We start from the raw sequence: 112,534 nt of genomic DNA, 5'->3' as shown, positions 1-112,534 counted from the left end.
GGTGCGGGGCAGCGGGATATGCTGCGCCTCCGCCTCGGACAGACCTTCGATGACAGGTGGAAAATCGGTGCCGGAATTGGCAAAGATATACTCCACCCCCAACCTGCTGAACCGTGCCAGCAGCGCCGCGCCTGCGGTCATCCGCTGTTTGCTGGTCTCCTCGGTCACCTCTGCCCCCCCCCTGATCTCATTATTCGAGATGTGCTTTTCACGCAGGGTTTATCAAACCTTTTTAGCTGTCAACAGGGCGCGCGCAGGGCGCGGCGGGGCAGTGCCCCCTCAGACCGGTTCCGCCTGCAGCCAAACCCCGCCTTCGGGGCGCAGGGTGATGATCATCACCGGTTTCGGATCGCGCCCCGGCACCGGGGTGAACCGGAACCGGGCCAGCAGGGTCGCCAGGATGATCACCGCCTCCTGCAGCGCGAAACTGGCCCCGATGCAGATGCGCGGGCCATCCCCGAAGGGCAGGTAGGTATAGCGCGCGATCGCCTTGCGGTCGGCGAACCGGTCGGGCCGGAACGCATCGGGATCGTCCCAGTAAAGATGGCTGCGATGCAGCGCATAGATTGGCAGTATCACCGTGTCACCGGGGCGGATGTCGCGCCCGCCCAGCGTGTCGGGTTTCAGCGCGGTGCGCGATATCAGCCCGGCGGGCGGGTAGAGCCGCAGGGCTTCGTCCACGATCATCCGAATGAAGGGCAGTTGCGCCACATCCCCGGCGGTGGCGGCGCGGGTGCCCAGCACGGCCCGGGCTTCGGCGTGGGCGCGCTGCTGCACTTGCGGGTCGAAGGCGGCGAGGTACAGCGCCCATCCCAGGGTCAGGGCAGTGGTTTCATGCCCGGCCACGATGAAGGTCAGCAGGTTGTCGCGCAATTCGCTGGTATTCATCCGGCGGTGGGTTTCGGGGTCTTCGCCCTGCAACAGCAGGTCAAGCAGGTCGGGCGTGCCTGTATGAGGTTCTTGGCGGCGGGCGTCGATGGACCTGTCGGCAAGGGTTTTCATTTCCTTCAGGATCTTTCCCGACATCAGCCGCGCCGGGCGCGGAATCCAGTCAGGCAGGCCAAAGATGTCGAACAGCGACACCCGCCCGGCGGCGTCGATATAGGCGTCGATGGCGCGGTGCACCGCGTCGCGGTCGAACCCGCCGCTGTCGGAAAAGGTGACGTCACCGATCACGTCGAAGGTGGCGCGGACCATTTCATCGGCCATGTTGATCGCACGATTGCCGCTTTGCGCCACCCTGTCGGCGGCACGTTCCGCGCTGGCGGTCATCACCGGGCCCAGATTGGTCACGTTGCGGTGGGAAAACACCGGGGCTGCGGCGCGCCGTTGCCAGCGCCAATGTGCGCCTTCGGCCACGAACAGGGAATCGCCGATCGCCGGGCGCAGCAGGTTCTTGGTCACCAGAGATTTCGGGTAATCGTCGAGCCGGTCGAGCAGAATTCGGCGGATCGCGTCGGGGTCCATCACCATATGCCAGCGCTTGCCGGTCTTGCCGCTGACCATCGGTTGGGTGGTGGCGATATGCGGGATGATCGACAGCACGTTTTGCCGGGCGGCGTTGAGGCTTTGTAATATGCCCATGGGCTGGCGCACCAGCGGCACATGAACCGGGATGGACAGGGTCGGATGCATGGCGGACCTCCTGTCGGGATCATATAGCGGGCCACAGCGGTCCGGCAATCGCAGACGCGCGGATTGCGTGGCGGGCCGGGGTGGTCTATTCCGCAGTAACGTCGTTTGGAAGGAATTGCCGATGCTGTCCCGTTTCGCCGCGCTGATCGCGCTTTTGGCCATTACCGCCTGCACCAATGCCAACGATCTGGACAAGGACAAGGTTTTTCTGGGTGATTTTTCCCTTGGGCATAATATCGTTGTGGCCCCCAAGATGGTGAAGGGGCCGCTGTCGCGCACGGCCAGCGAAGACGAATGGAAGGCGGCGCTGGGCACGGCCATCGAGGAACGGTTCGGGCGCTATGAGGGCGCGCGTCTGTATCATTTCGGCACCTCGGTCGAAGGCTATGTCCTGGCCCAGCCCGGCGTGCCGATCGTGGCCTCGCCGAAATCGGTCCTGATCGTCAATCTGACCGTCTGGGATGACGCCAAGGGCGCCAAGCTGAATGAAAAGCCAGAGCAATTCACCATTCTGGAATCGCTGTCGGGGGAAACGCTTCTGGGATCGGGGCTGACCCAGTCGAAAGAAATCCAGATGCGCAACCTGAGCCGGAATGCGGCCAAGGTGATTCAGAATTATCTGGTGAAAATGCAGGCCGAAGCGGGCTGGTTCGGCCCCGAATCCGCGGCTGCGGAATAACGCGCGACCCGATCCTTTGAAAACAAGGGCGCGGAAGCGGCGATCGGCGCAACGGAGCGCTTGATTTTCCTTTCCAAAACCAATAAACGGCCCGCGATGATCAACCCGGGCCGCAGGGGCCCCCAAACCACGAGGCGCCTTTAAAGATGGCAAAGGAAAAGTTTGAGCGTAACAAACCGCACGTCAACATCGGCACGATCGGCCACGTTGACCACGGTAAAACCACGCTGACCGCAGCAATCACCAAATATTTCGGTGACTTCAAAGATTACGATCAGATTGACGGCGCCCCGGAAGAAAAAGCCCGTGGCATCACCATCTCGACCGCGCATGTGGAATACGAAACCGACAAGCGTCACTACGCTCACGTCGACTGCCCCGGCCACGCTGACTATGTGAAGAACATGATCACCGGTGCGGCGCAGATGGACGGCGGCATCCTGGTTGTGAACGCGGCTGACGGCCCGATGCCGCAGACCCGTGAACACATCCTGCTGGGCCGTCAGGTCGGCATTCCGGCGCTGGTGGTGTTCCTCAACAAAGTTGACCAGGTCGACGACGAGGAACTGCTGGAGCTGGTGGAAATGGAAGTCCGCGAGCTGCTGAGCGAATATGATTACCCGGGTGACGATATCCCGATCGTCGCAGGTTCGGCGCTGGCCGCGCTGGAAGGCCGCGATCCGGAAATCGGCGAAAACAAGATCCGCGAACTGATGGCGGCCGTGGATGACTATATCCCCGAGCCCGAACGTGCCATCGACCAGCCGTTCCTGATGCCGATCGAAGACGTGTTTTCGATCTCGGGTCGCGGTACCGTTGTGACCGGCCGTATCGAACGTGGCGTGATCAATGTCGGCGACACCATCGAAATCGTTGGTATCAAGGACACTCAGACCACCACCTGTACCGGTGTTGAAATGTTCCGCAAGCTGCTGGATCGCGGTGAAGCCGGCGACAATATCGGCGCGCTGCTGCGCGGTATCGACCGTGAAGCGGTCGAGCGTGGTCAGGTTCTGTGCAAGCCGGGTTCGGTGAACCCGCACACCAAGTTCGAAGCCGAGGTCTACATCCTGACCAAGGACGAAGGCGGCCGTCACACCCCGTTCTTCGCGAACTACCGTCCGCAGTTCTATTTCCGGACCACCGACGTGACCGGCACGGTTGAACTGCCCGAAGGCACCGAGATGGTGATGCCGGGCGACAACCTGAAATTCACCGCCGAGCTGATCGCCCCGATCGCGATGGAAGAAGGCCTGCGCTTCGCCATCCGTGAAGGCGGCCGCACCGTCGGGTCGGGCGTTGTTTCGAAAATCATCGCCTAAGCTTCCCGCTTGGCAGAGATAGAAAGGGCCGCCCATTGGGCGGCCCTTTTTCTATGGTCAGTCCGCAAAGTGATGCGCCGGTCAAGGCCGCGACAGGCAGCGAGAAGCGGCTGATCAGGCCGCGATGCTGAATAAATTTACCAATTGGTCATGGATTTGTTATTCTGAGGGTATTTGATTGTAGTCCCTACTGCCTGAACGAGGTTTCAAAATGACATCCAGTTTCTCCCGGCGTGAATTTTTGGGCGCGGCCGCCGGCGCCGGTTTGATTGCCCTGCACCCGTTTTCCGCCCGCGCGGCGGCCAATCAGGCCCATTTGCGGGTGATGGAGACCACCGACCTGCATGTGCATGTTTTCCCTTACGATTATTACTCGGATCGTCCGGTGGATACGGTTGGTCTGGCGCGTACGGCGGCGCATATCGGGGCGGTTCGTGCCGAAGCGACCAACAGTATGCTGGTCGATAACGGCGATTTCCTGCAGGGCAACCCGATGGGCGATTACATCGCCTATGAGCGGGGCATGAAGGAAGGCGATCTGCATCCGGTGATCGCGGCGATGAACACTTTGGGATTCGATGCCTCGACGCTGGGCAATCACGAATTCAACTATGGTCTGGATTTCCTGTCGAAGTCGCTGGCCGGGGCGAATTTCCCGATGGTGTCGTCCAATGTCGTGAAGGAAATGGGCGCGGGCCCGCGCGACGACACCACCCTGGTGCCGCCCTATGTGATTCTGGACCGTGAACTGACCGATGGCGCCGGGACCAAGCATAAGATCAAGGTGGGGCTGATCGGTTTCGTACCGCCGCAAATCATGAACTGGGACCGTCGCCATCTGGAAGGCAATGTGAACACCCGCGATATCGTCGATACCGCCCGGGCTTATGTGCCGGAAATGAAGGAAAAGGGTGCCGATATCATCATCGCGCTGAGCCATTCCGGCATTGGGTCGGCGGAGCATAGCGAAGGCATGGAAAACGCCTCGGTGCCGCTGGCAGCGGTCGATGGCATCGACGCGCTGATGACCGGGCATTCGCATCTGGTGTTCCCGTCACCGACCTTTGCCGATTACCCGGGCGTGGATGCCGAAAAGGGCCTGATCCACGGCAAGCCAGCCGTCATGGGTGGCTATTGGGGGTCGCATCTGGGGGTGATCGACCTGATGCTGGAACAAAGCGGCGACGGCTGGCAGGTGGTGACCAGTGCGGTCGAAACCCGGCCGATCTACAAACGGAACGAGGACCGTTCGATCACCGCGCTGGTGGAAAGCGTGCCTGCGGTGCTGAACGCGGTGACGCAGGAACACGAGGAAACGCTGGCCTATGTGCGCCGCGCGGTGGGCAAGACCGATGCGCCGCTGCATAGCTATTTCGCGCTGGTGGCCGATGATCCTTCGGTGCAGATCGTGTCGATTGCGCAGAAATGGTATGTCGAACAGATGCTGGAAGGCACCGAATATGCCGGTCTGCCGATCCTGTCGGCGGCGGCCCCGTTCAAGGCCGGTGGCCGCGGTGGCCCGGATTATTATACCGACGTGGCGGTCGGCGATGTGGCGATCAAGAACGTGGCCGATCTGTATCTGTATCCCAACACCGCGCGCGCGGTTCTGGTCACCGGGCAGCAGGTCAAGGATTGGCTGGAACGCTCGGCGGGGATTTTCAACCAGATCGAGCCGGGCAAAGCCGATCAGGTGCTGCTGAACCCGTCCTTCCCCAGTTACAATTTCGATGTGATTGACGGGGTGGAGTATCAGATCGACCTGAGCCAGCCGTCGAAATTCGATACCGACGGCAATCTGATCAATCCCGACGCCAACCGGATCGTCAATCTGAGTTACAACGGTGCGCCGCTGGATATGGCGGCGAAATTCGTCATTGCCACCAACAATTACCGCGCTGGCGGCGGTGGCAAATTTCCGGGGGCGGACGGGTCGACGACCATCCTGACCGCGCCGGATACCAACCGCGACGTGATCGTGCGTTATATCGTTGAACAGGGCACCATCAGCCCGTCGGCCGATGCCAATTGGACATTCGCCGCGATGCCGGGCACCAGTGTGTTGTTCGACACCGGCCCCAAGGCGGCGGCCTATGCCGACAAGGTGCAAGGGGTGAAGATCGCCCTGGCAGGCGACGGGCCGGACGGGTTTGCCCGGTTCCGCATCGACCTGTGACGGCCGGGCGCTGATCGGATCAGGGGGCTGCCTTGCTGGGTGGCCCCTTACCAGTCGTGGTCCAATAGGGTAGTTGTCTTCCTGCTACTATTATTAGCTTTTGAAACGCTACACGGGCATGTGACTGGTCCTGCATTGCGCAGGGCTTTACATTTCGGCTGTGCATTGCGACGTCGAAAGAAGGACAGACAGGAACGTGAAACCATGCTGACCAAACGCCATTTTATTGTCTCAGCGGCCGCGTTGTTTTCGGCACCGCTTGAAGTATCGTCTGCGGCTGCCGCGACATCTGACAGATCAAAGTGGGCCTTGTGGGACGCGCAAGTGACACCAGAGGATTATGATCCTGCCACATCTAACCCGTGGGGTGTCGGAACGCGGTTTCTGCCCCGACTAGTCGAGGCCAACGCGGGCCTGACACCGGGAGACATCCATGTCGATGCGGTTGCGCGCTATCTGTATCACATCCGTGAGGATGGCACTGCGATGAGATACGGCGTCGCCATAGCGCGCGGCAATCTGTATGAAGCGGGTACGTATTCAATCAGGCGGAAGGCGAAGTGGCCGACCTGGACGCCGACGCCCGCGATGATCAAGCGCGAACCTGACGTATATGCACAATATGCAGACGGGATGAATGCCGGGCCGACAAACCCGCTTGGATCGCGGGCTTTGTACCTTTACGTCGGGAGCCGTGACACTTACCTGCGCATTCACGGGTCACCCAGCCCAAGGTCTATCGGAGGTCGGGCCAGTTCCGGTTGTGTGCGGATGATCATGCCCCACATCAATGATCTGTATGAACATGTAAACACCGGGGCCACGGCGGTGCTGTACGCGCCCGAAGAACTGGTTTCCGCGAAAAGCTGACGCGGTTAGGTCGGGGGCTTGGCCGGGGAAAATTCAACGCGTATTGAAGGCTCAACCGGTCGTGGCGGTTTGTGATTGACGGCTACAGATCGGGCGGCCCTCAACGGTGCGAAGCGGCAGGAATGTCGTTTCGACAGGGCCGACATAGCGATAGACATAACATCCATCTGCCGGGTCTATTCGGACGGCGGTCAAATCTTGGTTGGTGGCAGCGATGGCCTGGACGCCCTCGGGCAAGACTTTGAAAAAGCCATCTTTTGAGGCGCTGCTTTGACTTTCTGCACAGGCGGCAACCAGCAAAACGGCGCTGCACGCACTCCAAACCCGAGCTTTCATTTCCGATATCTCCGTAAGATTGGTATCACCCGGATAAGGTATTCCTGTTCGGATGTAAAACCAGCCAATGCCGGTCTGGGTTGAATCGCTTCGAATTCAGAATGGCCGTTTTGTTCCCCTATCCGATCAGCAAGTCCAAGACGCCTTTGCTGTGGCTGCGATGGTTCGGGGCAGGCGTGGGGAAACGGGCGGCTTGGCCTGATGGTGCAACGCATCTGCTACGGTGCCGTTTTTGCGGGGGGTCCCTTTCATTTTGCCAAATCTGGCTTCGTCATGGTTGATCGCGCGGTCGCGGGCTGTATCCTGACCCGGCATAGCCCCGTCGGAGACACCGGATGCTGCCAAGTTTCGTGAAATTCGCCCATGCGTTAGGTGGCCCTGAGAGGGGCGCAAACCTGCATGAAGCCGCCCTGCTGCGCGTGCTGGAGGACGAAACCCCGGCCTGGGTGCATCTGGACGGCACCGATCCTGATGCCGCTGAATGGTTCACGCGGCATTTGAATTACCTCGACAGTCAGGCGATCGAGGCGTTGCTGGACGTCGATACCCGCACGCGTGTCAGCATCCTTGGCAGCGGGATGATCGTGATTCTTCGTTCGGTCAACATGAATGAGGGTGAGAATCCAGAAGACATGATTTCGATTCGCATGTGGATCGACGCGCACCGGATCGTCACGATTTCGCGCAAAAGATCCCGTGTCGTAGAACGGTTGGATGCCGCGATGCGCGCGGGCGAAGAGATCGACAGCGCCGGGGCGTTCCTGGTCCGGGTGGTCGAGGAAATCACCGGCTTTATCGCTGACTTTCAGAAGGATCTCGATCAGAAGGCAGAGGATCTGGAAGAACAGGTGATTGCCGAATCCAACAATCGTCTGCGCCGCGAAGTGGTCGACCTGCGGCTGAAGGTGATCGCCGCGCGGCGGTTCCTGATCCCGCAGCGGGCCGCGCTGGAATCGATCAGCAAGGCGCAGTTGGATTTCATAGACCGGTCCACACGGCGAGAGATCGAGGAAGAATACCTGAAAATGACCCGGGTGGTGGAAGACATCGAAGAGTTGCGCGAACAGGCCTCGGTTCTGCGCGAAGAGCTGTCGGGGCACCTGTCGGACCGGCTGAACCGCAATATGTTCGTCCTGTCGATCCTGTCAGCGATTTTCCTGCCGCTGGGATTCCTGACCGGCCTGTTCGGGGTCAACGTGGGCGGAATGCCGGGTGTGGACGACAGCAACGCGTTTATGTGGCTGTGCGTCGCGATGGGAGGGCTGTTTGCGACGCAGCTGATCCTGCTGTGGCGAATGGGTTGGGTCGGTGGCGGGCAGTGAGCCATGTCCGGGCGGCATTTCGGCGCATAAAACTGCTGCAAACCGCCATGTGACTGCCGCAGTCCCGCCATTTTGAGCGGCCAGACTGAAACCCGGTTCGATTTAGAGGGACTGGGTAAATGAATTTTCTGAACACGACTCTTTTTGGCCCCGTGGGGGTGTTTTCTTTTCTCGCAACCATTGCGGTCTTCCTGTTCCGGCTATGCAAAGGCGCGCGCGGACGACGCCCGGTCACAGCGCATGACGGGCAGGATTTCGTTCCTGCATCTGCCCGGTCGGCACCGGTGGACTATGGCGACGACTGCCTGTTGGATGCGCGGCATGGCGGCGGCAGAGCGGCGGGGTCGACCATCAATCAGCCGCAACGCTGGTAAGTATGCCCGAGGGGTTTGCCATTGTCGGGCGCGGCGTGGCGCGCTAACCTGAGCCTGTACCATGGAGGGTGCCGTGAACACATAACAGCCATATCCGACCCCATCACGTCCTACCAATGATGACAGGATTTCTGTTATGTCTGAATTTCTTGATGCTTCGCTGCGTCACCCGATCCGCTTGCCGGATGGCAGCGCTTATCCCCATACCGTCTGGCTGCGTCAGGTGATCGACCATCCCAATATCCGGATTGGCGATTTCACCTATTATAACGACTTTGAACCGGTCGATGATTACGCGGCCCGGATTGCGCCCTATCTGCATCCCGGCGCGCCGGAAACGCTGACCATTGGCAAATTCGGTCAGTTCGCCCATGGGACACGGTTCATCACCTCATCCGCCGATCATCCGAAACGCTGGTTCAGCACCTATCCTTTCGCGGTTTTCAGCCATGACTGCATGGACCTTTATGCCGAGGAATTCAGCCGGGGGTGCGACACGGTGATCGGTCACGATGTCTGGATCGGTCATAATGCGATGATTCTGCCCGGGGTCAGCGTCGGTGATGGCGCGATCATAGCGGCCGGGGCCGTCGTGGTGCGGGATGTCGCGCCTTATACGGTTGTCGGGGGCAATCCGGCGGGACCGGTCCGGCAACGGTTTGCGCCGCAGGTGGTGGACCTGTTGCAGCGTTTACGATGGTGGGATCTGGAGCAGGACCAGATCAGGGCGATTTTGCCAATTCTCGCCTCGGCCGATATTGCAGGTTTGCAGGACTTGGTGGCGCAGTATCGTGAAGGACCGAATTCACCCTAATGGGTGAAAAGGGTCTTGATCTTGGCCGTCGGCTGTCATAGTCAATCGTCGGCCTTAGGGGTATAGCTCAGCTGGTAGAGCGACGGTCTCCAAAACCGTAGGTCTCGGGTTCGAACCCTGATGCCCCTGCCAATTTCCCTCGACTTGAATGATAATGACCAGGTACGATTTCGCGCTGCCCGGCGGCGCTGCGTGCCTTTGTTCCGGGCAAAGCTGATGCAAGCTTAGGTCCGTGGCGGGATATTCAGGCCGCGCTGTACCGCCGGGCGGGCAAGGTAGCGGTCGAGATAGGCCACGGTGTTGGGGTAACCGGTCCAGCCGACAGTATCGCGGGCACCGTAAATTTCCAGCGCCCTGAGCCAGCCGCCCAAAGCGATATCGGCAATCGAAAAGGTGCCGCAAATCCAGTCCTGGCCCTGTAACTGGCCTTCGATCACGTTCAGCAGGCGCTTGGTTTCGGCGATATAGCGGTCGCGCGGAATCGGGTCCTGCACCGCGCTGCCGGCGAATTTGTAGAAAAATCCCAATTGCCCGAACATCGGGCCGACGCCGCCCATCTGGAACATCAGCCACTGGATCACCCTGTAGCGCTGGGCTGGGTCCTTGGGCAGCAGTTTCCCGGTTTTTTCCGCCAGATAAATCAGGATCGCCCCGGATTCCCACAGGCCGAAAGGTTTGCCGCCCGGACCGTCGGGATCAATGATCGCGGGGATTTTATTGTTCGGGTTCAGCGACAGGAATTCCGGCGATTTCACGTCCTCGTCCTTCAATGTCACCTTGTGCGCTTCGTAGGGCAGGCCGATTTCTTCGAGCATGGTCGACACCTTGACGCCGTTCGGTGTCGGGAAGGAATAGAGTTGCAGAACCGACGGGTTCTTGGCGGGCCATTTCTGGGTGATCGGGAAATCGTCGGGAAAGGTCATGTCGGTTCCTTTGTATCTGCTAAGGGGAAAATATACGGATTTTCCCGGATAAAAAGGTGCTTGGCTGTGACAAAGAACCCTATCTATTGTGATTTCGCGTATAGGGCGCGTGCAGGTGGCCAAGTGCCAAGCAAAATGAGGGACATTATGATTAAAGAATTCAAGGATTTCATTGCCAAGGGCAATGTCATGGACATGGCGGTCGGGATTATCATCGGCGCGGCCTTTACCGCGATTGTGAAATCAATGGTGGCCGATCTGATCAATCCGATCATCGGGTTGTTCACCGGCGGGGTGGATTTCACCAACAATTATGCGGTTTTGTCCGGGGATGTCGCCGCCGGTACCAGTCTGGACGCCGCGCGTGAAGCCGGGGCATCGGTGTTTGCCTATGGCAGCTTCATCATGGCGGTAATCAATTTCCTGATCATCGCCTTTGTCGTCTTCATGCTGATCCGCATGGTGAACAAGGCCAAGGATGCCGCGACCAAGGCAGAGGAAGCGCCGGCCGAGGAGGCACCGGCAGGCCCGAGCGAACTGGACGTGCTGCTGGAGATCCGCGACGCATTGAACAAGGGCTGAGCATCGGTCGCACCTATTCGAGTTGAAACGGTCCGCCATTTGGCGGGCCGCAATTCTGTTTGTAGGACGCGCAAAAAAAACGCCCGACAGGGAAAGGGGAACCTGCCGGGCGAGGGAGGATGCACTAAGGTGCAAGGTGACTTGGTGTTACTTGATCAACAGCTGCGGCGAGGTCACGTCGAGTCCCAGCGCCTTGCCCACTGCATAGTAGGTCAGTTTGCCAGCGTGGACATTCAACCCTTCGAGCAGGTGCGGATCGTCGGCGCAGGCCTGTTTCCAGCCCTTATCGGCCAGCGCCAGCATGAAGGGCATGGTGGCATTGCCAAGCGCGATGGTCGACGTACGGGCGACCGCGCCGGGCATGTTGGCGACGCAGTAATGCATGACCCCGTCCACGTCATAGATCGGGTTTTCATGGGTGGTCGCATGGGAGGTTTCGAAGCATCCGCCCTGGTCGATGGCGACATCGACGATGGCCGCGCCGGGTTTCATCGTCGAAAGCTGCGCGCGCGACACCAGTTTCGGGGCAGCGGCACCGGGGATCAGGACGGCACCGATCACCATATCGGCGGCGGCGACCAGTTCGGCGGTATTGCCCTGAGATGCGTAAGAGGTTTTGAATTCGCCGCGGAAGTTATCATCGAGATAGCGCAGCCGCGGCAGCGACATGTCCAGCACGGTCACATCCGCGCCCATTCCGGCAGCGACCCGCGCCGCATGGGTGCCGACGACGCCGCCGCCGATCACCACGACATGGGCCGGACGGACGCCCGGGACGCCGCCCATCAACACGCCACGGCCGCCATTGGCTTTCTGTAGCGTCCAGGCACCGACCTGCGGTGCCAGTTTGCCCGCGACTTCGGACATCGGCGCCAGCAACGGCAAGCCGCCGCGCGGGTCGGTGACGGTTTCATAAGCGATTGCGGTACAGCCGGAGGCCAGCAGATCATGGGTCTGATCGGGATCGGGGGCGAGGTGCAGATAGGTGAACAGCAACTGGCCTTCGCGCAGCATCTTGCGCTCGACCGCCTGCGGTTCCTTGACCTTGACGATCATGTCGGCGGTGGCAAAGATTTCTTCGGCGGTGTCGAGGATCACCGCCCCGGCGTCGATATAGTCGCTGTCGGGGAAGCCCGAACCGACGCCCGCGCCTTTTTCGATCACCACGTCATGGCCATGGGCGATGGCTTCGCGTGCCGCGTTCGGGGTCATGCCGACGCGGAATTCCTGTGGTTTGATTTCTTTGGGACAACCGAGTTTCATAATGCGTCTCCTCCTGGGGTCAAAGGTAGGATGTCGCATCATTTCTGCAAAAGGGTTGAAATTCGGGTCGTAATTTCACAAAAGATGTGAACATTGTTCGAATAAATGGACAAAATTGCGAAGGATTTTGCATCAATGGCGCTGGACCAAACCGATCGTCGCATCCTGACCGTGTTGCAACGCAAGGGACGTATTTCCAATGCCGACCTGTCGGAACAGGTGAACCTGTCGCCTTCGGCCTGTCATCGCCGGGTGCAGCGGCTGGAAGCGGATGGCTATATCCGCGATTACGTCGCGCTGCTGGATCCACGCAAGATCGGAGTGTCGACCACGGTGTTTGTGGAAATCACCCTGCAGGCGCAGGCCGATGAGGTGCTCGACGCGTTTGAAAAGGCGGTGTCGCGCATCCCGGACGTGTTGGAATGTCACCTGATGGCGGGGACGGCGGATTACATCCTCAAAGTGGTCGCCGAAAGCACCGAAGATTTTGCCCGCATCCATCGCCAACACCTGTCGCGGCTGCCCGCCGTGGCACAGATGCAATCGAGTTTCGCCCTGCGCACCGTGTTCAAGACCACCGCATTGCCGGTTTAGGCGAAATTTATCTGGATTCCGACCGATGCTAATCTGCTGTTAAGGCCTTCTGGATATGTCAGGTGTCCGAAAAGGAGGCCGTCATGTCATTCCTGGTTCACGTAAAGGATGGTCAGTTCGCGGTATCGTCCGGCCGGAACACGTATCATGGCAAAGGGCTAAGCCGGTTCGACGCCCGGCCCGGCGATAGCAGCCGGTTGGTCATCGCGGTGCGCGACGGGGATGAAACGGCATGGCATTTCGGTCCTGGCGGGATTTTCGACCTGTGCTGGCATGTCGGGCGGATTCAGCAGGCAATGGTGATCCGCTGCGATGACTGGAACGGTGCGTGCGGTACCATCGTGTTCGCAGGCGTCAGTCACGATGGAGTTCCCACACAGGTGATCTGGACGCCTGATTTCGATCTGACCGGCTGGTATGACCGACATGGCGGGCATGGTGACCCCCGGGTTTTCCATAATACCAATCAGCTTAGCCAGGATTGCGGTTTCTACTGATCCGATGCCTGGTCCGGGTGATTTCCCGGCATTGTCAAACCTTTCGCCTTGGCCCATTCTGCCCACAAAAAGGGGGCAGGAATGCAGTGGGATTATATCATCGTCGGGGCCGGCAGCGCCGGCTGTGTTCTGGCCAAGCGGTTGGCGGATGCGGGTCAAAAGGTGCTGCTGTTGGAGGCGGGCGGATCGGATGCCTATCACTGGGTTCATATTCCGATGGGGTATCTGTATTGCATCGGCAATCCGCGCACCGACTGGATGTTCACAACCGCCAAGGAACCGGGGCTGAACGGGCGGTCGCTGATTTATCCGCGCGGCAAGGTTCTGGGCGGCTGTTCGTCGATCAACGGGATGCTGTATTTGCGCGGCCAGGCCGCCGATTATGACGGTTGGCGGCAGATGGGCAATGCGGGCTGGGGCTGGGACGATGTCCTGCCTTATTTCAAGAAGTCCGAGGATTACGTCGACGGTGCCAGCGACATGCATGGCGCGGGCGGTGAATGGCGGGTCGATAATCAGCGTCTGCACTGGGACGTTCTGGATGACTGGATGGACGCCGCCGCGGCGGCCGGATTACCCAAGGTGACGGATTTCAACACCGGCAATAACGAAGGCGTCGGCTATTTCAGGGTCAATCAGAAACGCGGCTGGCGGATGAACACGGCGCGGGCGTTTTTGCGGTCGACCAAGGGGCAGGCGTTGCAGGTCGAAACCCATGCTCATACGCGGCGGGTGCTGATCGAGGACGGGCGCTGCGTCGGGGTGGAATACGAACAGGGCGGTGCGGTCAAAACCGCCCGTGCGGCGGGCGAGGTGATCCTGTCGGCGGGCGCGATCGGGTCGCCGCAGATTCTGCAGCTGTCGGGCATCGGCCCGGGTGCGCTGTTGCAGAAACACGGAATCGAGGTGCGGCATGAAAATGCCCGGGTCGGCGGCAATTTGCAGGATCACCTGCAATTGCGCTGCGCGTGGAAATTGCAGGGGGCGAAAACGCTCAACACGATGGCAAGCAGCCTGTGGGGCAAGGCGAAGATCGGGCTGGAATATGCGCTGAAACGCTCCGGACCGATGTCGATGGCGCCATCGCAATTGGGCGCCTTCGCCAAGTCACGCCCCGACCTTGCCACCCCGGACCTGGAATTTCATGTTCAGCCGCTGACGCTGGAAGCCTTCGGCCAGCCGCTGCACGATTTCCCGGCGATGACGGCCAGCGTCTGCAACCTGCGCCCCGAAAGCCGGGGCGTGGTCGAGATCACCTCACCCGATCCCAGGGCCAAACCGCGGATCGCGCCGAATTATCTGGCGACCGAAGGCGACCGGCAAACGGCCGTCAACGCGATCCGGTTGGCGCGGCAGGTGATGGAACAATCGCCAATGGCGAAATATGCGCCCGAGGAAATGAAGCCGGGGCTTGCTGCGGTCAGTGACGAAGACCTGGCCCGGGCGGCGGGCGATATCGGCACCACGATTTTCCATCCCTCCGGCACCGTGCATATGGGACCGGAAGACAGCGCGCCGCTTGATTCCCGGCTGCGGTTGCGCGGGATCGAGGGGCTGCGCGTGGTCGATTGTTCGGTGATGCCCACGATTACCAGCGGTAACACGAATTCTCCCACCATCATGATCGCCGAAAAGGCCAGTGACATGATCCTGCAGGATGCGAGGGGCTAAGCGTATGGGCGATATCGTCATCTGCTATTTCAGTGGCAGCCGCCACACCGCGCGGTTGGCCGAAACGATCGCGACTGCGGCTGCCGAATCGGGCTCTGCGTCCCGACTGGTCGATGTCGCGGCAATGACCGGTGCGGATTGGCAGGCGCTGGATGAGGCGGCGGCGATTCTGTTCGGAACGCCCACCTATATGGGCAGCGCCGCCGCAGGCTTCAAAAGCTTCATGGATGACACCAGCGACCGTTGGACCGATCAGGTCTGGGCCGACAAGCTGGCGGCGGGGTTCACGGTGGCCACCTTCCCGGGCGGTGACAAGCTTGCGACGCTGATCCAGCTGTCGGTATTCGCCGCCCAGCACGGCATGATCTGGGTCGGGCAGGATCAGATTGGGGCGCCGGTTGATGCCGCCAATCCCGGCATCAACGAAAGCGGTGCGTGGCTGGGGCTGGCGGCCACCAGTTCGCGCGACAAGACGCTGATGGTGCAGCCGGGCGACCTGGAAACAGCCCGCCGGTTCGGACTCCGTATCGCCCGAGCGGTGCGACGCTGGACCACCTGACTGATCGGCGTCGTACCCGGTGCCACGGTTGGATTTGAGTATTTTACCCAAGAAGAAACAACAGGGTGCGCCTTGCCCGATATCGGGGACGCGTGCCCCAAAAAGGGCAAGGCGGCTTCTCCTTGGGCGGTCATCGGCTCTCCAGCCTGTACCGCCCGGTGAGGATCGCGCATTAACGTTAATGACGCACTAATTGTTTCTTCTTGGAAAAAATACTCCCGCCGGAGGCGGCGCGGCCTGCAAGGCCGCCAAATAAAAAAGAGCGCGCATAGGCGCGCCCCTCAAAAAGACAAACCCCCGGGCGTAGCCACGGGGGTCGTCAAAACTTGCATGTTCAAGCTTTCGAGAAGGGCCTTACAGCATACCTTCGCGCTGGGCTTTCTTGCGTGCCAGTTTACGGGCACGGCGAACGGCTTCAGCTTTCTCGCGCGCTTTTTTGACGGACGGTTTCTCGAAATGTTGCTTGAGCTTCATTTCGCGGAAGACGCCTTCACGCTGCAGCTTTTTCTTCAGGGCACGAAGCGCCTGATCGACATTGTTGTCGCGAACACTAACCTGCATGTGGTTTTCACCACCTTTCTAAGTTGAGTTGCATGGAGTTGCAGGAGGTGGTCCTATAGCAAGGCTTGATTTAATTGTCTACACCGAAGCCAGCACGAAAGGAGAGTCCATGACTGTGCCCGATCTGAAGGATCGTCTGCTCGACGCAGCACTGATCCATGTGGCCTTTGACGGCTGGACAGAAGCGACATTTGACGCAGCCGTGGCAGATGCGGCGGTCGACCCGACGGTGGCGCGGTCGATTTGCCCGCGCGGCGCGGTCGATTTGGCGGTGGCGTTTCACAAGCGTGGCGATGCGCAGATGGTAGCGCGGCTGAGGGCTGCGGATTTGGACGAGATGCGCTTTCGCGACCGAATCGCCCTTGGCGTTCGGTATCGGTTGGAGGCGGTCGAGGACAAGGAGGCGGTGCGCCGTGGGCTGACGCTGTTTTCGATGCCGCAACATGCGCCGGACGGGATGCGGTTGATGTGGGAAACGGCCGGGTTGATCTGGGAAACGCTGGGCGACAGCTCGGATGATGTGAACTGGTACACCAAACGGGCCACGCTGAGTGCGGTTTACGGATCGACCGTGCTGTATTGGCTGGGCGATGAAACGCCGGATCATCAGGCCACCTGGGAATTTCTGGATCGGCGGATCGATGACGTGATGAAGTTTGAAAAAACCAAGGCCGGTATCCGTGACAACAAGCTGCTGAGCGGATTGTTGGCGGGTCCGCTGGCAGTGCTGGATCAGATCAAGGCGCCGGGGGCGGGCCGGCAGGATATGCCCGGCCGTTGGCCGGGCGAGCAATAAGCGACCAATCAAGGAGAACGAGATGTCAGAGACCATGCGCGCGGTCGAAATCACCGAACCGGGCGGGCCGGATGTGTTGAAACTATGTGACCGGCCGATGCCGCAGGCACAGCCGGGCCAGGTGGTGATCAAGGTGGCCTATGCGGGGGTCAACCGACCCGATGCATTACAGCGCGCCGGGGCCTATGCGCCGCCGCCCACCGCCAGCGATCTGCCCGGGCTGGAGTGTGCCGGTGAAATCGTCGCGTTGGGCGAAGGGGTCAGTGGCTGGGCAATCGGCGATCAGGTCTGTGCCCTGCTGCCCGGTGGCGGCTATGCCGAATATGTGGCGACCCCGGCGGCGCATTGCCTGCCGGTGCCCAAGGGCATGGGGCTGAAAGAAGCGGCCTGTCTGTGCGAAACCTATTTCACCGTCTGGTCCAACGTGTTTCAGCGCGGTGGGTTGAAGGCGGGCGAACGGTTCCTGATCCATGGCGGATCGTCGGGGATCGGCACCACGGCGATACAGTTGGCGCGCGAATTCGGGGCGCGGGTTTTCGTTACCGTCGGCAGCCAGGAAAAGGCCGCCGCCTGTGCCCGGCTGGGGGCCGAGCGCACGATCCTCTATAAAGACGAGGATTTCGTCGAGGTGATGCGCGCCGAAGGCGGGGCGAATCTGATCCTCGATATGGTGGGTGGGTCGTATATTCCGCGCAACCTCAGCGCCTTGGCCGACGATGGACGGTTGGTGCAGATCGCGTTCCTGCAAGGTCCCAAGGTTGAGGTGAACTTTGCGCAGGTGATGACCCGGCGTCTGACCCTTACCGGGTCAACATTGCGACCGCAAAGCGATTTGGCCAAGGCGAAAATTGCCGAAAGCCTGTTGGAAAATGTCTGGCCGCTTCTGGATGCAGGGAAAATCGGTCCGATCATGGATAGCGAATTCGATCTGGCCAATGCAGCCGACGCCCATGCAAGGTTGGAAAGCAGCGGCCATATCGGTAAGATCGTGCTGAAAGTCGCCTGATCCAAGCCCGGTGGCCGCAATTTGCGACTTTGCAGCCCCCGGTTGACTACTCTTCCAGCTCAATAAAACCGCCACTGGTTTTGTTTCTGGATTCGTGAACCAGTTTAGGGCGATAATTATCGCAATTTAATCAATAGACCGCTTTTCAGTTCGCTAATCTTATTGTGGCCGCCACTTATTATGTACATAAAAAATGATAAATTGAACGCGTAGGAGCAATTATGTCTGATCTTGTGAATATGAGCGTGGAAGAGTTGTCCGAGTATTCGATTGCCGAATTGAAATCGCTGCAAAAGACTGTGGCAAAGGCAATTGCGACTTATGACGACCGTAAGAAAAAGGCGGCTCTTTCCGAATTGGAAGAGAAAGCCAAGGAATTGGGCTTTACACTGGCCGAATTGACCGCGGTCATGGGTAAGAAAACGATCAAACCTGCCGGTGTTGCGAAATACCGCAACCCGGAAAACCCCGAACAGACCTGGACCGGAAAAGGTCGTCGGCCTGCGTGGTTCCTGGCCGCGATCGAAGCGGGTAAAAGCGCCGAGGACCTGGCGGTCTGAGGCCCTAGCGGATCGGGTCGAACAGGGCGTTTGTCAGGCCGCAATCCCTGACGATATCGCGCCCGCAAGGGACCGGGGTGAGGGATTTAGACAGGCAAAGGCGGGCTTCCTGAATGCGCCCGTCTTTGCAAGTGATGGTCAGCATGTCCGGTTCCAGCCCGGGATTGGCCTTGAGAAAGGCCTGTTCCACCACTTTTGCCGGCAGGGTGACCGGCCGGTCCAGTTTTCGGAATATTGCCGGGCGGGTCACGCTGTCATAGGCGCGCCGGGCCAGGTCGTAATAGGCCGCCGCGGTGAGGCCGGAACAGACGCCGTGTTTTTTCCACTGATACCAGGCCAGGCCGGAACTGCCCATGATATCGGCCATTTCCGCGCTCATCTGGCGGGTCGGGTGCGGCTGTGTGGTGCGGCAATAGGACGGCCAGCCGCGATGATATTGCGGCCAGAGCCCGTGCAATACCCAGCCGTAATCGGCGCTGGCGTCGCATTGCGGCGACTGGCGCGCATCGCCTTCTGTTGCGCACCAGCTTGGCGACCAGCTGAGCGAGAGCACGTAGTAATCGAAGGCGCCGGACCGTTCGCCGTCGGCATTGGCAGCGGCGGCGAGGAGGGTGAAGATCAGGCTCAGCAGGTGTTTGCGCATTCACTCTTTCCTTATCCAACGGTTGGCACTATATATGCGGCAAGTTCCCCAACACGGTAACCTGTCCCCTATCAGGGACCGCCTGTTTCAGGCAACGGGGAAGATTTGAGTTAAGGAGATATGCTATGACCAAACCGATCATGGCGAAAGCGACCGCCGTCTGGCTGATTGACAACACGACAATCAGTTTCAAACAGATTGCCGATTTCGTCGGTATGCACGAGCTGGAAATCCAGGGCATTGCCGATGGCGATGTGGCAACGGGCGTCAAGGGATTCGATCCGGTCGCCAATAATCAGCTGACCCAGGAAGAAATCGATCTGGCGGAAAAGAACCCGCTGCACAAGATCAAGCTGAAGTTCAATCCGTCCGCAGTGGGCGAGGAAAAACGCCGCGGGCCGCGTTATACACCGCTGTCCAAGCGTCAGGACCGTCCGGCGTCGATTTATTGGCTGGTGAAATTCCATCCCGAATTGTCTGATGGCCAGATTTCCAAACTGGTCGGCACCACCAAGCCGACAATTCAGGCGATCCGCGAGCGCACGCATTGGAATATCGGCAATATTCAACCTGTCGACCCGGTGGCATTGGGGCTGTGCAAGCAATCCGAACTGGATGCCGCCGTGCAGAAGGCGGTTGCCAAGCGTCAGGCCGAGGGCGTGGTGATGAGCGATGACGAGCGCCGCAAGCTGGTCAGCACCGAACAGTCGTTGTCGATGGAAGACACGCCCAAAATCCCGACCGCCATCGAAGGGCTGGAAACCTTCAGCCTGAAGGATGATCGCGAGGAAGAAAAGGAAGAGGTGTACGACGCCGAAAGCCTGTTCAAGCTTCCCAGCAGCAAGGACGAAGACGAGGACGAGGACGAACAGCCCTGAGCGCTGTTTGAGCCGAGAAATAGGAAAGCCCGGGCAGAATCGCCCGGGCTTTTTACGTTTCAAGGGCGGTTCGGGTCCGCAGTTTGAGTATTTGTGCCAAGAAGAAGCGGCAGGGGTTTTCATTTACCACCCGACTGCCCAATCTCGTCGAGGATAAGACGGGAAAGGGACGGGCGATGCAGATTGCGGTTGTCGGACGGGGATTGATCGGAAGCGCGGCGGCGCGTCATCTGGCGATGCAGGGACAGGATGTGATCCTGATCGGTCCATCGGAGCCGACGGAGCCGCAAAGACATGACGGTGTTTTCGGCAGCCATTATGACGAGGGCCGGATCACCCGGTCGCTGGACCCGTCGCCGTTCTGGAGCCGGGTCAGCCGCGAAAGCATTGCGCGCTATGAACAGATCGAGGTGGCCAGCGGGGTTCGGTTTTTCCACGAAACCGGGCTGATCATGGCGGGGCCCGAGGGCAGCGGACCGATTTCCGATGTGGAACGGGTCGCGGCGCGGGACGGGATCAGGTGCCAGCCCTTTCGTGGGACGGATTTGGCCGAGCGGTTTGCCTATTTCAGCTTTGCCGGGGATACGCTGGCGCTGTTCGAGCCGCGCCGGGCGGGGCATATCAATCCGCGCGCGCTGGTGCGGGCACAGGGGATTGCCGCGCAGCGCGCCGGGGCGCGGATTCTGGACGCGGTGGTGACGGGAATGCACGAAACGGCGGCGGGGGTGGTTGTGCAGACAGCCCAAGGCGAGGTCGAGGCGGATCAGGTTCTGGTGGCCGCCGGTGGGTTCAGCAAGGCGCTGCTGGGCGAGGCGATCAGCCTGAAGGTCTATGCCCGAACCGTTTTGTTACTGGAGGTCGATGCGGCGGAGCAGGCGCGACTGGCCGGGATGCCGCCGCTGATCTGGCTTGGACCGGAGGGCGAGGACCCGTATCTTTTGCCGCCCATCCGCTATCCCGATGGCAAGACCTGGCTGAAGATCGGCGGCGATCCGGAGAATGTCGCGCTTGAGACCGATCAGGACATGCGCGATTGGTTCCGGTCGGGCGGAAACCCCGAGGTTGGGGCCTATCTGGACGAGGCAATACGGGCACGTATGCCGGAGCTGCGCTGCGCCTCGACCCGGATCGCGGCCTGCGTGACCAGTTACAGCGACGATGGGCAGGCCCTGATCGACCGGTTGAGTGCGCGGGTTTCGGTGGCGACGGCGGGCTGTGGCAAGGCGGCGAAAAACAGCGATGAGCTGGGGCGGTTGGGAGGCGAGGTCGTATTGGGTCGCCAGCTGCCTGATTGGGCGGCGCGCGTTTGATTTGATCGTAATGGTCTGAAAACTGCCAATGGTGGCGATATTCCATCGAGGTTGTGTGATAATAAATAATATAAAACAAATGTTTAAGAGGATTTTTGCGTTGCGCTGGCAGTCTTGGTATTTGATCAAAATTGGGTCTGAAATCAGGTTTGAAAAATACTTTGCCGCGGAGCGAAAAAATCTCTTGATCGAATCCAAACAGAGCCCTAGATGCCGCGCTAAGACGCCAACGCACGCGCCTCTGGCCGACCCGAACGGGTCCGTGTTTACGTAGCGACGGTAACGTCTCCCTTGGAAGTGAGCGGTCATATATGGCCGGGTCTATTGGAGATGACCATGAACGCCTACGTAGCACCTTTCGCGTGCGGCGATGCCGTACGTACTGACACCCGTATCGAAGCCTTCATCCGTTCGACCGAATTCGACCGGCCGACGCTGGTTGTGGACCGCGAAGCCGTTGCACGGCAGTACCGGGCGCTGAAATCCGGTCTGGGCCGGGCCGATATCCATTACGCGGTCAAAGCGAACCCGGCGCGCGAAGTGCTGGAAGTGCTGCTGAGCGAGGGATCGCATTTCGACGCGGCTTCGCGCGGCGAGATCGAACTGTGCCTGAGCCTTGGCGCGCACCCTGAAACCATTTCCTTCGGCAATACCGTGAAACGTGCAGCCGATATCGCCTTTGCCCATCAGGCCGGGATCACCCTGTTTGCCGCCGATGCCGAGGAAGAACTGGAAAAGATCGCCGAGCACGCGCCCGGTGCACAGGTCTATATCCGCCTGCTGGTGGGCGCGACCGGGGCCGATTGGCCGCTGAGCCGCAAATTCGGCTGCGCGCCGGAGATGGCCGAGGTTCTGATGGCACACGCGGTCGACTTGGGGCTGACCCCGGTCGGGTTGTCCTTCCATGTCGGCAGCCAGACCCGCGATGCCGGGATGTGGCGCGATACGCTGGATCAGGTTTCTGCTGTCTGGGCCAAGGCGCGGGCAAACGGTTTCCCGTTGTCGCTGATCAATATCGGCGGCGGTTTCCCGGCCTTTTACGGCGACGCGATCGAACCGGTTTCGCTTTATGCCGCCAAGGTGATGGAGATGGTCGAGGCGCGGTTCATCGGTGCCGAGCGTGTGATGGCAGAACCGGGCCGCGGCATGGTGGCCGAGGCGGGTATGATCGCGGCCGAGGTAATGTTGGTATCAAAGAAATCCGACGATGACCTGCATCGCTGGGTGTATCTGGATATCGGTAAATTTTCGGGACTGGCAGAAACCATGGACGAGGCGATCCGGTACCAGTTCATCACCGACCGCGACCACGAGGAAACCGTATCCTCGATCCTGGCCGGACCGTCCTGCGACAGCGCAGACGTGCTGTATGAAAAGCGCCCGGTGCAATTGCCGGTGGGGCTGCGGTCGGGTGACCGGATCATCATTCGCTGCTGCGGCGCCTACACGTCGAGCTATTCCTCGGTCAACTTCAACGGCTTTCCGCCGCTTGACGTGGTGGTGATCTGACATCAGCGGACCGGGTCCGGCGGTTTACCCCGCCGGGTCCGGTCAGATCTGTTTGCGGGCGTTGAGCGCGGCGGTGATGGTGCCTTCGTCGAGGTAATCCAGTTCACCGCCGATTGGCACGCCCTGCGCCAGCGAGGTCAGCCTGACCCGGCTTTCCAGTTGATCGGCGATGTAATGCGCGGTGGTCTGGCCATCGACCGTGGCATTGAGCGCGAGGATCACTTCGGTGATGTCTTCGGCGCTGATCCGGTCGACCAGCTTGGGGATGCGCAATTGTTCCGGGCCGATCGAATCGAGGGCCGACAGGGTGCCGCCCAACACGTGATAGCGGCCCTTGAAGCCGCCGGCGCGTTCCATCGCCCAGAGATCGGCCACGTCTTCGACCACGCACAGGATGCCGTTGGCGCGTTTTTCACTGGAGCAGATGGTGCAGATATCCGAAGTGCCGATATTGCCGCAATTGAGGCATTCGCGGGCGGTGGCGGCGACCGATTGCATCAGGTCTGCCAGCGGCGTCAGCAGCAGCGCCCGTTTGCGGATCATTTGCAGCACCGCGCGCCGCGCCGACCGGGGTCCGAGGCCCGGAAGCTTGGCCATCATTTCGATGAGGGCGTCGATATCTTGGGTGGGTTTGTCGCTCATAGCCGCAATCTAGTGCGGATTGGGGGCGTTGAATAGGGGGTGATCCGCCGGGGGCGCGGCGCCTGTACCGCGCTGTGTCACGCCTCCGGCGGGAGTATTTTCAGGAACGATGAAACGGATCAGAACGGCAGTTTCATGTCCTTTGGCAGACCCATTTCTTCGGTCAGCTTGGTCATTTCTTCCTGCGCCCGGTCGCTGGCCTTGAGCTGAGCGTCCTTGATGGCGGCGAGGATCAGGTCTTCGACCACTTCCTTTTCATCGGGGTGGAAGATCGAAGGATCGATATCCAGCGCCTTCATTTCGCCTTTCATGGTGCAGGTCGCCTTGACCAGCCCGGCACCGGATTCACCGGTCACGGTCAGGTTTGCCATTTCTTCCTGCAGGGTGGCCATTTTACCCTGCATTTCCTTGGCTTTTTTCATCATGCCAGCCATGTCGCCAAGACTGCCGAGACCCTTTAGCATCGGGATACTCCTGTTTTCTGTTGGTGTTGGTCTTACTACGGATTGCCGTTACCGGCGGTTTGTGGTGGGGATCAGTCTTCTTCGAACGGATCCCATTCGTCTTCGACCTCCTGCAAGGCGTCTTCCTGGGCTTTCGCCTGCAAATCCCGGGCCGTTCGGATCTGGGTGATCGTGGCTTTGGGAAAGGCATTGAGCACGGCCAGAACCATCGGATGGGCTTCGGCTTCGGCGCGCAGGGCGGTCTCCTTGGCGTTGCGTTTTTCGTCGATGGTTTCGCCGCCGCCTTCGTTGACCACGGTGACGGCCCAGCGATTTCCGGTCCAGCGTTGCAACGCGCTGCCCAGCCTTTGGGCCAGATCGCGCGGGGCGTCGGGGGTGGGAACGAATTCAATCCGTCCGGGTTGATAGGCGGCCAGCCGCAGGCCGGTTTCGACATGAACCAGCAATTGCATATCGCGATGGTGGCGGATCAGTTCGACCACGTGGTCGAAGGTCGGAAAGCGCGCCAGCGCCTGATCGGCATCCTGAGCCAGCGCGGCCTGCGGCCCACCCTGTTGCGGCGCGCCGCCGCTGCCGCCGGTCGGGGCCGGAGCATAGGCCGGGGCCGCCGCCCCTGATCCCGAGGATTGCATCGGCGCACCGCCGCCGGGGCCACCGGCCGGGGGCTGCGGTTGCGGGGTGTTTTGCAGCTTTTGCAGCAATTCTTCGGGGCTGGGCAGGTCGGCGACATGGGTCAGCCGGATGATTGCCATTTCGGCGGCCATCATCGCGTTGGGGGCGCTGGCGACTTCGTCCAGCGCCTTGAGCAACATCTGCCACATCCGGGTCATCGACCGCATCGGCAGCGCCTGGGCCATTGCCTGACCGCGGGCGCGTTCATCGGGGCTGACCGTGGGATCATTGACCGCGTCGGGGGTGATTTTCACCACCGAAATCCAATGGGTGATTTCCGCCAGATCGCGCAGCACCGCCATCGGGTCGGCGCCATCGGCATATTGACCGCCGATTTCGGCCAGCGCGCCAGCGGCGTCGCCTTTCATGATCAGATCGTAAAGGTCCAGCACCCGGCCACGATCGGCCAACCCCAGCATGGCGCGGACCTGATCGGCGCTGGTTTCACCGGCGCCGTGGCTGATCGCCTGATCGAGCAGCGATTGCGCGTCACGCGCCGAGCCTTCGGCGGCGCGGGTGATCAGCGCCAGCGCGTCATCGGTGATCTGGGCGGCTTCCGCATCGGCGATGCGGCGCAGCATGGCGATCATCACCTCGGGTTCGATCCGGCGCAGGTCGAAGCGCTGACAGCGCGACAGGACCGTGACCGGGACTTTGCGGATCTCGGTGGTGGCAAAGATGAATTTCACATGCGCGGGGGGTTCTTCGAGCGTTTTCAGCAGCGCGTTGAAGGCGCTGGTCGAAAGCATGTGAACTTCGTCGATGATGTAGATCTTGTAGCGGGCCGAGGCGGCGCGGTAATGCACGCTGTCGATGATTTCGCGGATGTCACCGACGCCGGTACGGCTGGCGGCGTCCATTTCCATCACGTCGACATGGCGGCCTTCCATGATGGCGCGGCAATGTTCGCATTGGCCGCAAGGATCAATGGTGGGGCCGCCGGTGCCATCGGGGCCGATACAGTTCATCCCCTTGGCGATGATCCGCGCGGTGGTGGTTTTGCCGGTGCCGCGAATCCCCGTCATGATGAAGGCCTGGGCGATGCGATCGGCCTCGAACGCGTTGCGCAGGGTGCGCACCATCGCATCCTGCCCGACCAGATCGGCAAAGGTTTCGGGGCGGTATTTGCGTGCCAGAACCTGGTAGCCGGGGGTGGGGGTGTCGGTCATGATCTGCCTTCGGATTCGGAACTGGGGACAAGGTAAGCGTTGGGGCGGTGTCCGTCTACCGGATAGCTGCCGGGGCAGGGAGGAAGCGCGGGAATGCAGGGGCGGGGGCGCTGCCCCCCTGCGCGCGCTGCGCGCATTCCCCCCGGAGTATTTGGGCCAAGATGAAACCGGGCCGTTCGGTTTTGGCCGCGGGTGCCAGAGGGCAAGACGGGCGGATATATCTTTTTATGTGCAGCGGGGGCTTGTGCGGATAAGCTCGGATTGTAGCGGGGAGCGGTTGGGTCACTCAAAACGTGAGCCATGACGCAAAGGGGAAAAAAGCGGCAAGCCGGGCGATTGGCCCCGGTGTCGCGATGAAAGGGACGGGGCATGTCCAATCTGGTGCTGAATGCGCTGACGATCGGGGATGGGATATTGGCGATCTGCCCGATGCCGGGGCGGGGCGGCGGCTATGCGCAAGATCTGGAACATTTGCGCGAATGGGCCCCGTCGATGGTGATCACCCTGACCACGCTGGCCGAGTTGGTGGCCGAAGGCGCGGAGCGGCTGGGGGCGGACATGGTCGAGTCCGGTTGCCGCTGGGTCCATTTGCCGGTGGCCGATTTCGGGGTGCCCGGTCAGGAGTTTGCGGCGCATTGGCCCGAAGTCAGCCACGCCGCGCTGGCGGCGCTGAACGGGGGCGGCCGCATCGTGATCCACTGCAAGGGGGGCTGCGGCCGGTCCGGCATGGTGGCGCTGCGGCTGATGGTCGAGGCGGGTGAGGAGGGCATGACGGCACTGGCGCGGCTGCGGGCGGCGCGGCCCTGCGCGGTGGAAACCGAGGCGCAGATGGCGTGGGCGCTTACTCCCATTCCATCTGGCTGAAGACTTCCTGAGCGTTGCGCCGGGCCAGCGTGTCGAAATTGTCCAGATCGGCAAAGGCGGATTGGTCGACCTCGACCGAAGTGATGATATCGCCGCCATTTTCGATATGTTCGCCGATTTTTTCACGCAGGTTGGCAAGGTAATCGCGGGTGTCATGGGTCGCCGTCGCCAGATCGGTGACCGGTCCGTGTCCGGGCACAACATGGGTCGGGTGCAGCGCGGCCATCGCGTCGAAGGCTTCGACCCAGCCGGCACTGTTGGAAAATTCCAGCACGCCCAGAAGCCGGCTGACAAAGACGATATCACCGGTGAATACGGTTTTGGTCGCCGGGTCCCAGACAAAACTGTCCCCCGGCGTGTGGGCCGGGCCGGGGTGAACCAGTTGCAAGGTCACGCCGCCAAGGGTCAGATCGTAGCTGTCTTCGAAAGTAATATCGGCATAGGCCGGGCTGGTGCCTTCCAGAGTGTCCGATCCGATCAGGGCTGTCAGGATGGTCTGCTGCATCGAGGCGCGGGCCTGCTGATCGGCGACCGCATCGGCCGAAGCGATGATGGTGGCGCCCTGTTCTTTCCAGTAGCTGTTGCCGATCCAGCGGTGATCCTGTCCGCCGGTATTGATCACGTAGCGCACCGGCTGATCGGTCAGCCCGTGAATGATCCCGTCGATCGCCTGCGCGCCCTTGTAGCTGCCGCCCGCATCAATCAGCACTGCGCCTTCGTCGGTGACGATCAGCCCGTGGGTGGAATTGTTTCCCAGATTGTCGGGGCTGCGCTGCTCTGTCGAGCCGACCAGAGCATAGGTATTCGGGGCGATGGGGGTGACTTGCATGAGCTGGCCGGCCTGAGCAGGAACGGCGAGACAGGTCAGCAGGCTGACCAGGCTGGCTGCAATACGGGCGAATGTCATCGGCGCGGTTCTCCTCATCAACGGCGATCGCATCAGGGTTGATGATTGGCGGGCGGATGGCAATGGCGCTATTTGCCGCTTCTGTCTTTGCCGCCCGGTTTGCCCCTGATTCTGCTTTGGGCCGCCTGTACCGCCTTGTGCTGGCGGGTGATTTCACGGGCGCGGCGGCGGGATTGACCCATAGTTTCTGAATTCAGCTGATCTTCGGCGCGCAGTTTGCGCCAGCGCTCGACCCGGTCTTCGTTGAGCGCACCGGACTTGATCGCGGCCAGAACCGCACAGCCCGGTTCGCTGATATGGGCGCAATCGCGGAATTTGCACTGGGTTGCCAGTTCGGTGATGTCGTCGAACAACACGTCGATGCCGCCCGCGACGTCGTGCAGGCCCAGTTCACGCATCCCCGGCATGTCGATCACCATGCCGCCGCCGGTGGCGAAATGCAGCGACCGGGCGGTGGTGGTGTGGCGGCCCTTGGCGTCGTCTTCGCGGATGTCGGCGGTCGATTGCGCAGACCCGGTCAGGGCATTGATCAGGGTCGATTTTCCCACCCCCGAGGAGCCGACAAAGGCCACCGTGCGGCCCGGGCCGCACCAATTGCGCAAGCGGTCGGACTGGTCCGGGTCCTTGGCGTTGAGGGTCAGGATTGCATCGAATTTGTCGGAGATCTCTTGCGCCTGACGCAGATAGGTCTGGGCCTCGTCGGTCTTGTCCGCCTTGGTCAGTATCAGAACCGGCGAAACGCCCGCATCCAGCGCCAACACGACATAGCGTTCGATCCGGGCCGGATTGAAATCCTCGTTGCAGGACGTGGTGATGAAAAGCGTGTCAATATTGGCGGCCAGCAGTTGCGACTTGGCTTCGATCCCGGCGGCGCGGCGGCTGAGCTTCGAGCTGCGGTCGAGAATCGTGCGGATGGCATGGGTGTCGGGATCGACGATAACCCAATCGCCCACCGCCACGTCGCCGGCGCTGAGACCGGGGGGGTAGATCAACCGTTGTTCGCCCTGTTCGGACAGGCCGGTCGCCTTGTTGCGTTGTACCGAGGCGATGCGCATCGGCACGCCGCCATCATCCCCCGACGCATCAGGTTGGGTGGCGAAAAAGGGCGACCAGCCCAGATCTTGCAGCGTGGGATTCGTCACGCGGGCTCCGTATTTGTGTGCAGCGGGGTCTTGGCGGATATGAATGCCGCTTTTCACCGGCGCGGCAAGGGGGCGTGGCGGTTTTGGCTGCGATTCGCCAAATTACTGTGGTCGGGAAAGGGGGTGAGAGGCTGGACAACGACCCAAGCGGGGCTCGTTACGGCTGCTTCCTTCCGGATCTGACCGGGTTGGCGAGGTGCCTGCCCGCGCCAACCTCTCAAGCGCAGATATAATCCGGTGGCGGGGCGATTGCAAGACGGGGGAAAGGCGGAAAGTCAGGGCGCGTGGCCTAGAAATCCATGTGGATCATTGCGAAACCATCCTCGGTGAGGCTGTCGAAGCTGAGAGTGCGGCGCGGGATGTCCATCAGCCGTTCGACTGCGTTGAGCGAGGTTTTGAATTGCGCGCTTGTGCCGCTTAGTTTGCGGAAGCGCCAGACCGGTTCGGGGACGATATCGACGGTGCCCAAATGCCGGATGTAGTCGCCAAGGATGTCGCGCACCTGCCGATGGGTTTCCAGCGCCACTTTTTCGCCCGGGACCGGGGCGAATCCACCCCCGCCACTGGCGCGGAAACTATTGGTGGCCACGATGAATTCCTGATCTGGTCCAACCGGGTTTCCGCGCCATGTAATTGCAGATATCCGGCGGTTTTCGTCGGAAACAATCCGGCCTTTGGGAGTGTAGCGTGGCGGTTGAGACGGATCTATCTGATATTCCAAACCCACGATGTGATCGAAGCTGTAGCTGGGGAAATCCGGGTTGTGCAGGGCCTGTCGGCGCAGGCCCTGTGAAATCCGCAGAAACAGTGCGGCGCAGCGTTCCAGCCATTCGACGATTTCGCGCCCTGTCAGTTTCACGGCGCAGATCACGTTCGGGAAGGGATAGAGGTCTGCCAGGCTGCGCAGCGTCAACGGCCCGGCCCCGATATCGGTGTAATTGCTGGCTCCGGCCTGGCCCCCGGCCTTGAACGGGGAAACCGCGGACAAGACCGGCAGAGTGGCGTCCGGGCTTCCTTGCAGGCAGCGCGCCACATAATCGCTTTGGGCCTGCGCCACCAGTTGCAGAGAGGCATCGTCGGCGACCAGAGCAAAGAACGTATTCAAGGGATGCCGGGTCACTCCGACAGGTTTCTCGATATCGCTCAGCGTCAATTGATGATGGTCGTGTACCGCGGTCACGACCTCGGGGGCTTCGGTGATGGAATCGCTGATCCCGCTTTGTGGTACACCGCTGTAGATCGGGCGCAGTTCCGTCTGGTGGCGGCGGATTTCCCATCCGCCGCTGTCCTTGGGGGCCACAACCAGATCCATGACGCCAAGATGGCTGCCCCAGAAACCCGGCATCATCGCGGGTTTGCCGTTGACGGTGCCGTCGAGAATATCCACGCCGGGGATATTCGCGAAAACGGAGTCAGGAAACAGGCGGTGTTGGTGGCCGCACAGGATCGCATCGATCCCGTCGATTTCCGACAATGGCAAAACCGCGTTTTCCTGCACCTGCGGATCATCAGGGGTGGCAATGCCGGAATGTGCCAGTGCGATGATCAGGTCGGCACCGTCTGCCTTCATCCGGGGGATGTAATCCCGCGCGGTTTCCACGATGTCGCGGAAATACAACTGACCTTCGACCGCGTGGCGATCCCAGACCGCCGTTTGCGGCGGGACAAAACCGATCATGCCAATCCGGATCGTCTGTTGCGACCCTGATCCGTCGCGCGCGGTTTTTTGCAGGACCCGGTAGGGATGCAGGAAGGTCCGGTCGGCAGTCGGCCGATGGCCCAGACTGCGGGCAACATTCGCCAGGACCAGCGGAAAATGGGCGCTGATCAAAGAGTCGATCAGGAAACCCAACCCATAGCTGAATTCGTGATTGCCCAATGTCGCCCCGTCATATTCAAGCGCGTTCATGGCCGCGATGGCCGGGTGCAGTTTGGCATTCTGTTTGTCGTGGCGGGCGACCTGATCGCCCAGCGGATTGCCTTGTAGGAAATCGCCGGTATCGAACAGCAGCGAATTGGGGACTTCGGCGCGGGCGGTTTTGACCAAAGTGGCGGTACGTGACAGGCCGATCTGCGGGTTGTTGGTGGCTGAAAAATAGTCATAGGCCAGCAGATGCATATGTACATCCGATGTCTGTAAAATTCTAATATGTGCTTCTTCTGGCTTCAAATGGAGTTCATTCGAAGGGTGGCTAAAATTCACCGGGCAACCTCTGCGCAGGTAACAGAAAAAAGTTCACCTAAAAATTGTATTAATGTTGATAGATTCAGGTTTACGTAATGTCAATCTAAGATGCATCAATTTTCCCAGCTCTGGCAGGTTTAACAGGGTTTCAGATATGGCGTTGGCGCGGTAAGCATTTTGCGCAAGAACAGGCCGCTGACAGATTGAAGACGGTGGTCCGCAGCGCTGGGAGGGCTGGTATGAAACACGCCGAAACCGTGACGTTCGGAGGATCGGGGCTGGATCGCGCGGCTGAACTGCGCGGCGATGCCGACGCGATGGCTGCGGCCGCGGCTGCGCCGGGGGCGACGACCATGGTTCTGTGGCGTGGCAAGCCGCTGATTTCACGTGGGCCGGAGGGCAATACCGACCTGACCCGGCTGCCACTGGATCACCCAATCCTGGCCGAGGTGCGCGAAGCACCGATATTCCTGGGACGCGAAGACAGCGGTCCGGTGTTTGCCCATGACATTTCCGGCTGGGTGCCGGCGGCGCTGGACCCGGCGGCGCTGAACAGTTTTTTCGATCCCAGCGAACAGCATCATCCCAGCCTGCCCGACAGTGACAGCTTTGCCGAGCTGCGCATGATCATGACGCGGTTGACCGCGCGTGATGCCGAATTGGCGGCGACGTCACGTGCGCTGCTGAACTGGCACAGAACCCACCGGTTCTGTTCAAAATGCGGGCAAGAAAGCGTGATGTCGATGTCGGGATGGCAGCGCAATTGCCCGTCCTGTGGCAGCCAGCATTTTCCGCGCACCGACCCGGTTGTGATCATGTTGATCACCCGTGGCAATTCGGTGCTGATGGGGCGGTCGCATGGCTGGCCTGCGGGCATGTATTCGCTGTTGGCGGGGTTCGTTGAGCCGGGCGAAACGCTGGAGGCGGCGGTGCGGCGCGAAGTGTTCGAGGAATCCGGCATCCGGGTCGGAGCGGTCGAATATCTGGCCAGCCAGCCCTGGGCGTTTCCGGCGTCGCTGATGTTCGGCTGCAAGGGCGAGGGGCTGAGCGAAGAGGTCACCATCGACCCCAAGGAAATCGAAGATGCGCGTTGGTTTTCGCGTGAAGAGATCATGTTGTCATTCTCTGGTCAGCATCCGGTGTTGAGACCGGCCCGCAAGGGTGCGATCGCCGAGTTCCTGTTGCGGAACTGGCTTGCGGATCGTTTGGAATGAGACAAAAATGACGACCGGGACAAAAAGCGTAAAAAACGGGGCAGCAGCATGAAATTCGAAAGCAAAGAAGATATCGACGCCCCGATCCAGCAGGTTTTCGAGATGCTGACGGATTTCGATGGTTTCGAACGGGCAGCGTTGCGGCGCGGGGCCGAAGTGCAGCGGGTTGACGAACTGGAAGAGATTGGCCCGGGCGTGGCATGGGACCTGAGTTTCATGATGCGCGGCAAGCTGCGCAATATCCGGCTGACGCTGAGCGAATACGACCCGCCCAACGGCATGTTGTTCATCGGCGGCGGTCAGGGGCTGGAAGGCCAGTTGGTGCTGGAACTGGTGGCGCTGTCGCGGACCCGTACACGGATGACGCTGGCCATCGAATTGTCCGCCACCACGCTGGCGGCGCGGCTGGTGTTGCAATCGCTGAAGCTGGGCCGCAGTAAGATCCAGTCGAAATTCCACCTGCGGGTCGCCGATTTCGCAACCGAACTGGAAGAACGCTATAAGCGGACGGCCTGAACGCGCCCACCTGTGGTGGCGGCAGGCGGCCAACGCAGCCGTTGGTCAGTTTGTGGCGAAAGCGGACGAGGGGGCGGCTGCGCTTGATGCCGCGCTCCACACAGGTTTGCGTTGCAGCGATTTGCGGTCATTGGGCCATTGGCAGATGGCTTGTACTGCCGAAATGCAGAGTTGGGTGTCTTGTTACAAATCGCCAATTCGCTGCGGTCTGTCGAACACTGTTGGCGCAATCGGTGTTCCGTCATTTAGAGTGGCGTGTTCCGTGTAAGCGTTGATATGTGCCGGAATGATTGTTTCGCTCTGAGCTACGCCTAAAAAGATATGTTTGGAATTATCCGGGGTGATTTCGACCCAATTAGGATCGTCGAGTGTTCCACCGTAAACGCCAACAGCACCTTTGAAGCGTTCAAAGGTCAGAAACAGTTTGGTCCCACAGTTGTCGCAGAAATTGATGCGTACTTTTTTGCCGCTGCCGGCAGATATGTGGTTGTAGGTTTTGGGACTGCCTTTGGTCATCGCGAAATCAGCGTCTTCGAATACCGGTTCGACCAAGTAGGCACCGCCAGTGGCTCTCTGGCAGAACTTGCAGTGACACATTGTTATCTTAGCGGGCTGTTTTGAGACTTCGTACCGAAGTTCGCCACACAGGCACCCTCCTTGCATCTTTGACATAAATCCACCTTCCAGAACGTTTCGCGCGTCGATCATTTTGACAGGACCAAGGGAAGGACCAAGTGTCTGGAAGATCAAGAAAAAATATTTCCGCCCAAGACACACCCGAGATTTGGTTCACGGCGACGGCCGACATCCGGGCGTATTCAGCGAAAGCTAACCGAACCCTTACTACGACTGTTTGGACCGGCTTCTCCGGTTTTCCGGGGGGCGGACTGTCCTAGCGGGCTTGTTCGTGGTCGAAACGTTGCTTGGCGATTTGTTCGTTGCGTTCGCTTTTCTTCAGGTCGAACAGCGTGGTGCGGACGTAATCCAGGTGGGCCTCGACGGCGGCGCGGGCACCTTCGGGGTCGCGCGCCTGCAGCGCCGTGTTGATGTCGCGGTGCTGGTTCAGCAATGTGTCGCGGGTGGTGCGTTGCCTGAACATCATCTGACGATTGTAAAACACGCCTTCGCGCAGCAGCTGATACATCGACCGCATCATGTGCAGCATGATGACGTTATGGCTGGCTTCGATAATGGCTAGGTGGAAATCGGCATCGAGCTGGGCTTCGCCCGCAGGGTTGCGTTTGGAATGGGCGGCTTCCATTTTTTCGAAAATGGTTTGCACCACCTGCAGATCGGTATCCGATCCCAGCCGCGCCGCGCGTTCGGCGGCCAATCCTTCCATGTCGCGGCGGAACGAGATGTAGTCGAACACCGCTTCCTGATGGCTGGCGAACAGTTTGACCAATGCGTCAGAAAAGGCCGAGCCCAGCACTTCGGCGACATAGATGCCGGACCCCGCGCGCGAACTGAGCAAGCCACGGTCCTGTAAATCCGAGATCGCCTCGCGCAGCGACGGCCGCGACACACCCAGACGTTCGGACAATTCGCGTTCCGAAGGAAGCCGTTCGCCGGGCCGTAAAATCCCGCGCAGGATCAACAGCTCGATCTGTTTGGTGACTGCGTCGGACAGTTTTTCAGGTTGGACTTTTTGAAACGGCATGGTGATCCAATTGGTAAATTGGTCAAATTATATGACCGCCCCGTCTGGGGCGCAAGCGTGGAGCGGGTTCGGGGCAGCGCCCGGCCTACCGGATCAGCGGATCAGTATTCAACCCCGATCTGTGCTTTGACGCCGGACCGGAACGGATGCTTGATCAGTTCCATTTCGGTAACCAGATCAGCGATTTCGATCAGGTCGTCCTTGGCGTTGCGCCCGGTCAGAACCACATGGGTCATCGGCGGTTTTTCATCGACCAGAAAGCTGACCACGTCGTTGATGTCGATATAATCGTAACGCAGCGCGATGTTGATTTCATCCAGCAGCACCATCTTGTTGGACGGATCGCGGATCAGGTCCTTGGCTTTTTCCCAGGCCGCCTGCGCCATTTCGACATCGCGGTCGCGATCCTGGGTTTCCCAGGTGAAGCCTTCGCCCATAGTGTGGAATTCGCAGATGTCGGTGAACCTGGACAGGATCAGATCGCGTTCGCCGGTGCTCATCCCACCCTTGATGAACTGCACCACCGCGCATTTCATGTCATGAGCGATGCAGCGAAAAATCATCCCGAACGCGGCCGAGCTTTTGCCCTTGCCCTTGCCGGTATGGACGATGATCAGGCCCTTTTCATCGGTCTTGGTGGCCATGATTTTATCGCGGGCGGCCTTTTTCTTGGCCATTTTGGTCGCGTGGCGGTCGCTGTCGGCGCTCATCTCGGAATTCCCTGTCCTGTTGTCCTGACCAGAGATAATGGCGTTGGCCGCAATAGGAAAGGGCGGCCCGATCATGGACCGCCCTTTCTGTTCCCTGCCGGAGGGAGGAGGACTATTCGGCAGGAACTGCAATCGTGCCTTTGACCTTGTCGAAATGCTGTCGGTTCAGCCGCAGCACCAGGGCGACCATCAGGGCCAGCGCGACAAGAGCGACGGCGGTCAGCACCAACACGGCGACCATGATCGCGGTTTGCTTCGGGACACCGCCGTTTGCGAAGGCGGCCGCGATGCCTTCGAAGATCGGCACCGGGCGACCGGTATGGGGCACCCAGAACATCAGATACATGAAAAAGGTGACGGTCAGACCGCCCGCACCGAGCGAGGCGAGGAAATAGAGGGTCGAATAATTATCTGCCGGGCGTTTGAGGTACGAAGCCATTTCGAGTCTTATTGTATTCTGAACATGGAATATGAATAACATTCAAAAGTCCGAATGCAACGGATAGTTTGTCGCAGGGCTTCGGGATGTGATGCGGCGCCAGATGGCGCTGAGCGGCCGGTTATAGCGGGTTTGGCGGCACCGGCTTGACGAAGGTCAGGCTGGTCGGACGGTCAAAGCCTTCATGCGCGGTAGAGCCGGTTTGAACGAAGCCCATTTTTTCGAAGGCGGCGTGGTTTTCGGTCAGTTCGACCCGCGTCTGCAGGGTGATGCTGGGCAGGTCCAGTTGCCGTGCTCGCGTTTGCGCCTGTTCGGCCAGTTGGCGGGCCAATCCCTGTCCCCGATGGTCCGCATCCACCGCCAGCTTGCCCAGATAGAGCGTATCGGGCTGTGCGGTCAGGATCATGCAGGCGATCGGTCGGCCCTTGTCCTCGATCACCCAGAGTTCCTTGTCGCGGGCGTCCTGTTCCAGCGTCGCGGCAGTCATCCGGTGCAGCGAACTGGGCGGCTCGATTCGGCCCTCCATATAGGCGAAGCTTTTCAGCAACAGCGCATGGAGGGCGTCGAAATCGTAAGGTGGGCGAACGCGTTTCAAAGGATTGAAACCCTTTTAGCCGCCCAGCAGGGTGTCGATCCCCGCGCGGGCCGAGTTCGATTTTGGCACCCACAGGCCGCGATCAATGGCTTCCTTCAGCCGTTCGGCGATTTCGCGCAGAGCGGGGGCGTTGTGGTCGGCGATGAAATCACGGGTGTCGTCGTCTTCCAGGAACGCGGCATGGACAAGATCGAAATGGTGGTTCTTGACTGCACCGGTGGTGGCGGCAAAGGCAAACAGGTAATCGACCGTCGCGGCGATTTCGAACGCGCCCTTGTAGCCGTGGCGTTTCACCCCGTCGATCCATTTCGGATTGACCACGCGGGACCGTAACACCCGACCGATTTCTTCGTCCAGCGTTCGGATCACCGGGCGTTCGGGGCGGGAATGATCGTTGTGATAGATCGGCCGGTCCTGCCCTTGCAAGGTGCTGATCGCCGCCGCGGCGCCGCCTTCGAACTGGTAATAATCGTCGCTGTCCAGAAGGTCGTGTTCGCGGTTGTCCTGATTCTGCACAATGGCTTCGGTCTGTTTCAGCCTTTGTTCAAACCCGGCCCGGTCGCGGGTGCCCTCGGACCCAGCGCCATAGGCATAGCCACCCCAGTTCAGATAGGCTTCGGCGAGATCGGATTTGTCGTTCCAAATCCGTTCGTCGATCAGCGCCTGAAGACCGGCGCCGTAAGCCCCCGGTTTCGATCCGAACACCCGCGCCTGACCCTCGCCCGCGCGCGCCCGGGCGGCGGCAGGGTTTTGATCCTCTGGTTCGTCCAGCGCCATTACCGCGCGCGCGGCGCTGTCGACCAGCGCGATCAGTTGCGGGAAGGCATCGCGGAAAAATCCCGAGATGCGCAGGGTGACGTCGACGCGCGGACGGCCCAGCGTGGTGGCAGGCAGGATGTCGAACCCGGTGACGCGGCGGTTGGCGCTGTCCCATTTCGGTTTCACCCCCATCAGCGCCAGCGCCTGTGCGATGTCATCGCCGCCGGTGCGCATATTGGCGGTGCCCCAGGCGGTCACCAGCATCGTGCGCGGCCAGTCGCCATGGGTTTGCAGGTGCTTTTCGATCAGCAGATTGGCGGATTTCCAGCCCAAAGCCCAGGCAGTGGGGGTGGGCACCGCACGGCTGTCGACGCTGAAGAAATTGCGCCCGGACGGCAGCACGTCCAGCCGTCCGCGGGTCGGCGCGCCGGAGGCGCCGGGGGCGACAAAGCGACCGTCCAGCGCGGTGAGGAATCCCGCGCCTTCGGCCGGGCCGCATTGGGCCACGATGGGGCGGACGGTGTCGCTGATGTGGGTCAGTACGGCGGTGCTTGCCGGTCCGGCCGGTGCCGTTTCGCTTTCGACGGTGCGAATGGCCAACAGTTCGAGCCGTTCGACGGTGTCGCCGGCGCTGCGCCAGGGATCGGTCGTCAGATCCAGCAGCGCCTGCGGCCTCGGCCCGGTCCAGGCTGCTGCCATATCGCAATCCAGCGGGTCGAAGCCGAGCGCCAGATCTTGTGCCAGCGCGCGGATCAGCGAGGCGTCGGCCCCGGAGCCATCGCCGCGCGGCACCCGGGTCAGCGCGATGACCAGATCGCGGGCCTGAATGCCGGTCGGGGATTGGCCGAAAATATGCAGCCCGTCGCGGATCTGCGCCTCTTTCAATTCGCACAGATAGGCGTCCAGCTTGGCCAGATCGGTGTCTTCGTCGTCGCCCTGCATCCCGGCATCCTGATCAAGCCCGGTGGCGGCGGTCAGGCTGAGGATTTCGCGGCGCAGATGATCAATCCGGCGCGGATCGACGCCGGCGGCTTCGTAATATTCATCGACCAGCGCTTCGAGGTCGCGCAGCGGGCCATAGGTTTCCGCGCGGGTCAATGGCGGGGTCAGGTGATCGAGGATCACCGCCTGCGCCCGGCGCTTGGCTTGTGTGCCTTCGCCGGGGTCGTTGACGATGAACGGGTAAAGATGCGGGGTCGGGCCGAACACGGCTTCGGGCCAGCAGGTTTGCGACAGCGCCAGCGCCTTGCCGGGCAGCCATTCCAGATTGCCGTGTTTGCCAATATGGGCGATGGCATCGGCCGCGAATTGGTGGCGCAGCCAGAAATAGAACGCCAGATAGTTATGCGGCGGCACCAAATCCGGCGCGTGATAGGTTTCGGTCGGGTCGATATTATAGCCGCGCGCGGGTTGAATGCCGACGACGACATTGCCGTATTGCAGCACCGACAGGTTGAAGCGGCCACAATCTACTGCGCCCGGTGTGAAGAATGGATCGGCCTCGGGCGCGCCCCAGCGGTTTTCCACCGCTTCGCGCAACTCCCATGGCAGCTGGCCGTAGTCGATCTGATAGTCGGCAAGGCTCATTTCGACTCCGCCGCGCCGTTCGGCCCGGTCGGTCAGCCAGTTGGTCGGGCCTGCGAGGATCGCCTGCATCAGCGCATCGCTGTCGTCCGGCGCGCCGTCGACGCGGTAACCCTGTTCGGCAAGCAGGTCGAGCAGATGCACCGTGGCGGCGGGGGTGTCGAGCCCGACGCCATTGGCAAGCCGCCCGTCCTTGTTGGGGTAATTCGCCAGCACCAGCGCCACCTTGCGGTCGCTGGCGGGTTTGTCGCGCAGCCGGGTCCAGTTGGCGGCAAGCCGCGCGGTGAACTCGATCCGGTCGCCCTGGGCGCGGTAGGTGGCGATGGGGCATTCGGTAGCGTCGTCGAAATAGGCTTCGTCCTTGAAGCTGATCGCACGGGCCAGCACCCGGCCGTCGACTTCGGGCAGGGCGACATTCATGGCAATGTCGCGGGCAGTCAGGCCGTTCAGCCCTGCGGACCACGCTTCTTCGGTCGATCCGGCCAGCACGATCTGAAACACCGGTGCGGCGTTGGCGGCGGGCATTGTCAGCGGGTTTTGCGCCGATGTGTCGCCGGTATGGGGGGAACCGACCGCGAAGGCGGTGGCGTTCAGGATGACCGAGGGCGGCGCGGCGGTGAACAGGGTTTCCAGGGTGGCAACCGATACCGGATCTTTCAGCGAGGCGACAAAGACCGGCAGCGGGTTCAGCCCCTGCCGCAACAGAGCCTTGACCAGCCGGTTGATCGGGTTCAGTCCCGCGCCCTGAACCAGCGCGCGGTAGAAAATCACCGGCACCACTGGCGCATCGTTGGTCCATGACGATTGCGCCGCTTTAAGGTCGGCCACGCCAGCGCCGGGCCAGTAGACCCCGGCGCGCAGCAGCGGTTTGGCGGCTTCGGGGGCGTCGTCAGCGGGGTGGCCATCCATCATCCACTGGCAATAGGTCAGGAAATTGGTGCTGTTTTCTGGCCCGCCTTCGACCATGTAGGACCACAGCGCATCATACTCCTGTGCCGATACGGTGGACAGCCCACGCAGATCAGAATCGGGTTTGTCATCGCCGGGCAGGGCGACGAAGGGCACACCTGCTTCGGCCAGCCGGGCGGCATATTGTTCGAACCCGTATTTCCAGTACCCCGCGCCGCCCAGAATTCGCGCCACCACCAGCCGCGATTTGGTGGCGCAATTGTCCAGATGCAGGTCGACCGACATCGGGTGTTGCAAATGGGTCAGGTTGGCCAACCGCAGCGAAGGCGGGCTGTCCATTTCGGCGCGGGCCTGCGACAGCGCGGCCAATTCGGTATCGGCGGCGGAAATGAACACCAGATCGGCAGGGGTCTGACCCAGATCGACAGGTTCTTTGCCGTCGTCAATGGACCCGGGAGTGGCGGCGAGAAGGTGCATCAGCTGGCCCTATCTTGTGTTTGGTGCCGCTTTGCGGCAAGAGCCGCTAAGCAATCGGAAAGGATTGGGCGATGGATTACAGCAGAATGGGCGGGGTCAAGCCCACTTACGGCAAGAACAAACCGCGGCTGGGCGAGGAAAAAGGCCCCAGCAAGGATGCGCGCAACGACAAGGCAAAGTTGCTGGAGCGGATGAAAAAAGCCGCCGAGGCCGCCAAGGCGGAAGACAACGGCTGAGGTCATAGCGGTTTTTCCATGAAGACGCTGCTGGCGGCTTCGGGGTAATCACCGAACGGGCCGCAGCGGGTGAAACCGTGGCGTTCATAAAGCCGGTGCGCCGCGTCAAGCACGTTGCCGGTTTCCAGTTTCAGACAGGGCAGGTTCAGGGCGCGGGCTTCGTCCTCGATCTGACGCATCAGGGCATCGGCCACGCCTTTGCCCCGTGCCGTTTCAGCGACGAACATGGATTTGATTTCGCCATAGTCTTCTTTCACGGCCAGCGCCCCGGTGCCCAGAACCGTTGCACCGTCCCGCGCGGTGAAAAAGCGGATATTCGATGCGCAGAGATCGTCGATCGAAAGGAAGAAATTATCCTCGGGCGGAAACAGTGACTGCATCAGCGCATGCGATTGCTGCAAAAGCGCGGTCGCCTGCGGTTGATGCGGGTCGCTGAGTTCCACGATGATCATGCGCGCAGCGCCGCCTCGATCGCGGCGCGGTCAAGCCCGGCCTGACCGATCACCACCAGTTTGGTTTCACGCGGACCGGTGCCGAAAGGTTGGTCGAAATAGCTGTCGACGCGCGGGCCCACGGCCTGCAAAGTCAGGCGCATCGGTTTGCCCTGAACCGCCGCGAAGCCTTTGAGCCGCAGGATGTCATGATCACGGATCACTTCGGCCAGATGTTCGGCAAAGGCCTTGGCATCGGTGATTTCATCGCGCAGTACCACGAAGCTTTCGAAATCGTCATGGTCGTGATCATGATGATGATCGTCATGATCATCATCGTCGTCATCATGGTGGTGGTGATGGTGGATTTCGTGCCGGGCGGACATGTCGGATTCGGCGCCGATCCCCTGACCCAGCAACACATCGACCGGCAGTGCGCCCATCGTGGATTTCACCACCTGCACGCCGTCGCGGCTGTCTGCGCGCAGTTTCGCGGTCAGCGCGGTAATCTCGTCTTCGCTTAGCAGGTCGGATTTGTTGACCACGATCATGTCGGCGCAGGCGATCTGGTCTTCGAACAGTTCCGATAGCGGGGTTTCGTGATCGAGGTTTTCATCCAGTTTGCGCTGGGCATCGACGGCGGCGATGTCATGGGCGAAACGGCCTTCAGTCACCGCCTTGCCATCGACCACGGTCACTACGCCGTCGACGGTGACCCGGGTGCTGATTTCCGGCCAGTTGAAGGCGCGAACCAAGGGTTGCGGCAATGCCAGCCCGGAGGTTTCGATCACGATGTGATCGGGGGCCTGATCGCGGTCCAGCAGTTTTTGCAGGGTGGGGATGAAATCCTCGGCCACGGTGCAGCAGATGCAGCCGTTGGACAGTTCCATGATATCGTCTTCGCTGCAGGTTTCGTCACCGCAGCCTTTCAGAATATCGCCATCGACGCCAAGGTCGCCGAATTCGTTGATGATCAGCGCGATCCGCTTGCCTTCGGCATTGGACAGCATGTGGCGGATCAGGGTGGTTTTTCCGGCGCCGAGGAATCCGGTCACCACGGTTGCGGGTATCTTTGCGGGCATTTGATGTTCCTTAAACCTGAAAAGACGACCGGCGGGGCCGGTCGTCTGTGAGTTCGGGTCGTAACGCTTGAAACGGTCGAAATCAGGCTTCGTCGTTGACCAGGCGCGGGGTGAACAGGCCGGTCCCGGCCAGACCGCGCAGCGATTTGGCAGCGCCCAGCACAGCCAGATCGGCCAGCGGTTCGACGATCACGACGAGCATGTAGGCGGCACCGAAGCTGCCGACGGCAGCCAGATTTGCAGCGCCGAAACCCTGACCGTAGAAGGCCCAGAATGCGACCCAGGCCACCACACCGCCCTGATAGGCGGTCGAAAGCGCCAGCGCCTGGCTATATTTCAGGTCAACATAGGCGGTATCGGGGGCGATGACCCGCTTGGCCAGCAGTTGCAGCGCAAACAGCGGCACCAGGATCGTGGTCAGGTTCATGCCGTATTGCGGCAGGTCGAACGGGGCAAAGAACAGACCCTGCATCAGCAGGCCGAGGGCCAGACCGATGGCGGCCGGTGCGGCACCGAACAGCAGGAACAGGGTCGAGCCAAGGATGAAGTGGACTTCGGACACGCCGACCGGGAAATGCGGCAGGATCTGGAAGAAGGTGAAGACGGCAGACGCGGCCAGTCCGGTGCGGGCGACAAGCGAGGCAAGGCCACGTTCTTTCAAGGCGTCCCAGCCCAGTTTCAGCGTATAGGTGCCAGCGCCGGCCGCAGTGCCATAGCTGAGCAGCAGTTTCGCGCCATTCACGATTCCGGGTTCGATATGCATATTTTTATCTCCTGTTCCGTCATCCCCGACGGGTTGGGTTTCTGTCACGCATGGCAGGTCTCCTGGCTGGCGGGTCATCGCGTTTGCCACCTTCCCGGGCTATGCCCAGTGGTATTGACGAACGCTCACCGCTGACAGTCGCGGGGGCGGCTGTGGCTGCAGGTCCCGGCTTGGGTCACCCGTTCCACATTCCCTTTTGATCCCTGGACGCTTTGCGCCGCAGATTGGGAACCATACGATGCCTACTTGGCCCGGTCGCAGCCCCCCGGTCAAGCGCGTTTGCGCATTGCACCGGCTGGTTTGCGACATATTTGGACCTCAATATGAATGAAAATCCGCAATATCTTGTGGATAACTGGGGGTATTGGCCCAGATGGAGGGTGTTTTCATTGACTCAGCGACCCGGGCCGACACAGGATCAAGGTCACTCTGGAATCAGTAGACAGGCGCATTTTGCTTTTCACCCGACTCAGACTGACCGGCTTTAAAAGCTTTGTCGATCCGACCGATCTGATGATCAAGGACGGTCTGACCGGGGTTGTCGGGCCGAATGGTTGCGGCAAGTCCAACCTGCTGGAAGCGCTGCGCTGGGTGATGGGGGAAAACCGGCCCAAGGCGATGCGCGGCGGTGGCATGGAGGATGTGATCTTTGCCGGGGCGTCGTCACGGCCCGCCCGCAACTTTGCCGAGGTCGGCCTGATCATCGACAATTCCGACCGTCTGGCCCCGGCCGGTTTCAATGACGAAGACCAGTTGGAAATCATTCGCCGCATCACCCGCGATGTCGGTAGCGCCTATAAGGTGAACAGCAAGGATGTCCGCGCCCGCGATGTGCAGATGCTGTTCGCCGATGCCTCGACCGGGGCACATTCGCCCGCGCTGGTGCGGCAGGGGCAGATTTCCGAGCTGATCAACGCTAAGCCGAAAAGCCGCCGCCGCATCCTGGAAGAAGCGGCGGGGATTTCCGGCCTGTATCAACGCCGCCACGAGGCCGAGCTGAAACTGAAAGGTGCCGAGCAGAACCTGTCCCGGGTCGATGACGTGGTCGATCAGTTGGCCAGCCAACTGGCGCAACTGGACCGGCAGGCGCGGCAGGCGGCGCGGTATCGCGCCATTGGGGAAGAACTGCGCAAGGCCGAAGGCATGCTGTTATATCGTCGCTGGCGTGAAGCGGACGAGGCGCGGTTGTTGGCCGAAGAAGAATTGCGCAGCCGCGTCACCGCTGCCGCTCAGGCTGAAACGCTTGCCCGGCAGGCGGCCAAGGACCGGCAGGCCAAGGACGATGCGCTGCCGCCGTTGCGTGAAGAAGAAGCGATCGCGGCAGCCGTGTTGCAGCGGCTGGAAGTCCAGCGCGATTCGCTGCGCGATCAGGAAAGCCAGGCGTTGCAGACCATTGAGACGCTGAAGAACCGCATTCTGCAACTGGCCAAGGATATCGAGCGCGAAGCCGGGTTGAACCGCGATGCGGGCGAAACCATCGACCGGCTGGAATGGGAAGCGCGCGAGCTGAAAAAGGCCAGCGAAGGCCATGACGAACGGTTGGAAACGGCAGCCGAAGCGGCGCGCGAAGCCGCCAGCGTGTTGCAGGACCGCGAAGCCGACCTGTCGCAGCAGACTGAAGACGTGGCGCGTCTGGCCGCCCGGCATCAATCGGCGCAGCGGCTGCTGGATGACAATCGCAAAACCCTGGCCCGGTCAGAGGCCGAGGCGGTCAAGGCGCGTGAAGCAGTGGCGACTGCGCAATCGGCGCTGACCGAGGCGGAAACCCGGTTCGAGCAGGCGCAGGAAGAAGAAGAACTGGCGCTGGCCACGGCGGAACATGCCGAAGAAACCCTTATGGAGGCCGAAACCGCCCGCGCCGAAACCCAGTCGCGCGAAGCCGATGTGCGTGGCGAACGGTCCGAGGCAGAAGGCGAATTGAACGCGTTGCGGGCCGAGGTGACGGCGCTGGCCAAGCTGCTGGAGCGCGACACTGCCGAAGGCGGTCAGATCCTTGACCGGTTGCAGGTCGAAATGGGCTTTGAAAAGGCGCTTGGCGCGGCGCTGGCCGACGATCTGCGGGCACCGCAGGTGGACGAAGACGGGCCGTCGGGCTGGACCGAATTGCCCGATTACGACGCCACGCAATCCTTACCCGCTGGTGTCACGGCGCTGTCGCAGCATGTTTCGGTGCCCGACGTTCTGGCCCGGCGAATGGCGCAGATCGGGCTGATCGACCCCGAAGACGCAGCCCGGTTGCAGCCGCTGTTGCAGCCCGGTCAGCGGCTGGTGTCGGTGGAGGGTGATTTGTGGCGCTGGGACGGGTTCCGGGCCTGGGCCGAAGATGCGCCTTCGGCGGCGGCGCTGCGCTTGCAGCAGTTGAACCGTCTGGAAGAATTGAAACAGCAAAGCGAACACGCCAATACACGCGCCGAAGCGGCGCGGCAGGCGCATGAAGCGCTGAGCGCACGCCTGGCCGATCTGACCCGCGCCGATCAGGCCGCGCGGCAGGCCCGCCGCGACGCCGACCGTTTGGTGAACGAGGCCAGCCGCAAGCTGTCGCGGGCCGAGGCGGATCGCAACCTGACGGCCTCGCGGCTGGAATCGCTGGGGCTGGCGGTGACGCGGCACGAAGACGAAGCCACCGAATCCCGCGCCCGGGTGTTAGAGGCGGAACGCGCGATTGATGATCTGGACGATCTGGATCAGGCCCGCGCGGCGGTCGAAGACGTCAAGATGACGGTCGAAGCGGCGCGCCTGACCATGATGACCAAACGGTCCGGCCATGATGAAGTGCGCCGCGAAGGCGAGGCACGGCTGCGCCGCAGTCAGGAAGTGACCAAGGAAATCAGCGGCTGGAAACACCGTCTGGAAACCGCCGAGAAGCGCAGCGCAGAATTGGCCGAGCGCAAGCTGGATTCCGAAGAAGAGCTGCGCGATGCCAGCGAGGCCCCGGAAGAGATCCGTATCAAGCGCGACGAACTGGGCGAGGCGATTGCCGAGGCCGAAGAGCGCCGCCAAAAGGCCAGCGATGTGTTGGCCGAGGCCGACAGCCATCTCCGCGCCGCCGAACAGGCAGAACGCGATGCCGAGCGGTTGGCCAGCGAAGCGCGCGAAGCCCGCGCCCGGTCGGAAGCCCGCGCCGATGCTGCCCGCGAAACCGTCGCCTATGCGGTGGAACGGATCGAGGAAGACCAACAGACTACACCGGAAAAGCTGCTGGAACAGCTCGATGTTGATCCCGACGCGATGCCCGAAGCCAACCACGTCGAAGCGGATGTGAACCGGTTGAAACGCCAGCGTGATGCGCTGGGCGCGGTCAACCTGCGGGCCGAGGAAGACGCGTTGGAAGTGCGCGAAGAGCACGGCAATCTGGTTGCCGAAAAATCCGATCTGGAAGAGGCGATCAAGGCGCTGCGGACAGGCATTGCCAGCCTGAACCGCGAAGGCCGCGAACGGCTGTTGACCGCGTTTGAGCAGGTGAACAGCAATTTTGGTCTGTTGTTCCGGCATCTGTTCGGCGGTGGTGAAGCCAATCTGGTGCTGGTCGAAAGCGACGATCCGCTGGATGCCGGGCTGGAAATCATGTGCCAGCCGCCGGGCAAGAAACTGTCGACCCTGTCGCTGCTGTCGGGGGGCGAACAGACACTGACCGCGATGGCGCTGATCTTTGCAGTGTTCCTGGCCAACCCGGCCCCGATCTGTGTGTTGGACGAGGTCGATGCGCCGCTGGATGATGCCAACGTGACCCGGTTCTGCGACCTGCTGGACGAAATGTGCCGCCGCACCGAAACCCGGTTCCTGATCATCACCCACCACGCGGTGACGATGGCGCGGATGGACCGGTTGTTCGGCGTGACGATGCAGGAGCAGGGCGTTAGCCAGCTGGTCAGCGTCGATCTGAAGAAGGCCGAACAGCTGGTGGCGTGACGGGGTCGCCACCCGTCGCCGCCGCGCGGCAACACCACCCCGTCCACCGTCCTGTTTGTCAGAGCTTCCTCAGCCGGTCCTCCAGCGTCACCACGCCGTCCTGCACGATCCTGCACAGCAACCCGCGCAGCCGCAGGTGGACGTTTTCGCGCTCGGTGATCCAATCCTTGGCCGCCGCGCCATAGCGGGCTTTCCATTTCACGCAGGCGTCGTTGAACACGTCCGAGACTTCCAGCACCGCCGTGCCTGCCTGCACCCGGCTGCCGACCGGAAGATTGGCATAGGAACAGTCCAGATCGGCGATGATGGGGTCGCCCGGATGGGGCTGGGTGTCCCGGTCCAGCCAGACCGCGTTTAACACCCGGCTGGGCAGGATAGACACCTGAATGCGCGGATCGGGGCTGCCGTCTGCCAGCTTCATCCAGGGCGATGTCGTCCAGCGGTCGCCGGGAATGCCCTGATCGACGGTCAGGGTCAGTTCCGGCAGGAAGTCGCGTTTCCCGTAACCGGGGCGGCGGCACAGCATTTCAATCGGAGCATCGTCACGCGGCGCGGCGCGGATATGATCCATCGCGGCGGCAAGTTGGGCAGTGGTCGGTTGCATCAGAGTTTCCCCAGCAGGTCTGTGCTGGGCCAGGCATCCGCCGGCAGGCCCAGCCGTTTTTGTTCCGCCTGCACCGCAGCGCGGGTGCCGGCGCCAAGAATGCCGTCGATCTTGCCCACGTCATAGCCGCGACTGGCGAGTTTTTTCTGGAGCTGCTTCATCTGTGCGCTGGACAGAACCGGGTCGGGGTTGCCCGCATCGAATACCGGCGCGCCCATCAGGCGGGTGCCAAAATAGGCTGCGGTCAGAACATAGGTAAAGCTTTGGTTCCATTCGAAATAGATGTCGAAATTTGGATAGGCGATGAAAGCCGGACCGTGGCGTCCCTGCGGCAGGATCAGTTTCGCGGGCAGTCCTGGGGCCTGCCATTGGCCCGAGCGCGGCTGCACCCCCATTGCCTGCCATTGCGACAGCGGCAGGGCGGTATCGGTGCCGCTGAGCGACCAGTCCATTTGGTCCGGAACCCGGACTTCCTGCAACCACGGTTCACCGGCGCGCCAGCCCAGATGTTGCAGCATCTTGGCACCCGACATCAGCGCGTCAGGGGCCGATGTTTTCAGCGACACATGCCCGTCGCCATCGCCATCGACGCCGTTTTCCAGAATGTCCTTGGGCAGCATCTGTACCATGCCGATTTCCCCGGCCCAGGCCCCGGTGGTGCGGGCGGGATCGAAATCGCCGTGTTCGTAAAGGGTGATCGCGGCGAAAATCTGTGGCCGGAACAGATGTGGGCGACGGCAATCATGCGCCAGCGTCACCAGCGCGTTGGCGGTGTTGAAATCGCCCTGAAACCCGCCGTAATCGGTTTCGAACGCCCAGAAGGCCAGCAGAACCCCGGGCGAGACGCCGAAATCGCGTTCGATCCGGTCAAAGGTGGATTTGTATTTCCGGGCATTGGCCTGACCGTGATCCATCCGGTTCTTCGAAATCAGCCGCCGGGCGAAGGTGGTGAAATCCAGCGTGAACACGCCCTGTCGGCGGTCGGCGGCGAGCACTTTGGGGTCTTGCTGCACGCTGGCGAAGAACCCGTCGACCGTGGCCTGTGAATGACCCATGGCCATCGCGTCCTGTTTCAGCCCGGTGATAAATCCCGAAAAGCTGCCGCCGCAGGGGGTTTGGGCGAGGACCGGCCCGGACAGGCTGGCGGCAAAAAGAAGGGCAGGGAGGGAAAAGCGCATGAAATCCTCGGCGTGAAAACGGTTGCGCTCAACCTAGCAGGATCGCCCCTTGCTGCAACCGTCAGAACGCTGCCGCAACGACCGTCGCGGTTAACACCCCGGCCAGCACCACCGCCCAGACGCGCCACAGGGCGCGGGTTGCGGCGTCGATGTCATCGGGGCCAGCATCTCTACGGCCTTCGGGATGGACATAAGGGTAATCGCGGCGTTCGCCATCATAGGACCGTGGGCCGGACAGGGCGACGTTCAGCGCGCGGGCCATCGCCGCTTCGGGCCAACCGGCATTGGGTGAACGGTGCTGACGCGCTTCGGTCACAATCGCGGGCCAATGGCGGAACGCGCCATGTGTCAGCGCGATCAGCGCAGCGGTCAAACGGGCCGGGGCGAGGTTTAACAGGTCGTCAAAGCGGGCGGCGGCCCAGCCGAAATCTTCATGACGGGGGGTGCGGTAGCCGATCATGCTGTCGGCGGTATTGGTGATTTTATACAACAGCAGCCCGGGCAGGCCCAAGAGCGCATACCAGAATATCGGTGCGATCACGCCATCGGAGAAATTTTCAGCGGCGCTTTCGATGGCAGCGCGGGCAATGGCGGGGCGGTCCATGTCGCTTGTGTCGCGCCCGACGATCATCGCCACGCTCATCCGGCCGTCGCCTTCGGACAGGCGCAGCGCGTTGCCGACAGCTTTGACATGATCGACAAGCGACCGCTGGGCCAGCAGGATCGCGGCGACAACGATTTCGACGAGCGGACCGAACAGGGACAGAAGCCAGCCCAGCATCAGGGCTGCGCAGGCAAGCCCCGCCATCGTGGCGATGCCGTTTGTCCGGCGCTGAGCGCCGCGATTGAAGCGCTGATCGGCCCAGCCGACCGCGCGGCCCATCAAGACGGCAGGATGCGGCAGCCGCGCCCACAGCCATTTCGGTTCGCCCATTGCCGCATCCAGCAGCATCGCCAGAAACAGGGTCATAGCGCTGCTTCCAGTCGCGGCCACTGATCCGGGGCGGGCAGGCCGAGCCGGATCAGACTGTCGGAATAGGGAAAGATGCGGGTCCAGATTTGGGCCCGCGCCAACCGGTCCTGCCAGCCCTGGGCATGATCGACCGTGTAAAGCCGGAACAGCGGGGTACCACCGGCAAGCTGCGCCCCGGCACCGGTCATCAGCGTATCGAGTCGCGCGGCGTCCACGTTCAGCCGTTGGCGTGTTGCGTTTGCCCAGCCGGGATCGGTCAGCGCGCGGGTGCCGATGCTGAGCGCCGGTCCGGCGACCGGCCATGGGCCGAGCATCTGCGACAGGTGGGCGATCAGGGCGGGATCGCCGATGGCAAAGCCCAGCCGCAGCCCGGCCAGACCCCAGAATTTGCCAAAGCTTTTCAGGATCAGCGTGCCGGGGGTGGTGGCGCGGTCGATCAGGGACCGGTCCGGGGCCACATCGCAAAAGCTTTCGTCGATCACATGCAGGTCATAACCGCCGGTTTCGCGGTCCCGCCAATCGCCGGTCGGATTGTTCGGATGCACCACGACCCGCGCATTGGGGGTTTGGTCCGACACTTGCCAGCCTTCGGCGGTGAAGGCAGCGGCGTGTTCGTTATAGGTGGGGCCGGGAATGTCGACCGTGCCGGGCGGGCACAGCGCCGGAATGCGCGCGATCAGCGAGGACGCGCCGGGGGCGGCCAGAATATCCGCACCATCGGGGACCTGCCAGAACGATTTCGCCGCCCGGATCAGCGACTGCTGTGCTGCGGCATCAGGGAGCGCCGCCCATGCGCCATCGGGGATGTCTGCGACCGGATAAGGCACCGGGTTGATCCCGGTCGACAGGTCGATCCAGTCGGCGCGCGCGCCGCCAAAGCGGGCCGCTGCCGCATCTATCCCGCCGCCGTGATCGCGCTTGACCCCGGTCATGTCAGCTGTCCTTTGGCAAAGGGGGGTGACGGGTGACGAAATGACCTTTGACCCCTTGTGGCCATTGCCGGAACGGAACTTGTCCGGTTTCGCTTTGGGCGTGCAGGGCGGCATAATCGACGATGGCCTGCGCCGCACCTTCCTCTTCGGGGTCGAACCGGCCCAGCGTGTAGTTGAGTTTGCCTTCTGCCTGAATGGCGATGTTGCAGCCATGGCTGCACCCCATCAGGCAGGACACCCGGCGGGTTTGCAGATCCGGGTTGCTTTCGGCCAAAACCTCGATCTTTGCGGCCAGAGCTTCGCCATCCGTGCAAGGCGCTGTGGCGGCATCCCAGCCGTCGCGTTTGCAGGTGTCACAGATCGTTATCCAACTGGTCATTCATGCGCTTCCTTTTGGCGCAGAGAAAACGGATTCGAGCGAAAAGCACAAGCGGGGAAGAGGCGAAAAAGGGCCCGGTAGCGACCATAAGGGGGCTGCGTGCCAACAGCCGAAGGGAGGAAGGGGGCAATCCTGACTGCGTTTGCGGTGCAGGATTGGCGTGTGATGGTCGGCCCCTACTGCGCGGCGATCTTCGATAAGGCTTCGCGCCCATGCGGCTCTGCATAGTCCAGAACCGGGTTGATCGGGATGATCCGGTGCGGATTGATGCCGTCATGGCTGTAGTGATAGTGCCGCACGATATGATCGAAACGGGTGGTTTCCGCGACGCCGTGCCATTGATACAATTCGCGCGTATAGGCCCAGAGATTGGGGTAATCGATCAGCCGTTTGCGATTGCATTTGAAATGCAGGTGATAGACCGGATCGAAGCGGATCAGGGTGGTGAACAGCCGCCAGTCGGCTTCGGTGATGGTATCGCCGAGCAGATAACGATGTGATGAAAGGCGCTGTTCCAGCCAGTCAAGAGTGTCGAACAGCGGTCCCACAGCAGCGTCATAGGCGGGTTGAGTGGTGGCGAAACCCGCCTTGTAGACGCCGTTATTCACGTCGTCATAGATGCGCTCATTGATTTGGTCGATATCCGCGCGCAGATCTTCGGGCCAGTAATCGTCGTGATTGCCGGTCAGATCGTTGAAGGCCGAATTCAACATGCGGATGATTTCGGAACTTTCATTCGACACGATGGTTCCGGTCTGTTTGTCCCACAAGACCGGGACTGTCACCCGTCCGGATATATCGGGCTTCGTTCTGGTGTAGATGTCACGCAGGAACGGAAGCGCAAAAAGCCGGTCGCCGGTGGTGCCGGGGAAATCGGTCTGGAAGGTCCAGCCATCTGACAGCATGTCAGGATGCACGACCGAAACGCCGATATGATCCTGCAGGTTTTTCAGCGCGCGGAAAATCAGCGTGCGATGGGCCCAGGGGCAGGCATAGGAAACATAGAGGTGATAGCGCCCCGATTCGGCTTTGAACCCGGCTTCGCCGCTGGGACCGGCGCTGCCGTCTGCGGTGATCCAGTTGCGGAAAGACGCGGTGGAACGCACAAAGGCACCGCCGGTTTTGCCGGTGTCGTACCAGGTGTCGTGCCATGTGCCGTTAATCAATTGTCCCATTCTGCGTCTCCTTTTCTGACACTTACCTAGGCGGGATAGGCGCGCACGAAAACGGGCAGCAATGCGCAGAATGGTTGCGTTTGCGCACATTGCGGCAGTGTTGGGTCGCAATTCACGGTCGCTGTGACGTTTCCGCAATTGCAACTCTCGGACCGGGACGATTATAACTATCGCCGACGAAGCCCCATGGCGGGCCGGAGAGGTGGGCTTGTGCGATCGACCCAATCAGGGGATCAGGGACAAGCGTCGTCAGGTGCCTGCAATGGCATCCTCTCTTCGACAGGTTGAAGAAACAGGGGAGAGATATGAAAGCTTTCTACACAATTGCGGCCATCGTCTGGGCCGGTCAGGCCGCGGCGCATCCGGGTCATCTGGCCGAAGTTGCAGGCCACGGGCATTGGTTGGCTGGGGCCGCCATCGGGGCCGCCATCGCGATCGGCCTTTGGGCCGGGTTGAAGGGCAAGTCCGCAGCCGAATCCGAAACGGATGAGGCTGAAGAGGCGTCCGACGAAGAGCTTCAGGAAGCCTGAGCAATGACAAAAATCGGAGTGATGATCTGCGGCCACGGGTCCCGCAGCCAAGCGGCCGTGGACGAATTCAGCGTGCTGGCGGAAAAACTTCCCGCTTTGCTGCCGGACGATTGGGACGTGGAATACGGCTATCTGGAATTCGCCAACCCGGTGATCCGCGACGGTCTGGACCGGCTGCGGGAAAAAGGCTGTGACCGGATTCTGGCGGTACCGGGGATGCTGTTTGCCGCGATGCACGCGAAAAACGATATCCCGACAGTGCTGAATACCTATGCCACCAAGCACGGGATCGACGTTTCCTATGGCCGCGAATTGGGGGTGGATCCCAAGATGATCGCTGCGGCAGGTGCGCGGATACAAGAGGCGGTTGAGCGCGCCAATGCCGAGCTGGGCGCTGTGCCGCTGCATGAGACCTGTCTGGTGGTGATCGGGCGCGGTGCGTCGGACCCGGATGCCAATGGTAACGTGTCCAAGATTGCCCGCATGTTGCAGGAAGGCATGGGCTTTGGTTGGCTTGAAGTGGGCTATTCCGGGGTGACGTTCCCGTTGGTCGAACCCTGTCTGAGCCATGCGGCGAAGCTGGGTTACAAGCGGATCATCGTGTTCCCCTATTTCCTGTTCACCGGCATCCTGATCGACCGTATTTACGGCTTCACCGATCAGGTCGCTGCACAGCATACCGACATCCAGTTCGTCAAGGCGGGCTATCTGAACGATCATCCCAAGGTGTTGGAAACCTTTGCCGAGCGGGTGAAGGAACAGTTAAGCGATGTGCCGCCGCCCAATTGCGGGATTTGCGGCTATCGCACGCAAGTTCTGGCAATGGAAAACGGCGAGGTCCGGCGAATCAGCCCGGCAGAGCGGGCCGGGCATCCCGCCTTTGGCGCCGTACCACCGGCGGTCTGTGTCCTGTGTAAGTACCGCACTCAGGTTCTGGGGTTCGAAGCCGAAGTCGGCGCAGTGCAGGAAAGCCATCATCACCATGTCGAAGGTCAGGGCGCCAGCGCCCCGGGGTCGAACGTGGCCGATTGCGCGCTTTGCGATACGTTCTGCACCGGGGAATGCCGTTTGGAGATGGATCACCATCATCATCACCACGATCACGGACATCACCACGATCACGGGCATGATCATGCACACGGACATGATCACGATCATGGGCATCATCATCACGGCCATGACCATTCCCATGATCACGCGCATCCCGCCTATCCCCATGCCGACCACCCGCTGGGGCCTGAAAGCGCGCGCAAGCACCGGCATTGATTACAGCGTAAAGCCAGTTCGGGCTTTGGCTTTCGCATCGCCCCCCTTTCTGTCCCTCCCCCGGTCCGGGGGACGGACCATAACGGAGACCGAGCGCCATGCGCCCATATGAAAAGACCCCTTCGGCGATCTATGCGCAATCCTTTGCAACGGTGCGCAAAGAGGCACGGCTGGACCGGTTCGAACCGGGCATGCAGGCGATGGCGATCCGGCTGATCCATGCTTGTGGCATGGTCGAGATTGCCGACCGGCTGGCGTTTTCCGAGGATGCCTATGCGGCGGGGCGCGATGCGTTGCAACGCGGTGCGCCAGTGCTGTGCGATTGCGAAATGGTGGGGGCCGGGATCATCCGGCGGTATCTGCCTGCCCAAAACGAAGTGGTGGTGACGCTGAACGATCCGCGTGTTCCGGGCATCGCGGCGGGGATTGGCAATACCCGGTCGGCTGCGGCGGTGGAACTGTGGGCGGATCGGCTGGACGGCGCTGTGGTTGCTGTGGGCAATGCGCCGACGGCGCTGTTTCACTTGCTGGAGCTGCTGGATCAGGGCGCGCCGAAACCGGCGCTGATCCTGGGCTTTCCGGTCGGGTTCGTGGGCGCGGCGGAAAGCAAGGCGGAATTGGCCGAGCGCCCGCGCGGATGCGATTTCGTGGCCCTGCGCGGGCGGCGCGGCGGTTCGGCAATCGCGTCGGCGGCGGTGAATGTGCTGGCCGCCGGTCTGCCGGAGGAGGCGTGATGCGGCCTCAATGTGAATATTTTGAAAATGATGAAACGGGACGTGCTTATGTCTGACCCCTGGTTGCATATTGTCGGTATCGGCGAAGACGGCATGGACGGGCTGTTGCCAGCCACCCGTGCAGTGGTGGAAGCGGCAGAGGTGATTGTCGGCGGCGACCGGCATCATGACCTGTCGAGTGCGGTGACGGCCAAGCGGGTCGCATGGCCGTCGCCCTTCGATGCGCTGATCGACATGCTGAAAGCGATGCAAGGGCGACGCGTGGTGGTGTTGGCCACCGGCGATCCCTTGTGGTTTTCGGTCGGGGCGCGGATCGGGCGGTCGATTGATCCGCACGAAATCGTCTTTCATCCACAGCTGTCGGCGTTTCAGTTGGCGGCCGCCCGGATGGGGTGGAGCCTGGCCGATGTCGAAACGCTGACCGTACATGGCAGACCCGTTGAGCAGATGATCGCCTTCATCCAACCCGATGCGCGGTTGCTGATCCTGACCACCGGGGCGGCAACACCGGGGCAGATCGCGGCGTTTCTGACCGCGCGGGGGTTCGGCCGGTCGAAGATGACGGTGCTGGCCAATATGGGCGGAGAGCAGGAGGCGCGGTTCGACGGAGTGGCCGAAAGCTGGGATCATACGGTGCCGGAGTTCAACACGCTGGCGGTGGAGTGCATTGCCGCGCCCGATGCTGCGCTGCTGCCGCGGGTGCCGGGTCTGGCCGATGACCTGTTTCAGCATGACGGCACCATGACCAAACAAGAGGTCCGCGCGGCAACGCTGGCCAAGCTGATGCCGATGCGCGGGGCATTGCTGTGGGATATCGGCACCGGCTGCGGATCGGTGGCCGTGGAATGGATGCGCGGGGCACGCTATGCCCGCGCCATCGGGATTGAGCCACGCGCCGATCGCCGCGCGATGGCGGCGGCCAATGCCCTGGCTTTGGGCACGCCGAAGCTGCAACTGATTGACGGCAAGGTGCCGCAGGCCCTGGCCGGGCTGGAGGCGCCCGACGCGGTGTTTATTGGCGGCGGGTTGAGCCGCGAAGTGTTCGAGGCAGCCTGGGCCGCATTGCGCCCGCTGGGGCGGTTGGTGGCCAATGCGGTAACGCTGGAAAGCGAGGCGGTGCTGGTGGCGCTGCACGCGGAATTCGGCGGCCAATTGGTGAAGATACAAGTGCAAAGGGCCGAACCGGTGGGATCGCGTACCGGCTGGCGGCCTCTGATGCCGGTGACGCAGTGGAGCCTGATCAAGCGATGAGCGGGGGGCAGGTGCAGGACGTCTCCGGCGCGAGTATTTGGGGAACGATGAAAGAGCTGGGGGCAGGATATGGCCGGTAAGCTATACGGTATCGGCTTGGGGCCGGGGGATCCCGAGCTGATGACGCTGCGGGCGCACCGGCTGGTATCGCAGGCCCGCGTGGTTGCCTATCCGGCGCTGGCCGGAGGCGCCAGTTTCGCCCGCGCCATCGCGGCGGCGGCGATTCCGGCGGATGCCCGCGAGATCGTGATGGATGTGCCGATGACGGTGGAACGCGGCCCGGCGCAGGCGGCCTATGACAAGGGCGCGGCGGAGATCGCGCAGGCGCTGGAGGCGGGCGAAGACGTGGTTTGCCTGTGCGAGGGCGATCCGTTCTTCTATGGGTCGTTCATGTATATTTTTGCCCGGCTGGCCGACCGGTTCGAGGTTGAGGTGGTGCCGGGCGTGACCAGCATCGCCGCTTGTGCCGCGCGCGCCGGGCTGCCTCTGGCGGCGCGCAACGAACGGCTGACCGTGTTGCCCGGCCCGTTGCCCGAGGCCGAGCTGCGTGCCCGGATCGAAGGCGCGGAAAGCGTGGCGATCATGAAGGTGGGCCGGCATCTGGCCAAGATTCGCGGCGTGATCGCGGCGCTGGGCCTGACCGGCAAGGCAACCTATGTCGAACGGGCCAGCCTGCCGGACGAGGTCGTGTGCCCGTTGGCCGTGGCGCCTGATCGGGCACCGTATTTTTCAATGATCCTGTTGGTGAAAGGGGGCGACCCATGGCTGTGAAACCTGTTGTTCTGGTGCTGAATGCGTCAGGCGAAGCCGTGGCGCGGAACGTGGCGGATGCCGTCGGTGCCGCGCTGCATGGGCGCGAGGGGCGTGTGACGCGGGCGGATGCCTATTTTGCCAATGCGCTGGATCACGTGCGCGATTTGTTTGCCGCCGGGGTGCCGGTGGTTGGGGTCTGCGCAAGCGGTATCCTGATCCGCGCGGTGGCACCGTTGCTGTCAGACAAGCGGGCGGAACCGCCGGTGGTGTCGGTGTCCGATGACGGTTCGGTGGTGGTGCCGCTGTTGGGCGGGCATCGCGGCGCGAACCGGTTGGCGACGGAAATCGCAACGGCACTTGGGGCCGTCGCGGCGGTGACCACGGCGGGCGATGTGGCGCTGGGGGTGGCGCTGGACGAACCGCCGCTGGGCTATCGGCTGGACAATCCGCAAGACGCCAAGGGTGCTATGGCGGAACTGCTGTCGGGCGCGGGCGTGTCGGTGACCGGGCCGAATATTTTCGATATCGCAGAGACCGGTAGCGGGGTCGAGCTGGTGATCAGCGAGGCGCCCGAGGCGACGGGCGAAAAGCGGCTGGTTTACCGGCCGCAGCGATATGCGCTGGGCTTGGGCTGTGCCCGCAATGCCGATCCGGAAGAAATGTGGGCCTTGGTTTGCGAAACGTTGGACAAGGCCGGGGTTGCGCCGGGGGCGGTGGGTTGTGTCGCCTCGATCGACCTGAAGGCGGATGAGCCGGCGATGAACGCGGTGGCGCAGCGGCTGGGCGTGCCGCTGCGGCTGTTCACTGCCGCCGAGCTGGAAGCGCAGGAGGTGCCGAACCCGTCCGACGTGGTCTTTGCCGAGGTCGGCTGTCATGGGGTCAGCGAAGGGGCCGCGCTGGCCTGTGGTGGCGTGTTGGTGACCGAGAAGGTGAAGACGGCCAATTGCACCTGTGCGCTGGCGCGGGCCGAGGCGCCGATTACCGGTTTGCCGGGCCGGGCGCGCGGGCGGCTGAGCGTGGTGGGCATCGGTCCGGGGCAGGCGTCCTGGCGGACGCCGGAAGTATCCAGGCTGGTGGCCGAGGCCGAGGAATTGGTCGGATATGGGCTCTATATCGACCTGCTGGGACCGCTGGCCGCAGGCAAGACCCGGTCGGATTTCCCACTGGGCGGAGAAGAGGCGCGTTGCCGTTATGCGCTGGAACGCGCGGCCGAGGGGCACAATGTGGCGCTGGTCTGTTCCGGCGACGCGGGGATCTATGCCATGGGAGCGCTGGTGTTCGAATTACTGGATCGGGGCCCGGACGAACACGGGGTCAGCGATGCGGCGCACCGGGTCGATGTGGTTTGTTCGCCGGGGATTTCGGCGTTGCAGGGCGCGGCGGCACGGGCGGGCGCGCCGTTGGGGCATGATTTCTGTACCATTTCGCTGAGCGATCTGTTGACGCCGCGCGACGATATCCTGCGACGTCTGAAGGCGGCGGCGGAGGGCGATTTCGTGATTGCCTTTTATAATCCGGTATCGAAGACGCGGCGCACCTTGCTGGCCGAGGCGCGCGATATCCTGTTGCAGCATCGTCCGGCGGACACGCCTGTCATGCTGGCCTCGTCCCTTGGGCGGGCCGAGGAACATGTGCGTTATCGGCGGCTGGACGAACTGGACGTGGACGAGGTCGATATGCTGACGCTGGTTCTGGTCGGGTCGAGCAATTCGCGGCTGGCGCAGCTGGGCGAAGGTCCGCGGATGTTCACCCCGCGCGGCTATGCCCGCAAGATCGACGGCGATCTGGCGGCGGATGCGGCGCAGTGAGTAATTATCGAATAGTGAAAAGGAAAGCGCGGGCATGACGGTATATTTCATTGGTGCAGGGCCGGGCGATCCGGAGCTGCTGACCAAAAAGGCCGAGCGGGTGATCGGGGAATGCCCGGTTTGTCTTTATGCCGGGTCGCTGGTGCCGCCCGAGGTGGTGGGCTGTGCGCCGGACGGGGCAAAGGTGATGGACACTGCGCCGATGACGCTGGACGAGACCCATGCCGAGATTGTCGCGGCGCATCAGCGCGGGCAGGACGTGGCGCGGGTGCATTCGGGCGATCCATCGCTTTATGGTGCGATTGCCGAACAAATCCGGCGGCTCAGGGCCGATGGCATCGCCTATGAGATCATTCCGGGGGTGCCTGCCTATGCCGCCGCTGCGGCAGCGCTGGGGCAGGAGCTGACGGTGCCGGAGCTGGCGCAGTCGATCGTTCTGACCCGGGTGTCGATGAAATCGACCGCGATGCCCGCCGGTGAGACATTGGAAAATTTTGCCCGCACCGGGGCGACCTTGGCGATCCATCTGGGGGTGCGGAACCTGCGCGAGATCGAACGTCAACTGGCACCGTATTATGGTGCAGACTGTCCGGTGGTGGTGGCGTACCGCGTCGGTTGGCCGGATCAGACCATCATTCGCGGCACACTGTCGGACATTCACGCCAAGGTCCGGGCCGAGAAGATCACCCGCACGGCGCTGATTCTGGTGGGTCCGGTCCTGGGCGATATCCGCGATTTCACCGATTCGGCACTGTATGACCCTGCGGTGCCGCATGTTCTGCGGCCGAAAGCGTCGAAAAAATGAAACAGTCGGCGGGAAATTCGGTCTAGACACCAAAGTGTCATTTTCCCCGTGGCATGATTTTCGCATGCTGAAGGCGAATGACGCGGAGGAGCGAGATGTCGACATTTCTGTCTCAAGAGGTTCTGGCCGGGCTGCACGCAGCCCGCAAGCGGGCGCGCGAACGTCAGTCCCGCATGTTGGTCGAAGCCGACGGCAAAACCTATCGCGTCCTGAGTTTTTGGGAGAGCGGTTTTGCGCTGGATGCTGAAACCGCGCCGCATCTGCGCGGGTTTGTCGATCTCTATGAACGCGGCCAGCATCTGTACCAGTGTCTGATCGTTGCGGCGTCCGAGGAAGACGGGCGGATGTGCTATGAATTCAAGCGGCTGACGGCGATTCAGGATCGTCCGCCGGTGGATTTCGCGGTGGAAGACACCGAAGGGCTGGCTTTGCCGCGCCCTTCGGCCTGAATCGGTCCCGGGGTTCCGGGTCTTATTGCAGATCGGCAAAGGCCGTCTGCATCCGGTCCACCGCCTGCTGTACCAGCGCGCGCGGTGTGGCCAGATTGAAGCGCAGGAAATCATCGCCCCCCGACCCGAAGGTGGGGCCATGGTTGACGGCGATTTTCGCGCTCTGTTCAACCCGTTTGGTGAATTCTTCGCGCGTCATGCCGGTGCCGGAAAAATCGACCCAAGCCAGGTAGGTCGCTTCGAGTGGCATAGAGGCAAGGCCGGGAATCGCATTGATTCCGTCATCGAAAAGTTTCCGGTTGCCGTCGAGATAGGTCAGCAGATCATCGACCCAGGCCGCGCCTTCGGGGCTGTAGGCCGCTTCGGCCATGTGCAGGCCAAAGGAGTTTGGTGACATGCCGAGTGCTGCCATTTTGGCGGCGAATTTTGCCCTGAGATCGGGATCGGGAATGATCACGTTGCCGGAATGGCTGCCGGCGATGTTGAAGGTCTTGGTGGTGGCGGTCATCATGATCAGCCGGTCGGCAATGCCGTCGATCCGCGCCATCGGGATGTGGCTGGCGCCGGAATAGACCAGATCGTGATGGATTTCGTCCGACACCAGGATCAGGTCGTGACGTTTCGCAAAGGCGGCGACGCCGTCCAGTTCCGCCCTGGTCCAGACCCGGCCGCCGGGATTGTGCGGCGAACACAGGATCATCATCTTTTCCGACCCGTCGAGTTGCTGATCCCAAGCGTCGAAATCCATTTCGTAGCGGCCATTTTCATAGGCCAGATCGCATTCGACCACACGGCGGTCATTGGCGCGGATCACCTTGGCGAAGGCGTGATAGACCGGGGTCATCAGAACCACACCATCGCCCGGTTCGGTGAAGGTGTCGACGCAAAGCGCCGTACCGTTGACCAGCCCATGCGTGGTGAAGATCGCCTGCGGATCGACGTCCCAGCCGTGGCGGGTCTGCATCCACCAGCAGATCGCGTTGCGATAGCTGCTGTCGTCACCGTAATAGCCATAGATGCCATGCTCGTGCATCTTGGCGATGGCGTTCTGTACGCAGTCGGGGGCACGGAAATCCATGTCGGCGACCCACATCGGGATACCGTCCTTGGCCGGGACATGGTAAATTTCCTCCATCATGTCCCATTTGGACGAATGGGTGCCAAAACGGTTGATGATCGTGTCGAAACTCATTCAGGGTCTCCTTAGATATGCTTGGAATGCGGCTTTCGCGCAAAGTGCGGCAAAGTTCGATCGTGGTGGGCGAAAGTTCCGATATATCTGATCAATTTGGAAGCCCTTTCTGTATTGCTTTAAATGATTGGGAATGCCTCCCAATGCTCGGCAAAAATAGGGAATAAAATTCCTGTAACTCGGGCGCTTTTCGCCATCTTTCAAAATACTGGCCCATTGCGCCTTCGGGGGCCATACCCTAAATCCATTTTCATGAAACGTCCGATCCTGATCCATCCCGATCCACGCCTGAAAAAGCACTGCGCCGCAGTGCCTGATTTGTCTGACGATCTGCGCCAGCTGGCCGACGATATGTTGGAAACCATGTATGACGCGCCCGGCATCGGTCTGGCGGCGCCGCAGGTTGGTGTGCTGGATCGTCTGATCGTGCTCGATTGCGCCAAGGAAAAGGACGAAACGCCACGGCCTCTGATCATGTTCAACCCCGAAGTGATCGAAACTTCTGACGAGTTGAGCACCTATGAAGAAGGCTGCCTGTCGATTCCCGAACAATTCGCCGAGGTCGAGCGCCCGGCAGATGTGACGGTGCAATGGGTTGACCGCGATGGCAATGTTCAGCGCGAAACCTTTGCCGATCTGTGGGCGACCTGCGTGCAGCATGAAATCGATCATCTCGACGGCAAGCTGTTCATTGATTACCTGAAGCCGATGAAACGGCAGATGATCACCCGCAAGATGCAGAAACTGAAACGGGAGCGCACCCGGGCGTGAGTGTTCTACCGATCCTGAAATGGCCCGATCCGCGCCTGTCGCAGCTTTGCGATCCGGTTGGCGCGGACGAGGATGTGGATCAGCTGATCAGCGATATGCTGGAAACCATGTACGACGCCCCGGGGCGCGGGTTGGCGGCGCCGCAGGTCGGTGTGATGAAACGGATCTTTGTGATGGATTGCGGATGGAAAGACGGCGACATGACGCCGGTCATCTGCATCAACCCCGAATTTGTGACCCGGTCTGATGATCTGGTGACGGGCGAAGAAGGTTGCCTGTCGATCCCGGATGCCCCGGCAGATGTGACCCGCCCGGAGCGGATCACGCTGCGTTGGCGCGGCCTGGACGGTGTGGTGGTCGAACGCGCCCTCGACGGCTTCGAAGCGAAATGCGCCCAGCACGAATACGACCATCTTGACGGTCTGGTGATCTTCGACCGGCTGTCGGATGAGGATCGCGCGCGGATCGAAGGCGCTTATCTGGAGGCGCTGACATGACCGCGCGCAAATGCCTGCCCTGGCCTGACAAACGGTTGAAGACACCAGCCGATCCGGTGGCGGAAATCACCGATGACATCCGCGCCATCTGGGACGACATGGTCGACACGATGGAGGCGATGCCCGGCGTTGGTCTGGCTGCGGTGCAGATCGGGGTGATGCAACGGCTGGCGGTGGTCGATGCCAGTCAGGAACGGGGGCAGGCAGTGCGGATGGCCAATCCCGAAATCCTGCATGCCAGCGTACAATTGCGCGACCATGATGAAGCCAGCCCGAACCTGCCCGGCGTTCATGCCACGATTCAACGCCCGCGCGCGGTGACGGTGCGATTCATGAACGAGGCGGGCGAGGTCGAAGAGCGCGATTTCGTTGGGCTGTGGGCAACCAGCGTGCAACACCAGATCGACCATCTGAACGGCAAGATGTATTTCGACCATCTCAGCCGGGTGAAGCGCGATATGCTGATCAAGAAGGCGCGTAAGCTGCGCTGATCGAAAGGGGCAGGGACATGCGTGTGATTTTCATGGGGACGCCGGATTTTTCCGTGCCGGTGCTGAATGCGCTGGTCGATGCCGGTTACGATGTCGCCGCAGTCTATTGCCAGCCGCCGCGCCCGGCGGGGCGGGGCAAGAAGGATCGGCCAACGCCGGTCCATGCCCGGGCGCTGGAGCTGGGATTGCAGGTGCGCCACCCGGTGTCTCTGAAAGGGGCGGAGGCGCAGGCCGAATTCACAGCGCTCAACGCCGATGTGGCCGTCGTGGTGGCCTATGGGTTGATCCTGCCGCAAGCCATTCTGGACGCCCCGAAACATGGCTGCCTGAACATCCACGCCTCGCTGTTGCCGCGCTGGCGCGGGGCGGCGCCGATCCATCGCGCGATCATGGCCGGGGATGCGGAAACCGGCATCTGCATCATGCAGATGGAGGCCGGTCTGGATGCCGGCCCGGTCCTGCTGCGGCGGGCGACACCGATCGGGGCAGAGGAGACCACGGCAGCGCTGCATGACCGGCTGTCCGAAATGGGGGCATCGTTGATTGTCGAGGCGCTGGCACGACTGGGCGAGTTGACGCCCGAGGTGCAAGCCGAGGCGGGCGTCACCTACGCCCACAAGATCGACAAGGCCGAGGCGGCAATCGACTGGACCGCATCGGCCGAGGAGGTCGACCGCAAGATCCGGGGTCTGTCGCCGTTTCCGGGCGCGTTCATTGAGCATGACGGCCAGCGCATCAAGCTGCTGGCGTCGCGCCTGACCGACGGTTCGGGCGAACCGGGCGAGGTGCTGGACGACCGGCTGACGGTGGCTTGCGGGACGGGTGCGGTGCAGCTTTTGCGCTTGCAACGAGCGGGCAAGGCGGCTCAGGATGCCGATATATTCATACGCGGCATGGCGTTGCCAAAGGGAACGCGGCTTTAACCAAGAGGACAGGGCAGATGTTTCCAACGCTGATCGGAACCGTGGTGATTGCCGGGATCGTTGGCTACCTGTCGGAAAAAACCGGGTTCACCCGCAACGGTTATCTGCCGTCGATCATCATCTGCATTGGCGGCGCGTTCCTGTTCTATTTCATCCGCATCATGTTCGGGCTGCGTTTCGGCGCGCCGGGATTTGACGCCATCCTGTCATCCATCGGGGCGCTGATCATCGTGCCGACCCATTATCGCAAATAGGAGCATGTCATGGCTATTGTCTGGTTGATCATAATCGGGGCTGCCGCAGGGTTTCTGGCGACAAGACTGATGAATATCGAGGCCGGTATCCTGCCGACGATCGGGATCGGGATAGCCGGGGCGCTGATTGGCGGGCTGGTATTGAGGGCTTTGCTGGCGGTGATGGGACTGGCCGCCGGTCTGGTCGGCGCGGTTCTCGGCGCGCTGTTGCTGATCTGGGTATGGCAGACGTTTCAGAAAAAATAGATCAGGGTCTGGGCGGGCGGCTTTTGTAGCTTGGCAGGCTCCAGCCAAACATCAGGGACCCCGCACGCAGCGCCCATGTCACCAGCCCCCCGGCCACTGCGACGATCAGCGGGTCAGCAACCATCGACGCCGCCAGTACGGTGGCGGCAGACCCGGCAAAGGCGGCTGTGACATATAATTCGCCCTTTTTCAGCACCAAGGGCACTTCGTTGCAGACCACATCGCGCATCATGCCACCAAAGGTGCCGGTCAGCGTGCCCATGATCAGAGTGACCGGCCAAGGCTGTGCCAGGCTGATCGCCACCCCCGCCCCGGCGGGCACGGCGACGGCAAGCGCCAGACTGTCGAGCCAGAGCAATGCGCGATAGCGGCTTTCCAGCAGGTGGGCGGTAAAGAACACCACAACAGCGGCCAGCGTGGCGACGGCGACAAAGCCCGGTTGCGCGATCCACAGCGGGGTCCGGTCCAGCAGGACATCGCGCAGGGTGCCGCCGCCAAGCGCGGTCAGGCTGGCGATAAAGACAAAACCCACCAGATCGAGCTGCGCCCGTGACGCGGCCAGTGCGCCGGTCAGGGCAAAGACCAGTACCGAGGCGTAATCCAGAAGGACCAGATTTGTCATATCAGGGCTTATATGGGGCCATGCCCGCGCGGGCCAGTTCATCCGCCAGTTCGTTTTCCGGATGGCCGGCATGACCCTTGACCCATTCCCATGTCACCCGATGCCGGGTCTGCGCCGCATCGAGGCGCTGCCATAGGTCGACGTTTTTCACCGGTTTCTTGTTCGACGTTTTCCAGCCGTTTCTTTTCCAGCCGTGAATCCAGCCGGTGACGCCGTTTTTAACATATGCGCTGTCGGTAACGATGGTGAGGCTGCTGGGTTTTTCCAGCGTTTCCAAAGCCATGATCGCGGCCATCAGTTCCATCTTGTTATTGGTGGTTTCCGCCGCGCCGCCTTTGAGCTGGCGTTCCTTCAGAATGGTGTCGCCATCGGTTGCGCGCAGCAACACGCCCCAGCCGCCGGGGCCGGGATTTCCGGAGCACGCTCCGTCGGTATATGCAAATAAATCAGCCATGGGAGGCCACCGATATCCAATCGGCCACCACCCCGTCCAGCCCTTTATCGCTGCCGTGGATGCATTTTGTCGGGGTAAAGCCCGCATCGTGCAGAAGGTGCAGCAATTCGGCTTCGCTGTAGTAGCTGTAATAGCGTCCGATCGGGTCACGCTTTTCGCCGGTGCCGGTTTTCAGCGCGATCTGGAACAGGCCACCGGGTTTCAGCGCCCGGTGAATGGCCGCGAAGTGCCGGGGCATATCCGCGCGCGGGGCATGCAGCAGGCTGAAATTGGCCCAGATCCCGTCATAGCGGTCCACCGCGTCGAGGTCTTCAAAGACGGCCTGTTGCGCGCTTACACCGATTTTTCGCGGCTAACGCAACCATTTCGGCCGAGGCGTCGATGGCGACGACCGACAATCCCGCCTTGGCCATCCAGCCTGCTGCGATGCCCGGGCCACAGCCAAGGTCCAACACCGTAGCGCCTTTGGGCAGCGCGTCGATAAAGGTGCCGAGCAACCGTCCGGGCTTGTCCGACGCTGTCACGTCGGCATATTCCCCGGCGCGGGCGTCGTAAACGCGGATGGTTTCCTCATCCATTCTCAGGCCGGTTCGCGCAACACGCGCGGGACTTTGAATTCGACGTTTTCCTTGGCGGTCTCGACCTCGGTCACGGCCACCTCGAAACGGTCGCGCAGGGCGGCGATGACTTCGTCGACCAGAACCTCGGGGGCCGAGGCCCCGGCGGTGATCCCGATGGACGCAATCCCGTCCAGCGCACGCCAGTCGATATCCGTGGCGCGCTGTACCAGTTGGGCATAGGCGCAGCCATTGCGTGCGCCAACCTCGACCAAGCGGCGGGAATTCGATGAATTCGGCGCACCAACGACCAGTAATGCGTCGATCCGTGGTGCCATCGCCTTGACCGATTCCTGCCGGTTGGTGGTGGCGTAACAGATGTCTTCCTTATGCGGACCCTGAATGGCCGGGAAGCGCGTCTGAAGGGCGGCGACGATATCCTTGGTATCATCGATCGACAGGGTGGTCTGGGTCACGAAGGCCAGTTTGGCAGGGTCGCGCACATCAACCGATGCCACATCGTCAACGGTTTCGACCAGCAGCACCTCGCCTTCGGGCAATTGCCCCATCGTGCCGATGGTTTCGGGGTGGCCTGCATGGCCGATCATGATGATCTGAAGCCCCTGTTCGGAATGTCTTTCGGCTTCGATATGGACCTTGCTGACCAATGGGCAGGTGGCATCGACATAGATCATCTGCCGTGCCTGCGCCGCTGCGGGTACCGATTTCGGTACCCCATGGGCAGAAAAGATCACCGGCCGGTCATCGGGGCATTCGCCCAGTTCCTCGACGAAAATCGCGCCTTGGTCCTTCAGGCTGTCGACGACGAATTTGTTGTGTACGATCTCGTGGCGGACATAGACCGGCGCGCCCCATTTCTGGATCGCCATTTCGACGATCTTGATGGCGCGGTCGACACCGGCGCAAAACCCGCGTGGTGCGGCCAGATAAAGGGTAAGGGGCGGTTTTGTCATTTGCGGTCTCCTGTCCGCTCAGAGGTAAGGCCAAGAGCCCCACAGGTCCAGCCCCTGACATCCTTCCGGTGCCGTGCCCGGAATGCAAAACGGGGCCGCCAAAGGCAGCCCCGTCTGTTCAGGATCACGCCGGACCTGTCTTATTCTGCTGTATACGCGGCTTCGCGATCCACGGGCATTTCGCGCGGAGGCCGGCCGATCACGTCCTTGAGTTCGTCCAGTTCGATGAAATTATCGGCCTGGCGACGCAATTCGTCAGCGATCATTGGCGGTTGGCTGCGGATCGTGGACACCACTGAAACCCGAACGCCCTGGCGCTGCAGGCTTTCCACCAGCGGGCGGAAATCGCCGTCGCCGGAGAACAGCACGATATGGTCGACGCGCGGGGCCAGTTCCATGGCATCGACGGTCAGTTCGATATCCATATTGCCCTTGACCTTACGTCGGCCCTGGCTGTCGGTATATTCCTTGGCCGGTTTGGTCACCATGGTGAACCCGTTGTAATGCAACCAGTCTACCAGCGGGCGGATCGGAGAATATTCATCATTCTCCAACAGCGCTGTGTAGTAGAATGCGCGCAGCAACTTCCCGCGGCGCATGAATTCTTGCCGAAGCAGCTTGTAGTCGATATCGAAGCCAAGCGCCTTTGCGGCTGCATACAGGTTGGACCCATCGATGAACAGCGCCAGCCGTTCGTCTTTGTAGAACATCAAATTTCCTTCCGATTATCAGCTTGGCGACAAGTCCGTGAGTGTAAGGAATAAAAAAATCATCGCCGCGCTTGTATACAAAAATAGGGTGTATTGGCAGGTGGCGCAAGTTGCGCAAGAGTATCAAAGGGATAGGTTGGCGTATGGATGCTACTCAGGATATATTGATCGCGTTTGGCGCTAATCTGCCACTTGCAGGCGAGTTGCCCGAGGATACCCTGCGTAAAGCCATCGCGATGCTGCCCGGTGAAGGGATTGAGGTAATCGAAGAAAGTCGATTGTTTAGAACGCCTTGCTTCCCTCAAGGGGCCGGTCCCGACTATGTCAATGGTGCCCTACGTTGCCGTACGGAAAAAACTCCCGTAGAAATACTGTCTGTACTACACAAGGTAGAAAAGAGGTTTGGTAGAAAAAGACCAAAAGACGCAGCCAGGTGGGTCGGGCGGACGCTCGATTTGGATTTAATTGCCGTTGGTAACCATATTCTGCCGGACCGGGACGCAGTCCTGCATTGGATCGACCTGCCGATTTCGGACCAGATGGCGTTCGCGCCGGGGCAACTGATTCTGCCACATCCCCGGATTCAGGACCGGGCCTTTGTTTTGGTGCCGCTTTGCGATGTCGCGCCGGACTGGAAACATCCAATCTTGGGTAAGAGTGTCTCGGAAATGTGCGCAGAATTGCCGAAAATGGCGAAAAACGAGGTGGTTGCGATGTGATTTCGCCTTGTCAAGCACGGTCTGCCGCCTTACATACACCCCTTCTATTGCCTGCCCCTGATTGGAGTGCCCCGATGGCCCGTGTTACCGTTGAAGATTGCGTAGACAAGGTTCCGAACCGTTTCGAGCTGGTGATGCTTGCATCGCATCGCGCCCGCGAAATTGCGTCCGGTTCCGCGCTGACCGTGGATCGCGACAACGACAAGAACCCGGTTGTGGCCCTGCGCGAAATCGCCGAGGAAACCCAATCGGCCGAAGATTTGCGCGAGCGTCTGATCGAAAGCAACCAGACTCAGATCGAAGTCGACGAGCCGGAAGAAGATTCCATGGCTCTGTTGATGGGCGGTGGCGAAGCGGACAAGCCCGCCGAGGACGACATGTCCGAAGAAATGCTGCTGCGTCAGTTGATGGAAGCGCAAGGGCAGGGCTAACCTGTTCCGCACGAGGGGAAGTCGGACAAGATGATCGCGGTTGATGACCTGATCGCTCTGGTCCACAATTATAACCCCAAAACCAACGAAAATATGCTGCGCGAGGCCTATGCGTTCGGCCTTGCCATGCATGACGGCCAGTTCCGTCATTCGGGTGAACCCTATTTCAGTCATCCCGTTGCCGTGGCCGCGATCCTGACCGAACAGCGTCTGGATGACGCGACCATCGTGACGGCGCTGCTGCACGATACAGTCGAAGACACCAAGGCATCCTATTCCGAGGTCGAAAAGCGGTTTGGCAGGGAAATCGCCGATCTGGTCGATGGCGTCACCAAGCTGACCAATCTGCAACTCTCCAGTTCCGAAACCAAACAGGCGGAAAATTTCCGCAAGCTGTTCATGGCCATGTCCAAGGACCTGCGGGTGATCCTGGTCAAGCTGGCAGACCGGTTGCACAATATGCGCACGATCAAGGCGATGCGCCCGGACAAGCAGTCGCAGAAAGCGCGTGAAACGATGGAAATCTATGCCCCGCTGGCCGGGCGCATGGGGATGCAGTCGATGCGCGACGAACTGGAAGATCTGGCATTTAAGGTGCTGAACCCCGAAGCGCGCGCTTCGATCATGCGGCGGTTTGTCATGCTGCAGAATGAAACCGGCGATGTGATCCACCGTATCACTGGCGACATGCGTCATGAGCTGGAAGGGGTCAGTATCGACGCTCAGGTTTTCGGCCGCGCTAAAAAGCCCTATTCGATCTGGCGTAAGATGTCAGAGAAGGACGTGGGCTTTTCACGTTTGTCCGATATTTACGGGTTCCGGGTGATCACCAATAGCGAAGATGACTGTTACCGGGCCCTGGGGGTGATCCATCAACGCTGGCGGGCGGTGCCCGGGCGGTTCAAGGATTACATCAGCCAACCGAAATCGAATGGCTACCGGTCGATCCACACCACCGTATCGGGCCGCGACGGCAAACGGGTCGAGGTACAGATCCGCACCCGGCAGATGCACGACGTTGCCGAAACCGGGGTGGCGGCGCATTGGTCCTATCGGGACGGGGTGCGGGCGATGAACCCGTTCGCGGTCGATCCGGCCAAATGGCTGGCCGGGCTGACCGAACAATTCGACGCCGAAGAGGATCACCACGCTTTCCTGGAAGCGGTGAAACTGGAAATGTACACCGACAAGGTGTTCTGCTTCACCCCTAAGGGCGAAGTGGTGAAATTGCCCAAAGGCGCAACGCCGATTGATTTCGCCTATGCCATCCACACCCGGATCGGCAATGCCTGTGTCGGGGCCAAGATCGACGGGATGCGGGTGCCTTTGTGGACCCGGGTCAAGAATGGTCAGTCCGTCGAGATCATCACCGCCGAAGGCCAGACACCGCAAGCGACCTGGCTCGATATCGCCACCACCGGCAAGGCGCGTACTGCGATCCGTCGGGCGCTGCGCGAAGTGGACCGCGAACGGTTTTCCAAACTGGGCCGGGAACTTGCGCGCTCGGCCTTTGAACATGTGGGCAAGAAGGCCACCGACAAGGCGCTGGAAACCGCGGCCCGGAACCTGCGGCTGGAAGATACCGATATGCTGCTGGCCCAGCTGGGCAGCGCCGAGCTGACCACCCGCGATGTGCTGCACGCGGTTTACCCCGAGCTGAGCGAAGCAGAATCCGACGATATCGAATTGCGCGGTGCGGTGGTGGGTCTGTCGCATGATCAGCATTTCACCATCGCGCGCTGCTGCCAGCCCTTGCCGGGCGAGCGCATCGTCGGGATTTCCCATCGCGGCAAGGGCGTGATCGTGCATGCCATTGATTGCGAGGCGCTGGCGAATTACGAAGACCAACCTGACCGCTGGATGGATTTGCATTGGCACGCGGGCAAGCATCCGGCGATTCACACCACCACGCTGAATATCACCATCGGCAACGATGCCGGGGTGCTGGGACGTATTTGCACATTGATCGGCGAACAGAAGGCCAATATTGCCGATCTGGTATTCGTCGACCGTAAGCCCGATTTCTTCCGGTTGCTGATCGATATCGAACTCAGGGATGCCGAACATCTGCATTCGGTCATGTCTGCGCTGGAAGCCGAAAGCGATGTCGCGGCGGTCCAGCGACACCGGGATCCGACACGCGCAAATATGCAAGCGGGCTAGCAGGAGGGCGGTAAGCCTTGGTTTTCAAACGCCGCGACCGTCGACCGATCTGGAGGATCGTGTTTGAATTCTTCTGGCCCCGCGGCGGTTGGGGGCGGGCGGCGCAATACGTGAAACACAGGCTGCACCGGCTGCCCGATTCGCCCGAAAAGATCGCCCGCGGTATCTTTGCCGGCGTGTTCACCACCTTCACCCCGTTTTTCGGACTGCATTTTGTGGTGGCCGGTAGTTTGGCCTTTATCCTGCGCGGCAATATCCTGGCGTCGCTGCTGGGCACGTTTTTCGGCAATCCGCTGACCTATCTGCCGATCGGATTGATTTCGATGAAGACCGGCTATTTCCTTATGGGCCGTCATTTGCATCACGAAGAAGTGCAGCGGTCGCTGGCCGGAAAGTTCCTTGATGCGAGCGCCGATCTGCAACACAATTTCTTTGCCATTTTTACCGATGCCGATATGGAATGGCATCGTTTGGAAGTGTTCTATGACGAAGTTTTCTTCCCTTATATGATTGGTGGCATCGTTCCCGGTATCATTGCCGGGCTGATCGCTTATTACATTTCGGTACCGCTGATCCGCGCCTATCAGCACCGGCGCAAAGGGGTGCTGAAGGCGAAATTCAGCGCGCTGAAGAAAAAAGCACATCTGAAGGCTGACGACCGGTCCAAACGCGATTAGGGTGCCCGCTGACGGGGATGGTCATTGGAAGACAGGAGAAGGCGATGCAGCCCTTGGGGAAACTGCGCCTTGGCGTGAATATCGATCATGTGGCAACGGTTCGGAATGCGCGGGGCGGTGCCTATCCCGATCCGCTGCGGGCGGCGCGGCTGGCGCAGGACGCTGGTGCGGATGGAATTACCGCGCATTTGCGCGAAGACCGCCGTCATATTTCTGATGCCGATATCGACGGGCTGATGGAGGTGCTGTCGGTGCCGCTCAATTTCGAAATGGCGGCGACCGAGGAAATGCAGAAGATCGCGCTGCGGCATAAGCCACATGCGGTCTGTATCGTACCTGAAAAGCGCGAAGAACGCACCACCGAGGGCGGGCTGGAAGTGGCGCGCGAAGAAAACCGGCTGGCCCATTTCATCGCACCTTTGCGTGACGCGGGCTGCCGTGTGTCGATTTTCATCGCCGCCGATCGCAAACAGATCGAAGCCGCAGCGCGGATCGGCGCACAGGTGATCGAGCTGCATACCGGCGCCTATTGCGATGCCCATGCCGAAGGCAGGATGGACGATCATGACCGCGAATTGCAGGCGCTGCACGAGATGTCTGCCTATGCCCATTCTTTGGGGCTTGAGGTGCATGCCGGTCACGGGCTGACCTATGACACCGTGCAGCCGATTGCGGCTTTCCCCGAAGTGATGGAACTGAATATTGGCCATTTCATCATCGGCGAGGCGATTTTCCGCGGGCTGGTTCCGGCGATCGAGGAAATGCGCCGTCTGATGGATGAGGTCCGGGGGTGATCTGCACCGCTTGCTTGTACGCAAAACTGCCCGGACTGTTCGAAACGCTTTGCGGTGTTGCCGGGAAGGTGGCGCGATGATCCTTGGCGTCGGTACGGATCTGGCCAATATCGACCGCATTGCCGGAACGCTGGACCGGTTCGGCGACCGGTTCCGCAATCGGGTTTTCAGCGAGGTCGAGCAGCGCAAGGCCGAGCGGCGCAAGGACACGGCGGGAACCTATGCCAAGCGCTGGGCCGCGAAAGAAGCCTGTTCCAAGGCGCTGGGGACCGGATTGCGGATGGGGATCAGCTGGAAAGACATGGCTGTCAGCAACCTGCATACCGGCCAGCCGGTGATGGAACTGACCGGCTGGGCCAAGGCGCGTCTGCAAGACATGACCCCGCCGGGGTACGAAGCGATCATTCACGTCACCCTGACCGACGATCACCCCTGGGCACAGGCCTTTGTCGTGATCGAAGCCCGCCCGTCGGCGCCCCCTCCGGGTTGACACGCCGGTTCCATCCGCTCATCTAGCCCTCAGCTATGCAATTCAGGAGAAGTCCAAATGGCCGCCGATGCCAAACAAGGAAACGCCGTTGTCGAAACCATCAAGACGGTCGTTTACGCCCTGCTGATCGCGGGTGTTTTTCGCACGGTTTTCTTTCAGCCATTCTGGATTCCGTCCGGGTCGATGAAGGACACGTTGCTGATCGGCGATTTCCTGTTCGTCAACAAGATGGCCTATGGCTATTCCTACGCCTCCTGCCCTTCTATCCGTCCGTTGGGTATCGACGCCAAAGACATCTGCGGTTTTCTCGATGGGGACAACACCCGGATCATGGGATCGGAACCCGAACGCGGTGACGTGATCGTATTCCGTCATCCGGTCAGCGGTGCAGATTATGTTAAGCGGCTGATCGGATTGCCGGGCGACACCGTGCAGGTGAAAAACGGCGTGCTGTACCTCAACGGCGAAGCGGTCAAGCTGGAAGATGACGGGGCATTTGTCGAAACCTACGATGCGCAGGGGCCGCAACGGTTGCGGCCGCGCTGTGAAAACGGCCCTGTCGGCACCGGCGGCGATTGTTCCAAATCGCGCCAGATTGAAACCCTGCCGGGTGGTGTCGAACACGCGGTGCTGAATATCGGAAATCAGTCGCTGGACAATACGCCGGTTTATACCGTGCCCCCGGGCAACTATTTCTTCATGGGCGACAACCGGGACAATTCCACCGATAGCCGGGTGCCGCAGCAATCGGGTGGCGTCGGTTTCGTGCCCTATGAAAACCTGATCGGCCGGGCTGACCGGATCATGTTCTCGTCTTCGGGCCGTTCGATGCTGTATTTCTGGACCTGGCGGTCGGATCGCTATTTCAAGGCGGTGTCGTGAAACTGTCGGCAGACCTGAAATCCTTCGAGACACGGATCGGGCACCGCTTTGGTCGGCCCGATCTGTTGGTGCGTGCGGTGACCCATGCGTCGATGTCTTCGCCCACGCGGGCCGACAATCAGCGGTTGGAATTCCTGGGCGACCGGGTGCTGGGGCTGGCGATGTCCGAGGCGTTGCTGGCGCGGGACAAATCGGCAAGCGAAGGCCAGCTTGCACCGCGGTTCAACGCCTTGGTGCGCAAGGAAGCCTGCGCCGATGTGGCGAAAGAAATCGATCTGGGCGCGGTTTTGAAACTGGGCCGGTCGGAAATGATGTCGGGCGGGCGGCGCAAGCAGGCGTTGTTGGGCGACGCGATGGAAGCGGTGATCGCTGCGGTGTATCTGGATGCCGGATTCGAGGCGGCGCGCGATATGGTGCTGCGGCTTTGGGGTAAACGGATCGACAGCGTCGATGCCGATGCCCGCGATGCCAAAACCAGTCTGCAGGAATGGGCCCAGGCGCGCGGCTTGACCCCGCCGAAATATATCGAGCTGTCGCGGTCGGGCCCCGATCACGCGCCGGTTTTCACGATCAAGGTCGAACTGGACAACGGCGCCAGCGAACAGTCCACCGCCGGGTCCAAGCGACAGGCGGAACAGGCGGCGGCCAAGGCGCTGCTGGATCGGTTGGAGCCGTAGGGCTGCGGTATCCGAGCCGGAAACATTTGGCAATTCACGCCGGAATTCACGGTCTTGCCCCGGCTCTGGTAAATGGTTGGCAATGTCGCTACATACTGCGCTTCATCACACGAGGCCCACATGACCACACGCGCCGGATTCGTTGCCCTGATCGGAGAGCCCAATGCGGGCAAATCGACCCTGACCAATCGCATGGTCGGAGCGAAAGTGTCGATCGTTACCCACAAGGTGCAGACCACCCGCACCCGTATTCGCGGCGTCGCGATCGAGGGCGACGCCCAGATCGTTTTCGTCGATACGCCCGGCCTGTTCAAACCGCGCCGACGGCTGGACCGGGCGATGGTTGCCGCCGCCTGGGGCGGTGCTGCGGATGCCGATGTCATCGTTTTGATGGTCGAGGCGCATCGCGGCGTGACCGAAGGGGTGGAAAAGATACTTGAAGGGCTGGAAGACATCGGCAAGGGGCGCAAAGTCGCGCTGGCGATCAACAAGATCGACCGGGTCAAGGCCGAGGCGCTGCTGGCGCTGTCGCAGAAACTGAACGACCGCTATCCCTTCGTCAAAACCTTCATGATCTCCGCCGAAAAAGGTCATGGGGTCGAGGATTTGCGCAAATGGCTGGCGGGCGAAGTGCCCGAAGGCCCGTGGCTGTATCCCGAAGATCAGATTGCCGATCTGCCGATGCGGATGATCGCCGCCGAAATGACGCGGGAAAAGCTGACCCTGCGGCTGCATCAGGAATTGCCCTACCAGCTGACGGTGGAAACCGAGAACTGGGAAGAACGCAAGGACGGATCGGCCCGGATTGATCAGGTGATCTATGTCGCCCGCGACGGTCACAAGGGCATCCTGCTGGGCCATAAGGGTGAAACCATCAAGGCGGTCGGCAAGGCCGCGCGCGAGGAATTGGAAGAATTCCTGGGCCGTAAGGTGCATCTGTTCCTGCAGGTCAAGGTGCGCTCCGGCTGGCTGGACGAAGCCGCGCGTTATTCCGAAATGGGTCTCGATTTCAAGGACGGGAACTGAGGCCATGCGCCTGACCGCCCGGATTTGGGTCGATGCCTATCTGACCCGGCTGCGCCTGTCCGACATCCCCGCCTTCGTCGTCTCGCATGGCGACGACACGGCGGGCGCGGTCCTGATCAAGCTCAACACGCTGGACGGGCAGGCGGTGGCCTATCAGCGGTCGTTCGACCTGATGAGCGGGGCACGCAAGTGGATGGAACTGGTCGCGGGCGAGGAACGCGACGTGGACGCCGCCATCGCCAAGCAGCGCGGGTTTGATCCCGACCTGTGGGTGGTTGAGGTCGAGGACCGGCAGGGGCGGCATTTGCTGGATGAGCCGGGGCTGGCGGATTAGAGGACGTCCGTCGCTGTATGGCGAGGGACACTTCACCCGGAACGGAAACCGCCTTCATCAGGCCGCTTCAAAGCACCTTGCACTTCCTATGATTCCTGCCTCACAGTCGCCGCCATGGAATGGCGCGATCAGGGCATATTGCTGGCGGTACGGCGGCACGGGGAAAACGCGGCCATCCTGGAGCTGTTCACCCCTGAACACGGCCGTCATGCGGGCGTGATGCGCGGCGCCACCAGCCGGAAAATCGCGCCGATCCTGCAGCCCGGGGCGCAGCTTGATGTGGCGTGGCGGGCGCGGTTGGCGGATCATATCGGCAGCTACACAGTGGAACCCGTGCGCAGTCGCGCGGCGATGGTGATGGCGGATCGTCAGGCATTGGCCGGGCTCAATGCGGTTTGTGCGCTGTTGCTTTATGCGCTGCCAGAACGCGAGGCGCATCTGCCGCTGTACCGACGGACCGAGGCGCTGCTGGATATTCTGGACGAAGCCGCGCTTTGGCCAGTCGCGTATCTGCGCTGGGAATTGGCGCTGTTGGAGGAGTTGGGCTATGGGCTGGACCTGTCGGCCTGTGCCGTTGTCGGGACGGCGAATGATCTGAGTTATATTTCGCCGAAAACCGGCCGCGCGGTGTCGCGCGCGGGGGCGGGGGAATGGGCCGACCGGCTGCTGCCGCTGCCGGAATGCCTGCTGGGCGGATCTGAACACCCGATGCCGGACATATTGCATGGCTTGGAGGTGACAGGGTTTTTCCTGCGGAAATCACTGGCCGAAGGCGGGCAGGGCAAACCGTTGCCGCAAGCGCGGCAGCGCTTCGTTGATCAGTTGTCGCGCCTCTCAGCGCAGCGCCAGAACCAGGTCGACGAGTGATCCCATCGGCCCGTCCGCATCGCGGGCGTTTTCGGGCAGGCTTTTGATGCCGATGGTCGATCCCAGAATCACCCGGGCCCAATCAGGGTTGGTGATGTCGCTGTCGCGCAGAAGTTCGGTCAGCAGGTTCAGCCGCAGATTGTCAACTTTTGCGACCCGCTGCGCCACTTTGGCGTCCCCCTGGGCCCAGGCGCGCATAGCCCGTTCGGGGTTTTTACCGTCGGTGGCCGGGCTGGAATAATCGGTGATTTGTTGTCCCAGACGACGCAGCTTGGCCCCGGAGTTGGGTTCTTCTTCCAGAATTCTGGCCAGCGGCGACAAGGCTTCGGCCTCCCACACATCCAATAATGAGCCGTGATAGGCGGGCACATCGTCGAAATGCCAGTAGAACGATCCTTTGGTGGTTCCCAGCCGCCGCGCCAGTGGTTCAGCTTTTAAAGCGGCGGGACCGTCCTGAATCAGGGCGGAAAAACCGGCGGTCAGCCAGTCGGATTTCGAAAGGCGCGTTTTTCTGGTCATAGCTCATCCATACGAGCGCGAAGGGTGTTTCGCAACTGCAGAAAAACTTTGGCCTTCGATTGTCACATCCCGATGACATTTTTGCCTGTTTTGCAGGCTAAAGGTCGATTTCCACCACGCCATCCGGGTCGGCGGCACGGGATTGACACAGGATGATGGTGTTTTTCCGTTGTGCGTTCGACAGGACGAAATCGCGGTGTTCGACATCACCGCTGATCAGCCCGCACTTGCAGACCCCGCAAATGCCGTCGGAACATTTCACATCCACATGGATGCCGTTTTCCAGCAACACGTCCGAGGCGGTTTTGTCCGCAGGCACCTGCAATTCACGCCCGTCTTTCAGTCGCAGGGTGAAGGGATGGTTTTCATATTCGGGCTGCTCGGGGACGCTGAAATATTCCAGGTGCCGCGCCTCTTCGGGGAAACCCTGCCGGGTGGCTGCCTCGATCACGCCGGTCATGTAGCGATCCGGACCACAGGTATAGACATGCCAGCCGGGTTGATACCCCGTCAGCACCGTATCGAGATCGGCGCGGCTGCCTTCGTCGCTGAAATGGTAATGCACCTTGTCGGCCCATGGCATCCGCGCAAGATCGTCCAGATAGCCGGCGGATGCGCGCGCGGAACAGGAATAGTGCAGTGCGAAATCGCGGCCCAGTTGGTGCAGCCGGTGGGCAAAGGCGATCATCGGCGTCACGCCAATGCCGCCCCCCATCAGGAAGGTTTTCGTGGCGTCCTCGGCCAGCGGGAAATGGTTGATCGGTTTGGAAATGAAAACCTTGCGGCCTTCGCTGAAAATGCGATGCATCAGGGCAGACCCGCCGCGGCCGTGATCTTCTCTCAGTACACCGATCTGATATTTGGAAACGTCGTGCGGATCGCCCGACATCGAATATTGCCGCAGGAATTCCGGCGCAACCAGCACGTCGAGATGCGCGCCCGCCGACCAGTCGGGCAGAGGCGCGCCGTCCAGCGTCGAAAATTCGTACTTGGTCACATCGGCGGTCATCTTTTCCGCCTTGGTGACTTCGACCCGGATCACCGGCGGGTCGCTGGGGGTGGTGTAATGGTGGATCACCGAGTCATCGTTTGCCGCCAGCCTGTCGCGGTATTCCTGCGCCGGGATCATCGCTTTGTAGGCAGCGATCCCTGCCTCACGGTCCATTGGGAAAGGATAGGGCCAGGGCGGCGGGGCCAGCGGCGCAGGGTAAACGGCAAGGGTCTGGTCTTCGTATTTCAGGTCCAGATCGGTTTGCAGATCGCGCCGGTTCAGGACATGTTTCGACGGATGGTAGCCGCCATCGTCCTGCAATTCGATGTCCCACCACCATTTCTTGACATCGTTCAGGCCGCCATTGCCGACCGCATCGTCGAGTTTCGCCAACGGCCTTGCCAGCGCCGGGATATTCGAAGCCGCCCAGCGAAATGGCGCTTCGGCAAACAATCCTTCAAGGTTCCACGGGCAGGTTTTCATGCAGCGTCCGCACATCGCGCCGCCTTCGGTGGTGATCCGGTAGGTTGCGCATTTCTGGCTGTCGGATTTCCAGATTTCATAGCCGTTGAACATCAGCTTCGGCCCGGCGGTGATCGCGCCCGAGGGACATTCGCGGGCGCATTTGTTGCAAGCCTCGCAAAAGGCCTGCAATCCGAAATCGATCGGCCTGTCATGCGCCATTGGCATGTCGGTGGTCACCACCCCGGATTTTAGCCGCGGCCCGAGGTAAGGGTTCAGGATCACTTCGCCGATCCGGCTGACTTCGCCCAGTCCTGACAGCAGCAGCAAGGGGGGTTGCAGCACCTCGCCATCCATCACCGTATGGGCTTTGGCGCTATATCCAAGGTTTCGGATATGTTTTGCGATGACGCCGCCGAGCAAGGAAAAGCGCAGGTAAGCGCGCATCGATTGGGCCACGCTGATCCAGTCGTCGCCGCTGGCGCCTTCCATCGTTTCATAGCCTTGATCGATGATCATGCTGACCGCCTGATCATGCGGGGGATCAATCGGATCCCCGGCGGCGTCATGGGAATACCAGACCCAGTCGGGGCAGCGGCTGAGTCCGACCGCATCGACGCCGAGGAAATAGCTGGTGGCCTTGATATTGGCGGCGTTTTCCTGCGGATCAGAGGGGCGCGGCCCGGTCGGGTTGGGATCACCATTCTGGATCACGACAAAAGCGCCGAGCGCCCGGCGCTGCGCGAAACTGGGCGCGGATTTTCGGGCATAGTGGCCCCCCTTGGCGCCATCCTGCACATGTTTTCCCATATCGCCGAATTGAGCACGGGCGAACATGTCGGCGCGCTTTGGAACCCGGGCCACGTTCGGTTCGTCGATATAGGTTGTCGGATCTTCGACCCGCTTCAGCCGCTCGAACGGGTGGGGGCCTTCGGCGAAGCGACGTTTGGCGAACGGATCGCGGTTCAGAGCCGATTTGGCGAACCCCTTGCCCAGCCACCACGCCGGACCCTTGGTTTTGAACCAAGGCTGTTCCGACATCGGAGCCAGCGGTTTGTCCGCGATCAAACCCAGATCGCAGGTGACGGCGGCCAAGCCGAATCGTGGCCCGATCCAGGGCGCAACCAGAGCGCCATTATCCACCGTGGCCAGCCCCGCCGCCACTGCCAGCCGGTTCAGATCCACATCCGAGGACGCGCCGGAATGGGCCTTGGCCTGCCAGCCCAGCAACCGGATATAATTGGCAAGAACAGCGGCGGTTTCATTGGCGCGCAGGCAGGCGCGATGGGCCTGCGCGTCGGCGATCCATTCGGTTCCCGGCTCGTAGGGTTGCGGATCGCGGGGGTATTCATAGAGGAAAATCAGCGCGTATTTATGCCCGTCGATACCCGAGGGCGGGGCCTCCATCGCCTCTTTCAGCTCGGCCATGATCACATCGATACCCGAGGCCAGCGTTTTGGTCTGTTTGCTACGCAATTCTTCGGCCAGGCGGTCGATATCGGGATTACGCTCGGGCTGTTCCAGCCGTGCCGCGTCGGGCAGACGGCAAATTCCGACCATGCTGGCATCAGAGAAATAGCCAAATGCTTTCAAGTGGTTGGATCGATCCAAAGGGTCGGCGGGAATGGTCGCACGGGTTTTGTTCACCATGCCATCGCGGATCGCATCCAGCATGGCCTGATATTCGCCCATCGCATTTACGATGCTATCAGGCGCGTCGGGGCGGCGGAACGAAACCGGCCCCCAAGCCGGGACGGTATTGAAGTCCGGGGCCTGGCGCAGCCGCTTTAGACGTTCAAGTGGATAGGGGCCCAGATGAACCGGCCGATCCTTGTCCGAAAAGAAGCGTAGACCCATGTTCCCCTCCGTTGAGTTTCGCCATACTGACCAGTCCGGCCCGAGCTGCACAAGACGCTTTGCTGATTTTTTAAGCAGCATGGCGGAAATCGCGAGCGGTTATGCTCAAAATAAATTTTACCAGTTGATAAAAAAATCAAACCGCACATACTGGAAAAAAAAACCAAGCTCAGTGGAGGTAACAATGACTTCAAATACGCTGACGCCAGGCATTATTGCAGGGCGGCTGCCAGCGGATCAGTTGTCGGAAAATTTTTCAGACCTGCATCCGCCTCTCGATGATCACGAAGCGCTTGTCGCTGCGGATCGGTGCTATTTCTGCCACGACGCGCCCTGCGCCACGGCCTGCCCGACCGATATCGATATTCCGCTGTTTATCCGGCAAATCGCCACCGGAACGCCGGACGCGGCGGCCAAAACAATTCTGTCGCAGAACATCATGGGCGGCATGTGCGCCCGGGTCTGTCCGACCGAAACGCTGTGCGAACAGGTGTGCGTGCGTGAAACAGCCGAAGGCAAGCCGGTCGAGATCGGAAATCTGCAACGCTATGCCACCGATACCTTGATGGCCGCAGGCGTTCATCCGTTCGAACGCGCCGCAGCAACTGGCAAAACGATTGCCGTTGTCGGGGCTGGGCCTGCGGGTCTGTCCTGTGCCCACCGGTTGGCGATGAAGGGCCATGCGGTCACGATATTCGACGCCCGGCCCAAAGCGGGCGGCCTGAACGAATACGGCATTGCCAGTTATAAATCCGTCGGCGGGTTTGCGGCCAAGGAAGTCGAGTGGCTGCTTCAAATTGGCGGAATCACCGTGGAAAACGGAAAATCTCTGGGCGCAGGCTTGGTTCTGGACCGGCTGAAGGCAGATTTTGACGCTGTTTTTCTGGCAATCGGCCTGGCCGGGGTCAATGCGCTGAACGTAGACGGTGAAGCCAAGGATGGCGTGCTGGATGCGGTCGATTTCATTTCCGACCTGCGCCAAGCGGGCGATGTGGCTTCGGTAGAAATTGGTCGGGATGTCGTGGTGATCGGCGGCGGCATGACCGCAGTGGATGCCGCGGTTCAGGCGAAACTGTTAGGCGCACTGAATGTCAGTCTGGTCTATCGCCGCGGCCGTGACCGGATGAATGCCAGCCCGTTTGAACAGGACCTCGCGGCCTCCAAGGGCGTGCGCATCATCACCAACGCGTCGCCCAAGGCGGTGATCGGCAATGGTGCGGTGCGTGAAATAGAATTCGAATATACCGATGACGATCTGAAGCCCACCGGTCAAACCTTCCGGCTGGCTGCCGATCAGGTGTTCAAGGCGATCGGTCAGACATTGGGCGGTGACGGATTGCCAGATACCGAGGGCGGTAAAATCGCTGTCACCGGGGCAGGCCGTACCAGCCTGTCGGGCGTCTGGGCCGGGGGCGATTGCGCCTCGGGTGGCGAAGACCTGACCGTGACGGCCGTGGCCGAAGGCCGCGATGCCGCCGAAGACATTCACGCCCAGCTGATGGGTTGAGGCGGGTTTCCCGCCAAAGATTAGGAGATAAGCAGATGGCCAATCTCGCAAGCGACTTCATCGGGATCAAATCCCCTAACCCGTTCTGGCTGGCTTCGGCACCGCCGACCGACAAGGAATACAATGTCCGCCGCGCCTTCGAGGCCGGATGGGGCGGCGTGGTCTGGAAAACATTGGGCTCCGAAGGGCCGCCAGTGGTCAACGTCAATGGTCCAAGATACGGTGCCGTATGGGGGGCTGATCGCCGCCTGTTGGGGCTTAACAATATCGAGCTGATCACCGACCGCCCATTGGAGGTGAACCTGCGCGAAATCAAGTCGGTGAAACGCGACTACCCCGACCGGGCACTGATCATTTCACTGATGGTGCCCTGCGACGAAGACAGTTGGGAAGCGATCCTGAAGCAGATCGAAGACACCGGCGCCGATGGGGTCGAGCTGAATTTCGGCTGTCCGCATGGCATGGCTGAGCGCGGCATGGGCGCGGCCGTCGGACAGGTGCCCGAATACATCGAAATGGTGACGCGCTGGGTCAAGAAACATTCACGTATGCCCTGCATCGTAAAGCTGACCCCGAATATTTCGGACATCCGCAAACCGGCCGAAGCGGCCAAGCGTGGCGGGGCGGATGCGGTCAGCCTGATCAACACGATCAATTCGATCACATCAGTTGATCTGGACGATTTCGCGCCCGAACCAACGATCGACGGCAAAGGCACCCATGGCGGTTATTGCGGTCCGGCGGTGAAACCGATCGCGCTGAACATGGTGGCCGAAATCGCACGGAATGCCGAAACACAGGGCCTGCCGATGTCCGGCATCGGCGGTGTGACCACTTGGCGCGACGCCGCGGAATTCATGGCGCTGGGGGCAGGCAATGTTCAGGTCTGCACCGCAGCGATGACATATGGGTTCAAAGTTGTACAGGAAATGATTTCGGGGCTTTCGGACTACATGGATCGCAAGGGCTTTGAGTCAACGGCCGATCTGGTTGGTCGCGCGGTGCCGAATGTCACCGACTGGCAATATCTGAACCTGAATTACGTCACCAAGGCCAAGATCGACGAAGATGCCTGTATCAAATGCGGCCGTTGCTATGCGGCCTGCGAAGACACCAGCCATCAGGCCATCGCCATGTCCGAAGATCGGGTCTTCTCGGTGAAGGACGAGGAATGCGTCGCCTGCAATCTCTGCGTCAATGTCTGTCCGGTCGAAGGCTGCATCACCATGGAACGTGTCGCACCGGGTCAGGTGGACGAACGCACCGGCGAGGTGGTGTCGGAAGATTACGGCAACTGGCTGGAACACCCGAACAACCCGGGCAACACCTGCGCGGCTGAATAAGATTGTGCGCCCGTTTCGGGCGCGCCCTATATCTCAGGAAAATGCCTTTGGCATTTTCCCTCGGGAGGCCTCCAGCGGGGATATTTGAGAAAGGAAGAAGACCAGGATGGTCTTTATCCCTTTCTTAGTGAAAATATCCCGGCGGGGGGCAGCGCCCCCGATCGCCCGAAGGACGAACCTGTGCGGCCCGAAGGGGCGATCAAGTTAGGACTGCTGCGGGGTTAGAAGTTTGCGGAACATATTGTCGAGGAATTGTTCCGCCCCGCCTACCGGATCGGTTTCCCGGTCTGTCAGGATCGAAACCTGTTCTTCGAAATCGGCATAATGCTGGGTGGTGGCCCAGATCGAAAACAGCAGATGGCGGGGGTCGGAAGGGGCCAGTTTGCCCTGGTCCATCCAGCGCTGGATCAACGCCGTCTTTTCATCGAATAGCGTTTTCAGACCAGTTTCCAGATGCGGTTTCATCCGTGGGGCCCCTTGGAGAATCTCGTTGGCGAATAGCCGGCTCTCGCGGGGGAATTCACGACTCATCTGAAGCTTGCGATGGATATAGGCGAGGATTTCTTCCAAAGGGTCACCGTCGGGCGACATTTTCGCCAGCGGGTCCAGCCAGTTTTCCATCAATGTATTGAGAAGCGTGACATGGATCGCTTCCTTGCCGTCAAAATAGTACAGGATATTCGGTTTCGACAGGCCCGACGCGTCTGCGATCTGATCGAGTGTTGCACCGCGATACCCATGTTGGGAAAATACCTCGAGAGCGGCATCCAGGATACGCTTACGATTGCGCAACTGAATGCGGCTTGGTTTCTTTTCGGGTTTCGTGGCGTCGTTCATTCGGCACTCCGGTAGGTTGGCCAAAGACCCTAGACCAGCTTTACCAAATGGTCCAGAATCGCCTTACGCAACCACGCCAATTCCTTTCAGAATGATGCGTTTGACGTTTTCTTTTGCCACTTCCCATTGTGTGTCGCTGAGCGGCTGGCCACCGTTAAGGGTTTCGATCTGATGGCCAAAATCTGCGTAATGCTGGGTGGTGGCCCAGAGCATATAGAGCAAATGATCGGGATTGATCGGGTCCATCCGGCCTTCGCTGATCCAGCGATTGATGATGGCGGCGCGACCTGCGGTCCATTGCAGCAGCGTGGTTTCCAGATAGTCCTGGATCACCGGCGCGCGGTGCATCACCTCGGAGGCCCAGACCTTGGACCCGGCCGGATGGCGCCGGCTGATTTCCATCTTGGCGTCGATATAGGCACCGATTCCCTCGGCCGGGCCATCGGCTTCGTCAAATACATCGGCCGCCTGTAACCAGATCTGAAAAATGTTTTCCACCACCTGCCGATAGAGCGCTTCCTTGGTTGGAAAGTAGTAATGCAGGTTGGCCTTGGGCAGCCCGGCCATATCGGCGATCAGCTGCATTGTGGCACCACCAAACCCCGCCTCGGAAAAGACTTTTTCCGCTGCTGATAAAATGAGCTTTTCGCTTTCCTGGCGGCGTTCTTTTTTGCTGTTTGTGCGCGGTTGGGCTGCCATGCCGAAATCTGTCCGATAAAATTTCTTGACCGAATGGTCAGGTTGTGGTGTCGTGATCTTGACCATACGGTCAGGATCCGTGTGAGGCAAGTGTTCAAGGGCCCGACAGAGACCCGTTCAGAAAGGGAGATTTCCAATGGCCGTGCATGGCGATAATCTGAAAATCAATGGCGACCGTTTGTGGGACAGCCTGATGGAAATGGCAAAGATCGGACCGGGCGTGGCGGGCGGCAACAACCGCCAGACGCTAACCGATGAAGATGCCGAAGGCCGCGCTTTGTTTCAGAAATGGTGTGAAGCGGCGGGCTGTACCATGGGCGTCGACAAGATGGGCAACATGTTCGCCACCCGCCCCGGCACGGATCCCGAGGCTTTGCCGGTCTATATGGGATCGCATCTGGATACCCAGCCGACGGGCGGGAAATACGATGGCGTTTTGGGCGTGCTGGGCGGGTTGGAAGCGATCCGCACGATGAACGATCTGGGCCTAAAGACAAAGCATCCGGTCGTGCTGACAAACTGGACCAACGAAGAAGGCACCCGGTTTGCCCCGGCGATGCTGGCGTCGGGTGTGTTCGCCGGCAAGCACGAAATGGACTGGGCCTATGACCGGGTTGATGCCGAGGGCAAGACATTCGGCGACGAGCTGAAGCGGATCGGCTGGGTCGGCACGGAAGAGGTTGGCGCGCGCAAGATGCATGCGATGTTCGAGCTGCATATCGAACAGGGTCCGATTCTCGAAGCGGAAGGCAAGGATATTGGCGTGGTGACCCATGGTCAGGGGCTGCGCTGGATCGAATGCACGGTCACCGGCAAGGAAAGCCATACCGGATCGACGCCGATGCCGATGCGCAAGAATGCCGGTCGTGGTCTGGCGCTGATCACCGAACTGGTGCACGAAATCGCGATGAAACATCAGCCCAATGCCGTTGGGGCCATCGGTCATATCGATGTCTATCCCAACAGCCGAAATATCATTCCGGGCAAGGTTGTGTTCACCATCGATTTCCGGTCGCACCTGATGGATGTCATTGATGCGATGATGGCGGAATTCGAAGAAAAGGCGCCGAAGCTTTGCGAAGAGATCGGGGTATCTCTGGACTGGAAAATCTCTGGCCAGTTCAATCCTCCCGCCTTTGATGAGAATTGCGTCAACGCTGTGCGCGAGGCGGCGGAACGGCTGGGCTATAGCCATATGGATATCGTGTCGGGGGCGGGGCATGACGCCTGCTGGATCAACGATGTCGCGCCCACCGCGATGATCATGTGTCCGTGTGTTGACGGGCTGAGCCATAACGAAGCGGAAGACATTTCCAAGGAATGGGCGACGGCGGGGACGGATGTGCTGCTGCATGCCGTGTTGGAAACCGCAGAGGTTGTGGAATAGAGCGACGGCTCGGGTATTGTCGAACGGGACTTCGGTAAAGGGGGCCGCAATGGTGATCGAAGAAATCGAAACCGGACCGGACCTGATCAAGCGGCTGATCGCTCAGGAAATGCGGGAATATCATCGGGCTCATACCAAGCCCGCGGAAACCCGTTCTTCGACACATGCCGATCTGGTCGCACTGCGTACGCTGGAAGACTTCAAGGCGGCGCTGATCGAGCCGGTAGAAACCGAGGTTTTGTTCAGCGGCGGGCAGGTTCTGGCCTGCTGGAGCGTGACCCGCAGCAACGGCGCTTACCGCGTCATCTACCTGCCGCAGGCGGCGCTGTTTTCGCTGGCGGTGGAATCAATGTTTGGTCCGGTGGATATCGGCGTGCATGGCCCGGCCATCGCAGTGTTTTCATCGGTAGGATAAAGGGGAGAGATTTATGACGACCAAAGTGATCAAGGGTGGCACCGTTTGCACCGCCGACCGGACCTGGAAAGCCGACGTTCTGATCGAAGGCGAGACGATCAAGCAAATCGGAGAGGATCTGAAAGGCGACGAATATATCGATGCCGAGGGTGCCTATGTGATCCCCGGGGGGATTGATCCGCATACCCATCTGGAAATGCCCTTCATGGGCACCACTGCGGCAGAAACCTTCGAGAGCGGTACTTGGGCGGCGGCCGTGGGCGGCACCACGATGGTGGTGGATTTCTGCCTGCCGGGTGAAGACGGCTCGATCAAGAATGCGATCAACGAGTGGCACCGCAAATCGGCGCCTCAGATATGTTCCGACGTGGGCTATCATATGGCGATCACCGGTTGGAACGAAACGGTTTTCAACGAAATGAAAGACGCCGTGGATATGGGCGTGAATTCGTTCAAGCATTTCATGGCCTACAAGGGCGCGCTGATGGTCGAAGATGACGAGATGTTCGCCTCGTTCAAGCGCTGTCGTGAGCTGGGCGCGTTGCCGATGGTGCATGCCGAAAATGGCGACCTGGTGGCCGCGATGCAGGAAAAACTGCTGTCCGAAGGCAAGACCGGTCCCGAGGCACACGCTTTTTCCCGCCCGCCTGAATTCGAGGGCGAGGCCGCGAACCGGGCGATCACCATCGCGGATGCAGCGGGCACACCGCTGTATATCGTGCATGTTTCCTGCGAACAGGCCCATGAGGCGATCCGCCGGGCCCGCCAGAAAGGTATGCGGATTTATGGCGAACCGCTAATCCAGTTCCTGACGCTGGATGAAAGCGAATATTTCAACAAGGACTGGGACCACGCCGCGCGTCGGGTAATGTCGCCGCCGTTCCGCAACAAGGACCATCAGGACAGCCTGTGGGCCGGTCTGCAGTCGGGATCCTTGCAGGTTGTTGCCACGGACCACGCCGCGTTCTCTACCGAACAGAAGCGGATGGGCGTAAGTGATTTCACCAAGATCCCCAACGGGTCCAACGGGTTGGAAGAACGTTTGGCGGTGCTTTGGACGGAAGGTGTAGAGACGGGTCGGCTGACGCCGAACGAATTCGTTGCCGCAACCTCGACCAACGTGGCGAAGATCCTCAACATCTACCCGAAGAAGGGGGCTATTGTTGAGGGCGCCGATGCCGATATCGTGGTTTGGGACCCAAAAATTTCCAAGACGATCAGCGCCTCGAACCACCATTCCGTGTTGGATTACAACGTGTTCGAAGGGTTCGATGTAAAGGCGCAGGCGCGGTATACGCTGTCACGCGGAGAAGTGATCTGGGCCTGGGGTCAGAACAGCCAGCCGCAGCCCGGCCGTGGCCGTTTCGTGCCGCGCCCGGCCTTCAATTCGGCCTCGGTCGCGTTGTCGAAATGGAAAGAACTGACCAGCCCGAAAATGGTGCAGCGCGATCCGATGAACATCCCGGCAGGGATCTGAGAACAGGAACACCCCGGACCAGATCCGGGGTGATTTCCCAATAATATCCGGCAGCGTAACGCTACCTATACGGAGACACAGGGACCTATGACCGATACCGTGATCAGCGCGAAGACTCTGTCGCTGACTTTTCAGACAAATGACGGCCCCGTTCATGCGCTCAAAGATGTCGATCTGGACATCAAAAAGGGTGAATTCGTTAGTTTCATCGGCCCGTCGGGTTGCGGCAAGACGACGTTCCTGCGGTGCATGGCCGATCTGGAGCACCCCACCGGCGGTAGCATCACCGTGAATGGGGTAAGTGCAAATGAGGCCCGTAAATCAAGGGCTTATGGCTATGTTTTTCAACATGCCGGGCTTTATCCATGGCGCACCATCGGCGGCAATATCCGGTTGCCGCTGGAAATCATGGGGTATTCCAAGGCTGATATGGATGCGCGAGTTGCCCGCGTTCTGGAATTGGTCGAACTGGATGGGTTCGAAAAGAAATTCCCCTGGCAATTGTCGGGCGGGATGCAGCAACGGGCCTCGATCGCACGGGCGCTGGCATTCGATGCCGATATCCTGCTGATGGACGAACCCTTTGGCGCGCTTGATGAAATCGTGCGCGACCACCTGAATGAACAATTGCTGAAACTGTGGGCGCGGACCAATAAAACCATCGGTTTCGTGACCCATTCGATCCCCGAAGCGGTGTATCTGTCGACCAAGATCGTGGTGATGAGCCCGCGTCCGGGCCGGATTTCCGACGTGATCGAAAGCCCGCTGCCGAAAGAGCGCCCCTTGGATATCCGTGACACGCCGGAATTTCTGGAGGTCGCCCATCGCGTGCGCGAAGGGCTGCGGGCGGGGCATGCTTATGATGATTAAGTTTGCCGGAATATACGCAATTTGTACCGCGAAACGGTACAGATCGCCACGTGGGCGGAATGACTGCGCCGGTTTGGTTGTTTCGGACACGATGAAGGCGGGGACCGGCGCATGAAGAAATCTTTCATTCCCATTCTGACCGTCGTCATCGCCCTGATCGTGATCTGGTATGGTGCTGCTGTGGCGTTGAACATCCCCTGGGCCAAGGATCAGGCCAAGCGGGCCGGAACCGAGCCGGGGTTTTCCGAGCTGGTCGCCGATACATGGTCACAGGATAAACCGAAACTGCCCGCGCCGCATCAGGTGGTCGAGGAAATCTGGAACACCACTGTTGTGATGGTGGCCAAGGGGCGCGGGTTTTCCAAACGGTCGCTGATCTATCACAGCTGGGTCACCCTGAGCGCGACCGGGCTGGGGTTCCTGTTGGGCACGGGCCTTGGCATTCTGCTGGCGGTCGGGATCGTCTATAACCGGGTGATGGACATGAGCGTGATGCCTTGGGTCATTGCCAGCCAGACCATCCCGATTCTGGCGATTGCGCCGATGATCATCGTGGTACTGAATGCGGTCGGAATCTCGGGGCTTTTGCCCAAGGCGATGATTTCGATGTATTTGAGTTTCTTTCCTGTGGTGGTCGGGATGGTCAAGGGGCTGCGGAGTCCCGGGGCGATGCAGATGGACCAGATGAAGACATGGAACGCGACACGCGGGCAGCAATTTTGGCGACTGCGGTTGCCGTCGTCGATGCCGTACCTGTTTGCGTCGCTGAAAGTGGCGATGGCGGCCTCATTGGTTGGGGCGATCGTGGGCGAGCTGCCGACCGGGGCGGTTGCCGGTTTGGGGGCGCGTCTGCTGGCGGGCAGTTATTACGGCCAGACCATTCAGATATGGAGCGCATTGATCATGGCTGCGGCGCTGGCTGCGGCACTGGTGGCGCTGATCGGAGTGATCCAGCGCGTGGTTCTGAAACGGATGGGGATGGCGTGATGGGCTGGATTATCTTTGGGTTTGTCGCCTGGCTTCTGGGTTGGCGCGCCAATGTCTGGCTGGCGCGGTTGCCAAAATCGCGCGCCACATCGCTGGCGGTGCCGGTTATTTTCGGGGTCACGCTGGTGATCATCTGGGAATGCGTGGTGCGAGGGTTCCACATTTCCCCGGTCTTGCTGCCGACGCCATCAGCGATTGCGGTGCGCTTTGCCGCCTCGACCGGCATCCTGTGGCAGGATTTCGTGCAAACGGTTCTGAAAGGCGCAGTGACGGGCTATGTTCTGGGCTGTGGCGCGGCGTTTTTGACGGCGGTGGTGATTGATCGGTTTCCGTTCCTTCAGCGCGGGTTGCTGCCGGTGGGCAATTTCGTGGCCGCGCTGCCGATCATCGGCATGGCGCCGATCCTGGTCATGTGGTTCGGTTTCGACTGGCAGTCGAAAGCGGCGGTGGTCGTGGTGATGGTGTTTTTCCCGATGCTGGTGAATACGGTCGAGGGATTGCAGGCCACCGACAAGATGCAGCGCGACCTGATGCGGACCTATGCGTCGGGGTATCGCAACACCTTGCTGAAGCTGCGATTGCCGGCGGCGATGCCGTTCATTTTCAACGGGCTGAAAATCGCCACCACTCTGGCGCTGATCGGTGCCATCGTGGCAGAGTTTTTCGGGAGCCCCATCAAGGGGATGGGATTCCGGATTTCCACCAGTGTCGGGCAACTGGCGCTGGATCTGGTCTGGGCCGAAATCGTGGTTGCCGCGATTGTCGGGTCGGCATTTTATGGCGGGGTCGCATTGCTGGAGAAGGCAGTGACCTTCTGGCATCCGTCGCAACGAGGCTGAGCGTAAAGATTCAGTTCAATAAAAGACAAAGTTCAACAATGGAGAGTATGACATGAAAACGATGATGAAGACTTTGGGCGTTGCCGCGCTTGGTCTCTGGGCCGGGATGGCCCAGGCCGCGGACGACGTGACCCTGCAGTTGAAATGGGTGACCCAGGCGCAGTTCGCCGGGTACTACGTGGCGCTGGACAAAGGGTTCTACAAGGATGAGGACCTGAACGTGACCATCAAGCCGGGCGGGCCGGATATTGCCCCGGCGCAGGTGATCGCGGGCGGTGGTGCCGACGTGGTTCTGGACTGGATGCCGTCGGCTCTGGCCAGCCGTGAAAAGGGTCTGCCGCTGGTCAATATTGCGCAGCCTTTTAAGAGCTCGGGCATGATGCTGACCTGTCGCAAGGATGCCGGCGTTGAGACCCCGGAAGATTTCAAGGGCAAGACGCTGGGCGTCTGGTTCTTTGGCAACGAATACCCGTTCCTGAGCTGGATGAACAAGCTGGGCTATTCCACCGCGGGCGGCCCCGACGGCGTTACGGTTCTGAAGCAGGGCTTCAACGTCGATCCGATCCTGCAGGGCCAGGCGGCCTGTGTGTCGACCATGACCTATAACGAATATTGGCAGATCATCGACGCCGGTCTGAAGCCGGAAGAGCTGACCGTGTTCAAATACGAAGATCAGGGCGTGGCGACGCTGGAAGACGGCATGTATGTGCTGGAAGACAACCTGAGCGACCCGGCCTTTGTCGACAAGATGGCGCGGTTTGTGCGGGCGTCGATGAAGGGCTGGAAATGGGCCGAAGAGAACCCCGAAGATGCGGCGATGATCGTGCTGGACAACGATGCGTCGGGGGCCCAGACCGAGGAACACCAGATCCGCATGATGCGCGAAGTCGCCAAGCTGACCGCAGGGTCGAACGGGGCGCTGGATGTTGCCGATTACGAACGCACCGTGCAGTCGCTGCTGTCGGGCGGATCGGACCCGGTTATCAGCAAGAAACCGGAAGGCGCATGGACCCATGCGATCACCGACAAGGCGCTGAACTGATCCATTCGTTTGAGCGAAAAATGACAAAGGGCCGGTCCAGACGACCGGCCCTTTTTGTTGTGGGACGCAGGGGGCTGAGGCTGCCTAGCGCGGGACTTCGAGCACTTTTTGCAACAGATGCGTCAGGGTTTCGGATTCCTCCGGGGTCATCGTGCTGGTGAGCCGGTTCTGGATGCGGTCGACGGTGAGCTGGGCCTCTGCCAGCACCGCCGCGCCTGATTCGGTCAGGTTCAGAACCCGGGAACGGCGGTCCTTCTCGGATACCGTGCGTGTAATATAGCCTTTTTCAACCAAACGATCGACCACACCGCCAAGCGTGGCGCGGTCGCATGCGGTCCAGGCCGCGACCGAGGCCTGATCGGCACCGGGATTAAGTTGAACCGCCGAGAGGGCGGCGAATTGAAACGGAGTGATATCAAGGCCTTGTTTGTTCATTTCTTCGAAGAACACGGCCGAAGCGATCTGATGTGTCCGTCGGAAAAGATGGCCGACCATCACGTGAAATTTCATTCTTTTCCCCCCTTTGGTGGCGCAGGCTGGTCGAACACTAATTGATTCTGCGCCATGCCTTATGCCTAAAACTAATCGAAGGTCTCAATAAATCAAATTGACATATTTCATAATGATATGAATACATATCGACGACTTTGAAGTCAGCCAGTCTTTTGGGAGGGGACGATCGGATGCAGATATTTGGTGCCCAGTCATATCGGGTCGCAAGCAACGGGCTTTGCGGCTGATCATGCAGTTTTTAGGGTATTTCCGATCCTCTTCGGCATATCGATGCCGTATCGCCTTCAACTTGAAGGGGCTGGAGTATGATTTCCAAAGCGTGCATCTGAAGTCGGGGCAGCAGAAGGCACCGGCCTATGCTGCGGTCAATCCGCAAATGTTGGTGCCAGCGCTGATCACCGATGACGGCCAAGAGCTTTATCAGTCTCTTGCGATCATCGAGTGGCTGGACGAAACATATGCCGAAACCCCGTTATTGCCTGCGGACAAGGAACTACGGGCGCAGGTGCGGGCGTTTTCGCAAGTGATCGCCTGTGAAATCCATCCATTGCAAAACCTGCGGGTGCTGCAATACCTGCGCGGTGAGCTGGGTCTGGACGAAGACGCGGTCAGCAAGTGGTTGTCGCGCTGGCTGGGCGACGGGCTGTTGGCTTGCGAAGAGATATTGAACAAACGCGGTGGCGACAGCCGGTTCTGTTTCGGTGATACGCCCGGGCTGGCCGATATCTGTCTCGTGCCACAGGTGTTTTCGGCGCAGCGGTTCGGCGTCGATATCAGTGGGCTGAAGCGGATCAATGAAATCAATGCGAATTGCGCGGCGCTGCCAGCATTCGCGCAGGCGCATCCGGCGAAACAGCCGGATTTCGAAGCCTGATCCAAGGAAAGCGAAACGCGGTTAGCAAAGGCGAACGTCTTGGGTCGCGTTGGACATAGTTTTTTACCTGCCACCCACTGCAACGGTTTTGCCGGGGGGGCGTCATCAAGGGAGAGAATACCATGAATATTCTGAAAACCGCATTGCGCACCGCTGCGGCGGCCGCGATCATCGCCGGTACGACGGTGACGGCATACGCTGCCGAAGTCACCCTGACCATGCACCAGTTCCTGCCGCCGCAAGCCAATGTGCCGCGCGACATTCTGGATGTCTGGGCCAAGAAGATCGAAGAGGAATCGAACGGTCGTATCGCGGTCGAGCATTATGCGTCGATGTCGCTGGGCGGTAAGCCACCGGAACTGATCGGTCAACTGGAGGACGGCATCGCCGATATCGTCTGGACCGTTGCCGGATACACCCCGGGCCGGTTCCCGCAGGCAGAAGTGTTCGAACTGCCGTTCATGATGTCCGATGCCGAGGCCACCAGCCGTGCCTATTGGGAATATGCCGAAGCGAACATGATGGATAAGGACTATGCGCCGTTCCATCCGATCGCGCTGTGGGTGCATGGTCCGGGCCTGATCCATTCGAAAGAGCCGATCCTGAGCCCGACCGACCTGAACGGCGTCAAGCTGCGTGCCCCGACCCGCGTGACCAACAAGATGTTTTCGGAAATGGGAGCCACCCCGGTTGGTATGCCGGTTCCGGCCGTACCCGAAGCCTTGTCGAAAGGTGTGATCGACGCGACCGTGATCCCGTGGGAAGTCACCGGCGCGCTGAAGGTGCCGGAACTGGTCCACAATCACACCACCTTCCCCGGTGCGTCGCTGTACACCACTGCTTTCATCTTTGCGATGAACAAGGAAAAGTACGAGTCGCTGCCCGATGATCTGAAGGCCGTGATCGACAACAATTCGGGTGCCGACGTTTCCGCATGGGCGGGCAAGACCATGCAGGCGGCAGACGAGCCGTCCTATGAGCTGGCCAAAAGCCTTGGTAACAACATCATCGAGTTGAGCGCAGATCAGATCCAGGCATGGAAAGACGCTGCTGCCTCTCAGGAAACCGATTGGGTTGAAGAGATGAACGGCAAGGGCTTTGATGGTCAGGCTTTGCTTGATCAGGCGAAGGCGCTGATTAAAAAAGACAGCATGTAACGCAAAAGTCGGTTACAGACAGAAAAGCCGCCGCGATTTCTTCGCGGCGGCTATCAACTGACCCTCTTACGGGAGAAGAGGAAACCTATGCAACGTTTTATGAACAACCTCGCGCGGGGGATGGCGATGTTGGGCGGCCTGGTGCTGACCTTTCTGATCGTTCTGACTTGCCTGTCTGTGCTTGGCCGGACACTAAATACCATCCTGCACAGCAATTTCGCTGAAACGATCCTGGGCGGGCTGACCAAAACGTTGCTCGACACCGGCGTAGGGCCGATTTCGGGCGATTTTGAACTGGTCGAGGCTGGGATCGCCTTTTCGATCTTTGCCTTCATTCCGTGGTGCCAAATCACCGGCGGACACGCGTCGGTCGATATCTTTACCTCGGCCCTGCCGGTTCGGGTCAACCGATTCATCCTGATGATCGGTGAAATCCTGTTCGCGCTGACGCTGATCCTGATCAGTTGGAAACTGTATGACGGCACCATGTCGAAGATGAGATATGGCGAAACCACCTTTTTGTTGCAGTTCCCGATCTGGTGGGCCTATGCGATCAGTCTGGTTGGCAGTGTCGTGTCGGCCATTGTCACGGTTTACATGGCCGTGGTCCGGTCTGCGGAGTTTTTCCGCAATGAAACCATCGTGCAAGTGAGTGGGGGGGCTGACCATTGAGCCACTTTGAAATCGGACTGTCGTCCTTTCCAGTCCTTCTGATCCTGATCTTCCTGCGGATTCCAATCGGTCTGGCGATGTTCCTGGTCGGCCTGGGCGGGTTGTATTACCTGACCGGCAGCCCGAATATTGCGCTGGCGAAGCTGAAAACCGAAACCTATTCGACCTTTTCCAGCTATTCGCTGTCGATTGTGCCGATGTTCCTGCTGATGGGTCATTTCGCTACGTTGGGCGGGATGAGCCAAGCGCTGTTCAAGGCCGCTGAAAGCTTCCTCGGGCATCGCCGTGGCGGGGTCGCGATGGCGGCTGTCGGCGCCTGCGCCGGGTTCGGATCGATCTGCGGGTCGTCTCTGGCCACTGCGGCCACGATGAGCCAGGTGGCGCTGCCGGAATTGCGCCGCTACGGTTATTCGGGTGGGTTTTCCACCGCGACGCTGGCGGCGGGCGGGACGCTGGGCATTCTGATCCCGCCCTCGGTGATCCTGGTGATCTATGCGATCCTGACCGAACAGAATATCGCCAAGCTGTTCCTAGCGGCCTTTGTACCGGGGCTGTTGGCTGCGATCGGCTATATGATCACGATCTCGATCTATGTCCGTATCCACCCGAATGCGGCAGGCGTGCGTGAACCGATGCCGATGCTGGAGCGGTTCAAAGCTCTGGCCGATGTCTGGCCGGTCCTTCTGGTGTTTATCACCGTTGTCGGCGGCATCTATATGGGGATATTCACCCCGACCGAAGGCGCGGCTGTTGGCGCTGCGGGCACCGGGCTTATCGCGCTGACGAATGGCGGGCTGACCAAGGTGACGCTGATCGAAAGCTTCATGGCGACGGCGCGGGCATCGGCGATGATTTTCTTCATCGTGCTGGGGGCCGGGTTCTATAACGGCTTCCTGGCGTTGAGCCAGGTGCCGCAGGAGCTGTCGACCTATGTGTCCGAGCTGGGCTACAGCCCATGGATCATCCTGGCGATCATCTTGTCACTCTACCTGGTCTTTGGCTGTGTGATGGATAGTCTGTCGATGATCCTGCTGACGATCCCGATCTTTTTCCCGATCATTTCGACGCTGGATTTCGGACTGACATTGGAAGAAACCGCGATCTGGTTCGGTATCATCGTTCTGATCGTGGTCGAGGTTGGCTTGATCACGCCACCGGTGGGGATGAACCTGTTCGTGATCAATTCGATGGACCGGATGACCCCGATGGTCGAAACTTACAAGGCCGTGATGTATTTCGTCGCCTCTGACGTGGTGCGGGTGGTGTTGCTGGTGGCATTCCCGGGGATTACGCTGTTCCTGCTGCGGATGTTTGGCTGATCTAGGCAGGCATTGATAAAAAAACGAAAAAACCCGGCCTTGTGCCGGGTTTTTTTTATGGAACCGGGCCGGGTGGGCGGCCCCGATCCGACACCGGACGGATTGGCCGGTTGCGGGTCGATATTTGGCTGGACTGTCCAGAAATTAATAGTTATATAATATAGCTAATAATTGGGAGATAGGTATGAGCGATTCCGATATCATCAAGGTTGAGATCGACGGTCCGGTGGCGACGGTCACCATGTTCCGCCCGGGCAAGCGCAACGCGATGAACGACAAGTTGCTGGCGGCGCTGGACAATTTCTTTTCCAACCCGCCCGAAGGTGTGAAAGTGGTGATCCTGACAGGTACCGAGGGCCATTATTGTTCGGGCCTCGACCTGTCGGAACATGTGGCGCGTGACGCCGAGGGCACCATGCGCCATTCGCGCGGCTGGCATGCGGTGATGGACAAGATCCAGTTCGGCGGATTGCCGGTGATTTCGGCCATGTTCGGCGCGGTGATCGGCGGCGGGCTGGAACTGGCGACCTCGACCCATGTGCGGATTGCCGAACCCTCGACCATCTTCCAACTGCCCGAAGGCCGTCGCGGCATTTATGTCGGTGGTGGTGCCTCGGTGCGGGTGGGTCGTATCCTGGGCGCCGACCGGATGACCGAAATGATGCTGACCGGGCGCAAATACGGCGCCGATGACGGCTATATGCTGGGCCTGTGCCACCATTCGGTTGGCGAGGGCGAAGCGCTGCCGCTGGCCCGCAAACTGGCCGCGCAGATCGCCGATAACGCGCCCTTGTCCAACTACGTGATGATCCACGCGCTGGCCCGGATCGAGGACATGTCGAAACAGGACGGTCTGTTCACCGAAAGCCTGTGCGCGGCGCTGACCCAGACCAGCCCGGATGCGCAGGAAGGGCTGAAAGCCTTTCTTGAAAAGCGCAACCCGACATTCCGGTAATCGCGATGGTGGAGGCCAGCAAAACACAGTCCAAAAGCACCGCCGAGGAGGGGGGGCTTGACGCATCGCTGCGTTCCATTCTGGGCTATACCGTGAAACGCACCAGCAACATCCTGCAGGCGGATGCCGCCGGGGTGCTGGACCGGTTCGGTCTGCGGATCACCACCTTTTCGGCGCTGGTGGTGATTTGTGACCATCCGGACGTGACCCAGTCGCAGATTGCTGCGGCGCTGAACATGGAACGGTCCAACACGGTGCTGATCATTGATGCATTGGAACAGGCCGGGCTGATCGGGCGGCACCGGGTGCCGACCGACCGGCGGTCCTATGCGCTGCGGGCGACGCTGGAAGGGATGAAAATCCGCGACGCTGCGGTTCGGGCATTGGCCGAGCGCGAAGAAGTAATGCTGCATGATCTGAGCCAGGAGGAGCGCGCCACGCTGATGGCGTTGCTGGTCAGGATCAGGGCGCAGCCTTGAGGGAGGCAATCATGACAGACTATTCCATCACCGTCCCGCAGGACGTGATCACCGAAACGCGTGCCGATGGGGCATTGATCCTGCGTTCGTCCCATCCGATGGGCCCGGTGGCAGACACCACCGGCGACTGGCTGCATCAATGGGCGGAAAAAACACCCGATGCGGTTTTCATCGCGGAACGTCAGGGCGCGGGCTGGCGCGAAGTCAGCTATGCTCAAACGCTGGACATGGTGCGTAAGATCGCGGCTTGGTTGCTGGATCAGGGCTATGATCGGAAAGGCCCGGTCGTGGTGATGTCGGGCAATTCGGTCGATCACGGGCTGCTGGCGCTGGCGGCGCAATATGTCGGCATGGCGGTGGTGCCGGTGGCGGAACAATATTCGCTGATCCCCGGAGCGCATGAACGGTTACTTTATGTCATCGAAAAGGTCCGCCCCGGATTGTTGTTCGTTGACGATGCCGGCCGTTATGCGCAGGCCCTGAACATGCCGGAACTGGCCGGGTTCGACGTGCTGGCCAGCCAGACCGACGGCGCGCCGCGCGACGTGATTGCAATGGCGCAGGCGCTGAAGGGCGGGGCGGCGGATGTCGATGCTGCCCATGCGGCCGTCACCCCCGACACGGTGGGCAAGATCCTGTTCACCTCCGGGTCGACCTCGAATCCCAAGGGGGTGATCACCACGCATAAGATGATGTGCGTGAACCAGACCCAGATCGCCGATGCCTTCCCGGTGCTGCGGGCCAAGCCACCCAAAATCCTCGACTGGCTGCCGTGGAACCATGTGTTCGGTGGGTCGCATAATTTCAACATGATGCTGGCCAATGGCGGCGCGCTTTATATCGATGACGGCAAACCGACCGAGGCTCTGTTTCCGCGCTCTTTGGAAAACATGAAGATGCATACCGGAACTTTGGCCTTCAACGTGCCGGTGGGTTTTGCCCGTCAGGTCGAGGCGCTGAAAGCCGATCCCGAATTGCGCAAATCCTTCTTTACCGGGCTTGATTTCACCTTCTATGCCGGCGCGTCATTGCCGCAGGAAACCTGGCAGGCATTGGGCGATATGGCGACCGAAGTGACCGGTAAGGTGCCCTTGATGGTGTCGTCGTGGGGGATGACCGAAACCGCGCCCGCAACATTGATCGTGCATGAACGGGTGGACCGGTCTGGCATTATCGGCGTGCCGGTGCCGGGGGCTGAAATCAAACTGATCCCGGACGAAGATGGCCGCTACGAGCTGCGCTGCAAGGGGCCCAATATCATGCCCGGCTATTTCGAAGATCCGGAAAAGACGGCTGAAAGCTTCGATAGCGAGGGGTTCCTGATCACCGGCGATGCGGTGAAATTCGTCGACCCCGGCAATGCCGATCGCGGTCTTAGCTTCGACGGACGGATCTCGGAAGATTTCAAACTGACCTCGGGCACCTGGGTTCGCGCGGCCAGCCTGCGCAACGGCGTGTTGACCGCGCTGGACGGGCTGATCGGCGATATGATCCTGACTGGGCAGGACCGCGCCGAACTTGGCGTTCTGCTGTTCCCGGTTCAACCTGCTGGCGGTGCCGAGGGCGATATTGTCACCGATGCCGCGCTGGTCGCCGAGGTGCAGCAGCGACTGGCGAGGTTGGCCGAAACCGCCACCGGATCTTCGACCCGGATCGGCAAGGCGCTGATTTGCGCCGAGGCGCCGTCGTTGAAGGATCACGAAATCACCGCCAAGGGTAACCTGAACACGCGCAAGGTGCTGACCCGCCGCGCCGCGCTGGTCGAAAAGCTTTACGACGACGAAGACGCGGACGTCATCCGGGTCTGACCCCCGTCCGTTTCTTCTTGGCTCAAGGGCTCCGCCCGTTCGCGGGCGAAGCGCTCCCCCGGAGCGTTTCCTGGAAACCCGCTCACCCCGCCGGAGGCGTCCTGACGTTGCCAAAGGCGTAAATGATTGAAAGGACATCACAATGGTCGACATTTCCAAAGTCCGCGCCATCGACATCCACACCCATGCCGAGGAACCCTGCGGTTGCCATGCCGATGATGGCTATGACGAATTGCAAAGCACAATGGCGAATTATTTCGGCGCGCCGTGGCAGCACCCGCCGACCATCCCGCAGACCGCGCAGCATTACCGCGAACAGAATATCGCGGCGGTGATTTTCCCGGTCGATGCCGAACGCGAAACCGGTTACCGCCGTTACAAGAACGAAGAAGTGGCGGAACTGGCGGCGGAAAACGACGACGTGCTGATCCCCTTTGCCTCGATCGATCCGTGGAAGGGCAAGATGGCGGTGCGCGAAGCGCGCCGGCTGATCCGCGATTTCGGCATCAAGGGGTTCAAGTTCCACCCCACCTTCCAGGGGTTCTATCCCAATGACCGGATGGCCTACGATTTCTACAACGTGCTGGAGGAAGAAGGCGCAATCGCGCTGTTTCACACCGGTCAGACCGGGGTCGGATCGGGGATGCCCGGCGGCAACGGCATGCGGCTGAAATATTCCAACCCGATGTATCTCGATGACGTGGCGGTGGATTTCCCTGACCTGAAAATCATCATGGCGCACCCGTCCTTCCCCTGGCAGGAAGAGGCGCTTTCGGTCGCCCAGCACAAGCCCAATGTCTATATCGACCTCAGCGGCTGGTCGCCCAAGTATTTCCCCGAAATCCTGGTGCGCTACTGCAATTCGATCCTGCGCAAAAAGGTGCTGTTCGGGTCGGACTGGCCGATGATCACGCCGGAACGCTGGCTGTCCGATTTCGAGAAGATCAAGATCAAGGACGAATTGCGCCCCGACATCATCAAGAACAACGCAGCAAAGCTGTTGGGCCTGATGTAAGCCGGTTCCCCGGTTTCTTTTGAAACGATGTTCTCCGCCCCTGCCCGGGGCGGCTCACCCCCGTTTTGCCTGTAAGGACCTGCCATGAAACCCTTTGCAGCCCCTGTGGACGACATCCTGTTCACGCTTGAGAAGGTGGGGCGCGCCGATGCGCTGCCCGGTTGGGACGGCGACCTTATCCGCGAAATCACCCAGCATTTTGCCAGCTTCGCCGAAAGCGAAATCGCGCCCTCGGATGAACCGGGCGACCGGCAGGGATGCCGGTTGGACGGCGGCAGGGTCGCGATGCCGGACGGGTTTGGGGAGCTGTACGAGAGCTACGCAGACCAGGGTTGGCCGTCGCTGACCGTGCCGGAAGAATATGGTGGGCAGGGGATGGGTGGTATCGCTTTGGCCTGTACCTCGGAAATTTTCAGCGGCGCAAATCATTCGCTGCAGATGGTGACCGGGCTGGTGCCCGGCGCGGTGCGGGTGTTGCTGGAATACGGCAGCGAGGATCAGAAAGCCGCCTATATCCCGAAACTGGCCTCGGGCGAATGGCTGTCAACCATGTGCCTGACCGAACCCGGCGCCGGATCGGATCTGAGCCGCGTGCGCACCCGCGCGGCGCGGAACGGCGACGGCTGGCGGATCAACGGTGAGAAAATCTTTATCTCGGGCGGCGATCAGGACCTAAGCGACGGCATCTTCCACCTGGTGCTGGCGCGCACCGGCGATGCCGATAGTGGTGTGAAGGGATTGTCGCTGTTTGCCTGCCTGTCCGACCTGCCGGCTGGCGGGCGCAATGCCATCACCGTGACGCGGATCGAGGAAAAGATGGGGCTGCATGCTTCGCCCACCTGCCAGATGGCCTTTGACGGGGCAAAGGCCGAACTGATCGGCGATGAGGGCGCAGGACTGAAGGCGATGTTCACCATGATGAACCATGCCCGCATCGACGTGTCGCTGCAGGGCGTGGCCCATGCGACCCGCGCCTATGACATCGCGCGCATCTATTGCGCCGAACGGCAGCAGGGGCGTGGGGCGGACGGTGCGCCGGTGACGCTGGATCGGCACCCGGATGTGCGCAACATGCTGGACGAGATGCGGGCGCTGTCGCTGCTGGGCCGGGGGGTTTGCCATCTGGCGGTGGTCGAGCTGGAAAAGGGTGACGACCCGGCGCTGGTCGACTTCCTCACCCCGATCGCCAAGCATTTCTGCACCGAGGCCGCCAGCCGCGCCGCCGATTTGGCCATTCAATGCCTTGGCGGTTACGGTTACCTGCAGGAATACCGGGTCGAACAGGTCTGGCGCGACGCCCGGATCTGCCGCATCTACGAAGGGGCCAATGGCATCCATGCTCTGACCCTTGCCACACGGCTGGTGCAGGGCAATGCCGCCAGCGCCGCCGACCGGTTCGCCGATTTCGCCGCCGCCAATGCCGCCCCGGAAGAGGTCGATTTATGGACCCGGGCGCGCGACGCGCTGGCGGGGTCTTCCAACCCGGCCGGGCTGGCGGGGGATTTCATGGCGCTGTCGGAATGGCTGTTGCTGCGTTGCCTGGCGCCGCGCTTCGCGGGCCATGACGGGCAACCGCAGATTGCCCGCTTTCTAAACCGGAGCAACCATATCGGCGCGCTGATGAGCGGTCGTATCGCCACGGCTTGACCCATAAGGCGGCGGGTGCAAGAAAGATTTTGATTTAGGTCAATGCCCGTTCAGGGAACATATGCGATTGGCTGCATATAAATCGGCATGCCGCCGCTAGAAAAGGATATATCCATGACTGACGCCGTTCAGGCCCATCCCGGCAACCGGCTGGAACACTACCCGGTGACTTTCTTTGCCGTCGTCATGGGCATGTCGGGGCTGACGCTGGCGCTGCATGCCGCGGAACTGGCCTATGGGATTCATGGCAGTTTTTCCAATATCGCTTATGGCGCGACGGTGTTCTTCGCGCTGTTGATCGCGATGGGATACATCGCCAAGGCGCTGCAATACCCCGCTGCGGTGGTGGCGGAATGGAAACATCCCGTGCGGCTGGCCTTTTTCCCGGCGATTTCGATTTCACTGTTGTTGATCGCCACGGCGACATTGCCGCGCAATGCGCAGGCGGCCGAAATCTTGTGGTTGATTGGTATGGTGTCGCAGGGTGTTCTGACCATTGCGGTGATTTCCGGCTGGATTGGAGCGCGGGCGTTTCAGACCGGCCATCTCAGTCCGGCCTGGTTCATCCCGGCGGTGGGCAATGTGATCGTGCCGATTGCGGGCGTTCCGCTGGGCTATTTCGAGCTGAGCTGGTATTTCATGTCTGTCGGGCTGATTTTCTGGATCGTGCTGATGACGCTGGTGATGAACCGGCTGATTTTCCACGATCCGTTGCCGGGGCGGTTGCAGCCGACGCTGGTGATCCTCATCGCGCCGCCCGCCGTCGCCTTCGTGGCCTGGGTCAGGCTTTATGGCGAAGTCGATGCCTTCGCCCGTATCCTGCTCAATGGTGCTTATCTCTTTACCCTGATCGTAGCGGTGCAATTGCCGCGCATGGTCCGGCTGCCCTTCGCGCTCAGCTTCTGGGCGCTCAGCTTCCCTTTTGCCGCGGTGACCATTGCCAGCTTCAATTTCGCCGCCAATGCCCAAAGCCCGATTCACAAGTCGATCGGTTCGGGATTGCTGCTGGTCCTTCTGATCATCATCGCGGCGCTGTTGCTGCGTACCCTGAAGGCGCTGCGCAAGGGTGAAATCTGCGTGCCGGAATAACAGCACGGCGTTTCATCTTGCCCGAAATACTCCCGCCGGAGGCACCGGTAGAGCCGCAGGCCCGACCCAACTAAGAAGATCAGGCCTGCAAATCGTGTTTGTCTGTTTTGCGGACGAAGCTGCCTTCGAAAAGCCGCATCGCATAGGGGCAACTTAGTCTTCGGGCTTCCAATCTGGCTGTGTCGCGAAAGAAACGACCTCTTCTCCGAGCTGATCCCAATGAGGTTTGTCTCGCGTAAAAATAACGACCTCAACATCCAGTCCGCTAGCGTCGTCCATTGTGCCAAGCGATAGTGTTAGATGATCCGGCATTCGGGTATTTTTCCCATAAATTGGGCTACCGCAGTTCGCGCAGAATACCTTGGTAACCTCTGAGCCCTTATCAGATGAATAACTGAATTCACTTAGTTTTCCGCTCACTGCTACAGCATCTGATAAGAACATGGCACCCACGGTATGACCTGTTCCACTCAATCGGCGACACTCTTCGCAATGGCATTGAGCCACGACGACGGGCCGCCCACTAGCTATATATGTGACTTCGCCGCAAAGGCATTTTCCAGTGTATTTCTTTGTCATCCGCCAGAAACTACAGCGCGACTGGAGATACGCAACCCCAACGCGCGAGGCGGTTGGCGGGTTTAACATAGGTTGATGCTGTTGAGTGGACGGCCTGTCAAAAAGGGCTCGAAGCGGACCGCGCTGATAAGCGGATTTGGCCCGCCCCAGAAGCCGATAAAAAGCGCGGCCCCGTTGGGGCCGCACCGTTTGATAACATCCTGTAGTAAAATCTCAGCCCAGCAGACGCCGCGCGATCACCTGGGCCTGAATTTCGGCAGCACCTTCGAAGATGTTCAGGATGCGCGCATCGCACAGGATGCGGCTGATCTGATATTCCAGCGCGAAACCGTTGCCGCCATGAATCTGCAGCGCGTTATCCGCTGCCGCCCAAGCGACGCGGGCGCCCAGCAGTTTCGCCATCCCTGCTTCCAGATCGCAGCGCTGGTCATTGTCTTTTTCCCAGGCCGAGAAATAGGTCAGCTGGCGCGCCACCATGATTTCCACCGCCATCATCGCCAGTTTGTTAGCAACGCGTGGGAAGTTGATCAGCGATTTACCGAATTGCTTGCGATCTTCGGCATATTGCATCCCGACCTCCAGCGCGTTCTGCGCCACGCCGATGGCGCGGGCGGCGGTCTGAATGCGGGCGGCTTCGAAGGTTTTCATCAGCTGCTTGAAGCCCTGACCCTCGACCCCGCCAAGCAGGTTGTCGCCCTTGACCTTGAATTGATCAAATCCCAGTTCGTATTCCTTCATGCCGCGATAGCCCAGAACCTCGATCTCGCCGCCGGTCATGCCGTCGGTCGGGAACGGATTGGCATCGTCGCCGGGTGTTTTTTCGGCCAGGAACATCGACAGCCCGCGGTGATCGGTGCTGTCGGGATCGGTGCGTGCCAGCAGGGTCATCACGTGGGTGCGGGCGGCATGGGTGATCCATGTCTTGTTGCCGGTGACTTCGTAATCGCCGCTTTCGGTCTTCACCGCGCGCGTGCGCAGGCTGCCGAGGTCGGAGCCGGTATTGGGTTCGGTGAATACGGCCGTGGGCAGGATTTCACCGCTAGACAGTTTCGGCAGCCACTGTTCTTTCTGCGCGTCGGTGCCGCCAGCAAGGATCAGTTCTGCGGCGATTTCCGACCGGGTGCCGAGGGAACCTACGCCGATATAACCGCGCGACAGTTCTTCGGACACCACGACCATCGACGCCTTGGACAGGCCCAGACCGCCGAAATCTTCGGGGATGGTCAGACCGAAAACGCCCATTTCGGCCAATTCCTCGATGATCTCCATCGGGATGAATTCGTCTTTGAGGTGCCAGTCATGGGCGTTCGGGACGACCCGTTCATCGGCGTAGCGACGGAACTGATCGCGGATCATTTCCAGTTCTTCGTCAAGACCGGAAGCACCGAAGGTGGCGTGACCGGCATTGTCGCGCATCAGCGCGACCAGACGGGTGCGGGCGGCCTGACTGTTACCCTGCGCGATGAGCGTCGAGATCGCGTCGATCTCGAGCGAGGCAGCGTCGAGACCGAGATCGGCCAGACGGGCGATTTCGCCTTGGCTCATCGGGATCCCGCCCTTGATCTGGGCCAGATATTCGCCAAAGGCGATCTGGTGGATCAGCTGTTCCATGTCACCGAATTTTCCATCGGCCGCCAGACGCTCGGCCCAGGCCTGCATCTGGGTCAGCGACTGGCCATAGGTGGCCAGCCAGGACAGGCCATGCGCGGCAGCCTGATTGGCTTCGAGCGCGGTACCGGAAATGCGGCCATCCTGCGAGAGACTGTCACGCAAAGTGACAATGGCACTGTCCACCAGAGCCTTGACCGGGGGGACGGCCGCGCCGGTGAGCGTCAGAAGATCGGGAAGAATTACAGTATCGGTCATCGTCAAGTCCTGTCCGTCATGGGCCACGCATGGCCCTTGAATCATATCTTGAATTGCTGCGGTGTGACATAATCCTTTTGCAGTTGCAGCGCAACAAAAATACCCTTTTGGGTCGATAATGGATCGAAAATTACGTGTGATTTTGCAGCAGATGAAAGTGGAGATGTGCTAAGAGCCGGTATGGATACACTTTTTTCGATGATTTCGCCCGAAACTTTTGTTCTGGCCTTTGCGATCGCGCTGTTGGCCGGGTTTATCAAAGGCATGGTTGGATTTGCGATGCCGATGATTCTGATTTCCGGTCTCAGCAGCGTCATAGATCCGCAACTGGCCCTGGCCGGGCTGATCCTGCCGACGGTTGCGACCAATGGCTGGCAGGCGCTGCGGCAGGGCCGGGCGGCAGCCTGGCAATCGGTCAAGCGGTTCCGGGTGTTCATGCTGGTCGGGCTGGTGACGATCGTGCTCAGTGCGCAGCTGGTGCGGGTACTGTCGGCGGAAACCATGCTGTTGCTGATCGGGGTGCCGGTGTCGGCCTTCGCGCTGATCCAGATCTTGGGACTGCGGTTGAGACTGCCGGAAAACGGGCGTGGTCTGATCGAAGCGGCGATTGGCGGATTTGCCGGGTTGATCGGCGGCATGTCGGGGGTCTGGGGACCGCCGACCGTGTTGTATCTGACTGCGCTGGAAACGCCCAAGACCGAACAGATCCGCATTCAGGGCGTGATATACGGCCTGGGCGCGGTGGCGCTACTGTTTGGGCATATCGGATCGGGCGTGGTGAACCGCGACACCGCGGTGTTTTCCGCCGCTTTGCTGATTCCGGCATTGCTGGGAACCTGGGTCGGATTCCGGGTTCATGACCGGATCGATCAGGTCGCGTTCCGCCGGGTGACGCTGCTGGTGTTGTTCGTCGCGGCGCTCAACCTTGTGCGCCGCGGCCTGATGGGCTGACGATCAGACGTTGTTGGCGTCTTCGGCCGGGACGTAACCGGCGACCGCATCCACGAAAGAGCGGATCTGCGATTTCAGCCGTTCATCCTTGATCTTGCTGAAGACCGACGCGATGCGCGCGGTTTCTTCGTCGATCACCGGGGTGTTTTCGTCGGCGGTCTGATCGAGACCGTCGAAGAAATACGACGGCGGCACGTTCAGGATATTGGCAATCTCGAACAGCTTGCTGGCCGAAATCCGATTGCGGCCTAGTTCATATTTTTGAACTTGCTGGAACGAGATGTGCAATCCTTTGGCGACATCGGTTTGTGTCAGCCCGCGCAATACGCGAAGATTTTTAAGTTTCTTGCCTACGTGAACATCTACTGGGTGCGACATATCATTTTTCCATTTCAAACTACCAGAAGAAGAAAACAGCTTGGGGGGTTTCAATCAATTGATTATGAATTTTCTTGACGGGAACAGAAATCATCCATCAGTGTATGATTTGTGTTCCATTGTTAGTAACCCTATAATATTAAGGGAAAACAAATTGAACTATGTGAATATGATCATGAAATTAACCAAAAAGAGTGCATTGATTTTTCTGTGCCACCATAGGGGGGATTGATGGCAGAGCAGAAGAATCACCCATTGCTGTTCGAACTATTGCGTTCGTTTACCACTTTAGCAGAGACGCTCAACCTGTCGCGGACGGTGGAAAGGTTGAATTCCACCCGGCAAACGGTCCGGCGCCATATCAATATTCTGGAAGAGCTGAAGGGCGAGCAGCTTTTCGTGATTGTCGAACGGCAATACCAGCTGACCGATGCGGGACGTCGCAGTCTGCGAGAGGCAGAGGATATCCAGGCGCGCGGGGCGGCCTGGCTGAACGGCGAGGCGGGGCATGTCGGCGGGCTGTTCCACATTGCCAAGGAAGAACCGGGCGGTTGGTGCTATTATTTACAGCAACACCCGATCAGCGAAATTTGGTCCGGGCAAAACGAGCTGCTGAAGCAGGGGATAAGATACTGGACCGAGGCCGAAGGACGGATCGCGGACAAAGCCTTTGACCCGATCCGTGATAACCTGATGGTGTTCCGCAAAGCGGCAGAGGATTGGATCTGTACCGCGGTGGGCAGCAATTCATCCTACGCCACCTGGTATGGCTGGCGCTGGGAAAGCAGTTCGATCGGACGCGCGGTACCGTCCTTGCCGGGCGGGGACGCACATGCGGTGCAGCTGTCGCAGCCTTTCGAGGATGTCCGCGCCACCCAAGGGCTGCGATACGATCATGTACACACCATGATGAATCGTGGCGAAGAAGGTATTCCCGAGCCGATCAGTTTCAAGCGGTTGTTGCTGGGATGCCGTTATCCCGATGACAGCTTTGCGATGGTTTCGCTTGTGGTGCGCAGCTATGATTTACAGATCGAGGGCCTGTCACAGGACCGGATCGAATCCATGCCGAAAACCGAAGTGATGGAGGAGATTTCGGATCCGGACAGACGATAACCAAAGACATGTTAACTTTACGTAAGCATTCTTTCCCTGTGTCAAACACAGGAGAGAAGAATGACTATTCAAGATGTTTACGACGGGTCCCGTTACCTGACTGAGACTTTGAACACCCTGAAATCGCATCACCTGCATATCGAAGTAGGGGATGATTTCGACGCTTATGCGGAGATCGTAAAGGCCGGTCGCCCGGAACAACCGCTGGGCCCGCCCTTTGATCCGGAAAAACAATTTTTGCCAGCCGCCAGAGGCGTTTGGATCATTGGCCGGAATGCCAAAGGCGAGCTGGTTCATACCCAGGCGATGCGGCTTCTGGACCTTTGCGACCAGACTTTGGCGCGGTTCCTGCGGTCGCGGTTTGGCGAATTTCCGCCCGGCGGCGTCACCATCGATGGCGAAGGATCGTGGTTCCGTTCGGGGCCGGGCGCGGACAAGATCACCGGTCGCGCCGTTTACCATGGTGAGATGTGGATGAAGGATGATTCGGCCTATCGGGGCCGCGGATTGATCGATCAGCTGGCCAGATTTTCGTTTTTGACCGCGATGCTGCATTGGCAGCCCGATTTTGTTTTCGGCTTTATTCTGCGGTCGGTGGCGCGGCGCGGTCTGGCTGAACGGGAAGGCTATATGCATTGCGATCCTTATTGCCTGAGCTGGAAGATCGAGGGGCGCAATGAACCGCTGGACTGCAATATGGTGTGGATGGCGATGGAAGACCTGCGCCATATCATGCATGTGCCAATGAAGCAGATGGTCCCGGCAGCGGTAGAGGCCTGAGACAAGCAGGGCCATTATTGGCCCTTGCTAAGGGTGATCGGTGGGGGGAGGGGGCCCGCCATCGCGCAGCAAACGTGCCGCCGGTACGCTTGGGTGATCGGGGACTGCCTGCGGTCCGCGCCAGAGGGGGCGGGCGGCGTTTGGATCGACGGTCGGATGCGCCCCGGAGTCAGCCGTCCCGCGAGGGTCGTTTTTCGACGATCAGCTGCGGTACGCCATCCGATGTCCGGCTGGGAGACTGGCCATTTTCGTCGATGACGCCCTGAATATGGCGGCGCCAATTGGAGAAGCTGTCGAATTTGACCGTATCGACCGGATGATCGAGTTTGATCTTTATCCGGCAGTGTTTGCCTATTTTATCCAGAGCCAGAAGCTGGCCAGTGAATGGCTGGCCCAGATAGTGCCCCTGAACCGGTGTGTGCGGGGCAAGATCGTGAATGACCGGGCGCGCCAGCCGGGCGCGCAGCGTGTTCCAGTCGCGGGCACCGTGTTGCCGGGCGATGCGTTCCAGCGCTTCGGACTGGCGGATAGGGGTGCCCTGATCCGCCAGCGTCTGGCGCAGGGCTTTGGCCTGCGCCTTGGCTTCGACTATGCTCCGAAGGGTCATGCCTGCCTCGTTGTCATGGTCAATCCGAACCCCGGGCTTCTGGGGCCTTTGGTCACTGTACGCGCGACCAGCGTGGCTGCAAATACCAACACGATTGCATCGGCCACGGGGAAGGCGAACCAGATCGACGCCGGACCGGAAAGGGTGGTCCAGACGAGGATCAATGCCGGGCTGAGCAGGAACGGTTTGACCAAAGTCAGAACTGCGGTGCGGCCCGGTTGCCCCACGGCCTGAAAATAGAGGGCGAGAACGAGAACCGGACCGGCAAACAGGTAAAACAGAATCATCGGCCGCAGGATGTCCGCCACCTGTGCGGCCACCGCCCGATCCGCTACAAAGCCGAACCCGATCCGGGTACCGGCGGCAAGCAGGGCAAGTTCGACCACGAGGCAATAGGCAAACGCCACACCAAGCGCCAGCCGCAAAGCCGCATCGGACCGGGCGTAGTGCCCAGCCCCGACATTATTTCCCACGATGCTTTGGGTGGCGAGCGCGATGGCCATTTGCGGCAGGAACACGAAGCCCATGATCCGCGTCACGATCCCGTAGGCCGCGACGGTATCGGCGCTGCCCGCTGCCGCCGTCAGGTTCAGCACCGCGATCACGGTGGCCGACACCAGCGCCAGGCCGATGAAGCTGAGGCTGAGCGGCGCGCCCAGTGACAGCACGGTTTTCCAGTCGCCGTGCCAGCGGTGGCGGGTCAGCACCGACAGTGGCAGCAGGCTCCGGTCGCGCAGCCGCATCCCGATCAGAAGGATCAGCCCCAGCCCCTGCGCCAGAACGGTGCCCCAGGCCGATCCCGCGACGCCGAAATCGAACATCACGATCAGCACGTAGTCGAGGGTCACATTGGCCAGGGTCACGCCCACCGACAGCAGCGCCATGAAACCGGCGCGGCCTTCGTTGCGCAAGGCGTCGGCATGGACCCCAAGCAGAACCTGCACCGGCATGCCGAAGATCAGGATCGACAGGTAGACATGCGCCATTACCGCGATGTCGCCCTGCGCGCCGAGCAGATGGGCAAGCCCCCAGCGACCCGCGATCAGGAAGAAGACGATCAGACCCAGCGAAATGAACAGCGACAACCCGTGGGCGCGGGCAAAGATATTTGCGGCGGCGTCCTTGTCCCCGGCGCCCAGATGGCGGGCCAGCAGGCTGGACATACCGCCGCTGACAAGGGTGGTCAGGGCGATGGTGACCATCACCACCGGGAAGCCAAGGCTGACCGCGGCCAGTGCCCCGGCGCCAACAAAATGCCCCAGAAATGAGGCATCGACGACATTCAGCAGCCCGCTCATCGACATGACAAGCGTCATCGGCAGGGTATTGGTCAGAAACAGCCGTCCCATGGGAACGGTCAGGAAACGGTTATCAGCGGCGGGTCCGGACGACATCGCTCACTCCTCTCAAGAGGCATTTCAAATTCGATGGGGGCCTGCATTGCCCACCGTCGAAATGCTTCGAGGGTGAGGTGATCGTCGTTTCGGGCTTCACCGTGACTTGCGTCCGCAGGCGGCAGGTGCCCGACACCTTGGTCGCTGGTTAGTCGCATCGCTTATGGGTTGTCAACACTTGTGCTGGCATATCCCGTCGAACGGGGACGGGAGCAGAACGAAAAACGCCCCGACCGATGGCCGGGGCGCTGAAATGTCTGCGATGGCGTAACGGATCAGCCGATCGCGGCGGCTTTCACGTCTTCGTCGATGTAAGGCACGTACTGTTCGAAGTTGTCGGCAAACATCTGCACCAGCTTGGCGGCCTGCGCGTCATAGGCGGAAGCGTCCGCCCAGGTCTGGCGCGGGTCCAGCAGCGTGGTATCGACACCGGGTACCGCGACCGGAACGTCGAAACCGAAATTCACGTCCTTGCGGAATTCGACTTCGTTCAGCGATCCTTCCAAAGCGGCGGTCAGCAGGGCGCGGGTTGCCTTGATCGGCATCCGGCTGCCGGTGCCGAAGGCACCGCCGGTCCAGCCGGTGTTGACCAGCCAGCAGGTTGCGCCATGCTTGCCGATCTTTTCGCGCAGCAGGTTGCCATAGGCTTCCGGGCGGCGCGGCATGAACGGCGCGCCGAAGCAGGTCGAGAAGGTGGGTTCGGGTTCCACCACGCCGCGTTCGGTGCCCGGGGTTTTCGAGGTGAAGCCGGACAGGAAGTGATACATCGCCTGCGCCGGGGTCAGCCGCGCGATCGGCGGCAGCACACCATAGGCGTCGCAGGTCAGCAGGATCACGTTCTTGGGATGGCCGCCAAGCGCGCTGTCCGAGGAATTGGAGATGTATTCCATCGGGTAGGCGCAGCGCATGTTTTCGGTCAGGCTGGAATCCTCGAAGTCGAGATCGAAGGTTTCCGGGTCGAAGACCATGTTTTCGATCACGGTGCCGAATTTTTCGGTGGTGGCGTAGATTTCCGGTTCCGCCTCGGGGTTCAGGCCGATGGTCTTGGCATAGCAGCCGCCTTCGAAATTGAAGGTGCCGCGGTCGGACCAGCCATGTTCGTCATCGCCGATCAGGGTGCGCGCCGGGTCGGCCGACAGGGTGGTTTTACCGGTGCCCGACAGGCCGAAGAAGATCGCGGTATCGACCGGGTTGCCGATGGCGTGGTTGGCCGAACAGTGCATCGGCATGATGCCCTTTTCCGGCAGCAGGTAGTTCAGCAGGGTGAACACCGATTTCTTGTTCTCGCCGGCATATTCGGTGTTGCCGATCAGGATCAGTTTCTTGTCGAAGTTCATGGCGATCACGGTGTCGGAGCGGCAATCGTGGCGTTCCGGATCGGCCTTGAAGCTGGGGCAGTTGATGATGGTGAAGTCAGCGAGGAAATTGTCCAGCTCGGCGCGTTCGGGGCGGCGCAGCAGGTGGCGGATAAAGAGGCCGTGCCAGGCCAGTTCGGTCACCATACGAACATTGATCGCATGTTCCGGGTCGGCACCGCCGACCAGATCTTCGACGTAATATTCCTTGCCCTTCATATGCTCCAGCATATCGGCATAAAGGTTGTCGAAGCCTTCCGGCGACATCGCCGCGTTGTTTTCCCACCAGATGGTGTCGACCACACTGTCGGTTTTCACAACATGCTTGTCTTTGGGAGACCGGCCAGTGAATTTGCCGGTGGTCACCAGGAAGGCGCCGCCTTTGCCAAGGGTGCCTTCGCCGTTCTTGAGCGCGGCTTCGATCAGCGCGGGCTCCATAAGATTGTAAAAGACATCGCCCAGACCCGTGATTCCTTGATCTTCCAGCCGGAATTTCGGGTTTACCCGTCCAAATGTCATATTGCCAAGCTCCTGTAGCCGCGCGTTGGGCGGCGGTTGCCTACGGACCCCGAACTCCTCTTCCGGACCCGACCGGGCGCTGCACCCGATACCGGCCTCTTAACATGACGTTTCCATGAAGGAACAGGACGCTTTTACGCAGTTAGCGCAACCACTCAAAGGTTAGCGCAATCACGGCGAAAATCCCCTGTTTCTGTCCGGTCGTGAATCCCAGATGTGAGGCAAATTAGCCATTGGTTGAGGAAATTACCGCTAAATCTTGGGGGGCAAGGGGGTGATTCGCAGTTTCCGATTGATTGCCAAGGGGAAATTTGGGCATAATGAAGAAAAAAATAGGCAATAAGAGCAGTAAAAGGAATTATCCTATGTCGAAGATCGCCCTTGTGGACGATGACAGGAATATCCTGACATCGGTGGCCATGACTCTTGAGG

Annotated in this window: 113 protein-coding genes, 1 tRNA gene, 1 other RNA gene, 2 pseudogenes and 1 riboswitch (2 of these 118 running past the window's edge); of the genes and pseudogenes, 72 read left to right on the top strand and 45 right to left on the bottom strand. The window is 60.6% G+C overall.

The window, feature by feature from the left end:
* Positions 1-168 carry the start of a thiamine pyrophosphate-requiring protein gene (locus VOI23_RS01825; protein ID WP_323780658.1) on the bottom strand. Its footprint begins 1,554 nt before the window's first position, so 168 of the gene's 1,722 nt are visible here — the first part of the coding sequence; the start codon lies at positions 166-168; the stop codon falls past the left edge of the window.
* Positions 169-279: 111 nt separating this feature from the next.
* Positions 280-1,635, bottom strand: a complete 1,356-nt coding sequence (locus VOI23_RS01820; RefSeq protein WP_323780655.1) for a cytochrome P450 — start codon at positions 1,633-1,635, stop codon at positions 280-282.
* Positions 1,636-1,756: 121 nt separating this feature from the next.
* Between VOI23_RS01820 and VOI23_RS01815 the strand changes: the two genes are divergently transcribed.
* The 8 genes from VOI23_RS01815 (at position 1,757) to VOI23_RS01780 (ending at position 9,660) form a co-directional block, all read left to right on the top strand.
* Positions 1,757-2,314, top strand: a complete 558-nt coding sequence (locus tag VOI23_RS01815; protein WP_323780652.1) for a hypothetical protein — start codon at positions 1,757-1,759, stop codon at positions 2,312-2,314.
* A 146-nt stretch (positions 2,315-2,460) separates the two neighbouring features.
* Complete coding sequence (tuf, locus tag VOI23_RS01810) at positions 2,461-3,636, top strand: elongation factor Tu (protein ID WP_323780649.1); 1,176 nt, start codon at positions 2,461-2,463, stop codon at positions 3,634-3,636.
* Positions 3,637-3,847: 211 nt separating this feature from the next.
* Positions 3,848-5,812 (top strand): bifunctional 2',3'-cyclic-nucleotide 2'-phosphodiesterase/3'-nucleotidase, encoded by a 1,965-nt coding sequence (locus VOI23_RS01805; RefSeq protein ID WP_323780647.1) that lies wholly within the window; start codon positions 3,848-3,850, stop codon positions 5,810-5,812.
* 204 nt (positions 5,813-6,016) lie between these two features.
* On the top strand, positions 6,017-6,682 hold the full coding sequence (locus tag VOI23_RS01800) for a L,D-transpeptidase (protein ID WP_323780643.1): 666 nt from the start codon (positions 6,017-6,019) through the stop codon (positions 6,680-6,682).
* A gap of 671 nt (positions 6,683-7,353) precedes the next feature.
* Positions 7,354-8,340 carry a zinc transporter ZntB gene (locus tag VOI23_RS01795; protein ID WP_323780641.1) on the top strand — a complete coding sequence of 329 codons (987 nt, stop codon included), beginning with the start codon at positions 7,354-7,356 and terminating at the stop codon, positions 8,338-8,340.
* A gap of 119 nt (positions 8,341-8,459) precedes the next feature.
* Entirely contained in the window at positions 8,460-8,714 is a 255-nt protein-coding gene (locus tag VOI23_RS01790) for a hypothetical protein (protein ID WP_323780637.1), read from the top strand.
* Positions 8,715-8,850: 136 nt separating this feature from the next.
* Positions 8,851-9,528, top strand: coding sequence for a CatB-related O-acetyltransferase (locus tag VOI23_RS01785; protein WP_323780634.1), 678 nt, complete (start codon positions 8,851-8,853; stop codon positions 9,526-9,528).
* Between the two features lie 56 nt (positions 9,529-9,584).
* Positions 9,585-9,660 (top strand) — tRNA-Trp (locus VOI23_RS01780).
* Between the two features lie 92 nt (positions 9,661-9,752).
* Here the strand turns inward: VOI23_RS01780 and VOI23_RS01775 are convergent.
* The gene (locus VOI23_RS01775) at positions 9,753-10,451 is read right to left on the bottom strand and encodes a glutathione S-transferase family protein (RefSeq protein WP_323780631.1); all 699 of its coding nucleotides are present in this window, start codon (positions 10,449-10,451) and stop codon (positions 9,753-9,755) included.
* A 147-nt stretch (positions 10,452-10,598) separates the two neighbouring features.
* Between VOI23_RS01775 and mscL the strand changes: the two genes are divergently transcribed.
* Positions 10,599-11,033 (top strand): large conductance mechanosensitive channel protein MscL, encoded by a 435-nt coding sequence (gene mscL, locus VOI23_RS01770; RefSeq protein ID WP_323780628.1) that lies wholly within the window; start codon positions 10,599-10,601, stop codon positions 11,031-11,033.
* A gap of 147 nt (positions 11,034-11,180) precedes the next feature.
* Here mscL and ald read toward each other — a convergent pair whose 3' ends face one another.
* Complete coding sequence (gene ald / locus VOI23_RS01765; RefSeq protein ID WP_323780625.1) at positions 11,181-12,296, bottom strand: alanine dehydrogenase; 1,116 nt, start codon at positions 12,294-12,296, stop codon at positions 11,181-11,183.
* 135 nt (positions 12,297-12,431) lie between these two features.
* Here ald and VOI23_RS01760 point away from each other — a divergent pair, with 135 nt between their 5' ends.
* From VOI23_RS01760 to VOI23_RS01745, 4 genes are all read left to right on the top strand, one after another.
* Positions 12,432-12,890 carry an Lrp/AsnC family transcriptional regulator gene (locus tag VOI23_RS01760; protein WP_058263022.1) on the top strand — a complete coding sequence of 153 codons (459 nt, stop codon included), beginning with the start codon at positions 12,432-12,434 and terminating at the stop codon, positions 12,888-12,890.
* 83 nt (positions 12,891-12,973) lie between these two features.
* Entirely contained in the window at positions 12,974-13,387 is a 414-nt protein-coding gene (locus VOI23_RS01755; protein ID WP_323780619.1) for a hypothetical protein, read from the top strand.
* 81 nt (positions 13,388-13,468) lie between these two features.
* Positions 13,469-15,058, top strand: coding sequence for a GMC family oxidoreductase (locus VOI23_RS01750; protein ID WP_323780616.1), 1,590 nt, complete (start codon positions 13,469-13,471; stop codon positions 15,056-15,058).
* Positions 15,059-15,062: 4 nt separating this feature from the next.
* Positions 15,063-15,617, top strand: a complete 555-nt coding sequence (locus tag VOI23_RS01745; protein ID WP_323780614.1) for a flavodoxin family protein — start codon at positions 15,063-15,065, stop codon at positions 15,615-15,617.
* A gap of 354 nt (positions 15,618-15,971) precedes the next feature.
* Here the strand turns inward: VOI23_RS01745 and rpsU are convergent, their stop codons facing one another.
* Positions 15,972-16,178: a 30S ribosomal protein S21 gene (gene rpsU / locus VOI23_RS01740; protein ID WP_058263026.1), complete on the bottom strand. Its 207-nt coding sequence runs from the start codon at positions 16,176-16,178 to the stop codon at positions 15,972-15,974.
* 109 nt (positions 16,179-16,287) lie between these two features.
* Between rpsU and VOI23_RS01735 the strand changes: the two genes are divergently transcribed.
* From VOI23_RS01735 to VOI23_RS01725, 3 genes are all read left to right on the top strand, one after another.
* The gene (locus VOI23_RS01735) at positions 16,288-16,974 is read left to right on the top strand and encodes a COQ9 family protein (RefSeq protein WP_323780604.1); all 687 of its coding nucleotides are present in this window, start codon (positions 16,288-16,290) and stop codon (positions 16,972-16,974) included.
* A gap of 22 nt (positions 16,975-16,996) precedes the next feature.
* On the top strand, positions 16,997-17,980 hold the full coding sequence (locus VOI23_RS01730) for an NAD(P)H-quinone oxidoreductase (protein WP_323780601.1): 984 nt from the start codon (positions 16,997-16,999) through the stop codon (positions 17,978-17,980).
* A 221-nt stretch (positions 17,981-18,201) separates the two neighbouring features.
* Positions 18,202-18,540 (top strand): H-NS family nucleoid-associated regulatory protein, encoded by a 339-nt coding sequence (locus tag VOI23_RS01725; RefSeq protein WP_416376494.1) that lies wholly within the window; start codon positions 18,202-18,204, stop codon positions 18,538-18,540.
* Between the two features lie 4 nt (positions 18,541-18,544).
* Here VOI23_RS01725 and VOI23_RS01720 read toward each other — a convergent pair whose 3' ends face one another.
* Complete coding sequence (locus VOI23_RS01720) at positions 18,545-19,183, bottom strand: ribonuclease T2 (protein WP_323780598.1); 639 nt, start codon at positions 19,181-19,183, stop codon at positions 18,545-18,547.
* 125 nt (positions 19,184-19,308) lie between these two features.
* Between VOI23_RS01720 and VOI23_RS01715 the strand changes: the two genes are divergently transcribed.
* The 3 genes from VOI23_RS01715 to VOI23_RS01705 all read left to right on the top strand — a co-directional run bounded on the left by VOI23_RS01715 (position 19,309) and on the right by VOI23_RS01705 (position 22,880).
* Complete coding sequence (locus tag VOI23_RS01715) at positions 19,309-20,061, top strand: DUF1013 domain-containing protein (protein WP_323780595.1); 753 nt, start codon at positions 19,309-19,311, stop codon at positions 20,059-20,061.
* 176 nt (positions 20,062-20,237) lie between these two features.
* Entirely contained in the window at positions 20,238-21,371 is a 1,134-nt protein-coding gene (locus VOI23_RS01710) for an FAD-dependent oxidoreductase (RefSeq protein ID WP_323780592.1), read from the top strand.
* A 336-nt stretch (positions 21,372-21,707) separates the two neighbouring features.
* On the top strand, positions 21,708-22,880 hold the full coding sequence (locus VOI23_RS01705; RefSeq protein ID WP_323780589.1) for a type III PLP-dependent enzyme: 1,173 nt from the start codon (positions 21,708-21,710) through the stop codon (positions 22,878-22,880).
* Positions 22,881-22,922: 42 nt separating this feature from the next.
* Here VOI23_RS01705 and recR read toward each other — a convergent pair whose 3' ends face one another.
* The 3 genes from recR to VOI23_RS01690 form a co-directional block, all read right to left on the bottom strand.
* Positions 22,923-23,522, bottom strand: coding sequence for a recombination mediator RecR (gene recR / locus VOI23_RS01700; protein WP_323780587.1), 600 nt, complete (start codon positions 23,520-23,522; stop codon positions 22,923-22,925).
* A gap of 119 nt (positions 23,523-23,641) precedes the next feature.
* Positions 23,642-23,986, bottom strand: coding sequence for a YbaB/EbfC family nucleoid-associated protein (locus VOI23_RS01695; RefSeq protein WP_323780583.1), 345 nt, complete (start codon positions 23,984-23,986; stop codon positions 23,642-23,644).
* A 71-nt stretch (positions 23,987-24,057) separates the two neighbouring features.
* Positions 24,058-25,827 (bottom strand): DNA polymerase III subunit gamma/tau, encoded by a 1,770-nt coding sequence (locus VOI23_RS01690; protein WP_323780580.1) that lies wholly within the window; start codon positions 25,825-25,827, stop codon positions 24,058-24,060.
* 369 nt (positions 25,828-26,196) lie between these two features.
* On the opposite strand from VOI23_RS01690, the gene VOI23_RS01685 reads away from it, so the two are divergent.
* On the top strand, positions 26,197-26,691 hold the full coding sequence (locus VOI23_RS01685) for a protein-tyrosine phosphatase family protein (RefSeq protein WP_323780578.1): 495 nt from the start codon (positions 26,197-26,199) through the stop codon (positions 26,689-26,691).
* Here VOI23_RS01685 and VOI23_RS01680 read toward each other — a convergent pair.
* The 4 genes from VOI23_RS01680 to VOI23_RS01665 form a co-directional block, all read right to left on the bottom strand.
* Entirely contained in the window at positions 26,669-27,598 is a 930-nt protein-coding gene (locus tag VOI23_RS01680) for an MBL fold metallo-hydrolase (protein WP_323780575.1), read from the bottom strand. The genes VOI23_RS01685 and VOI23_RS01680 overlap by 23 nt on opposite strands.
* 68 nt (positions 27,599-27,666) lie before the next feature.
* The gene (gene rsgA / locus VOI23_RS01675; RefSeq protein WP_323780573.1) at positions 27,667-28,740 is read right to left on the bottom strand and encodes a ribosome small subunit-dependent GTPase A; all 1,074 of its coding nucleotides are present in this window, start codon (positions 28,738-28,740) and stop codon (positions 27,667-27,669) included.
* Between the two features lie 121 nt (positions 28,741-28,861).
* Positions 28,862-28,960: signal recognition particle sRNA small type (gene ffs / locus VOI23_RS01670), an RNA gene on the bottom strand.
* A gap of 69 nt (positions 28,961-29,029) precedes the next feature.
* Positions 29,030-30,943: a bifunctional 2',3'-cyclic-nucleotide 2'-phosphodiesterase/3'-nucleotidase gene (locus VOI23_RS01665; protein WP_323780569.1), complete on the bottom strand. Its 1,914-nt coding sequence runs from the start codon at positions 30,941-30,943 to the stop codon at positions 29,030-29,032.
* 221 nt (positions 30,944-31,164) lie between these two features.
* On the opposite strand from VOI23_RS01665, the gene nudC reads away from it, so the two are divergent.
* Together nudC and VOI23_RS01655 are read left to right on the top strand one after the other, a co-directional pair.
* Entirely contained in the window at positions 31,165-32,139 is a 975-nt protein-coding gene (gene nudC / locus VOI23_RS01660) for an NAD(+) diphosphatase (RefSeq protein WP_323780566.1), read from the top strand.
* Positions 32,140-32,187: 48 nt separating this feature from the next.
* Positions 32,188-32,655 (top strand): SRPBCC family protein, encoded by a 468-nt coding sequence (locus VOI23_RS01655; protein ID WP_323780563.1) that lies wholly within the window; start codon positions 32,188-32,190, stop codon positions 32,653-32,655.
* 183 nt (positions 32,656-32,838) lie between these two features.
* Here the strand turns inward: VOI23_RS01655 and VOI23_RS01650 are convergent, their stop codons facing one another.
* The 6 genes and pseudogenes from VOI23_RS01650 to cobN form a co-directional block, all read right to left on the bottom strand.
* On the bottom strand, positions 32,839-33,252 hold the full coding sequence (locus VOI23_RS01650; RefSeq protein ID WP_323781830.1) for a GFA family protein: 414 nt from the start codon (positions 33,250-33,252) through the stop codon (positions 32,839-32,841).
* Between the two features lie 295 nt (positions 33,253-33,547).
* Entirely contained in the window at positions 33,548-34,315 is a 768-nt protein-coding gene (locus tag VOI23_RS01645; RefSeq protein WP_323780560.1) for a FadR/GntR family transcriptional regulator, read from the bottom strand.
* A 101-nt stretch (positions 34,316-34,416) separates the two neighbouring features.
* Positions 34,417-35,025 carry a cob(I)yrinic acid a,c-diamide adenosyltransferase gene (gene cobO / locus VOI23_RS01640; protein WP_323780557.1) on the bottom strand — a complete coding sequence of 203 codons (609 nt, stop codon included), beginning with the start codon at positions 35,023-35,025 and terminating at the stop codon, positions 34,417-34,419.
* A gap of 231 nt (positions 35,026-35,256) precedes the next feature.
* Positions 35,257-35,464, bottom strand: a pseudogene (locus VOI23_RS18555) (hypothetical protein); the annotation flags it as partial.
* 121 nt (positions 35,465-35,585) lie between these two features.
* Positions 35,586-36,059 (bottom strand): GNAT family N-acetyltransferase, encoded by a 474-nt coding sequence (locus VOI23_RS01630; protein ID WP_323780551.1) that lies wholly within the window; start codon positions 36,057-36,059, stop codon positions 35,586-35,588.
* A gap of 15 nt (positions 36,060-36,074) precedes the next feature.
* Positions 36,075-39,788 (bottom strand): cobaltochelatase subunit CobN, encoded by a 3,714-nt coding sequence (cobN, locus tag VOI23_RS01625; RefSeq protein ID WP_323780548.1) that lies wholly within the window; start codon positions 39,786-39,788, stop codon positions 36,075-36,077.
* Positions 39,789-39,859: 71 nt separating this feature from the next.
* Here cobN and VOI23_RS01620 point away from each other — a divergent pair, with 71 nt between their 5' ends.
* Positions 39,860-40,024 (top strand): hypothetical protein, encoded by a 165-nt coding sequence (locus tag VOI23_RS01620; protein WP_323780545.1) that lies wholly within the window; start codon positions 39,860-39,862, stop codon positions 40,022-40,024.
* 2 nt (positions 40,025-40,026) lie between these two features.
* Here VOI23_RS01620 and VOI23_RS01615 read toward each other — a convergent pair whose 3' ends face one another.
* From VOI23_RS01615 to VOI23_RS01605, 3 genes are all read right to left on the bottom strand, one after another.
* A complete protein-coding gene (locus VOI23_RS01615) occupies positions 40,027-40,476 on the bottom strand; it encodes a GNAT family N-acetyltransferase (RefSeq protein WP_323780542.1) in 450 nt (149 codons plus the stop codon).
* Positions 40,473-41,537, bottom strand: a complete 1,065-nt coding sequence (cobW, locus tag VOI23_RS01610; protein WP_323780540.1) for a cobalamin biosynthesis protein CobW — start codon at positions 41,535-41,537, stop codon at positions 40,473-40,475. Before cobW ends, VOI23_RS01615 begins: the two co-directional genes overlap by 4 nt.
* 82 nt (positions 41,538-41,619) lie before the next feature.
* Positions 41,620-42,300 (bottom strand): energy-coupling factor ABC transporter permease, encoded by a 681-nt coding sequence (locus VOI23_RS01605; protein ID WP_323780538.1) that lies wholly within the window; start codon positions 42,298-42,300, stop codon positions 41,620-41,622.
* Between the two features lie 34 nt (positions 42,301-42,334).
* Positions 42,335-42,551: riboswitch (cobalamin riboswitch) on the bottom strand.
* Positions 42,552-42,753: 202 nt separating this feature from the next.
* Between VOI23_RS01605 and smc the strand changes: the two genes are divergently transcribed.
* A complete protein-coding gene (gene smc / locus VOI23_RS01600) occupies positions 42,754-46,209 on the top strand; it encodes a chromosome segregation protein SMC (protein ID WP_323780536.1) in 3,456 nt (1,151 codons plus the stop codon).
* A 58-nt stretch (positions 46,210-46,267) separates the two neighbouring features.
* On the opposite strand, the gene VOI23_RS01595 is transcribed toward smc, so the two are convergent.
* From VOI23_RS01595 to VOI23_RS01570, 6 genes are all read right to left on the bottom strand, one after another.
* Positions 46,268-46,813 carry a hypothetical protein gene (locus VOI23_RS01595; RefSeq protein WP_323780533.1) on the bottom strand — a complete coding sequence of 182 codons (546 nt, stop codon included), beginning with the start codon at positions 46,811-46,813 and terminating at the stop codon, positions 46,268-46,270.
* Entirely contained in the window at positions 46,813-47,991 is a 1,179-nt protein-coding gene (locus tag VOI23_RS01590; protein ID WP_323780530.1) for a lytic murein transglycosylase, read from the bottom strand. The genes VOI23_RS01595 and VOI23_RS01590 overlap by 1 nt, the downstream gene beginning before the upstream one ends.
* 61 nt (positions 47,992-48,052) lie before the next feature.
* Complete coding sequence (gene cbiB / locus VOI23_RS01585; protein ID WP_323780528.1) at positions 48,053-48,961, bottom strand: adenosylcobinamide-phosphate synthase CbiB; 909 nt, start codon at positions 48,959-48,961, stop codon at positions 48,053-48,055.
* Positions 48,958-49,896 (bottom strand): threonine-phosphate decarboxylase, encoded by a 939-nt coding sequence (locus VOI23_RS01580; protein WP_323780525.1) that lies wholly within the window; start codon positions 49,894-49,896, stop codon positions 48,958-48,960. The genes cbiB and VOI23_RS01580 overlap by 4 nt, the downstream gene beginning before the upstream one ends.
* A gap of 1 nt (position 49,897) precedes the next feature.
* Entirely contained in the window at positions 49,898-50,275 is a 378-nt protein-coding gene (locus tag VOI23_RS01575) for a DUF1636 domain-containing protein (protein ID WP_323780522.1), read from the bottom strand.
* A 176-nt stretch (positions 50,276-50,451) separates the two neighbouring features.
* Positions 50,452-51,450, bottom strand: coding sequence for a glutathione S-transferase family protein (locus VOI23_RS01570; protein ID WP_323780519.1), 999 nt, complete (start codon positions 51,448-51,450; stop codon positions 50,452-50,454).
* A 305-nt stretch (positions 51,451-51,755) separates the two neighbouring features.
* On the opposite strand from VOI23_RS01570, the gene VOI23_RS01565 reads away from it, so the two are divergent.
* From VOI23_RS01565 to VOI23_RS01530, 8 genes are all read left to right on the top strand, one after another.
* Complete coding sequence (locus VOI23_RS01565; RefSeq protein WP_323780516.1) at positions 51,756-51,980, top strand: DUF6732 family protein; 225 nt, start codon at positions 51,756-51,758, stop codon at positions 51,978-51,980.
* A gap of 3 nt (positions 51,981-51,983) precedes the next feature.
* Positions 51,984-53,246, top strand: coding sequence for a sirohydrochlorin chelatase (locus tag VOI23_RS01560; protein WP_323780513.1), 1,263 nt, complete (start codon positions 51,984-51,986; stop codon positions 53,244-53,246).
* A 98-nt stretch (positions 53,247-53,344) separates the two neighbouring features.
* Positions 53,345-53,980 (top strand): precorrin-8X methylmutase, encoded by a 636-nt coding sequence (locus VOI23_RS01555; protein WP_323780510.1) that lies wholly within the window; start codon positions 53,345-53,347, stop codon positions 53,978-53,980.
* A gap of 48 nt (positions 53,981-54,028) precedes the next feature.
* The gene (gene cbiE, locus VOI23_RS01550; RefSeq protein ID WP_323780508.1) at positions 54,029-55,231 is read left to right on the top strand and encodes a precorrin-6y C5,15-methyltransferase (decarboxylating) subunit CbiE; all 1,203 of its coding nucleotides are present in this window, start codon (positions 54,029-54,031) and stop codon (positions 55,229-55,231) included.
* Between the two features lie 69 nt (positions 55,232-55,300).
* On the top strand, positions 55,301-56,002 hold the full coding sequence (cobI, locus tag VOI23_RS01545) for a precorrin-2 C(20)-methyltransferase (protein WP_323780505.1): 702 nt from the start codon (positions 55,301-55,303) through the stop codon (positions 56,000-56,002).
* Positions 55,993-57,792, top strand: coding sequence for a precorrin-3B C(17)-methyltransferase (gene cobJ / locus VOI23_RS01540; protein ID WP_323780502.1), 1,800 nt, complete (start codon positions 55,993-55,995; stop codon positions 57,790-57,792). The genes cobI and cobJ overlap by 10 nt, the downstream gene beginning before the upstream one ends.
* 34 nt (positions 57,793-57,826) lie before the next feature.
* On the top strand, positions 57,827-58,597 hold the full coding sequence (gene cobM, locus VOI23_RS01535) for a precorrin-4 C(11)-methyltransferase (RefSeq protein ID WP_323780499.1): 771 nt from the start codon (positions 57,827-57,829) through the stop codon (positions 58,595-58,597).
* Positions 58,598-58,692: 95 nt separating this feature from the next.
* Positions 58,693-59,046: a hypothetical protein gene (locus VOI23_RS01530; protein WP_323780496.1), complete on the top strand. Its 354-nt coding sequence runs from the start codon at positions 58,693-58,695 to the stop codon at positions 59,044-59,046.
* A 22-nt stretch (positions 59,047-59,068) separates the two neighbouring features.
* Here VOI23_RS01530 and VOI23_RS01525 read toward each other — a convergent pair whose 3' ends face one another.
* Positions 59,069-60,238 carry a MalY/PatB family protein gene (locus VOI23_RS01525; protein ID WP_323780493.1) on the bottom strand — a complete coding sequence of 390 codons (1,170 nt, stop codon included), beginning with the start codon at positions 60,236-60,238 and terminating at the stop codon, positions 59,069-59,071.
* A 252-nt stretch (positions 60,239-60,490) separates the two neighbouring features.
* Between VOI23_RS01525 and def (VOI23_RS01520) the strand changes: the two genes are divergently transcribed.
* From def (VOI23_RS01520) to VOI23_RS01495, 6 genes are read left to right on the top strand one after another with little or no spacing between them, the layout of a single operon-like run.
* A complete protein-coding gene (gene def / locus VOI23_RS01520; RefSeq protein WP_323780490.1) occupies positions 60,491-61,009 on the top strand; it encodes a peptide deformylase in 519 nt (172 codons plus the stop codon).
* Positions 61,006-61,506, top strand: coding sequence for a peptide deformylase (gene def, locus VOI23_RS01515; protein WP_323780487.1), 501 nt, complete (start codon positions 61,006-61,008; stop codon positions 61,504-61,506). The genes def (VOI23_RS01520) and def (VOI23_RS01515) overlap by 4 nt, the downstream gene beginning before the upstream one ends.
* Positions 61,503-61,997, top strand: a complete 495-nt coding sequence (def, locus tag VOI23_RS01510) for a peptide deformylase (protein WP_323780484.1) — start codon at positions 61,503-61,505, stop codon at positions 61,995-61,997. The genes def (VOI23_RS01515) and def (VOI23_RS01510) overlap by 4 nt, the downstream gene beginning before the upstream one ends.
* Positions 61,998-62,014: 17 nt before the next feature.
* Complete coding sequence (fmt, locus tag VOI23_RS01505) at positions 62,015-62,920, top strand: methionyl-tRNA formyltransferase (RefSeq protein ID WP_323780481.1); 906 nt, start codon at positions 62,015-62,017, stop codon at positions 62,918-62,920.
* Positions 62,921-62,937: 17 nt separating this feature from the next.
* On the top strand, positions 62,938-63,174 hold the full coding sequence (locus VOI23_RS01500; protein ID WP_323780478.1) for a hypothetical protein: 237 nt from the start codon (positions 62,938-62,940) through the stop codon (positions 63,172-63,174).
* Between the two features lie 9 nt (positions 63,175-63,183).
* A complete protein-coding gene (locus VOI23_RS01495) occupies positions 63,184-63,420 on the top strand; it encodes a GlsB/YeaQ/YmgE family stress response membrane protein (RefSeq protein ID WP_323780476.1) in 237 nt (78 codons plus the stop codon).
* A 1-nt stretch (position 63,421) separates the two neighbouring features.
* Here VOI23_RS01495 and VOI23_RS01490 read toward each other — a convergent pair whose 3' ends face one another.
* The 5 genes and pseudogenes from VOI23_RS01490 to VOI23_RS01470 form a co-directional block, all read right to left on the bottom strand.
* Entirely contained in the window at positions 63,422-64,042 is a 621-nt protein-coding gene (locus VOI23_RS01490; protein ID WP_323780473.1) for a trimeric intracellular cation channel family protein, read from the bottom strand.
* Between the two features lies 1 nt (position 64,043).
* Positions 64,044-64,496, bottom strand: coding sequence for a ribonuclease HI (gene rnhA / locus VOI23_RS01485; protein WP_323780470.1), 453 nt, complete (start codon positions 64,494-64,496; stop codon positions 64,044-64,046).
* Positions 64,489-65,074: pseudogene (locus VOI23_RS01480) on the bottom strand (class I SAM-dependent DNA methyltransferase). The gene rnhA and the pseudogene VOI23_RS01480 overlap by 8 nt, the downstream one beginning before the upstream one ends.
* A gap of 2 nt (positions 65,075-65,076) precedes the next feature.
* Positions 65,077-66,027 carry a 4-hydroxy-3-methylbut-2-enyl diphosphate reductase gene (gene ispH / locus VOI23_RS01475; protein ID WP_323780467.1) on the bottom strand — a complete coding sequence of 317 codons (951 nt, stop codon included), beginning with the start codon at positions 66,025-66,027 and terminating at the stop codon, positions 65,077-65,079.
* A 140-nt stretch (positions 66,028-66,167) separates the two neighbouring features.
* Entirely contained in the window at positions 66,168-66,737 is a 570-nt protein-coding gene (locus tag VOI23_RS01470) for an NYN domain-containing protein (RefSeq protein ID WP_323780464.1), read from the bottom strand.
* Positions 66,738-66,880: 143 nt separating this feature from the next.
* On the opposite strand from VOI23_RS01470, the gene folK reads away from it, so the two are divergent.
* The 11 genes from folK to recO all read left to right on the top strand — a co-directional run bounded on the left by folK (position 66,881) and on the right by recO (position 75,797).
* Positions 66,881-67,456, top strand: a complete 576-nt coding sequence (gene folK / locus VOI23_RS01465) for a 2-amino-4-hydroxy-6-hydroxymethyldihydropteridine diphosphokinase (RefSeq protein WP_323780461.1) — start codon at positions 66,881-66,883, stop codon at positions 67,454-67,456.
* A 74-nt stretch (positions 67,457-67,530) separates the two neighbouring features.
* A complete protein-coding gene (gene rpoZ / locus VOI23_RS01460; RefSeq protein ID WP_323780458.1) occupies positions 67,531-67,887 on the top strand; it encodes a DNA-directed RNA polymerase subunit omega in 357 nt (118 codons plus the stop codon).
* 30 nt (positions 67,888-67,917) lie between these two features.
* Complete coding sequence (locus tag VOI23_RS01455) at positions 67,918-70,050, top strand: bifunctional (p)ppGpp synthetase/guanosine-3',5'-bis(diphosphate) 3'-pyrophosphohydrolase (RefSeq protein ID WP_323780455.1); 2,133 nt, start codon at positions 67,918-67,920, stop codon at positions 70,048-70,050.
* 17 nt (positions 70,051-70,067) lie between these two features.
* The gene (locus tag VOI23_RS01450) at positions 70,068-70,727 is read left to right on the top strand and encodes a DUF2062 domain-containing protein (protein ID WP_323780452.1); all 660 of its coding nucleotides are present in this window, start codon (positions 70,068-70,070) and stop codon (positions 70,725-70,727) included.
* A gap of 44 nt (positions 70,728-70,771) precedes the next feature.
* Complete coding sequence (locus VOI23_RS01445) at positions 70,772-71,521, top strand: pyridoxine 5'-phosphate synthase (protein ID WP_323780449.1); 750 nt, start codon at positions 70,772-70,774, stop codon at positions 71,519-71,521.
* A 76-nt stretch (positions 71,522-71,597) separates the two neighbouring features.
* Positions 71,598-72,011 (top strand): holo-ACP synthase, encoded by a 414-nt coding sequence (gene acpS / locus VOI23_RS01440; protein ID WP_323780447.1) that lies wholly within the window; start codon positions 71,598-71,600, stop codon positions 72,009-72,011.
* Between the two features lie 57 nt (positions 72,012-72,068).
* Positions 72,069-72,893: a signal peptidase I gene (gene lepB / locus VOI23_RS01435; RefSeq protein ID WP_323780445.1), complete on the top strand. Its 825-nt coding sequence runs from the start codon at positions 72,069-72,071 to the stop codon at positions 72,891-72,893.
* Positions 72,890-73,570 (top strand): ribonuclease III, encoded by a 681-nt coding sequence (gene rnc, locus VOI23_RS01430; protein WP_323780441.1) that lies wholly within the window; start codon positions 72,890-72,892, stop codon positions 73,568-73,570. Before lepB ends, rnc begins: the two co-directional genes overlap by 4 nt.
* A gap of 120 nt (positions 73,571-73,690) precedes the next feature.
* The gene (era, locus tag VOI23_RS01425) at positions 73,691-74,596 is read left to right on the top strand and encodes a GTPase Era (RefSeq protein ID WP_323780438.1); all 906 of its coding nucleotides are present in this window, start codon (positions 73,691-73,693) and stop codon (positions 74,594-74,596) included.
* Positions 74,597-74,600: 4 nt separating this feature from the next.
* Positions 74,601-74,930 carry a DUF1491 family protein gene (locus tag VOI23_RS01420; RefSeq protein WP_323780435.1) on the top strand — a complete coding sequence of 110 codons (330 nt, stop codon included), beginning with the start codon at positions 74,601-74,603 and terminating at the stop codon, positions 74,928-74,930.
* Positions 74,931-75,044: 114 nt separating this feature from the next.
* The gene (gene recO, locus VOI23_RS01415) at positions 75,045-75,797 is read left to right on the top strand and encodes a DNA repair protein RecO (RefSeq protein ID WP_323780431.1); all 753 of its coding nucleotides are present in this window, start codon (positions 75,045-75,047) and stop codon (positions 75,795-75,797) included.
* Here the strand turns inward: recO and VOI23_RS01410 are convergent.
* Together VOI23_RS01410 and VOI23_RS01405 are read right to left on the bottom strand one after the other, a co-directional pair.
* Positions 75,765-76,316 (bottom strand): TetR/AcrR family transcriptional regulator, encoded by a 552-nt coding sequence (locus VOI23_RS01410; RefSeq protein WP_323780428.1) that lies wholly within the window; start codon positions 76,314-76,316, stop codon positions 75,765-75,767. The two genes, recO and VOI23_RS01410, sit on opposite strands and share 33 nt — an antisense overlap.
* A 97-nt stretch (positions 76,317-76,413) precedes the next feature.
* A complete protein-coding gene (locus VOI23_RS01405; RefSeq protein ID WP_323780425.1) occupies positions 76,414-79,626 on the bottom strand; it encodes a 2Fe-2S iron-sulfur cluster-binding protein in 3,213 nt (1,070 codons plus the stop codon).
* A gap of 184 nt (positions 79,627-79,810) precedes the next feature.
* Between VOI23_RS01405 and VOI23_RS01400 the strand changes: the two genes are divergently transcribed.
* Together VOI23_RS01400 and preA are read left to right on the top strand one after the other, a co-directional pair.
* Positions 79,811-81,133 carry an NAD(P)-dependent oxidoreductase gene (locus VOI23_RS01400; RefSeq protein WP_323780422.1) on the top strand — a complete coding sequence of 441 codons (1,323 nt, stop codon included), beginning with the start codon at positions 79,811-79,813 and terminating at the stop codon, positions 81,131-81,133.
* A gap of 35 nt (positions 81,134-81,168) precedes the next feature.
* A complete protein-coding gene (preA, locus tag VOI23_RS01395; protein ID WP_323780419.1) occupies positions 81,169-82,476 on the top strand; it encodes an NAD-dependent dihydropyrimidine dehydrogenase subunit PreA in 1,308 nt (435 codons plus the stop codon).
* 204 nt (positions 82,477-82,680) lie between these two features.
* Here preA and VOI23_RS01390 read toward each other — a convergent pair whose 3' ends face one another.
* Positions 82,681-83,313, bottom strand: coding sequence for a TetR family transcriptional regulator C-terminal domain-containing protein (locus tag VOI23_RS01390; RefSeq protein ID WP_323780416.1), 633 nt, complete (start codon positions 83,311-83,313; stop codon positions 82,681-82,683).
* 63 nt (positions 83,314-83,376) lie between these two features.
* Positions 83,377-84,012 carry a TetR/AcrR family transcriptional regulator gene (locus VOI23_RS01385; protein WP_323780412.1) on the bottom strand — a complete coding sequence of 212 codons (636 nt, stop codon included), beginning with the start codon at positions 84,010-84,012 and terminating at the stop codon, positions 83,377-83,379.
* A gap of 136 nt (positions 84,013-84,148) precedes the next feature.
* On the opposite strand from VOI23_RS01385, the gene VOI23_RS01380 reads away from it, so the two are divergent.
* The 7 genes from VOI23_RS01380 to VOI23_RS01350 all read left to right on the top strand — a co-directional run bounded on the left by VOI23_RS01380 (position 84,149) and on the right by VOI23_RS01350 (position 91,029).
* Entirely contained in the window at positions 84,149-85,399 is a 1,251-nt protein-coding gene (locus VOI23_RS01380; protein WP_323780409.1) for a Zn-dependent hydrolase, read from the top strand.
* Positions 85,400-85,448: 49 nt separating this feature from the next.
* Positions 85,449-85,814: a hypothetical protein gene (locus VOI23_RS01375; protein ID WP_323780406.1), complete on the top strand. Its 366-nt coding sequence runs from the start codon at positions 85,449-85,451 to the stop codon at positions 85,812-85,814.
* 13 nt (positions 85,815-85,827) lie between these two features.
* A complete protein-coding gene (gene hydA / locus VOI23_RS01370; RefSeq protein WP_323780403.1) occupies positions 85,828-87,291 on the top strand; it encodes a dihydropyrimidinase in 1,464 nt (487 codons plus the stop codon).
* A gap of 87 nt (positions 87,292-87,378) precedes the next feature.
* Complete coding sequence (locus VOI23_RS01365) at positions 87,379-88,161, top strand: ABC transporter ATP-binding protein (protein ID WP_323780400.1); 783 nt, start codon at positions 87,379-87,381, stop codon at positions 88,159-88,161.
* Positions 88,162-88,272: 111 nt separating this feature from the next.
* On the top strand, positions 88,273-89,148 hold the full coding sequence (locus tag VOI23_RS01360) for an ABC transporter permease (RefSeq protein ID WP_323780397.1): 876 nt from the start codon (positions 88,273-88,275) through the stop codon (positions 89,146-89,148).
* Positions 89,148-89,987 (top strand): ABC transporter permease, encoded by an 840-nt coding sequence (locus tag VOI23_RS01355; RefSeq protein WP_323780394.1) that lies wholly within the window; start codon positions 89,148-89,150, stop codon positions 89,985-89,987. The genes VOI23_RS01360 and VOI23_RS01355 overlap by 1 nt, the downstream gene beginning before the upstream one ends.
* Before the next feature lie 52 nt (positions 89,988-90,039).
* The gene (locus VOI23_RS01350) at positions 90,040-91,029 is read left to right on the top strand and encodes an ABC transporter substrate-binding protein (protein ID WP_323780391.1); all 990 of its coding nucleotides are present in this window, start codon (positions 90,040-90,042) and stop codon (positions 91,027-91,029) included.
* 84 nt (positions 91,030-91,113) lie between these two features.
* On the opposite strand, the gene VOI23_RS01345 is transcribed toward VOI23_RS01350, so the two are convergent.
* A complete protein-coding gene (locus VOI23_RS01345; RefSeq protein ID WP_323780388.1) occupies positions 91,114-91,539 on the bottom strand; it encodes a MarR family winged helix-turn-helix transcriptional regulator in 426 nt (141 codons plus the stop codon).
* Positions 91,540-91,771: 232 nt separating this feature from the next.
* Between VOI23_RS01345 and maiA the strand changes: the two genes are divergently transcribed.
* The 10 genes from maiA (at position 91,772) to VOI23_RS01295 (ending at position 102,557) form a co-directional block, all read left to right on the top strand.
* The gene (gene maiA / locus VOI23_RS01340) at positions 91,772-92,416 is read left to right on the top strand and encodes a maleylacetoacetate isomerase (RefSeq protein ID WP_323781827.1); all 645 of its coding nucleotides are present in this window, start codon (positions 91,772-91,774) and stop codon (positions 92,414-92,416) included.
* Between the two features lie 122 nt (positions 92,417-92,538).
* On the top strand, positions 92,539-93,573 hold the full coding sequence (locus tag VOI23_RS01335; protein WP_323780385.1) for a TRAP transporter substrate-binding protein: 1,035 nt from the start codon (positions 92,539-92,541) through the stop codon (positions 93,571-93,573).
* A gap of 87 nt (positions 93,574-93,660) precedes the next feature.
* Positions 93,661-94,245: a TRAP transporter small permease gene (locus tag VOI23_RS01330; RefSeq protein WP_323780384.1), complete on the top strand. Its 585-nt coding sequence runs from the start codon at positions 93,661-93,663 to the stop codon at positions 94,243-94,245.
* On the top strand, positions 94,242-95,564 hold the full coding sequence (locus tag VOI23_RS01325) for a TRAP transporter large permease (protein WP_323780381.1): 1,323 nt from the start codon (positions 94,242-94,244) through the stop codon (positions 95,562-95,564). The genes VOI23_RS01330 and VOI23_RS01325 overlap by 4 nt, the downstream gene beginning before the upstream one ends.
* Positions 95,565-95,748: 184 nt before the next feature.
* Positions 95,749-96,519, top strand: coding sequence for a crotonase/enoyl-CoA hydratase family protein (locus tag VOI23_RS01320; RefSeq protein WP_323780378.1), 771 nt, complete (start codon positions 95,749-95,751; stop codon positions 96,517-96,519).
* A gap of 5 nt (positions 96,520-96,524) precedes the next feature.
* On the top strand, positions 96,525-96,998 hold the full coding sequence (locus tag VOI23_RS01315) for a MarR family winged helix-turn-helix transcriptional regulator (protein ID WP_323780375.1): 474 nt from the start codon (positions 96,525-96,527) through the stop codon (positions 96,996-96,998).
* 11 nt (positions 96,999-97,009) lie between these two features.
* Positions 97,010-98,806, top strand: coding sequence for a feruloyl-CoA synthase (locus tag VOI23_RS01310; protein WP_323780372.1), 1,797 nt, complete (start codon positions 97,010-97,012; stop codon positions 98,804-98,806).
* 142 nt (positions 98,807-98,948) lie between these two features.
* Positions 98,949-99,821, top strand: coding sequence for an amidohydrolase family protein (locus VOI23_RS01305; RefSeq protein WP_323780369.1), 873 nt, complete (start codon positions 98,949-98,951; stop codon positions 99,819-99,821).
* An 84-nt stretch (positions 99,822-99,905) separates the two neighbouring features.
* Positions 99,906-101,468, top strand: coding sequence for an acyl-CoA dehydrogenase family protein (locus VOI23_RS01300; RefSeq protein ID WP_323780365.1), 1,563 nt, complete (start codon positions 99,906-99,908; stop codon positions 101,466-101,468).
* Between the two features lie 114 nt (positions 101,469-101,582).
* On the top strand, positions 101,583-102,557 hold the full coding sequence (locus VOI23_RS01295) for an SLAC1 anion channel family protein (RefSeq protein ID WP_323780362.1): 975 nt from the start codon (positions 101,583-101,585) through the stop codon (positions 102,555-102,557).
* 153 nt (positions 102,558-102,710) lie between these two features.
* Here VOI23_RS01295 and VOI23_RS18550 read toward each other — a convergent pair whose 3' ends face one another.
* Complete coding sequence (locus VOI23_RS18550; protein WP_416376493.1) at positions 102,711-103,136, bottom strand: GFA family protein; 426 nt, start codon at positions 103,134-103,136, stop codon at positions 102,711-102,713.
* A 213-nt stretch (positions 103,137-103,349) separates the two neighbouring features.
* A complete protein-coding gene (locus VOI23_RS01290; protein ID WP_323780360.1) occupies positions 103,350-105,029 on the bottom strand; it encodes an acyl-CoA dehydrogenase family protein in 1,680 nt (559 codons plus the stop codon).
* Positions 105,030-105,182: 153 nt separating this feature from the next.
* Between VOI23_RS01290 and VOI23_RS01285 the strand changes: the two genes are divergently transcribed.
* The gene (locus VOI23_RS01285) at positions 105,183-105,953 is read left to right on the top strand and encodes a sulfite exporter TauE/SafE family protein (protein ID WP_323780357.1); all 771 of its coding nucleotides are present in this window, start codon (positions 105,183-105,185) and stop codon (positions 105,951-105,953) included.
* A gap of 3 nt (positions 105,954-105,956) precedes the next feature.
* Here the strand turns inward: VOI23_RS01285 and VOI23_RS01280 are convergent, their stop codons facing one another.
* Positions 105,957-106,331: a helix-turn-helix transcriptional regulator gene (locus VOI23_RS01280; RefSeq protein ID WP_323780355.1), complete on the bottom strand. Its 375-nt coding sequence runs from the start codon at positions 106,329-106,331 to the stop codon at positions 105,957-105,959.
* A gap of 231 nt (positions 106,332-106,562) precedes the next feature.
* Between VOI23_RS01280 and VOI23_RS01275 the strand changes: the two genes are divergently transcribed.
* Both VOI23_RS01275 and VOI23_RS01270 read left to right on the top strand, forming a co-directional pair.
* Positions 106,563-107,447, top strand: coding sequence for a LysR family transcriptional regulator (locus VOI23_RS01275; RefSeq protein ID WP_323780352.1), 885 nt, complete (start codon positions 106,563-106,565; stop codon positions 107,445-107,447).
* A 60-nt stretch (positions 107,448-107,507) separates the two neighbouring features.
* Positions 107,508-108,227 (top strand): hypothetical protein, encoded by a 720-nt coding sequence (locus tag VOI23_RS01270; RefSeq protein WP_323780349.1) that lies wholly within the window; start codon positions 107,508-107,510, stop codon positions 108,225-108,227.
* A 169-nt stretch (positions 108,228-108,396) separates the two neighbouring features.
* On the opposite strand, the gene VOI23_RS01265 is transcribed toward VOI23_RS01270, so the two are convergent.
* The 3 genes from VOI23_RS01265 to VOI23_RS01255 form a co-directional block, all read right to left on the bottom strand.
* Positions 108,397-108,834, bottom strand: coding sequence for a glyoxalase superfamily protein (locus tag VOI23_RS01265; protein ID WP_323780346.1), 438 nt, complete (start codon positions 108,832-108,834; stop codon positions 108,397-108,399).
* Positions 108,831-110,228 carry an MATE family efflux transporter gene (locus VOI23_RS01260; protein WP_323780343.1) on the bottom strand — a complete coding sequence of 466 codons (1,398 nt, stop codon included), beginning with the start codon at positions 110,226-110,228 and terminating at the stop codon, positions 108,831-108,833. The genes VOI23_RS01265 and VOI23_RS01260 overlap by 4 nt, the downstream gene beginning before the upstream one ends.
* A gap of 275 nt (positions 110,229-110,503) precedes the next feature.
* Positions 110,504-112,102 (bottom strand): phosphoenolpyruvate carboxykinase, encoded by a 1,599-nt coding sequence (locus VOI23_RS01255; RefSeq protein WP_323780340.1) that lies wholly within the window; start codon positions 112,100-112,102, stop codon positions 110,504-110,506.
* Between the two features lie 365 nt (positions 112,103-112,467).
* Between VOI23_RS01255 and VOI23_RS01250 the strand changes: the two genes are divergently transcribed.
* Positions 112,468-112,534: the start of a response regulator transcription factor gene (locus tag VOI23_RS01250; protein WP_323780335.1), read on the top strand. The gene runs 635 nt beyond the window's last position; only the first 67 of its 702 coding nucleotides appear in the window; the start codon lies at positions 112,468-112,470; the stop codon falls past the right edge of the window.

Source organism: Thalassovita sp., from assembly GCF_034670005.1.
In the GTDB taxonomy this organism is placed as follows: Bacteria; Pseudomonadota; Alphaproteobacteria; order Rhodobacterales; family Rhodobacteraceae; genus Thalassobius.
Note: the sequence above shows the minus strand (reverse complement) of the source record. Positions and strands in the feature narration are given on the sequence as shown.

Bases quoted from the DNA above. Each gene is read 5' to 3' on its own strand.
- VOI23_RS01820 (WP_323780655.1), bottom strand. From the start codon at position 1,635: ATGCATCCGACCCTGTCCATCCCGGTTCATGTGCCGCTGGTGCGCCAG.
- VOI23_RS01815 (WP_323780652.1), top strand. From the start codon at position 1,757: ATGCTGTCCCGTTTCGCCGCGCTGATCGCGCTTTTGGCCATTACCGCC.
- tuf (WP_323780649.1), top strand. From the start codon at position 2,461: ATGGCAAAGGAAAAGTTTGAGCGTAACAAACCGCACGTCAACATCGGC.
- VOI23_RS01805 (WP_323780647.1), top strand. From the start codon at position 3,848: ATGACATCCAGTTTCTCCCGGCGTGAATTTTTGGGCGCGGCCGCCGGC.
- VOI23_RS01800 (WP_323780643.1), top strand. From the start codon at position 6,017: ATGCTGACCAAACGCCATTTTATTGTCTCAGCGGCCGCGTTGTTTTCG.
- VOI23_RS01795 (WP_323780641.1), top strand. From the start codon at position 7,354: ATGCTGCCAAGTTTCGTGAAATTCGCCCATGCGTTAGGTGGCCCTGAG.
- VOI23_RS01790 (WP_323780637.1), top strand. From the start codon at position 8,460: ATGAATTTTCTGAACACGACTCTTTTTGGCCCCGTGGGGGTGTTTTCT.
- VOI23_RS01785 (WP_323780634.1), top strand. From the start codon at position 8,851: ATGTCTGAATTTCTTGATGCTTCGCTGCGTCACCCGATCCGCTTGCCG.
- VOI23_RS01775 (WP_323780631.1), bottom strand. From the start codon at position 10,451: ATGACCTTTCCCGACGATTTCCCGATCACCCAGAAATGGCCCGCCAAG.
- mscL (WP_323780628.1), top strand. From the start codon at position 10,599: ATGATTAAAGAATTCAAGGATTTCATTGCCAAGGGCAATGTCATGGAC.
- ald (WP_323780625.1), bottom strand. From the start codon at position 12,296: ATGAAACTCGGTTGTCCCAAAGAAATCAAACCACAGGAATTCCGCGTC.
- VOI23_RS01760 (WP_058263022.1), top strand. From the start codon at position 12,432: ATGGCGCTGGACCAAACCGATCGTCGCATCCTGACCGTGTTGCAACGC.
- VOI23_RS01755 (WP_323780619.1), top strand. From the start codon at position 12,974: ATGTCATTCCTGGTTCACGTAAAGGATGGTCAGTTCGCGGTATCGTCC.
- VOI23_RS01750 (WP_323780616.1), top strand. From the start codon at position 13,469: ATGCAGTGGGATTATATCATCGTCGGGGCCGGCAGCGCCGGCTGTGTT.
- VOI23_RS01745 (WP_323780614.1), top strand. From the start codon at position 15,063: ATGGGCGATATCGTCATCTGCTATTTCAGTGGCAGCCGCCACACCGCG.
- rpsU (WP_058263026.1), bottom strand. From the start codon at position 16,178: ATGCAGGTTAGTGTTCGCGACAACAATGTCGATCAGGCGCTTCGTGCC.
- VOI23_RS01735 (WP_323780604.1), top strand. From the start codon at position 16,288: ATGACTGTGCCCGATCTGAAGGATCGTCTGCTCGACGCAGCACTGATC.
- VOI23_RS01730 (WP_323780601.1), top strand. From the start codon at position 16,997: ATGTCAGAGACCATGCGCGCGGTCGAAATCACCGAACCGGGCGGGCCG.
- VOI23_RS01725 (WP_416376494.1), top strand. From the start codon at position 18,202: ATGTCTGATCTTGTGAATATGAGCGTGGAAGAGTTGTCCGAGTATTCG.
- VOI23_RS01720 (WP_323780598.1), bottom strand. From the start codon at position 19,183: ATGCGCAAACACCTGCTGAGCCTGATCTTCACCCTCCTCGCCGCCGCT.
- VOI23_RS01715 (WP_323780595.1), top strand. From the start codon at position 19,309: ATGACCAAACCGATCATGGCGAAAGCGACCGCCGTCTGGCTGATTGAC.
- VOI23_RS01710 (WP_323780592.1), top strand. From the start codon at position 20,238: ATGCAGATTGCGGTTGTCGGACGGGGATTGATCGGAAGCGCGGCGGCG.
- VOI23_RS01705 (WP_323780589.1), top strand. From the start codon at position 21,708: ATGAACGCCTACGTAGCACCTTTCGCGTGCGGCGATGCCGTACGTACT.
- recR (WP_323780587.1), bottom strand. From the start codon at position 23,522: ATGAGCGACAAACCCACCCAAGATATCGACGCCCTCATCGAAATGATG.
- VOI23_RS01695 (WP_323780583.1), bottom strand. From the start codon at position 23,986: ATGCTAAAGGGTCTCGGCAGTCTTGGCGACATGGCTGGCATGATGAAA.
- VOI23_RS01690 (WP_323780580.1), bottom strand. From the start codon at position 25,827: ATGACCGACACCCCCACCCCCGGCTACCAGGTTCTGGCACGCAAATAC.
- VOI23_RS01685 (WP_323780578.1), top strand. From the start codon at position 26,197: ATGTCCAATCTGGTGCTGAATGCGCTGACGATCGGGGATGGGATATTG.
- VOI23_RS01680 (WP_323780575.1), bottom strand. From the start codon at position 27,598: ATGACATTCGCCCGTATTGCAGCCAGCCTGGTCAGCCTGCTGACCTGT.
- nudC (WP_323780566.1), top strand. From the start codon at position 31,165: ATGAAACACGCCGAAACCGTGACGTTCGGAGGATCGGGGCTGGATCGC.
- VOI23_RS01655 (WP_323780563.1), top strand. From the start codon at position 32,188: ATGAAATTCGAAAGCAAAGAAGATATCGACGCCCCGATCCAGCAGGTT.
- VOI23_RS01650 (WP_323781830.1), bottom strand. From the start codon at position 33,252: ATGTGTCACTGCAAGTTCTGCCAGAGAGCCACTGGCGGTGCCTACTTG.
- VOI23_RS01645 (WP_323780560.1), bottom strand. From the start codon at position 34,315: ATGCCGTTTCAAAAAGTCCAACCTGAAAAACTGTCCGACGCAGTCACC.
- cobO (WP_323780557.1), bottom strand. From the start codon at position 35,025: ATGAGCGCCGACAGCGACCGCCACGCGACCAAAATGGCCAAGAAAAAG.
- cobN (WP_323780548.1), bottom strand. From the start codon at position 39,788: ATGCACCTTCTCGCCGCCACTCCCGGGTCCATTGACGACGGCAAAGAA.
- VOI23_RS01620 (WP_323780545.1), top strand. From the start codon at position 39,860: ATGGATTACAGCAGAATGGGCGGGGTCAAGCCCACTTACGGCAAGAAC.
- VOI23_RS01615 (WP_323780542.1), bottom strand. From the start codon at position 40,476: ATGATCATCGTGGAACTCAGCGACCCGCATCAACCGCAGGCGACCGCG.
- cobW (WP_323780540.1), bottom strand. From the start codon at position 41,537: ATGCCCGCAAAGATACCCGCAACCGTGGTGACCGGATTCCTCGGCGCC.
- VOI23_RS01605 (WP_323780538.1), bottom strand. From the start codon at position 42,300: ATGCATATCGAACCCGGAATCGTGAATGGCGCGAAACTGCTGCTCAGC.
- VOI23_RS01595 (WP_323780533.1), bottom strand. From the start codon at position 46,813: ATGCAACCGACCACTGCCCAACTTGCCGCCGCGATGGATCATATCCGC.
- VOI23_RS01590 (WP_323780530.1), bottom strand. From the start codon at position 47,991: ATGCGCTTTTCCCTCCCTGCCCTTCTTTTTGCCGCCAGCCTGTCCGGG.
- cbiB (WP_323780528.1), bottom strand. From the start codon at position 48,961: ATGACCCTGTTTCTGGCGATGCTGCTGGATGCGGCAATGGGCGAACCG.
- VOI23_RS01580 (WP_323780525.1), bottom strand. From the start codon at position 49,896: ATGACCGGGGTCAAGCGCGATCACGGCGGCGGGATAGATGCGGCAGCG.
- VOI23_RS01575 (WP_323780522.1), bottom strand. From the start codon at position 50,275: ATGACCAGTTGGATAACGATCTGTGACACCTGCAAACGCGACGGCTGG.
- VOI23_RS01570 (WP_323780519.1), bottom strand. From the start codon at position 51,450: ATGGGACAATTGATTAACGGCACATGGCACGACACCTGGTACGACACC.
- VOI23_RS01565 (WP_323780516.1), top strand. From the start codon at position 51,756: ATGAAAGCTTTCTACACAATTGCGGCCATCGTCTGGGCCGGTCAGGCC.
- VOI23_RS01560 (WP_323780513.1), top strand. From the start codon at position 51,984: ATGACAAAAATCGGAGTGATGATCTGCGGCCACGGGTCCCGCAGCCAA.
- VOI23_RS01555 (WP_323780510.1), top strand. From the start codon at position 53,345: ATGCGCCCATATGAAAAGACCCCTTCGGCGATCTATGCGCAATCCTTT.
- cbiE (WP_323780508.1), top strand. From the start codon at position 54,029: ATGTCTGACCCCTGGTTGCATATTGTCGGTATCGGCGAAGACGGCATG.
- cobI (WP_323780505.1), top strand. From the start codon at position 55,301: ATGGCCGGTAAGCTATACGGTATCGGCTTGGGGCCGGGGGATCCCGAG.
- cobJ (WP_323780502.1), top strand. From the start codon at position 55,993: ATGGCTGTGAAACCTGTTGTTCTGGTGCTGAATGCGTCAGGCGAAGCC.
- cobM (WP_323780499.1), top strand. From the start codon at position 57,827: ATGACGGTATATTTCATTGGTGCAGGGCCGGGCGATCCGGAGCTGCTG.
- VOI23_RS01530 (WP_323780496.1), top strand. From the start codon at position 58,693: ATGTCGACATTTCTGTCTCAAGAGGTTCTGGCCGGGCTGCACGCAGCC.
- VOI23_RS01525 (WP_323780493.1), bottom strand. From the start codon at position 60,238: ATGAGTTTCGACACGATCATCAACCGTTTTGGCACCCATTCGTCCAAA.
- def (WP_323780490.1), top strand. From the start codon at position 60,491: ATGAAACGTCCGATCCTGATCCATCCCGATCCACGCCTGAAAAAGCAC.
- def (WP_323780484.1), top strand. From the start codon at position 61,503: ATGACCGCGCGCAAATGCCTGCCCTGGCCTGACAAACGGTTGAAGACA.
- fmt (WP_323780481.1), top strand. From the start codon at position 62,015: ATGCGTGTGATTTTCATGGGGACGCCGGATTTTTCCGTGCCGGTGCTG.
- VOI23_RS01500 (WP_323780478.1), top strand. From the start codon at position 62,938: ATGTTTCCAACGCTGATCGGAACCGTGGTGATTGCCGGGATCGTTGGC.
- VOI23_RS01495 (WP_323780476.1), top strand. From the start codon at position 63,184: ATGGCTATTGTCTGGTTGATCATAATCGGGGCTGCCGCAGGGTTTCTG.
- VOI23_RS01490 (WP_323780473.1), bottom strand. From the start codon at position 64,042: ATGACAAATCTGGTCCTTCTGGATTACGCCTCGGTACTGGTCTTTGCC.
- rnhA (WP_323780470.1), bottom strand. From the start codon at position 64,496: ATGGCTGATTTATTTGCATATACCGACGGAGCGTGCTCCGGAAATCCC.
- ispH (WP_323780467.1), bottom strand. From the start codon at position 66,027: ATGACAAAACCGCCCCTTACCCTTTATCTGGCCGCACCACGCGGGTTT.
- VOI23_RS01470 (WP_323780464.1), bottom strand. From the start codon at position 66,737: ATGTTCTACAAAGACGAACGGCTGGCGCTGTTCATCGATGGGTCCAAC.
- folK (WP_323780461.1), top strand. From the start codon at position 66,881: ATGGATGCTACTCAGGATATATTGATCGCGTTTGGCGCTAATCTGCCA.
- rpoZ (WP_323780458.1), top strand. From the start codon at position 67,531: ATGGCCCGTGTTACCGTTGAAGATTGCGTAGACAAGGTTCCGAACCGT.
- VOI23_RS01455 (WP_323780455.1), top strand. From the start codon at position 67,918: ATGATCGCGGTTGATGACCTGATCGCTCTGGTCCACAATTATAACCCC.
- VOI23_RS01445 (WP_323780449.1), top strand. From the start codon at position 70,772: ATGCAGCCCTTGGGGAAACTGCGCCTTGGCGTGAATATCGATCATGTG.
- acpS (WP_323780447.1), top strand. From the start codon at position 71,598: ATGATCCTTGGCGTCGGTACGGATCTGGCCAATATCGACCGCATTGCC.
- lepB (WP_323780445.1), top strand. From the start codon at position 72,069: ATGGCCGCCGATGCCAAACAAGGAAACGCCGTTGTCGAAACCATCAAG.
- era (WP_323780438.1), top strand. From the start codon at position 73,691: ATGACCACACGCGCCGGATTCGTTGCCCTGATCGGAGAGCCCAATGCG.
- VOI23_RS01420 (WP_323780435.1), top strand. From the start codon at position 74,601: ATGCGCCTGACCGCCCGGATTTGGGTCGATGCCTATCTGACCCGGCTG.
- recO (WP_323780431.1), top strand. From the start codon at position 75,045: ATGGAATGGCGCGATCAGGGCATATTGCTGGCGGTACGGCGGCACGGG.
- VOI23_RS01410 (WP_323780428.1), bottom strand. From the start codon at position 76,316: ATGACCAGAAAAACGCGCCTTTCGAAATCCGACTGGCTGACCGCCGGT.
- VOI23_RS01405 (WP_323780425.1), bottom strand. From the start codon at position 79,626: ATGGGTCTACGCTTCTTTTCGGACAAGGATCGGCCGGTTCATCTGGGC.
- VOI23_RS01400 (WP_323780422.1), top strand. From the start codon at position 79,811: ATGACTTCAAATACGCTGACGCCAGGCATTATTGCAGGGCGGCTGCCA.
- preA (WP_323780419.1), top strand. From the start codon at position 81,169: ATGGCCAATCTCGCAAGCGACTTCATCGGGATCAAATCCCCTAACCCG.
- VOI23_RS01390 (WP_323780416.1), bottom strand. From the start codon at position 83,313: ATGAACGACGCCACGAAACCCGAAAAGAAACCAAGCCGCATTCAGTTG.
- VOI23_RS01385 (WP_323780412.1), bottom strand. From the start codon at position 84,012: ATGGCAGCCCAACCGCGCACAAACAGCAAAAAAGAACGCCGCCAGGAA.
- VOI23_RS01380 (WP_323780409.1), top strand. From the start codon at position 84,149: ATGGCCGTGCATGGCGATAATCTGAAAATCAATGGCGACCGTTTGTGG.
- VOI23_RS01375 (WP_323780406.1), top strand. From the start codon at position 85,449: ATGGTGATCGAAGAAATCGAAACCGGACCGGACCTGATCAAGCGGCTG.
- hydA (WP_323780403.1), top strand. From the start codon at position 85,828: ATGACGACCAAAGTGATCAAGGGTGGCACCGTTTGCACCGCCGACCGG.
- VOI23_RS01365 (WP_323780400.1), top strand. From the start codon at position 87,379: ATGACCGATACCGTGATCAGCGCGAAGACTCTGTCGCTGACTTTTCAG.
- VOI23_RS01360 (WP_323780397.1), top strand. From the start codon at position 88,273: ATGAAGAAATCTTTCATTCCCATTCTGACCGTCGTCATCGCCCTGATC.
- VOI23_RS01355 (WP_323780394.1), top strand. From the start codon at position 89,148: ATGGGCTGGATTATCTTTGGGTTTGTCGCCTGGCTTCTGGGTTGGCGC.
- VOI23_RS01350 (WP_323780391.1), top strand. From the start codon at position 90,040: ATGAAAACGATGATGAAGACTTTGGGCGTTGCCGCGCTTGGTCTCTGG.
- VOI23_RS01345 (WP_323780388.1), bottom strand. From the start codon at position 91,539: ATGAAATTTCACGTGATGGTCGGCCATCTTTTCCGACGGACACATCAG.
- maiA (WP_323781827.1), top strand. From the start codon at position 91,772: ATGCAGTTTTTAGGGTATTTCCGATCCTCTTCGGCATATCGATGCCGT.
- VOI23_RS01335 (WP_323780385.1), top strand. From the start codon at position 92,539: ATGAATATTCTGAAAACCGCATTGCGCACCGCTGCGGCGGCCGCGATC.
- VOI23_RS01330 (WP_323780384.1), top strand. From the start codon at position 93,661: ATGCAACGTTTTATGAACAACCTCGCGCGGGGGATGGCGATGTTGGGC.
- VOI23_RS01320 (WP_323780378.1), top strand. From the start codon at position 95,749: ATGAGCGATTCCGATATCATCAAGGTTGAGATCGACGGTCCGGTGGCG.
- VOI23_RS01315 (WP_323780375.1), top strand. From the start codon at position 96,525: ATGGTGGAGGCCAGCAAAACACAGTCCAAAAGCACCGCCGAGGAGGGG.
- VOI23_RS01310 (WP_323780372.1), top strand. From the start codon at position 97,010: ATGACAGACTATTCCATCACCGTCCCGCAGGACGTGATCACCGAAACG.
- VOI23_RS01305 (WP_323780369.1), top strand. From the start codon at position 98,949: ATGGTCGACATTTCCAAAGTCCGCGCCATCGACATCCACACCCATGCC.
- VOI23_RS01300 (WP_323780365.1), top strand. From the start codon at position 99,906: ATGAAACCCTTTGCAGCCCCTGTGGACGACATCCTGTTCACGCTTGAG.
- VOI23_RS01295 (WP_323780362.1), top strand. From the start codon at position 101,583: ATGACTGACGCCGTTCAGGCCCATCCCGGCAACCGGCTGGAACACTAC.
- VOI23_RS18550 (WP_416376493.1), bottom strand. From the start codon at position 103,136: ATGACAAAGAAATACACTGGAAAATGCCTTTGCGGCGAAGTCACATAT.
- VOI23_RS01285 (WP_323780357.1), top strand. From the start codon at position 105,183: ATGGATACACTTTTTTCGATGATTTCGCCCGAAACTTTTGTTCTGGCC.
- VOI23_RS01280 (WP_323780355.1), bottom strand. From the start codon at position 106,331: ATGTCGCACCCAGTAGATGTTCACGTAGGCAAGAAACTTAAAAATCTT.
- VOI23_RS01275 (WP_323780352.1), top strand. From the start codon at position 106,563: ATGGCAGAGCAGAAGAATCACCCATTGCTGTTCGAACTATTGCGTTCG.
- VOI23_RS01270 (WP_323780349.1), top strand. From the start codon at position 107,508: ATGACTATTCAAGATGTTTACGACGGGTCCCGTTACCTGACTGAGACT.
- VOI23_RS01265 (WP_323780346.1), bottom strand. From the start codon at position 108,834: ATGACCCTTCGGAGCATAGTCGAAGCCAAGGCGCAGGCCAAAGCCCTG.
- VOI23_RS01260 (WP_323780343.1), bottom strand. From the start codon at position 110,228: ATGTCGTCCGGACCCGCCGCTGATAACCGTTTCCTGACCGTTCCCATG.
- VOI23_RS01255 (WP_323780340.1), bottom strand. From the start codon at position 112,102: ATGACATTTGGACGGGTAAACCCGAAATTCCGGCTGGAAGATCAAGGA.